This window comes from Streptomyces sp. NPDC017676 (genome assembly GCF_044329325.1).
Classification (GTDB): Bacteria; Actinomycetota; Actinomycetes; order Streptomycetales; family Streptomycetaceae; genus Streptomyces.
Map to the genome: position 1 here is coordinate 228,490 of NZ_JBIRJA010000002.1, position 115,343 is coordinate 343,832.

At 71.4% G+C, this 115,343-nt stretch carries 76 protein-coding genes and 2 pseudogenes (2 of these 78 only partly in view); 36 read left to right on the forward strand and 42 right to left on the reverse strand.

All coding sequences use genetic code 11. The annotated features are described in order from the left end of the window. Both ACH4LD_RS05350 and ACH4LD_RS05355 read right to left on the reverse strand, forming a co-directional pair. Positions 1-268, reverse strand: partial view of a PaaX family transcriptional regulator C-terminal domain-containing protein gene (locus tag ACH4LD_RS05350; RefSeq protein WP_132783247.1) — the 5' end (the start) only. The gene continues 545 nt to the left of window position 1, outside the view; only the first 268 of its 813 coding nucleotides appear in the window; its start codon is at positions 266-268; its stop codon lies off the left edge, out of view. 15 nt (positions 269-283) lie between these two features. Next, positions 284-1,876: an AMP-binding protein gene (locus tag ACH4LD_RS05355; RefSeq protein ID WP_398054438.1), complete on the reverse strand. Its 1,593-nt coding sequence runs from the start codon at positions 1,874-1,876 to the stop codon at positions 284-286. A 206-nt stretch (positions 1,877-2,082) separates the two neighbouring features. On the opposite strand from ACH4LD_RS05355, the gene ACH4LD_RS05360 reads away from it, so the two are divergent. From ACH4LD_RS05360 to ACH4LD_RS05370, 3 genes and pseudogenes are all read left to right on the forward strand, one after another. Continuing rightward, positions 2,083-3,213: an acyl-CoA dehydrogenase family protein gene (locus ACH4LD_RS05360; RefSeq protein WP_132783245.1), complete on the forward strand. Its 1,131-nt coding sequence runs from the start codon at positions 2,083-2,085 to the stop codon at positions 3,211-3,213. Continuing rightward, a complete protein-coding gene (locus ACH4LD_RS05365) occupies positions 3,210-3,608 on the forward strand; it encodes a RidA family protein (RefSeq protein WP_398054437.1) in 399 nt (132 codons plus the stop codon). The genes ACH4LD_RS05360 and ACH4LD_RS05365 overlap by 4 nt, the downstream gene beginning before the upstream one ends. Before the next feature lie 167 nt (positions 3,609-3,775). Then, positions 3,776-4,195, forward strand: a pseudogene (locus tag ACH4LD_RS05370) (DUF6299 family protein); the annotation flags it as partial. Positions 4,196-4,429: 234 nt separating this feature from the next. On the opposite strand, the gene ACH4LD_RS05375 reads toward ACH4LD_RS05370, so the two are convergent. Beyond that, positions 4,430-5,248, reverse strand: coding sequence for a GntR family transcriptional regulator (locus ACH4LD_RS05375; RefSeq protein ID WP_398054436.1), 819 nt, complete (start codon positions 5,246-5,248; stop codon positions 4,430-4,432). Between the two features lie 302 nt (positions 5,249-5,550). Here ACH4LD_RS05375 and ACH4LD_RS05380 point away from each other — a divergent pair, with 302 nt between their 5' ends. The 9 genes from ACH4LD_RS05380 (at position 5,551) to ACH4LD_RS05420 (ending at position 15,555) form a co-directional block, all read left to right on the forward strand. Continuing rightward, positions 5,551-6,831, forward strand: coding sequence for an extracellular solute-binding protein (locus ACH4LD_RS05380; RefSeq protein WP_398054435.1), 1,281 nt, complete (start codon positions 5,551-5,553; stop codon positions 6,829-6,831). Positions 6,832-6,909: 78 nt separating this feature from the next. After that, the gene (locus ACH4LD_RS05385) at positions 6,910-7,911 is read left to right on the forward strand and encodes a carbohydrate ABC transporter permease (RefSeq protein ID WP_398054434.1); all 1,002 of its coding nucleotides are present in this window, start codon (positions 6,910-6,912) and stop codon (positions 7,909-7,911) included. Further along, a complete protein-coding gene (locus tag ACH4LD_RS05390) occupies positions 7,908-8,738 on the forward strand; it encodes a carbohydrate ABC transporter permease (protein ID WP_132783242.1) in 831 nt (276 codons plus the stop codon). The genes ACH4LD_RS05385 and ACH4LD_RS05390 overlap by 4 nt, the downstream gene beginning before the upstream one ends. A gap of 8 nt (positions 8,739-8,746) precedes the next feature. After that, entirely contained in the window at positions 8,747-10,258 is a 1,512-nt protein-coding gene (locus ACH4LD_RS05395) for a glycoside hydrolase family 3 protein (protein ID WP_398054433.1), read from the forward strand. 103 nt (positions 10,259-10,361) lie between these two features. Continuing rightward, the gene (locus ACH4LD_RS05400; protein WP_398054432.1) at positions 10,362-11,393 is read left to right on the forward strand and encodes a phytanoyl-CoA dioxygenase family protein; all 1,032 of its coding nucleotides are present in this window, start codon (positions 10,362-10,364) and stop codon (positions 11,391-11,393) included. Continuing rightward, the gene (locus ACH4LD_RS05405; protein WP_398054431.1) at positions 11,390-12,679 is read left to right on the forward strand and encodes a DUF6271 family protein; all 1,290 of its coding nucleotides are present in this window, start codon (positions 11,390-11,392) and stop codon (positions 12,677-12,679) included. Before ACH4LD_RS05400 ends, ACH4LD_RS05405 begins: the two co-directional genes overlap by 4 nt. After that, positions 12,676-13,875 (forward strand): type III PLP-dependent enzyme, encoded by a 1,200-nt coding sequence (locus ACH4LD_RS05410; protein ID WP_398054430.1) that lies wholly within the window; start codon positions 12,676-12,678, stop codon positions 13,873-13,875. The genes ACH4LD_RS05405 and ACH4LD_RS05410 overlap by 4 nt, the downstream gene beginning before the upstream one ends. 1 nt (position 13,876) lies before the next feature. Further along, positions 13,877-14,380 (forward strand): GNAT family N-acetyltransferase, encoded by a 504-nt coding sequence (locus ACH4LD_RS05415; RefSeq protein WP_132783237.1) that lies wholly within the window; start codon positions 13,877-13,879, stop codon positions 14,378-14,380. Continuing rightward, positions 14,380-15,555, forward strand: coding sequence for an MFS transporter (locus ACH4LD_RS05420; protein WP_398054429.1), 1,176 nt, complete (start codon positions 14,380-14,382; stop codon positions 15,553-15,555). The genes ACH4LD_RS05415 and ACH4LD_RS05420 overlap by 1 nt, the downstream gene beginning before the upstream one ends. A 9-nt stretch (positions 15,556-15,564) precedes the next feature. Here the strand turns inward: ACH4LD_RS05420 and sbnA are convergent, their stop codons facing one another. The 7 genes from sbnA to ACH4LD_RS05455 form a co-directional block, all read right to left on the reverse strand. After that, positions 15,565-16,587 (reverse strand): 2,3-diaminopropionate biosynthesis protein SbnA, encoded by a 1,023-nt coding sequence (sbnA, locus tag ACH4LD_RS05425; protein ID WP_398054428.1) that lies wholly within the window; start codon positions 16,585-16,587, stop codon positions 15,565-15,567. Positions 16,588-16,624: 37 nt separating this feature from the next. After that, entirely contained in the window at positions 16,625-17,695 is a 1,071-nt protein-coding gene (sbnB, locus tag ACH4LD_RS05430) for a 2,3-diaminopropionate biosynthesis protein SbnB (RefSeq protein WP_132783234.1), read from the reverse strand. Beyond that, a complete protein-coding gene (locus ACH4LD_RS05435) occupies positions 17,692-18,696 on the reverse strand; it encodes a TauD/TfdA family dioxygenase (protein ID WP_398054427.1) in 1,005 nt (334 codons plus the stop codon). The genes sbnB and ACH4LD_RS05435 overlap by 4 nt, the downstream gene beginning before the upstream one ends. 40 nt (positions 18,697-18,736) lie before the next feature. Continuing rightward, entirely contained in the window at positions 18,737-22,012 is a 3,276-nt protein-coding gene (locus ACH4LD_RS05440; RefSeq protein WP_398054426.1) for an amino acid adenylation domain-containing protein, read from the reverse strand. 13 nt (positions 22,013-22,025) lie between these two features. Next, complete coding sequence (locus ACH4LD_RS05445; RefSeq protein ID WP_398054425.1) at positions 22,026-24,602, reverse strand: Pls/PosA family non-ribosomal peptide synthetase; 2,577 nt, start codon at positions 24,600-24,602, stop codon at positions 22,026-22,028. A 462-nt stretch (positions 24,603-25,064) separates the two neighbouring features. After that, positions 25,065-25,991: an LLM class flavin-dependent oxidoreductase gene (locus tag ACH4LD_RS05450; RefSeq protein WP_398054424.1), complete on the reverse strand. Its 927-nt coding sequence runs from the start codon at positions 25,989-25,991 to the stop codon at positions 25,065-25,067. Positions 25,992-26,156: 165 nt separating this feature from the next. Then, on the reverse strand, positions 26,157-27,860 hold the full coding sequence (locus ACH4LD_RS05455; RefSeq protein WP_398054423.1) for a TIGR04141 family sporadically distributed protein: 1,704 nt from the start codon (positions 27,858-27,860) through the stop codon (positions 26,157-26,159). Between the two features lie 158 nt (positions 27,861-28,018). Here ACH4LD_RS05455 and ACH4LD_RS05460 point away from each other — a divergent pair, with 158 nt between their 5' ends. Then, complete coding sequence (locus ACH4LD_RS05460; RefSeq protein ID WP_398054422.1) at positions 28,019-29,674, forward strand: class I SAM-dependent DNA methyltransferase; 1,656 nt, start codon at positions 28,019-28,021, stop codon at positions 29,672-29,674. A gap of 19 nt (positions 29,675-29,693) precedes the next feature. Here ACH4LD_RS05460 and ACH4LD_RS05465 read toward each other — a convergent pair whose 3' ends face one another. Genes ACH4LD_RS05465 through ACH4LD_RS05475 form a run of 3 tightly spaced genes read right to left on the reverse strand, consistent with a single transcriptional unit; the run spans position 29,694 to position 34,934 of the window. Beyond that, on the reverse strand, positions 29,694-31,829 hold the full coding sequence (locus ACH4LD_RS05465; protein ID WP_398054421.1) for a UvrD-helicase domain-containing protein: 2,136 nt from the start codon (positions 31,827-31,829) through the stop codon (positions 29,694-29,696). Between the two features lie 37 nt (positions 31,830-31,866). Then, positions 31,867-33,120 carry an McrC family protein gene (locus ACH4LD_RS05470; RefSeq protein WP_398054420.1) on the reverse strand — a complete coding sequence of 418 codons (1,254 nt, stop codon included), beginning with the start codon at positions 33,118-33,120 and terminating at the stop codon, positions 31,867-31,869. Beyond that, complete coding sequence (locus tag ACH4LD_RS05475; RefSeq protein ID WP_398054419.1) at positions 33,117-34,934, reverse strand: AAA family ATPase; 1,818 nt, start codon at positions 34,932-34,934, stop codon at positions 33,117-33,119. Before ACH4LD_RS05475 ends, ACH4LD_RS05470 begins: the two co-directional genes overlap by 4 nt. Before the next feature lie 185 nt (positions 34,935-35,119). Here ACH4LD_RS05475 and ACH4LD_RS05480 point away from each other — a divergent pair, with 185 nt between their 5' ends. Beyond that, complete coding sequence (locus ACH4LD_RS05480; RefSeq protein ID WP_398054418.1) at positions 35,120-36,427, forward strand: hypothetical protein; 1,308 nt, start codon at positions 35,120-35,122, stop codon at positions 36,425-36,427. Positions 36,428-36,514: 87 nt separating this feature from the next. Beyond that, a complete protein-coding gene (locus tag ACH4LD_RS05485; protein ID WP_398054417.1) occupies positions 36,515-39,088 on the forward strand; it encodes a hypothetical protein in 2,574 nt (857 codons plus the stop codon). A 49-nt stretch (positions 39,089-39,137) separates the two neighbouring features. Here ACH4LD_RS05485 and ACH4LD_RS05490 read toward each other — a convergent pair whose 3' ends face one another. Continuing rightward, positions 39,138-39,587, reverse strand: a complete 450-nt coding sequence (locus ACH4LD_RS05490) for an ATP-binding protein (protein WP_398054416.1) — start codon at positions 39,585-39,587, stop codon at positions 39,138-39,140. A 350-nt stretch (positions 39,588-39,937) separates the two neighbouring features. Between ACH4LD_RS05490 and ACH4LD_RS05495 the strand changes: the two are divergent. Beyond that, a pseudogene (locus ACH4LD_RS05495) lies at positions 39,938-40,805 on the forward strand (Scr1 family TA system antitoxin-like transcriptional regulator). Further along, positions 40,802-40,987: a DUF397 domain-containing protein gene (locus tag ACH4LD_RS05500; RefSeq protein ID WP_398054415.1), complete on the forward strand. Its 186-nt coding sequence runs from the start codon at positions 40,802-40,804 to the stop codon at positions 40,985-40,987. Before ACH4LD_RS05495 ends, ACH4LD_RS05500 begins: the two are co-directional and overlap by 4 nt. A gap of 29 nt (positions 40,988-41,016) precedes the next feature. On the opposite strand, the gene ACH4LD_RS05505 is transcribed toward ACH4LD_RS05500, so the two are convergent. From ACH4LD_RS05505 to ACH4LD_RS05520, 4 genes are all read right to left on the reverse strand, one after another. After that, complete coding sequence (locus ACH4LD_RS05505) at positions 41,017-42,663, reverse strand: hypothetical protein (protein WP_398054414.1); 1,647 nt, start codon at positions 42,661-42,663, stop codon at positions 41,017-41,019. Positions 42,664-42,794: 131 nt separating this feature from the next. After that, entirely contained in the window at positions 42,795-46,967 is a 4,173-nt protein-coding gene (locus ACH4LD_RS05510; protein ID WP_398054413.1) for an Eco57I restriction-modification methylase domain-containing protein, read from the reverse strand. Further along, positions 46,967-49,927, reverse strand: coding sequence for a DEAD/DEAH box helicase (locus tag ACH4LD_RS05515; protein WP_398054412.1), 2,961 nt, complete (start codon positions 49,925-49,927; stop codon positions 46,967-46,969). The genes ACH4LD_RS05510 and ACH4LD_RS05515 overlap by 1 nt, the downstream gene beginning before the upstream one ends. 41 nt (positions 49,928-49,968) lie before the next feature. Then, complete coding sequence (locus tag ACH4LD_RS05520; protein ID WP_398054411.1) at positions 49,969-56,313, reverse strand: protein kinase; 6,345 nt, start codon at positions 56,311-56,313, stop codon at positions 49,969-49,971. Positions 56,314-56,560: 247 nt separating this feature from the next. Between ACH4LD_RS05520 and ACH4LD_RS05525 the strand changes: the two genes are divergently transcribed. Next, on the forward strand, positions 56,561-56,812 hold the full coding sequence (locus ACH4LD_RS05525; protein ID WP_398054410.1) for a hypothetical protein: 252 nt from the start codon (positions 56,561-56,563) through the stop codon (positions 56,810-56,812). A 180-nt stretch (positions 56,813-56,992) separates the two neighbouring features. On the opposite strand, the gene ACH4LD_RS05530 is transcribed toward ACH4LD_RS05525, so the two are convergent. The 3 genes from ACH4LD_RS05530 to ACH4LD_RS05540 form a co-directional block, all read right to left on the reverse strand. Further along, a complete protein-coding gene (locus ACH4LD_RS05530; RefSeq protein WP_398054409.1) occupies positions 56,993-58,615 on the reverse strand; it encodes a gamma-glutamyltransferase in 1,623 nt (540 codons plus the stop codon). 57 nt (positions 58,616-58,672) lie between these two features. Then, the gene (locus tag ACH4LD_RS05535) at positions 58,673-59,296 is read right to left on the reverse strand and encodes a hypothetical protein (protein ID WP_398106155.1); all 624 of its coding nucleotides are present in this window, start codon (positions 59,294-59,296) and stop codon (positions 58,673-58,675) included. A gap of 270 nt (positions 59,297-59,566) precedes the next feature. Next, positions 59,567-61,096: a helix-turn-helix domain-containing protein gene (locus ACH4LD_RS05540; RefSeq protein ID WP_398054407.1), complete on the reverse strand. Its 1,530-nt coding sequence runs from the start codon at positions 61,094-61,096 to the stop codon at positions 59,567-59,569. Positions 61,097-61,759: 663 nt separating this feature from the next. Here ACH4LD_RS05540 and acnA point away from each other — a divergent pair. Beyond that, complete coding sequence (acnA, locus tag ACH4LD_RS05545; protein WP_398054406.1) at positions 61,760-64,477, forward strand: aconitate hydratase AcnA; 2,718 nt, start codon at positions 61,760-61,762, stop codon at positions 64,475-64,477. A gap of 450 nt (positions 64,478-64,927) precedes the next feature. Here the strand turns inward: acnA and ACH4LD_RS05550 are convergent, their stop codons facing one another. The 5 genes from ACH4LD_RS05550 to ACH4LD_RS05570 form a co-directional block, all read right to left on the reverse strand. Beyond that, entirely contained in the window at positions 64,928-67,702 is a 2,775-nt protein-coding gene (locus ACH4LD_RS05550) for a SpoIIE family protein phosphatase (protein ID WP_398054405.1), read from the reverse strand. A 385-nt stretch (positions 67,703-68,087) separates the two neighbouring features. Further along, positions 68,088-68,537, reverse strand: a complete 450-nt coding sequence (gene grpE / locus ACH4LD_RS05555; protein WP_398106156.1) for a nucleotide exchange factor GrpE — start codon at positions 68,535-68,537, stop codon at positions 68,088-68,090. A gap of 2 nt (positions 68,538-68,539) precedes the next feature. Continuing rightward, complete coding sequence (gene dnaK, locus ACH4LD_RS05560; protein ID WP_132783224.1) at positions 68,540-70,423, reverse strand: molecular chaperone DnaK; 1,884 nt, start codon at positions 70,421-70,423, stop codon at positions 68,540-68,542. A gap of 35 nt (positions 70,424-70,458) precedes the next feature. Continuing rightward, a complete protein-coding gene (locus tag ACH4LD_RS05565; RefSeq protein WP_398054403.1) occupies positions 70,459-70,830 on the reverse strand; it encodes a J domain-containing protein in 372 nt (123 codons plus the stop codon). 74 nt (positions 70,831-70,904) lie between these two features. Beyond that, entirely contained in the window at positions 70,905-71,303 is a 399-nt protein-coding gene (locus ACH4LD_RS05570) for a hypothetical protein (protein WP_398054402.1), read from the reverse strand. A 753-nt stretch (positions 71,304-72,056) separates the two neighbouring features. Between ACH4LD_RS05570 and ACH4LD_RS05575 the strand changes: the two genes are divergently transcribed. Next, positions 72,057-75,326: a GH92 family glycosyl hydrolase gene (locus tag ACH4LD_RS05575; RefSeq protein WP_398054401.1), complete on the forward strand. Its 3,270-nt coding sequence runs from the start codon at positions 72,057-72,059 to the stop codon at positions 75,324-75,326. Between the two features lie 61 nt (positions 75,327-75,387). On the opposite strand, the gene ACH4LD_RS05580 is transcribed toward ACH4LD_RS05575, so the two are convergent. Both ACH4LD_RS05580 and ACH4LD_RS05585 read right to left on the reverse strand, forming a co-directional pair. Beyond that, entirely contained in the window at positions 75,388-75,585 is a 198-nt protein-coding gene (locus ACH4LD_RS05580; protein ID WP_398054400.1) for a hypothetical protein, read from the reverse strand. 29 nt (positions 75,586-75,614) lie between these two features. Beyond that, positions 75,615-79,418 carry a GH92 family glycosyl hydrolase gene (locus tag ACH4LD_RS05585; protein WP_398054399.1) on the reverse strand — a complete coding sequence of 1,268 codons (3,804 nt, stop codon included), beginning with the start codon at positions 79,416-79,418 and terminating at the stop codon, positions 75,615-75,617. A gap of 341 nt (positions 79,419-79,759) precedes the next feature. Between ACH4LD_RS05585 and ngcE the strand changes: the two genes are divergently transcribed. The 10 genes from ngcE (at position 79,760) to ACH4LD_RS05635 (ending at position 93,327) form a co-directional block, all read left to right on the forward strand. After that, the gene (ngcE, locus tag ACH4LD_RS05590) at positions 79,760-81,205 is read left to right on the forward strand and encodes an N-acetylglucosamine/diacetylchitobiose ABC transporter substrate-binding protein (RefSeq protein WP_398054398.1); all 1,446 of its coding nucleotides are present in this window, start codon (positions 79,760-79,762) and stop codon (positions 81,203-81,205) included. A 29-nt stretch (positions 81,206-81,234) separates the two neighbouring features. After that, the gene (locus ACH4LD_RS05595; protein ID WP_171151886.1) at positions 81,235-82,161 is read left to right on the forward strand and encodes a carbohydrate ABC transporter permease; all 927 of its coding nucleotides are present in this window, start codon (positions 81,235-81,237) and stop codon (positions 82,159-82,161) included. A gap of 4 nt (positions 82,162-82,165) precedes the next feature. Further along, positions 82,166-83,092, forward strand: coding sequence for a carbohydrate ABC transporter permease (locus ACH4LD_RS05600; RefSeq protein ID WP_398054397.1), 927 nt, complete (start codon positions 82,166-82,168; stop codon positions 83,090-83,092). A gap of 205 nt (positions 83,093-83,297) precedes the next feature. Then, complete coding sequence (locus ACH4LD_RS05605; RefSeq protein ID WP_132783216.1) at positions 83,298-84,497, forward strand: ROK family transcriptional regulator; 1,200 nt, start codon at positions 83,298-83,300, stop codon at positions 84,495-84,497. A 169-nt stretch (positions 84,498-84,666) separates the two neighbouring features. Continuing rightward, on the forward strand, positions 84,667-85,737 hold the full coding sequence (locus ACH4LD_RS05610; RefSeq protein WP_398054396.1) for a sugar ABC transporter substrate-binding protein: 1,071 nt from the start codon (positions 84,667-84,669) through the stop codon (positions 85,735-85,737). Positions 85,738-85,938: 201 nt separating this feature from the next. Beyond that, on the forward strand, positions 85,939-86,730 hold the full coding sequence (locus tag ACH4LD_RS05615; protein ID WP_398054395.1) for an ATP-binding cassette domain-containing protein: 792 nt from the start codon (positions 85,939-85,941) through the stop codon (positions 86,728-86,730). Continuing rightward, positions 86,727-88,007, forward strand: coding sequence for a sugar ABC transporter permease (locus ACH4LD_RS05620; RefSeq protein ID WP_398054394.1), 1,281 nt, complete (start codon positions 86,727-86,729; stop codon positions 88,005-88,007). The genes ACH4LD_RS05615 and ACH4LD_RS05620 overlap by 4 nt, the downstream gene beginning before the upstream one ends. Positions 88,008-88,201: 194 nt before the next feature. Then, complete coding sequence (gene dxs / locus ACH4LD_RS05625; RefSeq protein WP_132783213.1) at positions 88,202-90,130, forward strand: 1-deoxy-D-xylulose-5-phosphate synthase; 1,929 nt, start codon at positions 88,202-88,204, stop codon at positions 90,128-90,130. 149 nt (positions 90,131-90,279) lie between these two features. After that, positions 90,280-91,800, forward strand: a complete 1,521-nt coding sequence (locus ACH4LD_RS05630) for an amino acid permease (protein ID WP_398054393.1) — start codon at positions 90,280-90,282, stop codon at positions 91,798-91,800. A gap of 72 nt (positions 91,801-91,872) precedes the next feature. After that, entirely contained in the window at positions 91,873-93,327 is a 1,455-nt protein-coding gene (locus tag ACH4LD_RS05635; RefSeq protein ID WP_398054392.1) for a glycosyltransferase family 39 protein, read from the forward strand. A 307-nt stretch (positions 93,328-93,634) separates the two neighbouring features. Here the strand turns inward: ACH4LD_RS05635 and ACH4LD_RS05640 are convergent, their stop codons facing one another. After that, positions 93,635-94,030: an NTP pyrophosphohydrolase gene (locus tag ACH4LD_RS05640; protein WP_398054391.1), complete on the reverse strand. Its 396-nt coding sequence runs from the start codon at positions 94,028-94,030 to the stop codon at positions 93,635-93,637. 73 nt (positions 94,031-94,103) lie between these two features. Between ACH4LD_RS05640 and ACH4LD_RS05645 the strand changes: the two genes are divergently transcribed. Continuing rightward, positions 94,104-95,120, forward strand: coding sequence for a hypothetical protein (locus tag ACH4LD_RS05645; RefSeq protein ID WP_132783209.1), 1,017 nt, complete (start codon positions 94,104-94,106; stop codon positions 95,118-95,120). A 10-nt stretch (positions 95,121-95,130) separates the two neighbouring features. Beyond that, positions 95,131-95,523 carry a hypothetical protein gene (locus ACH4LD_RS05650; RefSeq protein ID WP_398054568.1) on the forward strand — a complete coding sequence of 131 codons (393 nt, stop codon included), beginning with the start codon at positions 95,131-95,133 and terminating at the stop codon, positions 95,521-95,523. Between the two features lie 78 nt (positions 95,524-95,601). On the opposite strand, the gene ACH4LD_RS05655 is transcribed toward ACH4LD_RS05650, so the two are convergent. From ACH4LD_RS05655 to ACH4LD_RS05675, 5 genes are all read right to left on the reverse strand, one after another. Then, complete coding sequence (locus ACH4LD_RS05655; RefSeq protein ID WP_398054390.1) at positions 95,602-97,731, reverse strand: 3-hydroxyacyl-CoA dehydrogenase NAD-binding domain-containing protein; 2,130 nt, start codon at positions 97,729-97,731, stop codon at positions 95,602-95,604. Continuing rightward, the gene (locus ACH4LD_RS05660; protein WP_398054389.1) at positions 97,728-98,945 is read right to left on the reverse strand and encodes a thiolase family protein; all 1,218 of its coding nucleotides are present in this window, start codon (positions 98,943-98,945) and stop codon (positions 97,728-97,730) included. The genes ACH4LD_RS05655 and ACH4LD_RS05660 overlap by 4 nt, the downstream gene beginning before the upstream one ends. Before the next feature lie 340 nt (positions 98,946-99,285). Further along, on the reverse strand, positions 99,286-100,572 hold the full coding sequence (locus ACH4LD_RS05665; protein ID WP_207928203.1) for a ribonuclease D: 1,287 nt from the start codon (positions 100,570-100,572) through the stop codon (positions 99,286-99,288). A gap of 147 nt (positions 100,573-100,719) precedes the next feature. Further along, the gene (locus ACH4LD_RS05670) at positions 100,720-101,379 is read right to left on the reverse strand and encodes a response regulator transcription factor (protein WP_014675646.1); all 660 of its coding nucleotides are present in this window, start codon (positions 101,377-101,379) and stop codon (positions 100,720-100,722) included. A gap of 260 nt (positions 101,380-101,639) precedes the next feature. Beyond that, positions 101,640-102,317, reverse strand: coding sequence for a DUF3000 domain-containing protein (locus ACH4LD_RS05675; protein ID WP_103814324.1), 678 nt, complete (start codon positions 102,315-102,317; stop codon positions 101,640-101,642). Between the two features lie 118 nt (positions 102,318-102,435). On the opposite strand from ACH4LD_RS05675, the gene hemE reads away from it, so the two are divergent. After that, the gene (hemE, locus tag ACH4LD_RS05680; protein ID WP_398054388.1) at positions 102,436-103,494 is read left to right on the forward strand and encodes a uroporphyrinogen decarboxylase; all 1,059 of its coding nucleotides are present in this window, start codon (positions 102,436-102,438) and stop codon (positions 103,492-103,494) included. Between the two features lie 13 nt (positions 103,495-103,507). On the opposite strand, the gene ACH4LD_RS05685 is transcribed toward hemE, so the two are convergent. Continuing rightward, a complete protein-coding gene (locus ACH4LD_RS05685; RefSeq protein WP_398054387.1) occupies positions 103,508-104,332 on the reverse strand; it encodes a rhomboid family intramembrane serine protease in 825 nt (274 codons plus the stop codon). A gap of 119 nt (positions 104,333-104,451) precedes the next feature. Between ACH4LD_RS05685 and ACH4LD_RS05690 the strand changes: the two genes are divergently transcribed. Next, a complete protein-coding gene (locus ACH4LD_RS05690; RefSeq protein WP_175252444.1) occupies positions 104,452-104,694 on the forward strand; it encodes a hypothetical protein in 243 nt (80 codons plus the stop codon). A 62-nt stretch (positions 104,695-104,756) separates the two neighbouring features. Here the strand turns inward: ACH4LD_RS05690 and ACH4LD_RS05695 are convergent, their stop codons facing one another. After that, positions 104,757-106,157, reverse strand: a complete 1,401-nt coding sequence (locus ACH4LD_RS05695; protein WP_398054386.1) for an FAD-dependent oxidoreductase — start codon at positions 106,155-106,157, stop codon at positions 104,757-104,759. A gap of 61 nt (positions 106,158-106,218) precedes the next feature. Next, entirely contained in the window at positions 106,219-107,193 is a 975-nt protein-coding gene (locus ACH4LD_RS05700) for a DUF4349 domain-containing protein (protein ID WP_398054385.1), read from the reverse strand. A 158-nt stretch (positions 107,194-107,351) separates the two neighbouring features. Here ACH4LD_RS05700 and hemG point away from each other — a divergent pair, with 158 nt between their 5' ends. Beyond that, entirely contained in the window at positions 107,352-108,821 is a 1,470-nt protein-coding gene (gene hemG, locus ACH4LD_RS05705) for a protoporphyrinogen oxidase (protein WP_398054384.1), read from the forward strand. Positions 108,822-108,826: 5 nt separating this feature from the next. Then, complete coding sequence (gene hemQ / locus ACH4LD_RS05710) at positions 108,827-109,558, forward strand: hydrogen peroxide-dependent heme synthase (RefSeq protein ID WP_398054383.1); 732 nt, start codon at positions 108,827-108,829, stop codon at positions 109,556-109,558. Positions 109,559-109,835: 277 nt separating this feature from the next. Here the strand turns inward: hemQ and ACH4LD_RS05715 are convergent, their stop codons facing one another. From ACH4LD_RS05715 to ACH4LD_RS05735, 5 genes are all read right to left on the reverse strand, one after another. Further along, positions 109,836-111,494, reverse strand: coding sequence for an alpha/beta hydrolase (locus ACH4LD_RS05715; protein ID WP_398054382.1), 1,659 nt, complete (start codon positions 111,492-111,494; stop codon positions 109,836-109,838). 176 nt (positions 111,495-111,670) lie between these two features. Continuing rightward, positions 111,671-112,450, reverse strand: coding sequence for a TIGR04222 domain-containing membrane protein (locus ACH4LD_RS05720; RefSeq protein WP_398054381.1), 780 nt, complete (start codon positions 112,448-112,450; stop codon positions 111,671-111,673). A gap of 97 nt (positions 112,451-112,547) precedes the next feature. Next, positions 112,548-113,432 carry a DUF4142 domain-containing protein gene (locus tag ACH4LD_RS05725; protein WP_398054380.1) on the reverse strand — a complete coding sequence of 295 codons (885 nt, stop codon included), beginning with the start codon at positions 113,430-113,432 and terminating at the stop codon, positions 112,548-112,550. A gap of 291 nt (positions 113,433-113,723) precedes the next feature. Continuing rightward, on the reverse strand, positions 113,724-115,049 hold the full coding sequence (locus tag ACH4LD_RS05730) for a DUF692 domain-containing protein (protein WP_398054379.1): 1,326 nt from the start codon (positions 115,047-115,049) through the stop codon (positions 113,724-113,726). Positions 115,050-115,181: 132 nt separating this feature from the next. Beyond that, positions 115,182-115,343, reverse strand: partial view of a peptidyl-tRNA hydrolase gene (locus ACH4LD_RS05735; protein ID WP_398054378.1) — the final stretch only. It continues 558 nt past the right edge of the window; the window shows 162 of its 720 coding nt (coding positions 559-720); its start codon lies off the right edge, out of view — the gene reads right to left on this strand; the stop codon is at positions 115,182-115,184.

Genomic DNA, 115,343 nt, shown 5'->3' on the forward strand with positions numbered 1-115,343 from the left:
TGCGCCGGTCGCCGTCCTCCAGCAACTGCCGTGCCTCCGCGGAGAGTTCGTATCCCGCCGCGCCGGACTCGGTGCGGGCCGGTGACAGCAGGCCGCGCCGTTTGAGCCGGGACACCGAGGAACGTACGGAGGGAGCGTCCACGCCGACCGCGGCCAGGAGCCGGATCAGCTCGGCGACGGGCACCGGGCCGGGCATGAAGCGGCCGTACGCGCCGTAGAGCGTGACGATGAGGGACCTGGGGGCGTGCTGCTCGGACACGTTGATCATTTTAGGTCGTCGGCATCACTGCTGGTCACCTCCGGTGCGCAGCTTGAACCGCTGCAGCTTGCCGGTGGCCGTGCGGGGCAGCGCGTCGACGAAGACGAACTCGCGCGGGCACTTGTAGGGCGCCAGCTGGGAGGTGAGGAACGCGCGCAGGGCCGCCGGGTCGCGCCGGGCCCCGGCGCGCAGCACCGTGTAGGCGATCGCCACCTGGCCGCGGGCCTCGTCGGGGCGGCCCACGACCGCCGTCTCGGCCACGTCCGGATGGCGCAGCAGGGCCTCCTCCACCTCCGGGCCCGCGATGTTGTACCCGGCGGATATGATCATGTCGTCGGCGCGGGCCACATAGCGGAAGTAGCCGTCGGCCTCGCGGACGTAGGTGTCGCCGGTGATGTTCCAGCCGCCCCGGACGTAGTGCCGCTGCCGGGGATCGGCGAGGTAACGGCAGCCGACCGGGCCGCGTACGGCCAGCAGGCCGGGCTCGCCGTCGGGCACGGGCCTGCCGGCGGCGTCCTGGACGCGCGCCTGCCAGCCCGGCACCGGCAGGCCCGTGGTCCCGGGCCGGATCCGCTCGTCGGCGGCGGAGATGAAGATGTGCAGCAGTTCCGTGGCGCCGATGCCGTTGATGACCCGCAGGCCCGTGCGCTCGTGCCAGGCCCGCCAGGTGGCCGTCGGCAGGTTCTCGCCGGCCGACACACAGCGCCGCAGGGACGACACGTCGTACGTGTCCAGTTCCTCCAGCATGGCGCGGTAGGCGGTCGGCGCGGTGAACAGGACCGAGACGCGGTGCTCGGCTATCGCGGGGAGCAGTTGCCGGGGGCCCGCCTGTTCGAGGAGCAGGGCGCTGGCGCCGGCCCGCAGCGGGAAGACCACCAGCCCGCCGAGGCCGAAGGTGAAGCCCAGCGGGGGACTGCCGGTGAAGACGTCGTCCCGCCGGGGGCGCACCAGGTGCCGGGAGAACGTGTCGGCTGCCGCCAGCACATCCCGGTGGAAGTGCATGCACCCTTTCGGGCGACCCGTCGTGCCGGAGGTGAACGCGATCAGGGCGACGTCGTCGGAGGCGGTGTCCACCGCCGGGTAGGGGTCCGCGGGGGCCGGCCGGCGCAGCAGGTCGTCGGGGGTGTCACCGCCGTACGTGGTGATCCGCAGCCCGGGTACCGCGGCCTTCGCCAGGTCGTCCACCACCCGGATGTCGCACAGCGCGTGCCCGACCCGGGCGATCTCGCACAGGGTCGCCAGCTCGTACGGGCGCTGCTGGGCCAGCACGGTGACCGCGATCGCGCCCGCCTTCAGCACGGCCAGCCAGCAGGCGGCGAGCCAGGGCGTGGTCGGGCCGCGCAGCAGCACGCGGTTGCCCGGGACCACGCCCAGGGTGCCGGTGAGCACGTGTGCGATGCGGTCGACCCGCGCGCGCAGCTCTCCGTACGTCCAGGTGGGGCCGTCCGGGGTGTGGAACACCGGGCGGCCCGGGTCGGCGTGGTCCAGGAGTTCGGCGGCGCAGTTGAGCCGGTCGGGGTACCGCAGCTCCGGCAGGTCGAACCGCAGCTCGGGCCACTCGTGCGGCGGGGGCAGATGGTCGCGCGCGAAGGTGTCGACGTGGGCCGAGCGATGCATGGCGGCCGCCCCCTTGCCGTGGCAGAGGTCCGCGACATCCGGGACGGATGTCCGGACGGGCTTCCTGGTGGGCTCGCGCTCCCCCAGAGGGGGACCCCCAGCGTATCGTGTTGATGACGGCAGTCAACTGTGCGCGATAACGTCGGGCGGTGGGCAGGGAAGGGCGTGGGGACGGCCCAGGGCCCGCCCCGGAGGGAGGACCGGCTGTGTCCGCATTCTCACTCGGACCGGAGCAGACCGCCTGGTGTGCCGAGCTGCGCGAGCTGGCCGCCGAACGGCTGCGCCCGCTCGCCGATCGAGGTGAACCCGGCCGCGTCAACCGGCCGCTCCTCGCCGAACTCGGCCGGCTCGGCCTGCTCGCGCGGCTGTTCGACTCCGGTGCGCTGGACCTGTGTCTGATGCGGGAGTCCCTGGCCCAGACCTGCACGGAGGCCGAGACCGCCCTCGCCCTCCAGGGGCTCGGCGCCCACCCGGTGCACGCGCACGGCACCCCGGCCCAGCGGGAGCGCTGGCTGCCCCGGGTCGCCGACGGCAGCGCGGTGGCGGCCTTCGCGCTCAGCGAGCCCGGCGCCGGCTCGGACGCGGCGGCGCTCACCCTCGCGGCCGAGCCGGACGGCGACGGCTGGCGGCTCACCGGCGCCAAGTGCTGGATCTCCAACGCCCCCGAGGCCGACTTCTACACCGTCTTCGCCCGCACCACGCCCGGCGCCGGCGCCCGCGGGGTGACCGCCTTCCTCGTCCCCGCCGACCGGCCCGGACTCACCGGCAGTCCGCTGGAGATGATCTCGCCGCACCCCATCGGCGCCCTCGGCTTCGACGCCGTGCCGGTCACCCCCGGCGATCTGCTCGGCGAGCCCGGCCGCGGCTTCGCCGTCGCCATGGGCACCCTCAACCTCTTCCGCCCCAGCGTCGGCGCCTTCGCGGTCGGCATGGCCCAGGCCGCGCTGGACGCCACCGTGGACCACACCAGCCGGCGCGAGGCCTTCCACGGGAGACTGATGGACCTCCAGGCCGTGTCCCACCAGGTCGCCGAGATGGCCCTGCGCACGGAGGCGGCCCGGCTCATGGTGTACGCGGCCGCCGCGGCCCACGACGCCGGTGCCGCCGACGTGCCCCGGCGTGCCGCGATGGCCAAGCTGCTCGCCACGGAGACCGCGCAGTACGTCGTCGACACCGCCGTCCAGTTGCACGGCGCCCGCGCCCTGCGCCGCGGCCACCTCCTCGAACACCTCTACCGCGAGGTGCGCGCGCCCCGCATCTACGAGGGCGCGAGCGAGGTCCAACGCGGCATCATCGCAAAGGACTTGTACGCCACGGCACAGAAGGAGGCACGGTGACGACCGAGCGCGTCAACCCGCCCGGACTGTCCCCGCCCACGGGCTTCTCGCACGCCGTCGTCGCGACCGGCTCCCGCGTGGTGTTCCTCGCCGGGCAGACCGCCCTGGACGCCGACGGCAAGATCACCGGCGACACGCTGCCCGAGCAGTTCACGAAGGCTCTCGGCAACCTCCTCGCCGCCCTGTGCGCGGCCGGCGGCACCCCCGCCGACCTCGCCCGGGTCACCGTCTACGCCACGGACGTCGCCGCGTACCGCGCCCACGCGCGGCAACTCGGCCGGATCTGGCGGGAGTCGGCGGGCCGCGACTATCCGGCGATGGCCGTCGTGGAGGTCGTACGCCTGTGGGACGAGCGGGCGCTGGTGGAGCTGGACGGGTTCGCCGTACTGCCGTAGCCGGGCCGGGGGCGTGGTGCCGGACGCTGCCGTGACCGGCCGGACCCTGCCGTGAGCGGCCCGGACGGTGTCATGACGCGCCACCGAAGGAGTGACGGTCACGCCCGCCGACCCGGCCGCCCGGTACCAGTGGAAGCCCTCGAACCCCTGGAACCCGGAGGTATCCCATGCCCCTACGCCCCGTCGTCGCCACGACCCTCGGCGCCGCCGCCTTGCTGTGCGCCGCCGTCGGCCCGGTCGCCGCCGACCCCTCCGAGCTGATCACCGTGGACCACGTCGGCCGGATCACGGCCGACGGCACGGTGACGCTCTCCGGCACCTACCGCTGCACCGGCGGCACCGGACCGGTGCTCGTCAGCTCCTCGGTCAGCCAGGGCGACCCCGGCCTTCACCACGGCATCGGCGGCAGCGTCGCCCAGTGCGACGGCGCGGAACACCGGTGGGAGCACTCCGGCAAGGCCTCTCCGGAAGTGCTGAAGGAGGGGGCGGCGCGGGTGGAGGCCACCCTGACGGAGCTGCGTCCCTCCGGCATCATCGTGCTGCCGTCGTTCCACGCGGTCTCGCACCAGGACATCGAGCTCGCCCGGTCCGACGCGCCCTCGGCGCCGGCGAAGTCCTCGGCCAAGTCGTCATCGAAGGCGCCGGCGAAGTCTTCGGGCAAGTCGTCCCCGAAGGCGCCGGCGAAGTCTTCGGGCAAGTCGTCCCCGAAGGCGCCGGCGAAGACCTCGGCCAAGTCGTCACCCGAGGCGCCGGGCAAGTCGTCGGCGAAGACACCCGCCGCGCCCGTTCGCTGATCCGCGGCTCCGCCCGCGTCCCCTGCTTCAGACGCGGCCGGTCCCGTCCGGGTCCGGCGGGGCCGTCCTGCGCCGGACCACCGGGGCGCCCGGCCGGCGCAGGGCGGCCACGAACTTGTAGCGGGAACCCCGGTACACCGAGCGCACCCACTCCACCGGGGTGCCCGCCGCGTCCCGCGAGTGCCGGGACAGCAGCAGCATCGGCAGCCCCACGTCGGTGCCGAGCAACTGCGCCTCGCGCGGGGTCGACAGCGAGGTCTCGATGGTCTCGTCGGCCTCGGCGAGATGGACGCCGTGCACCTCGGCGAGCGCGGTGTAGAGCGAGGGGTACGTGGCGAGGGACCGGCGCAGGCCGGGGAAGCGGCGGACGGACAGATGGGTCGTCTCGATCGCCATCGGGTCGCCGCTGGCCAGCCTCAGCCGCTCGATGCGCAGCACCTTCTCGCCGATCCCGATGCCCAGCAGGCCCGCCAGCTTCTCGTCCGCCGGCACCTCCCCGATGTCGAGCGTCTGCGAGGCCGGTGTGAGGCCCTGGGCCCGCATGTCCTCGGTGTGCGAGGTGAGTTGCAGCGTACGGTACAGCTTGGGCTGGGCGACGAAGGTCCCCTTGCCCTGGATCCGGTCGAGCCGGCCCTCGCCCACGAGTTCCTGGAGCGCCTGCCGGACGGTGGTCCGCGAGGTGTCGAACCGGACGGCGAGCAGACGTTCCGCGGGCATGGCCGAGCCGGGCTGCAGCGCCTCGGCCATGGAGAGCAGTTGCTGCTTGATCCGGTAGTACTTCGGCACGCGCGCGGTGCGGCCGGACGCCCCCCTGTGCGGCTGGGCGCTGCTGACGTCGGTGGTCATGCCTGCCTTCCCGGCTGTGTCGACGGTCTCCCGTTATAGCGACCAACTGCCCTATGGTCTAGTCCAACTGAACGGTCCGGGCGAAAGGGACGGAATGTGGACGGACGCGCTCCGGTGACTTTCTCGTAACGGCCCGGACCGGCTTTCCGAACCACCCTTGACACTCCAAAAGGTCTAGGCCAAGCTCCACCGTACTGGTCTACACCATTAGTGGCCAGGTCCCGAGCCCTACGTGCAACAGCGTCGTACGCAGGTCACCGCCGAGGGCGTGGGGGGTTAGTGGCATCCCTGAGGAGGGTGGCGTGAAGCGCAAGCTTGCGGCCGCGATCGTGATCGCGGGCATGATGGTGTCCGTGTCGGCGTGCGGCGGGGACGACGGCGACGACAGCGGCAAGAACGCGGGACCGGACAGCTTCAAGGGCCAGACCCTGACGGTCTGGGCCATGGACGGCTCCACGCCGGACCAGTGGGTCAAGGACGTCACGGCCGCGTTCGAGAAGAAGACCGGCGCGAAGCTGAAGTTCGAGACGCAGAAGTGGGACGGGATCCAGCAGAAGATCACCACCGCCCTCTCCGAGTCCAACCCGCCGGACGTGCTGGAGGTCGGCAACACCCAGACCCCGGCCTACGCGGCCACCGGCGGCCTCGCCGACCTGAGCGACCTGAAGAAGGAGATCGGCGCCGACTGGACGCCGTCGGTCTCCCAGTCCTCCGTCTACGACGGCAAGCAGTACGCCGCCCCCTGGTACTTCGCCAACCGCATCGTCATCTACAACAAGAAGATCTGGGCCAAGGCCGGCATCAAGGACACCCCGAAGACCCGGGACGAGTTCTTCAAGGACCTGGAGACCATCGGCAAGAAGACCGACGCCGAGCCGATCTACCTGCCCGGCCAGAACTGGTACTTCTTCGACGGCCTGACCATCGGCCAGGGTGCCGACCTGGTGAAGAAGGAGGGCGACAAGTACGTCTCCAACCTCGGTGACCCGAAGGTCGCCAAGGCCATGGAGATCTACAAGAAGTACGCCTCCTACTCCAAGGCCCCCAAGGACAAGGACGAGGCCACCCCGCAGCAGGCCGAGGTCTTCGCCAAGGGCAAGACCGGCGCCTTCATCGGCATGGGCTGGGAGGCCGGTACGGCCGTCACCGCCAACAAGGCCATCGAGAAGGACCTCGGCTACTTCACCATCCCCGGCGAGACCGCGGACAAGCCCGAGGGCGTCTTCCTCGGCGGCTCCAACCTCGCCGTCGCCGAGGGCAGCAAGAAGCAGGCCCTGGCCAAGGAGTTCCTGAAGATCGCCCTGTCCGACCAGTACGAGGGCGAGCTGGCCAAGCTCAACGGCGTCATCCCGAACAAGCAGTCCCTGGAGTCCAACCTCAAGGGCAACGCCGTCGCCGAGGCCGCCGCCCCCGGTGCCGCCGTCGGTGGCACCACCCCGCTGATCCCCGAGTGGGGCGCGGTGGAGAACAACCCGAACCCGATCAAGTCGTACATGACGGCCGTGCTGAACGGCAAGTCCCCGGCGGACGCCGCCAAGCAGGTCGAGGGCGAGATCAACAAGCGCCTGGCCCAGCAGAACTGATGACCGCGCCGGGGGCGCCGCGCCGGCGCCCCCGGCTCACCAGTGTCGTCCGTACGGCCACGGAAGAGATGGCAACTCATGTCAGTGCAGACCGAAGGCACGGACACGGCCGGGGAGCCCGCTGTCCGCAAGGCCGGGGTACCGGCCCCGCCGCGCGGTGACAGCCGCACCACCGGCGCCCCGTCCCGGCGCCGAACCGCCGCCGCCCCCTACCTGCTCCTGCTGCCCGCGCTGCTGGCCACCCTGGTGCTGCTCGGCTGGCCCCTGGTCAAGAACGGCCTGCTGTCGTTCCAGAATCTCAACCCGCGCCAGCTCATCCAGCACCTCACCGAGTGGAACGGCGTCGACAACTACCAGGAGGTGCTCAGCGGCGGGGACTTCTGGCGCGTCGTCGAGCGCTCCGTCTTCTTCACCGCCGTCAACGTCGCACTGATCATGGTGCTCGGGACCCTGGTCGGCCTGCTGCTGGCCCGGCTCGGCAGCAAGATGCGGCTGCTGCTGATGATCGGTCTCGTCCTCGCCTGGGCCATGCCGGTCATCGCGGCCACCACCGTCTACCAGTGGCTGTTCGCCCAGCGCTTCGGCGTCGTCAACTGGGTGCTGGACAAGCTCGGCTGGCACTCCATGGCCGACCACAACTGGCTCCAGACCCAGTTCTCCACCTTCGCCGTGATCACCCTGCTCCTCGTCTGGCAGTCCATACCCTTCGTGGCGATCAACCTCTACGCCGCGACCACCACGATCCCCCGGGAGCTGTACGAGGCGGCCTCCCTGGACGGCGCCGGAGCCTGGAAGAGCTTCACCTCGGTGACCCTGCCCTTCCTGCGGCCCTTCCTGTACGCCACGACCTTCCTCGAAGTCATCTGGATCTTCAAGGCGTTCCCGCAGATCTTCGCGATGAACGAGGGCGGCCCCGACCACCTCACCGAGACCCTGCCGATCTACGCCTACGTCGAGGGCGTCGGCAACCAGCACTTCGGAGTCGGCGCCGCCATCTCCTTCCTGACCATCCTGGTCCTGCTCGTCATCACCTCGTACTACCTGCGCATGGTGCTCAAGCAAGAGGAGGACGAGCTGTGAAGCGCTCGCTCTTCGGCCGCTTCTGGCCCAACGCGACCGCCGTCGTCCTCTTCGTCGGCTTCGTGTTCCCCGTGTACTGGATGTTCGCCACGGCCTTCAAGCCGACCGGCGACATCATCTCCGAGGACCCGGTGTGGTTCCCGACCGACGCCACCCTCGAACACTTCAAGAAGGCCGTCGACGCCGACCACTTCTGGACGCTGGTCGTCAACTCCGTCACCGTCACGGTCCTGTCGGTCGTCTTCTCGCTCGTCATCGCCCTGTTCGCCGCCTTCGCCCTCGCGCGGATGCGGTTCAAGGGCCGGCGCGGCCTCATCGTGACGTTCATGCTGGCGCAGATGGCCCCCTGGGAGGTCATGATCATCGCCATCTATCTGATCGTCCGGGACAACGACATGCTCAACAGCCTGGTCCCGCTCACCGTCTTCTACACGGTGATGGTGCTCCCGCTGACCCTCCTCACGCTGCGCGGCTACGTCGCCGCCGTGCCCAAGGAGCTGGAGGAGTCGGCGATGATCGACGGCTGCACCCGCACCCAGGCCTTCGTCAAGGTGATCTTCCCGCTGCTCGCGCCCGGTCTGATGGCGACCTCGCTGTTCGGCTTCGTCACCGCCTGGAACGAGTTCCCGCTCGTCCTGATCCTCAACAAGGACATCGAGAAGCAGACCCTGCCGCTGTGGCTGTCCCAGTTCCAGACCGCCTTCGGCGACGACTGGGGCGCCACCATGGCCGCCTCGTCCCTGTTCGCGCTGCCCATCCTGATCCTCTTCATCTTCCTGCAACGCAAGGCTGTCAGCGGTCTGACCGACGGCGCCGTGAAGGGATGACGCCCCCGATGACCACCATCGCCACCACCGCGTCAGGCAGCGGCTCCGCCGCGGGCGACGCCCTGACCCGGGACGCCCTCGCGGTGCTGCAACCCGGGTTCGACGGCACCACCGCGCCCGACTGGGTGCGCCGCCGCATCGGCGAGGGCCTGGCCTCCGTAGCCCTGTTCGGCCGCAACGTCGTCAGCGAGGAGCAGGTCACCGCCCTCACCCGGCAGTTGCGCGCCGAACGCGACGACCTGCTGGTCGCCATCGACGAGGAGAGCGGCGACGTCACCCGCCTCGACGTGCGCACCGGCTCCTCCTTCCCCGGCAACCACGCCCTCGGCGCCGTCGACGACCCGGACCTCACCCGGGCCGTCTCCCGCGAACTGGGCCGGCGCCTGGCCGCCTGCGGCGTCACCTTCGACTGGGCGCCCTCCGCCGACGTCAACGCCAACCCCGACAACCCCGTCATCGGCGTCCGCTCCTTCGGCACGAGCCCCGACCTGGTGGCCCGGCACACCGCCGCCTGGGTCGAGGGCCTGCAGTCCACCGGCGTCGCCGCCTGCACCAAGCACTTCCCCGGCCACGGCGACACCAACGTCGACTCCCACCACGCCGTACCCCGCATCGACGTCGACGCCGACACCCTGTACGCGCGCGAACTGCCCCCGTTCCGCGCGGCCATCGCCGCCGGCACCCGGGCGATCATGAGCGCCCACATCCTCGTCCCGGCCTTGGACCCCGACCGCCCCGGCACCCTGTCCCGGCGCGTCCTCACCGACCTGCTGCGTGACGAACTGGGCTACCAGGGCCTCATCGTCACCGACGGCATGGAGATGCGGGCGATCGCCGGCACCTACGGCCTGGAGCACGGCGTGGTCCTCGCCATCGCCGCCGGCGCCGACGCCATCTGCGTGGGCGGGGGACTGTGCGACGAGGGCACCGTGCTGAAGCTCCGGGACGCCCTCGTGGCCGCCGTACGCTCCGGGGAACTGCCCGAGGAACGGCTCGCCGACGCGGCGGCCCGGGTCCGTGACCTGGCCGCCTGGACCGTCGCCGCCCGCGGCGACGCGGGCAGGACCCCGGCCGACCCGGAGATCGGCCTGGTCGCGGCCCGCCGCGCGCTGACCGTGACGCGTGCGGGCGCCGCGGCACCGGTCACCGGACCGGTGTACGTCGCCCAGTTCAACCCCGCGCCGAACATCGCCGTCGGCGACCAGACCCCCTGGGGCGTCGCCGACGAACTGGAGCGGCTGCTGCCCGGCAGCGCCTCCGGCTCCTTCACCGGCGACGGTGCCGGTGCCGCCGTCCTCGCCGCGGCCGAGGGCCGCCGGATCGTCGCCGTGGTCCGCGACGAACACCGGCACGACTGGATGCGCTCCGCGCTCGACACCCTGCTCGCCGCCCGGCCCGACACCGTCGTGGTCGAGATGGGCCTGCCCCAGGCCCCGCCGCGCGGCGCCCTGCACATCGCCACCTACGGCGCCGCCCGGGTCTGCGGTGTGGCCGCGGCCGAGGCCGTCCTCGCGGGCTGACCCGACGGGCTCACCGGCCGCCCGCCGCAGCGGGCGGCCCACTCGATCGTGCTGTTTTCCCGGATCTCCACCGCACTTCGTGTTCCAGTTCCAGAGGAATCGCATGCAGACGCCCCACCCCTTCCTGCACCGCGCGGCGACCGGCCGCCCCTACTTCAGCGCCGACGGCGAGACCTACCTCGCCCCGACCCCCCTGCGCGACCTCCAGAAGACCCAGCCGCTGCGCGTGCTGTCCGAGGAGGACTTCGCGTTCTGGCAAACGTACGGCTACGTCGTCGTGCGCGAGGCCATCACCCCCGGCGAGGCCAAGGAACTCCTGGACTTCGCCTGGGACTTCCAGGGGCTCGACCCCGACCGCCCCGACACCTGGTACGAGGAGCCGGAGTTCCGCTCCGAACTCGACCGGCACCTGTTCATCTACGGCTTCGTCGAGGCCTACCACCACCAGCTCATCTGGGACAGCCGGCAGAACCAGCGCGTCTACGACGCCTTCGTGGACGTCTGGGACAGCCCGGAACTGTGGGTCACCCTGGACCGCCTCAACCTCAACCCGCCGAACAAGCTCACCCGGTCGCGCTCCCACATCGAACCCACCGACGAGGGCTTCGACATCGAGCTGCACTGGGACGTCGACACCACCCTCGCCGTCCTGCCGCAGCGGGTGCAGGGCATCATCGCGCTCACCGACACCCGCCCCGAACTCGGCGGCTTCCAGTGCGCGCCCGAACTCTTCCGCCGCTTCGAGGAGTGGCGTCTCGCCCAGCCGTCCGGCCGCGACCCGGTCCGCCCCAACACCGACCGCGCCGAGTTCCCGGTGGTGCGCCCCGAACTCCAGGCCGGCGACCTGCTGATCTTCAACGGGCTGCTCGCCCACGGCGTCGCGCCCAACGTCTCCGACAACGCTGTCAGAGCCGTCCAGTACCTGTCGATGATGCCCGCGCTGGAGGAGCACACGGCCCTGCGCGACTCCCGCGTGGAATCCTGGCGCACCCTCGCCACCCCCGACTGGAACGCCACCCTGCTCGGCGACGCCCGCGAGCCCGAAGCCCTCCGCTACGGTCCCGCCGAACTGAACGACCTGGGACGCAGGCTGCTCGGCCTCGACCCCTGGGCCGCCGCGGAAGGTGCCCGGTGAACCGCGTCTGCCTCACCCTGCCCACCAACCGGGCCTGCTCCGCCACCATCACCGCCCTGCACGCGGAAGCCGCCCACGCCGCCCGGCACTTCGGCGCCGAGATCGAGCTGCTGATCCTGGACTCCGCCGACGAACGCACCCGGACCGAGCACACCCGCACGGTCGCCGCCCTGCCCGCACACCAGGGCGTGACCGTCCGCCACCACGACGAGGAGGCCCAGCGGGACTTCCTGCGCCGGGTCATCCGGAAGGCGGGCCTGCCCGAGCCGGAGCGGCTGCTGCGCCTCATGCTCCCGCCCGCCGTCTCCTACGGCGCCTGCACCAACCGCGCCTTCCTGCTGGCCGCCGCCCTCGGCTGCGACTCGGTGCACCGCCGCGACTCCGACAGCACCTACCAACTCCACTCCGGCCGACCGGTGTTCCCCGTCCACCACGAGCTGCCCTGGCTCGGCCGCCCCGCCGCCGAGGCCTCGGCCGCCGTCACCCGCACCGACCTCGACCCGGCGCTGGCCCACCGCCCGGTCTCCCTGGCCGGAGCCTCCTTCATCGGCGAACTCTCCGTGGACATCGGCGAGATACGACGCCTGGACGAGGCGGTCTACCACGACGTGGTCGGCCTCTGGGCACCCGGCGACTGGCCCGAGGACCGCAGGCGCGCGCTGGTCGAGGAGTCCTTCACCGGCGCGGGCACCACCGCCTTCACCGGGGACCACTCCACCCTCACCCTGGTCGACCCCATGCGCGTCGACATGTGCAACGTCGCCTTCGACCGCGCGGTGTACGAGCGCGTCCCCCTCCCGCCCGCCACCGACACCATCGGCAGCGACTACTTCCTCCTCCACCTCGTCCACGACGCGGGCCTGCCCGGCATCCTCCACAACCGCCACATCGAGAACTTCCACACCCCCGAACGCCGCACCGACACCGGCTTCCCGGCCTACCAGCGCCGCTTCGTGAAGTTCCTGCTGTCGATGCTGTACTTCCACGACGTGTACGACCGGATGGCGGCCGAGGGCGCGGGCCTGCTGGACGAGCGGCAGCGGGTCCGCCCCGACCGGATCGTGGGCTTCCTCCGCGAGAGCACGGGTCTGGACCGGGCCGAGAACATCTGGCGCCTGGACCGGGTGGACACGGCGTACCGCAAACTGGGCGGCCGGTACGCGAGGTTCGCGGACCAACTCTGGGCGGAACGCGAAGGGTTACTCGACCAGGCCGAACGGGACATTGAAGACTTCGCTCACTTGACCGAATGCTGGCCGGTACTGATCAGGGCGGCCCGCACATGAGCGCCCCGAAGGAGCGCGGGGAACGGCGCGATCAACCACAACGAACCCGCACCAGCACCACGGACCGCCTCCTCTACGACCTCACCGGCATAGAGCACCAGTACGACACCCTGTTGAGCGAGCTGCCCGGAACACACATCCGCTTCGCCCTCAAGGCCTGCCCAGTGGACGAGGTCCTGCGCTGCCTGACCGCCAGAGGCGCAGGCTTCGACGCGGCGAGCCCCGCCGAGATCGAGCAGGCCCTCCGCGCGGGCGCGCACCCCGACCACATCCACTACGGCAACACCATCAAGTCCGACCACGACATCGCGGAGGCCCACCGCCTGGGTGTCCGCACGTTCGCCACCGACAGCGTCGAGGACGTCACCGCCGTCGCCGCGCACGCGCCCGGCGCCCGGGTGTTCTGCCGCCTCGCCACCAGCGGGGACGGCGCCCTGTGGGGCCTGAACCGCAAGTTCGGGTGCGCACCGGACGACGCCGTCCGCGTCCTGGGCGCGGCCCGCGCCGCCGGCCTGGTCCCGGCGGGCCTGTCCGTGCACGTCGGCTCCCAGCAGATGACCGGCGAGGCATGGCAGCAGGCCCTGGACACCCTCGCCGGAACCCTGACGGCGCTGGCCGGGCGGGGGATCGTACCCGACCATGTGAACCTCGGCGGCGGGCTGCCCGCGCTCGGCTACCTCGACCGGCGCGGCGACCTCCTCGACCCGCCGCTGGACAAGATCTTCACCGTGCTCCGCGAGGGCATGGAACGCCTGAACGCGCTGGCCGCCGCCCCGCTCGGCTTCGTGCTGGAGCCGGGGCGTCACCTGGTCGCCGACCACGGCGTGATCCACGCCCACGTGGTCCGGCTGACCGAACGGACGCAGCCGGACGGCGGGCGGACCCGCTGGCTGTACCTGAGCGTGGGCAAGTACAACGGCCTGTACGAGATGGACCAGGTCACCCACCCGCTGGTCTTCCCGGGACGGGAGACGGAGGAGCACGTCCCCGCGATCGTCGCCGGACCCACCTGCGACAGCGACGACGCGTACGGCGAGGGCCGGTACCCGGTGCGCGTGCCCCGGTCCGTCGGCTCCGGCGACCCGGTCCGGATCCTCGCCGCCGGCGCCTACGCCAGCAGTTACATGACCCAGGGGTTCAACGGCATCCGCCCGCTGCCGGCCGAGTGCACCCGTGGCCAGGAAGGACACCACTGAGATGACAGGCCTCATACGGGGCATCACCGAGGCCGACTGGCCCGAGGTCGCCGCCCTGGAGGCCGGGGCGTACGCGGACACCTCGCTCACCGAGGGCGAGGCCGCCCTGCGGTCCCGGGTCTCGTCGGGCACCGGCTTCGTCCTGGACCTCGACGGCCGGATCGCGGGCTACGTCCTCGCCCTGCCGTACCCGCGGCTGCGCTGTCCCGACCTGACCGGCCCGGAACGGGTCGCCCACCACGCCACCAACCTCCATCTGCACGACCTGGTCGTCAGCGCGCCGCTGCGGCGCCGGGGCCTGGGCACCCGGCTGGTCCGGCACCTCACGGACACCGCCCGCGCCCGGGGCTTCGCGACCATGTCGCTGGTCGCGATCGCCGGCAAGGAACCCTTCTGGCGGGCCAACGGCTACCGCCCCCACCACGAGGCGCGGGTGCCGGCCGGCTACGGCAGCGGCGCGGTGTACATGTCGGCACAGCTCGCGGCCCTGCGGAAGGCGAGCTGATGACCGCACCGTCCTTCCGGCGCGCCAAGTGGTCGATCGCGGCGCTGTTCTGCTTCCTCGGCTTCCAGTACGGCACCTGGGTGTCCCGGCTGCCCGCGCTGAAGACCCGGCTGGACCTGGGCGCCGGCGAGGTGGGGCTGCTGCTGATGGCCTGCGGGGCCGGAGCGGCGGCCTCCTTCCCGCTGGTCGCCGTCCTGATGCGGCGGCTCGGCTCCCGCCTGCTGTCCCTCCTGTCCGCCGCGGCCCTGATCGGGGTCCTGGCCGCCCTGTCGGTCGTACCGGACTACCCGCTCGCGCTGCTGGCCGTGTGCGCCGACGGTGTCGCGGTCGGCTGCCTCAACGTGGCCATGAACGCGCAGGGCGCCGCGCTGGAGAGCACCCACGGGCGTACGGCCATGTCCCAGCTGCACGCCACCTTCAGCGGCGGGCTGCTCGCCGCCGCCCTGCTGACCTCCGGCGTGACCACGCTGACCGCGTCCGTACCGGCGCACTTCGCCGTGGCCGGGATCCTGTTGCTGCTCCTGCTCGCCGGCGCCCGCCCGGGGCTGCTGACCCACCGGGAGCCGGACGCCGCGGCCCCGGAGGGACCGAAGCGCCGTGGCCGCCGGGGCCTGCCCTCCGGCACGACCCTCCTCATGGGCTGCGCCATGGCCTTCGGCACGATCACCGAGGGCGCGATGAACGACTGGTCGACGCTCTACATGAAGGACGTAGTGAAGGCGTCGGCGACCGTCGCCCCGCTCGGCATCGCGGTCGTCTCCGTGATGATGCTGCTGGCCCGCGCCTGGGCGGACCGCTGGCGCACCCGCTGGGGCGACGGACGCGTGGTGCGGGCCGGCAGCGCGGTGGCCGCCGTGGGCCTCGCCCTCGCGTTGCTCACCGGGGGAGTGGTGCCCACACTGCTCGGCTTCGCCTGCGTCGGCCTCGGCGCGGCGGCCGTCACCCCGTGCGTGTACGTGGCGGCGGCCGGCCGTGGCGCGGACGCGCTGGCGCTGGTCGCCGCGATGGGCACCACGGGCCTGCTGGCCGGTCCCGCCCTGATCGGCTTCGTCGCCGGCGCGGCGAACCTGACGGTGGGCATGGCCACGGTGGCGGCCTCCGCACTGATCGTCACGGCGACCGCCTTCCGGATCCCGTGGCCGGCCCCCGCTCCGGAACCGGAGCCGGTCGGCTGACGCGGGTCGCTACGCTCCTCGGTGGTGCCCCGGCGCGCGTGACGCGGAGTTCTCCTCCCAGGCGGTGTGGATCTGGGCGGAGTCCAGCAGGTGCTCGCCGTAGAGATCCTGCAGCCAGTTGCTCTGGTAGATGGTGTCGAGGTAGCGCTCGCCGAGGTCGGGGGCTATCGCCACCGCCGTGAGGTCACGGGTGCCGTGCCGGGCCAGCCAGTCCGTCGCGGCGCTCACCACGGTGCCCGTGGAGCCGCCGAACAGGAAGCCCCGTCGGGCCAGCCGGTGGCAGGTGCGGATGGTGTCCGCCTCCTCCACCCGGATCACCTCGTCCACGTACTCCTCGTCGAGCAGCGGGGGGCGCATGCTCATGCCCAGGCCCGGGATCATCCGGCGGCCGGGCGTGCCGCCGAAGGCCACCGAGCCCACGCTGTCCACGGCGACGATCCGCACCGGCCGGTGCCACTTGCGGAAGTAGCGGGCGCAGCCCATCAGCGTCCCGGCGGTGCCCGTCCCGACGAACAGCACGTCCAGGCGCGGGAAGTGGACGGCGATCTCCGGTGCCGTCGTGCGGAAGTGCGCCCGCCAGTTGCCCGCGTTGGTGTACTGGCTGAGCCACACGTAGCGGTCGTCGGACGCGCACAGCGAGCGGACGTATTCGAGCCGCGTGCCCAGGAAGCCGCCGCCCGCGTCCAGGTCGGTCACGACGTGCACGTGGCTGCCGAGGGCTTCCATCAGCAGTTTCGTCGACAGGTTGCACCGGGAGTCCGTCACGCACAGGAACCGGTAGCCCTTGCTGGCGGCGATCATGCTGAGCGCGACGCCCAGGTTTCCGGACGAGGACTCCACGAGGATGGAATCCGGCGTCAGGGATCCTTCCCGCTCGGCGCTCTCCACCATCTCCTTCGCGGCCTTCAGCTTGATGGAGCCGGCGAAGTTGAAGCCCTCGCACTTGAGGTAGAGGCGGTGTCCGAATATCGATTCCAGATCGATGAAGAGACTTCCTTCGTTGAAGGCGTGGGGAGCGGAGATGACGGGCACGGCAGGCCTCCTGGTCCCAGGGCTGAGGGCGACGGCCTCAGCCGTACCGGCGCAGATCGTGGAAGAAGTCGTCGATGAGGCGGAGTTCTCCCGCCCTGGCCACTTGGTCGTAGACGTACTTGCCGACGGCCAGGTCGAGGACGCCCAGGCCGAAGGGCGAGAAGATCACCGGCTGGTCGCCGGGCGGGGCGGCCCGTCCTTGCAGCACGTCGTACAGGGTCCCGTTGAGGAAGTCGCGGTTCCCGGTGCGCTGCTCGACCAGGTGCGGGGAGGTGTCCGCCTTCAGGCAGTGCTCCACGTCGTCCACGAAGTTCGCCGAGGCGAGCAGGATCTCGGGCGCGAGGTCGCGCAGCGACACGTGCAGCACCAGGGGGTTGTGGGCGAACCAGCCGGGGGCCGTGACATGGGGCCGGCCGGCGACGGTGGCGAAGACCACGAGGTCGCTGGAGCGGACCAGGTCCTCGGCGCTGTCGTGGACGGTGACCTCACCGGTGGCGCCCGCCTGGCGCAGGTAGCCGCAGAAGCCGGCGGTGCTGTCGGGGGACAGGTCGTGCACGCCGACGGCGTCGAAGGTCCAGCCGGAACCGGCCAGGAACGTGTGGATGTACCGGGCGATCAGGCCGGTGCCGAAGAACCCGACACGGCGGGGGCGGCTCCGGGTCCGGCTGAGCCAGTCGGCCGCCAGCGCCGCGGAGGCCGCGGTCCGGGTGGCGCTGATGACGGAACTCTCCAGGCACGCGAACGGGTAGCCCGTGTCGTGGTCGTTGAGGATCAGCACCGCGGAGGCCCGGGGCAGCCCCGTCCGTACGTTGTCGGGGAAGCTGGAGATCCACTTCAGGCCGTCCACCCGCGCGGGGCCGCCGATGGAGGCGGGGAGCGCGATGATCCGGGCCGTCGGACGGTCGGGGAAGCGCAGGAAGTACGAGGGCGGGTTGACCGAGTCCCCGGCACCGTGCAGCCGGTAGGTGGCCTCCACCAGGTCCACCAGCTCCTGCTCGCGCCCGCCGAGGGCCTGCTCCACCTGCTTGCCGGAGATCACCGCGAAGGAGGGCGCCGATCCCGGGTGGGGCGTGTCCGCCTCGGTGGCGGTCGACAGCATGTCGGTCATCGACGGCTCGCCTCCCCCGTCGGGCAGGAGTCGGCCAGGCGTCGCGGCTCGGCCATGCCGACCAGCACCTGCCGGTCGCCCGTGAACGCCTCCCGGCTGTGCGCCGAGCCGATGTTGTCCACGAGCATCAGGTCACCGGCCTGCCAGGGCTCGCGCCGGGTGTGCTCCTCGTAGGTGGCGTTCAGCAGCTGGACGACGTCCTCGCCGATCGGGCTGCCGTCGCCGTACCGGGTGTTGAACGGCAGGCTGTCGGCGCCGTACTCGTCCACCAGGTACTCGCGCACCTCCGGGGCCAGCGTCCACTCGTTGAGGAACGCGATCTGGTTGAACCAGCACTTCCGGCCGGTGACCGGGTGCCGTACGACGGCGCAGCGGCGCTGCTCGGTGCGCAGCGACCCGTCGTCCTGCCAGCGGAAGTCGATGGCGTTGGCCCGGCAGTACTGCTCGATCGCGGCACGGTCGTCGGTGCCGAACGACTCCGCCAGGGACGCCCCGATCTCCTCGTTGTAGCTGCGGGTCAGAAGCCAGCCCTCCCGCTCGAACCGCTCGGTCAGCTCGGCCGGCAGCGCCCGGAGGACCTGCTCGGCGTCGGCGACCGCGGTCGCCCCGCCCTGCTCGGGCGCGGTCAGGCACGCGAACAGCAGCAGGCCGGGTACCTGGAGCGGGTAACTCAGCTCGTGGTGCATGCACATCGGCTGGTTGGCCGGCCAGGGCATGGAGGAGTACAGGCCGTGGCCGTGGTCCTCCCGGGGGGCGAAGGCCTCCCGCTCCGGCATGAGCGTCCCGGCCAGCCGTGCGAAGACGGCACCGACCTGGTCCGGGTCCTTCAGGCCGAGCCCGCGCACGAGCAGCGCCCCGTGCTCGGTGACCTGTGCCCGCAACGCCTCGCGGTGTTCGGCCGCCCAGCTCGCGACGTCGGCGGGCCGGTCCACGCGCAGCAGCGCTGGTCTGTCCGGCCGCAGCTCCACGTCGAGCGGTGCTGCCAGGGATGAGGACGGCATCTCGGTTTTCCTTTCGGTCGCCCGTCGCATGGCGTACGGGTCAGGTGGAGGCCAGGGGGACGGCCGCGCTCAGAACGGCGTGCGCGGCCTCGGCCGGGCGGGTGCGGAGGAAGTAGTGACCCCCGTCCGCCAGTTCGTGCCAATCCACGTGCTCGGCCAGGAGCAGCCAGTCGCGGTGGTGGTCGGCGTGGCCGGCGGTGTGCGGGTCGTCGGCGGCGACCACCACCGAGACCGGCGCGGCCAGCTTCACCGGCGGCGGGGCGTGCAGGACCGCCTGGAAGTAGCGGTGGGCGGACACGCAGTCGTGCCGGTAGGCGGCACCGATGTGCTCGGCGTGCCGCGCGTTCAGTTCGGCGAGCTCGGTGTAGCCGCTGTCCGCGGTCAGCCGCGCCGCGATCTCCGCGTCGCTCAGGCCCGTCAGCTCGGCGACGGCGGCACCGCGGTCCTCGGCCGTGCCGAGCAGCTGCGCCCCGAGGAACACCCGCGTGACCCGCACACCGCGCTCCTGGAGCGTCCTGGCCGTCTCCACGGCCGGTGCGGCGCCCGACGAGTGCCCCCACAGCATGACCCTGGTCAGGCCGCGCGCCGTGATCTCGTCGGCGACCTGTGCCGCGACGTCCGCGATCGACGCGAACGGCTCCCGGTGCGCCGCCAGGTCGTGGCCCGGCAGGTCCACCGCGAGGACCGCGAGACCACTGCCCGCCAGCGCGGCCGCCATCGGCCGGTAGTTGACCGCGTTGCCGCCCGCGTAGGGGAAGCAGACCAGCGCGCACTCCGCGGCGCCGTCCGGGTCCGACAGGGGCTGGAGCAGCTCCGGGCGCTGCCGGGCGGCGCCGTCGAGGAGCGCGGCCAGATCGGCGAGCACGGGGTGCCGGGTGATGTCCCGCAGGGAGACCGCGCGGTCGAGCGCGATGCTGAGCTTGACGGCCGACAGCGAGGTGCCGCCCGAGTCGAAGAAGTGGTCCGTCCGGCCGATCCGGTGCTCGGGCACCCCCAGCAGTTCGGCCCAGGCCGCCGCCAGCCGCCGCTCGGTCGGGCTGAACGCGTCCCGGTCCGCGCCGGCCGCCGCGTCGGGTCCGGTGCCCGTCCGCGCGGCCTCCGCGGTCAGGGCCTTGCGGTCGATCTTGCCGTTGGCGGTCAGCGGCAGGCTCTCCCGCCAGTGGAATGCCGCCGGGACCATGTAGGCGGGCAGCGCCGCCGCGAGCGCCTCGCGCAGCACGTCCGGCTCGTGACGCCGGCCGGAGTGGAAGGCGATCAGCTGGGTGTTCCCGCCGCCCCGCTCGACGACGACCACCGCACCGTCCCGCACCCCGTCCACCCGCAGCAGGGTGTTCTCGATCTCGCCGATCTCGATCCGGAAGCCGCGGATCTTGACCTGGCTGTCCCGGCGGCCGAGGAACTCCAGCTTGCCGCCGGGGTGCCAGCGCCCCCAGTCGCCGCCCAGGTACAGCCGCTCCCCGGGCCGGTACGGGTCCGTCCGGTAGGCCTCCCGGGTCCGCTCGGGATCGTTGACGTACCCCCGGCCCACACAGACCCCGGAGAACGCGATCAGCCCGGGAGCGCCCAGGGGCACCAGCGCGAGCTGCTCGTCCACGACGTACACGCGCACGTTGTTGACCGCGCGTCCCAGCAGCACGCGGTCGGGTACGCCGTCCAGGACCTCGTGGTTGGTGTCGTCCGAGGTCTCCGTCAGCCCGTAGGCGTTGAGCAGCCTGATGCCCGGCTGGAGCGCGAACCAGCGCTGCACCAGCTCCCGCTTCAGCGCCTCACCGGTCACCGACACCCACCGCAGGTCCGGCAGCTCGCGCGGGCGCTGCTCCAGGTACGAGACCACGACCTCCAGGTAGGAGGGCACGAGCTGGGTCACGGCGACCCGGCCCCGCACCAGCGTGTCGACGAACCGCTCCACGTCCACGACCACGTCCTGGCCGATGAGCAGGGTCCGCCCGCCGACCAGCAGCGCGGACACGAGCTGCCACAGGGAGATGTCGAAGCACTGCGGGGCGGTCTGCGCCACCACGGACCCCTCGCCGATCCCCAGGTCGTCGATCTTGGCGAACAGGTGGTTGAGCAGACCCGCGTGCTCGCACATCGCGCCCTTCGGCTCGCCGGTGGAACCGGAGGTGAAGAAGATGTAGGCGAGCTGACCGGGATCGACCCGCACCCCGAGGTCGTCGTCGGCGTGCGGTTCCGCGTACGCCGTCTCGACCAGCAGCTTCTCTGCGTCCGGTACGGTGGCCAGCGCCTGGTCGAGGGTCCCGGTGCTGCCGGACTCGGTGAGGACCAGCCGGCACCCCGCCCGCGACAGCGTCGCCGCGATACGGCCGGCCGGGAAGTGCGGCTCGATCGGCAGGTACGCCCCGCCCGCCTTGAACACCGCCAGCGTCGCCGCCAGCCAGTCCAGGTTCCGTTCGGTGACGACGGCGACCACGTCCTCCCGGCCCACCCCGCGGGCCAGCAGCGCCCGCGCCAGCCGGTTGGCCCGTGCGTTCAGCTCCCCGTACGTCCACTCCCGCTCGCCGTGCACCGCGGCCACCGCCCGCGGATGCGCCCGCACCCGCTGCTCGAACAGTTCGTGCGCGCGTGCGTCCGGCAGCGCCCGGTGCGGCCCCGCCAGCCCTTCCAGCTGCTCCCGCACCTCCACGGCCGACAGCAGGCTCTGCTGCGTGTGGTCGGCGTCCGGATCGGCCGCCAGCAGCCGCAGCGCCTTCAGGTGGTAGCCGCCGACACGGTCCGCGCTCTCGGCGTCCAGCACGTCCGTGCGGTACCGCAGGCGCAGCACCAGCCGGCCGCCCCGGTCGCACCAGCGCACATGCAGGACACCGTCGTCGGCGTGCTCGTCCTCGGCCTCCATGGGGCCGAACACGGCCTCGTACGACGGCTCGGTCACCCCCAGCTCCCGCCGCAGTTCCGGCACCGGGAACTCCCGGTGCGCCAGCACCTCCGCCTCGGCGCGCTCGGCGGCCGACACCAGGGCCCGCCAGGACCCCGGGGGCACGGTCAGCCGGCACGGCAGCGGCTCGCCGCGCACTCCGGCGGCGTACCCCGTGACCACCTCGCGCTCGCCGGACAGCGCGGCCAGCACCTTGGCGTGCGCCGCCAGCAGCAGTGCGCTCAGCGGCAGTCCCGACCGCCGGACCAGCGCGCGCACCGAGGTCACCACGTCGTCCGGGACCGGCGTCTCCTGCTCCGACGCTCCTGGCACCGGCTCCCGGACCCATCGCGGCACGGCGGTGCTGCCGCCCGCGGTCAGCACACGGCTCCAGAACTCCCGGTCGGCTTCCACCGCTTCCACCGCTTCCACGCGCGTTCCCATCGAATGGCCTTCCTCACCTCGTGACGGACGCGGGGGCGTCGGTCGCTTGCAGGGCCCGGGGCGCGGCGCCGGGCCGGTGGCCGGCCGCGGGCATGTCCACGGCCGGGTTGCCGCCCCACTGAGCGTTCGGGGGGACTTCCTCGCCCTTCATGAGGAAGGAATCGGGTGCCAGCACCGAGCCGTCGCCCATGGTCACGCCGTAGTGCACATGGGCGCCGACGCCCAGCGTGCAGCCGGCGCCCAGCGTGCTGCGGTCGGACTTGAACGTGCCGTCCTCCTGGGAGTGGCACTGGATCTTGCTCCCGGCGTTGAGGGTGCAGTCGTCGCCGATGGTGGCCAGGGTGCGTTCGGTGATGTAGCAGCCGTCGTCGAACACCCGGCGGCCGATGCGCACTCCCAGGAGCCGCCAGACCAGGGCCTTGAAAGGAGTCCCGTTGAAGATGTTGAGATAATGGCTCGGCATTTTCCACACGCGCTCGTGCCACCAGAAAATCGGGTGGTAGATGGAACACAGTTGGGGGGTGAGCGGGCGGAACCTCGTCAGGCAGCGCTCCACGAGGATGTAATAGCCGGTGGAGAACGCGAGCGTCATGGCCAGATACAGGGCGATCACCACGTGACCGGCCACGCCGTACAGGTCCACGGAGGCGAGTCCGAACAGGGTGAGCGCGAAGACGAGGAACCAGCGCATGCACAGCATCAGGGCCATCGAGCGCAGGTTGTAGCGGTTCTTCGAACTGAGGTGGCGGTGCAGTTCGTCGCCTTCCCGCAGATGGTCGAACCGGGCGTCCCGGTCCACCGAGCGGGGAATCTCGAAACACGGCGAACCGAGCAGTCCCACACCTTCCCGTACCTCGCCGTCGAGGGGAATCATCACCTTGGTGGCGAGCAGGCAGTTCTCACCCGTCCTGCCGCCCACGGGATATGCGATGTTGTTTCCCAGGAAATTACGCGGACCGATCTCCACCCGGGACACGCGGAAGGACGTACTGGAATAGTCGGCGTTGATGACGGAGAGTCCGTCGGCCACCATCGTTCCGCTTCCGACCGTGACCATGAAAGGCGTCTCGTGCTGCATCTCGGTGCCGAAATTAGAACCGGTCTGCTCCACCCGTGACAGGTCGTAACCGAGCCCGCGCAGATAATGCACGATGTACGAGCTGTCACCGAAGAGCCAGGCGAAGAACTTGATGTTCGTCATGCGCGCCGCCGTCCGGTGCAGCGTGTAGTGGAATCCGTACAGCGGATACACCCGGTCCGGTTTCACGAACAGACCCAGCAGGCGGGGAACGGTGTACAGGACGACGACACCCAGGACGAGGAAGCCGGAGAACAGGGCCAGCGAGACGACGAGCGCGTCCGGGATCAGTTCCGGCCGGGTCAGCACCGCCGTCTGCGGATCGAGTCGCTTGCCGATCGCCGGGACCTCGGTGAACAGCATGTAGACGCCGCCGAGGGTGAGCGGCAGGTACAGGAAGAACGTCTGGAGCAGCGTGAGGCCACCGAACCAGACCCGGCGCGCGGTGCCGCACCTGGCCGGCGGTACCCGCAGGTAGTCGACCTGGGCGGGCTCCGCCGGGGAGCCGTGCCAGCGCTCGCCGTCCGGCACCGCCTGGCCGCTGTGCAGCGCGGAGGAATGGCCCAGTTGGGCGCCGTCGCCCAGCGAGGTGCCGATGTCCAGGACGGTCTTCTCGCCGACGTACACGTCCCGGCCCAGCGTGACCCGGCCGGTCTGGATCCGGCCCGCGTGGGCCCGGTAGCAGAGGAGGAACGCGTCCTTGCGGATCACCGTCCCGGCGCCGACCGTCAGCAGGTCGGTGCAGACCGGGACGGTGCGGGAGAGGATCGTGACCCCCTTGCCGATCCGCGCGCCCAGCGCCCGCAGGTACAGCACGTACAGCGGGGTCCCGACGAAGAACACCATCGGATTCGCGTGCAGCAGGACCTTCACGAACCAGAAGCGCAGATAAGCCGGCCCCCAGATCGGGAAATCACCGGGTTTCCAGCGGCCGACGAGCAGCCATTTCGCGATGACCGGAAATATGCACAGGGTGAGGAAACCGATGCCGCCGAACAGCACCGACCGCACATAGATGCCGACGAATCCGGAACCGGCGGCGATCCACTCGTACCCCCGGGCGGTGACGAATCCCCAGACGAGGGAATACACCAGGAAGATGAGCAGCTGGGCCGTCCCGCACAGCAGATGGTGGGCGGGACGGGCGCGCGTCACCGGAGCGGGGGGCCGCGCGGGTTCCGGTGAGGGCACCGCCGTATCGGCGGGCGCGGCCTGTACGAGGGCCGCCGTCAGACTCCGAATGGTGGGGTGCCGGTAGATGTCCCGCATGGACGGCGAGGGAAGGTCCGGGTTTTTCCTCAGCCGCGCGCAGAACTGGGCCATCACCAGGGAATTCGCGCCGAGGTCGGTGAAGAAGTTACTTTCGGCCGGAACGTCGTCGCAGCCGGTGACCTCGGCCAGTGTTTCCGCTAGTTTCCGCTCGGTCCGCACCCTGTCGGCCCCGATGTCGCTCAGGGTGACGGCGCCTTCGTCGGGCCGGGATATGGGGACCTCGGAGGACTGCTCCACCATTACATCTCCTGAGGACGTATGGATCGCCAATGGCCGGCCGGACGGTTCCTGATCAGGAACCATCGGTTTCAGTCTGGCGAGGTGGACAGCAGCCTGCCACTTCGCATCGGTCCATTCGTTCCGCCCGGAAGACGCCGACGGCTCTTTATTCCTTGGTTTCCGCGCACAGCGGCCCCCACCACGCCTCACCCGAACGGCGGCGCCCCCGAATCGCCTACGCATCCTCAAGGGCGCGGCAGGGGAATGCCCTGAGGCCCGGTGACCCGCGCACACCCGGGTCCTGCCAGACATCGGGCCGGGGTCTCGTTCAAGGGGCACACGAACGACACGAAGCGGACTCGCCCGTCAGCGACGCGTGGTGACCGGAGCCACCGGAATCCGGTGGCGATGGCCGCCCGGCCCTTCACACGGTCCGTCCGGGGCCCGGCCTGCCGAGCGGACCGGGCACCGGACGAAGGGGCGTCAGTGCTCGGGGAGCTCCGCCCGCACCGGCTTGATGATCTCCTCCGTCAGCCACTGGGCCACGCCCTGCGGATAGCCGCGCGGCAGGCTCAGGACGATGTGGTCGAGGCCGGCGTGGACGAGCTCCAGCACGGTCCGGCGGGACGCCGCGATGTCGTCGTAGGAGATGACGACCTGCACCGACCTGCTGATCTCGGACGGATCCCGGCCGATGGCCGCACAGTGCTCGTCGAGCACCCGGGCGCGGTCGGTGATGAGGTCCAGCTGATTGTGCGGCGGACCGGGGATGTTCCAGATGTCGGCGTGCTCCGCCACCAGCCGCAGCGTCCGGTCGCCCCAGCCGCCGATGAGCAGGGGCGGGCCCGAGGGCTGGACGGGCTTGGGCTCGTTGCGGTTGCCCTTCAGCGTGTAGTAGCGGCCCTCGAAGTCGAACTCCTTCTCGGTCCACATGCGCTTGAGGATGGTGATCGTCTCCTCCAGGCGCGCGATGCCCTCGGCGGGCGGTACGAGGGTGAGTCCGTACGCCTCGTACTCGGCGATCGCCGGGTTGTCACCGGCCATGCCGCCGGCGCCCGCGGGCTGGTGCGTACCGCCCGCCCCGAGGCCCATGACCAGCCGGCCCCGGGACACCACGTCGACCGTGGTCGCGATCTTCCCGAGGACGGCCGGCCGGCGGATGCGGTTGCTGGTGACCAGGAGCCCCAGCCGGAGGCGCCGGGTCTGCGCGGCCAGCGCGGCCAGGAGCGTCCAGCCCTCGTAGATCTTCCCGTCCTTCGGCCCCGCCAGCGGCAACAGGTGGTCCCACAGCCAGGCGTGTTCGATCTCGGGTATCTCGTCGGCCTCCAGCCACACCCGGAGGATGTCGTCGTAATCGACGTGCATGGGTGTGGTCTTCAGACCGAAGGTCACTCGTCCGGGCTCACTCATGTGAACGTGCGTCCTTGTGTGAGGGAAGCAGTGCGGTGATCGCCGTGCGGTTGAAGACCACAACTACCGCACGCCCCGGTGTCCCGGCCGATCACTTCCGGCCAGGGTTGGATCCCGTCGGTCACGTGCTGCGGCACGCCCGTCCGCTGCCGGGTGCCGGCCGGCTCAGCCGGGGACCGCTGCACCGGTGCCCACGTCAGGCAGCGGAAGGGCGACCGCGTCGGTGCCGCGTTCCGGGATGCCGATGACCTCGACGGTCACCCCTCGTGCTGCCAGCGCCTTCGCGGTCTGTGCGACGGTGATCTGGGAGAAGCCGAAGACGGAGTCCGGCGTCAGGCTCCCGCGGTTCTTGAGAAGCATCGCGAGGACGATCCGCTGGGGCGTGTAGTCATCCGGAAGGAGGCGTGCGCCGCCGCTCAGCCGGGCCACCTTCGCGGTGAAGTCCGCACGGACTCGGGCGGACTCCTGGAGCAGTTCCACCGCGACCCTTGCCTGGCTGAACAAGTGACTCAGCGGACCGGAGCCGCCTGCCCGCTTGACGAGGATCAGGGTGCCGTCGGGCATGAGCAGATCACAGATCTCGACCTGGTCCCTGGGCCGGAGGGGGTTGGCGACGTTCTTGGTGTCGAGGCAGAGCCAGCCGGGCCGGTCATCGGCCACCCTGTTGTTGTAGTCGTGCTCCGACTCACCGGGCACCCAGGCGGGAAGGGTGACGGAGGGAGAGGGGGAGAACAGAGCGCTCACGGTCACCCGGCACTCTTCGGTGTAAGCCGCCCCGGCCTCGTACCACTCGCCGTCCATCAGGAAGAACCGCCTGGAGCCGAGCGAGACGCCCGTCTCCAGCCAGGTCAGCGCGCTGGTGACGGCGAGCGTGTCGGCGGCCCCCGCCCGGCGGTCCCTGGCCAGGGTCACGGTGCCCTCGCGCAGCGCCTTGAGGCGTCGGCCGGGCGGTGCGAGCCGGGCGCGGGTGAGAACGTATCCGAGGTCGAACTCATCGGACCGCAGGGCACCCGTGCTGTTGATCTGCGTCTGGTACGTGGTGGCCTCCGCGTACGCCTCGTGGTGTTCGGAGGGGACGGAGACGGAGATCAGCCCGTCCGCGGGCCGGCCGAGACGGTCGTCCAGAGCCTGGTCCAGGGTGTCGACGGTCTTCGTGTCGCTGACCGGCACGATGTGGTCGACGAACTCCAGCTCCTGGTGCGGAATGTCCTCGCGGCAGATCCTTGCGATGGCCCGCAGGTCGGAGACCAGCGCCGCGGGCTCGACTCCGAGCGCGATCCTCAGCCCGCATCCGCCCTGGGCGCTGACCGCCTTTCCCCGCGTGTACCGCGACCGGGTGAGCGGCAGGTCGTCGAGGTCTCCGCCCAGGCTCCGCACGATGCGCGAGTGGTCACGAATCCCCAGCAGCGGGACGGACGCGCCCCGCGGGACCAGGGAGATGTCGGTGCGGGCCTGTCCGAGGGATCTCGATACGGCGCCACGGATCATGTTCGGGTCCATCTGCCGGATGGCGAAGGAGAGGCCGAAGCGCTTGTCCTTGAGGTGATCAGGGATCAGTCGGTACCCCTGGTCACAGCCTATGGCGTACACCGTCCCGTCGACGGCGAGCAGAAGCAGGGCAGCGGTGCGGCGGACGCTCTCACTGACGGTTATGCCGGTGGTGCGCGACATGGGTGCGCACCAAGGGGCCTCGGTGCGCTCCATCGCGCAGGTGACGTACACGGCCGGGACCCCCAGCACCTCGGGCACATGCAGCTCGGCACCGAGCTCGTCGAGAAGCTCGATGTCCAGAGCACCCAGCATGGCCTCCGTGACGGGGGAGACGCCGGACAGTCGGTAAACGGTGCGTACCGCGGTGTTCGATGCCACAGGGAAAGGCCTCCACAGACAGCTGCGGCTGCGGTGCGCAGTGCGACGCACCGATTCGGGAGGGAATCAAGTACACGACTGATGATGGACGCGGTCTGTGTACGTTGTCAACAGGACACTCTCTGGAAACGGTGTAACCGCCCGTGTACGCTGGGGCTATGACGGACACTGCCGCTTCATCGGTCGGACCACTGGTCACCGGCGCCGAGATCGCTCGGTTGGCCGGAGTCACCCGGGCTGCTGTCTCCAACTGGCGCCGGCGTTACGACGATTTCCCCCTGCCGGCGGGGGGTGCCGCCAACAGTCCGCTCTACGCGCTCGCGGAGGTCCAGGAGTGGCTGGACAAGCAACGCAAGGGCCAGGAGGTCTCCCCAGAGGTCGAGTTGTGGCAGGCCATGCGGGCTGTGTACGGGGAGCAGATGATCGTGGGCCTGGCGCAGGTGGCCGCGGTGCTGACCGGAGAAGCCGGAACCGGAGTGCCGGACGACATCGCCACCCGCGTACAGGGACTCGTCCGCACCGAATCCCCCGCCGACCTCGTGAACGGCCTGACCGAACGATTCATGGACTCCGCTCGGCGCGCCGGCTCCGACCAGGTGACGCCTGAGCGGGTGGTGCGCGCCGTGCGCCACTTCGCTCCCGAACTGGCGTCCGACGCCACCGTCTTCGATCCCGCTTGCGGAATCGGGGTGCTGCTCCTGTCCGTCGCCGCCGGAGGCGGGATGCGGTGCCGCGGGCAGGAGATGGACGCCGACAGCGCCCGCTTCGCACAGCTCCGCGCAGACCTCCTGGGCCGATCAGGCGTGCGCATAGTGGCAGGTGACTCACTGCGCGCGGACGAATGGCCGGACCTCAAAGCTGATCTGGTCGTCTGCGATCCTCCGGCCGGCGTGACCGAGTGGGGGCGGGAGGAACTGCTGCTGGACTCCCGCTGGGACCTCGGCACCCCGTCCAAGGCCGAAGGCGAGCTCGCATGGCTCCAGCATGCCTACGCGCACACCGTGCCCGGCGGCCACGTCCTCATGGTCATGCCGGCCTCGGTCGCCTACCGCAAAGCAGGTCGCCGCATCCGGGCGGAGCTCGTACGCCGCGGCATCCTGCGCCAAGTCATCGCCTTGCCACCGGGCACGGCGACCTCGCACGCCCTGCCTGTCCATCTGTGGTGTCTTCAGCGTCCCCGGAGCACGGCGGGCGCGGACACGAACCACACCGTGCGCATGATCGACCTGACGGACAACAGCCCCGACGCCGACCTGGAACCACGCCCCGACCAAGTTGCCGACGTCCCGCTGATCGAACTCCTCGACGACACGGTCGATCTGACACCCGGAAGCCACCTCCTGCACCGGCACCGCGACTACCCCGGTGAGTACGCCGCCCTGCGCGAGGAGCTGGAGAACCAGATCCGTCGCCTCGCCGCCCTCCTGCCGGAGCTCGCCGCGGGTGGCGGGCCGGGTTCGCTGGACGCCGCCACCACCAGCGTCGCCGATCTCGCCCGAGCCGGGCTCGTGGCCTACGACGGTCAGGAGCCGGTCTCGGCCAGCGAGCAGCTCGACACCGCCTATCTGCAAGGTTTCCTGCGCAGCTCCGTCAACGCCCGCAGGTCGACGAGCGCGAGCGGGACCTACCGCTTCGACGGCAGGGGCGCGCGCATCCCCCGTATGGGCATCGACGATCAGCGCCGGTACGGCTCCGCCTTCCGTGCCCTGTCCGCGTTCGAGGAGGGGATGCGCAAGGTCGACGAGCTGAGCCGGCAGCTCGCCGAGGTCGCCCGTGACGGTCTCGCCACGGGCGCCCTGGCACCGGAGGAATGAGGGCCGGGCGGGCGGCCGGTCAGGCGGCGTGCGGCAGGAACGGGCTCGCCGTCCCGCTCCACGTCACGCTCAGAGCCTCGCGAGCACGCGTGCAGGCGACGAAGAGCAGACAGCGCTCCCGGAGCAGGTCGGCCTCGTGCTGGAGCGGGTCCGCCTCACGCGGGGTGATCTCCCGGGCGAACGGGACGGTTCCCTCGGCGGCACCGAGCACCGACACCGCGCGGAACTCCAGCCCCTTCATCGCGTGCATCGTTGCCAGCCGCACCCCCTCGGTCCCCTGGGCGGCCTGACCCCTGACCCGTAGCACCGGGACCCCGGCGGCGGTCAGCTTCTCCTCCGCCGCGTCCAGGGAGAGGTTGAAGCGTGCGCACACGCCGATCTCATGCGGGGCGAGGCCCTCGTCCAGCAGCGCACGGACCCGCTCCACCAGCCCCTCGATCTCTTCCCTCTGGGTGCGGTACCCCTGCACCTGGGGCCGGCGACCGTGGAGGACGGAGCGGTACCCGGACAGCGAGTCCGTCCCCTCGCCTTCGAGCGCGTCGACGGTCACGGGTGCGAGGAGGCGGGTGGACCAGGCGAGGATCTCCTCGGTGGAGCGGTAGTTGACGCGCAGCCGGAAGCTGCGGCCACTCGTGGTGACCCCCAGCGAGCCGAGGGAGACCCGGGAGTCGTAGATCCGCTGATGTGGGTCGCCGGTGACGAACAGGTCGTCGGGTCCGGGGGAGACGGCGGCGCGCAGCACCCGCCACTGCCCCGGGTGCAGATCCTGTGCCTCGTCGACGACGACATGGGCGTACGGGGCCGGCCGGCCGGCGAGGAGTTCCGCCGCCCGGGCGCAGATGCGCAGGTGCGTGGTCTCACGGCGGTCCCGCAGCAGCTGCTCGAACCGCTCCACGCCCCTCCACACTTCGCGGCGGCGCGCGGGACCGAGACCGGTGCCGCGGCCACGGCGGCTCGCGCCGAGGTAGGCGTCGAGATCACGGAGGTTCTGGCCGAGAACGACGTGCCGGTACTCCTGGGCCAGGAACTGGGCGGTGAACGGCAGATGGAGCTGCTTGACCGCCTTCTCCCACAGCTGCCGCTGTTCCCGGTCCCCGATCGGTTTCGGCGTGACAGCCGAGTCGGCGCGCACGATGCCGTTCGCGAAGGCGTCGACCGTTGTCACGTCCACCCGTGCCAGCAGCTTCTCGTCCTCGTCGAGGAGCAGACCGAGCATGTCGCGCAGTCCGGCGGCGAGCGCGTTCGTGTAGGTGGTGAGCAGGATGCGACCGTCCTCGGAGCGGCCGAGCAGGTGCTTGACCCGGTGCAGGGCGGCCACCGTCTTGCCCGTGCCGGGTCCGCCGGTGACCTGGACGGGACCGCCGTACGAGGCGCGGTAGGCGACCCGGCGCTGGGACGGGTGCAGGAAGACCCTCCAGGCGGCGAAGGGCTTCTCCAGGATCTCCTCCAGCTCCTGCGGTCCGGTGACCAGCCGGATGCGCGCGGGCGTGTTGCCGATCACCGTGGCCAGGTCCTCGACCGGTTCGGCGGGCGCGTCGGCGGGGCGGCGGACGGCCACGACGTCCCGGTAGACCTCCTCCGGGCTGAATCCCTCGGCGAGGTACTGGAGCACTTCCAGCTGGTCCTCCGGCAGGAGCGTGGAGAACGCCTCCAGCTGGGCCTTGTCCACCATGGAACGCGCGGCGCGCAGGACCTGGTCGTCGATACCGAGCTCGCGCAGCGTGCCGTCGGAGACATCGGCGAACAGCAGCCGGGGAGCGGTGCGTGCGGCGGTCTCGTACAGCGGCGTCAGCTCGTCCAGGGCGACGGCGTTGCGCACCTCCAGGGCCCGCGTGGCGGAGTTCGCGCTGTACAGGCGCTTCGCCGCCCAGGTGTAGGCGTCGTCATGCGGCAGGACGTTGACCAGCAGGAACGTGTCGCTGCCGTCGTCGGGGGCGAGGACGACACCGCGCCAGAAGTCGGTGATGCGGATGGTGCGCATCCGTCGGTCACGGGCGTTCTCCACGGACTCCAGGTGCAGCCCCTTGTCCGCGTTGAGTTCGGCGGCGCTCATGGCCTGGAACTTCGCCATGGCCTTGCGCACTCCGGCTCTGACCGGCTTCTCCAGGGTGTCGTAGCCGTCCCAGAAGCTCTGGGCGAAGGCGAGCCGGGGCATGAGGTCCCCTTCCTTTCTGTCAGGCGATGTCCCATGATCACGGATGCGCGGAGTCACCGGCCAGCCGCCCGGCGATCTGTCGGAGGGCGGTGAGGAGTTGTCCCGGGTCGCGGGAGAGATCGAGGCTGTGCTGGTAGAGCCGCACTCCCCGCCCGTCCGGTCCCGCCGCCGTTCCCCGGACTTCGTGGAAGCGCTCGGGCTGCCGCCCGGCCGCGTACACCAGGTGTGCCTCGCGCAGACCGAGCACGGTGGCGTAGGTGAGGGCCTGGTAGAGGTCGGCGTTGAGGAGCCCGTCGGCCTTCTCCACCTTGTACTTGGCGTCGACGACGGCGAGCGGGGTGCGGCCGTCGCCGGTGCGGACGACGAGGTCGGGACGCAACCGTACGAGGCCCGCGGTGTCGAGGTGATGGGAGTCCTGGAGGCGCGCGGTCAGGCCGTGCTCCCGAAGGGCCTCACGCAGCGCGACCGTGACGAAGTCCTCGAACAGCTTGTTCATGTCGAGGAGGAAGCCGTCCACGGCGAGCGCGTCGGCCCCGGCCGGCCGGTGTTCCGGCGAGGTGTCGCGGAGCACGGCCTCGGCGAGCCGAAGCGCGGCCTGGTAACGGGAGTTGAGACGTGACGGCTGCCAACGGGGCAGTTCCTGCCCCCGTACCAACGGCTGGGCGTCGGCCAGACGGACGCGCTGATGAGCGAGACGGCGCCGGACGGCCCCGGGGACGTCCGGCAGCCGCAGCAGCCGCTCGGTGGCGGCGCGCAGGATGCGGTTCTCGGCGGTGTCGGCGGTGTACGCGTCGTGGACGATCTCCACGGGCGGCGTACGGCCGAAGTGCCGTCGGCTCTGCTCGGCCTCACGCAGTCTGCCGCGCATCACGAGCGCGGACTCCTCCACCTCCCGGTAGCCCTGGAGGACCCCCTGCCGCAGCGCCCGGTCGATCTGCCGCTCCACGGCGTGCGCGAGCGCCGGGACGACGTCGTCGTACGCGCCGGTCTCGACCGTGCCCTCCGCGCCGTCACGCCAGGCGCGGGCCGGGTCGAGGCTGAACCCGAGGAGGAAGAACAGCCGGCTCACCGGGGTCTTGGGCGTGATCCGTACGACCGGCCCGCCGGGTACGCGTACGGCGCCGACCCGGCTGCCCGCACGCAGCAGCCAGTGCCCGCTCCGGCCGGGGTCGGGGGTCGCACTGTGCAGGATGCCGGAGGCGGCCAGCGCCCGCCCGGCCTCCGCACTCAGCGGCACGGAGGTGGCCGGTCCGTACTCGCGCAGCCACACCTCGGGCCCGGACACCGTCACGGGAGCTGCTCGCGCAAGGAGCCGAGGCCGTAGCGGGCCTCGATGTCGAGGCCCTCGCCGTAGTGGTGTTCCTCCAGCAGCGGCAGGATCTTCGTGCGCCAGACCCGGTCGAGGCCGCCGTCGCGGTACACGCCCGGTTTCATCAGGTACGACGGCCCGATGGCGAAGTCGGCGTCGCCGATACGGGTGTTGAGGACGTCGAGGAGGCGGGCGGGCTCCAGGTCCCGGCCCTCGCGCCGTAGCCAGCGGGCGAGGAGGCCGGCGGTCGGCTCGGTGCGCGGGGACAGCTCCACGAAGGCGAAACGGCGGCGCATCGCCGCGTCCACCAGGGCGATCGACCGGTCGGCGGTGTTCATCGTGCCGATCACGAAGAGGTTGGCCGGCAATGCGAAGTCGTCCCCGGAGTAGGTGAGACGGACCGTCTTCTTCCGGTACTCCAGCAGGAAGTACAGCTCGCCGAAGACCTTCGCCAGATTCGCGCGGTTGATCTCGTCGATGATCAGGAAGTGCGGGATGTGCCGGTTGCCCTCACGCAGGGCGAGATCGGCGAGTTCCCGGAGCGGCCCCGCCGTCAGCCGGAAGGCCACCTCCCTCGTCTCGGGGTCCTCCACGGGCCGGAAGCCCTCGAAGAAGTCCTCGTAGGCGTACGAGGGATGGAACTGCACGATCTTGACCTGCTCCGGCCCGCCACCGAAGTACTCGGCCAGCTTCATCGCCAGATAGGTCTTGCCCGTGCCCGGTGGGCCGTACAGAACGATCTGCCGCTCGTCGAGGAGGAGTTCGCGCACCTCCTCCAGCCAGCCACGGTCATGGACGAGGAGATCCGCGGCGAGTGCCTCGGTGATGTGCGGCAGCGACAGCTCCCGCTGCGTCGGCCGTTCCACGGCGAGGTCCTCACCGGCTGCCGCCGTGGTCGTGCGGTCCTGCTGTGCGGTGAGCTCGTCGAGCGCTTCCAGCACACCGGTCAGGTCGACGACGTCGTGCTGGACGGACAGCTTCTGCTGCACTTCCTCCGACAGTTCCTCGTACGCGTGGCTTCGCGGCAGCCAGTCGACGGTCCTTCGCAGATTGGACAACCCGCCCGGCGACGAAGTCTGCACGGCTTCCCCCGTGATCCGCCCGATGCTCAGCCATCCGTCACCGATGGTGGCGACGGTGTCGCCGACGCGCATCTGCGTCAGGAAGGCGTGCAGTTCGTCGACGAGACCGCGTTTCTGGTTGTACGAGGCCGCACCCTCGTACCCCTCCTCCACGAAGCGGCGCAGCGTGCTCTTGGTCGGATCGGTCTCCTCCAGAGGCGGCAGGTGCGCGGCCGAGAGGGAGACGAAGCCCTCCTTCAGCCACAGCCGACGCACCAGATTGTGCCCGGAGACGTTGGAGCCGCGCACCAGCCAGGCCTTGCGCGGGGGGCGCCAGCCGGTGGACAGGTAGTCGGCGAGCGGATGGCCCTCCGCGGTGCGCCAGGACTCGGGGCCGGAAGTGTCGTAGCCGTACACGAGGGCGGCGGCGGCCGAGGAGGAGTTGCACTCGATGTCCCGGGCCGTCACCCAGCGCGGCGGTGCCTGCGGCAGACCGGGAGCGTGGGGAGCGTCGATGAGGGCCCCGCTCGCACGCAGGTCCGCGCGGTTGCGGCGGGCGTGGTCGCCGAGCCCGGGCCATGCCTCGGCAGCCACCATGGAGCCCTTCCGCAGGAGGAACTTGTGGGTGCCGTTGCCGCCGAACTCGGCGAGCAGGTGCCCGCGCGCCTCACCGCCGTCCTTGGGCAGCTTGATGCGGAACTCGGGAGTACCGGGGAGGAGTTCGGGCTGCGACACGGGTGACCTTCCGGGAGTGCGAGGCCTGCGCCAGTGCTGCCTCACCTTACCTGTTGACGCCGTCAAATGACTCCAGACATAAGAGTAAACGAGCCTAGTGAATCCGTTGACGGTGTAAACGTACTGACCCTACAGTGCTGTCGGGCGTCCAGCCGTAGGCTGTCCCGGGGAGACAAGGGGAGACGATGATCGACTACCGCAAGGCGACCGTTCCGGTGTGGACGCTGGCGACCGGAGACGTCCGGGTGCCCGACGTGACCGGAGACGGGCCGATGACGGCCGAGCGTGTGGCCGAACTGCGCGGCGTGCTGGCCGCCCTGGCCGACGAGCCGATCGCCACGCTGGAGGCACACCCGCTGCCCGACGGGCTCGACCGCAGCCGAGGCATTTCCCTCGATGCCGCGAGTCCCTTGGCCCAGCACTTGTCGCAGCTCATCACGCAGTCCGCGCGCAGCTCCTCCACGGCGGCCAGGGCGACGGCCGCCGGCGAAGGCCTGTACCGCATGGTGGTGCCGGCGAAGGTGGCCGCCCAGTTGGGGCAGGGCGTCGCGCGCCCGATGGCGTCGAAGGCGGTGTCCGGTGGCATCCGCGGTGCCTTCGTGAACTCGACGGGCAGCATCGTCGGCCAGCCGACGTTCGTGCGAGTCGACGCGGCGGCGGCGGGCGCTGCCGGTGGAGCCGGTGCGACGGCCGGCGCCGCGGCTGTCGGCGGAACCGCGCTCACCGTGGCCGCGCCGCTCGTGCTCATGGCCGTGGCGGTGGGCGTGAGCGCGCACGCCGACCACAAGCGTCAACAGGCCATCGAGCACATCACGGAGCTGCTGGAGCAACTCCAGGAACAGGAGCTGGAGAAGGAGTACAGCGCACTCGACGGCTGCCGTGACGCCATCGCCAAAGCCACCGCCGTTCTGCTCGACCAGGGCAAGCTCGGTGCCTCTCTGGGACTGGACTCGGCCGTGCACGCCATCAACACGGCGCTGGGCTCCGCCGACCGCCGCCTCGCCAAGTGGCAGCACGCGCTCGACAAGCTGCCCGACGGCAAGGCCGTGGAGATCGGCACACTGACCAAGTCCTTCCCCGGCCTCGACGAGGACGGCGGCACGTTCCGCGCCCACCTGGAACTCGCCACCCTGGCCGTCGCGCTGAAGAGACGGGTCAACGTCCTCCAGGCCGTCGAGCACGCCCAGGGCGACCCCGGCAACCTGTTCGAGAACTTCGTCCGCGCACTCAAGGTCGACCAGCAGCGCCTCGACGCGCTGGAGTCGGGTGTCGCCGGTGTCCTGCGACGCCTGTCGGCGCTGGAGCTGGCACGACCGAACGGTCTGCGCCCCGTCTTCACGACCGGTGAGGTCGACCGCCTGATGAGCGCGGCCCACCGCATTCACCGGCTGGGCGACGGCGCCGTGGCCGACAGCAGCGCGACGGACGTGGCGATCGAGATGGCCCGCGACAAGGACGGCTCGGTGGTGGTGTTCCCCGCGCTGCCCGCGTAGGCGCGGGGCGCTTGCCTCTCTGTCAGATTCCTTTGCATCCCTTGCCCCTCCATGGGGCGTCTCACGTGTCCGTCGGAGGTTCCCGAGTTGAGGCAGATCGACACCCGTCTCATCCAGACCGCGGTCATCGGAGGCCGTGACTCGGACCAGCCGGTGATCCTCCCGGAACAGCCCCACAACCTCGACGAGTTCCTCCGCCAGTTCGGAAGGGACGACTTCTGGTGCGGCACGCTTCTCGGCGGCTGTGGCGAACCGCTGCGTCCGAAGCGGTATGTGACGAGGGTCTGTCACTTCGCCCACGAAGCCGACCCCGGCCGTGGGGAATGCCATCGGACCACCCACAGCGCGGACGGCGCCGACCACTTGTTCGTCAAGGCCCACGTCACCCGCTGGCTGGCGGCGCAGGGGCACGCTGCCCAGGGTGAACTGCGCACCTTCGGGCACTGCCACGGCGACGCCGTGGACTTCTGGCTGCGTCGTACCAAGACGCACCTCCGGTTCGAACTCCACCCGGAGGACTACCTCAGCTGGCGCAAGGCGGCGGACAGCCTGGGCGCGAAGGAAGGCCGTATCGAGTGGGTCTTCGGCCGGGACGACGCGCTCGCACGCGACATGGTGGCGCGTCGGGGGTACGCGCTGCTCGTGCGGTGCGAGACCGAGGACAACGACCGTCGCGTGTGCATCGGCACCCTGACCGACGGGAAGAAGACGGCGTGGGCTCCCCTGGAGCGCTGCCGGATGACCGAGAGCGGCCTCGTCACCCCCGCCATCGAGGAGCTGCGTGCCGAGGGAACGGTCCGCGACGACGGCATCGGCTGCGAGCCGTTTCCCAGCAGCGTCGCCCTTCCCCGCGGACAGGTCGTGTTCGCGGTGGACACGGAAGCGGCCACCCCGCCCCCATCTTCCCTGGACGTGCCCGGCAGACGCCTGATTCCCGGCTTCGTCAAGCCGGCGGGAAGCCGCATCGTACGGGCCCACCTGTCCCTGCCCGACACCGTGCCGGCGCCCACGGACCAGTACGTCTACCACCTCGCCGGCTCGGTCCGGCTGCTGATCACGGATGTCGTCGAGGGAAACGGCTCCTCCTGGGCGGTCCGGGCCGACGCCCTGGTACCGCTCAACGGCCTGGAGGCGGAACGCACCGGTCTGTGGCGTCCCAGCGTCGCGCTCGACGAGAAGTACGTTCCGGCACCCCGCGCCTCCGGCACTCGCGAGCGAACCCCGCTCACCGAAGCCGCGCCCGGTGGGCCCGGGGCGCCGGAGAACGCACCCGGGAAACCGGCCGCCGAGCTGAGGAAGGTGCTGGAGGAGGTCGCGGCGAGGGGCGCCACGATCACGTGGAGCGAGCTGGCCGGACAGCTCGGCAGGTGGGTCTACGACCTGCCGAACCCCAAGCGCCAGGACCTGCTGGTCGAGGTGGACAAGCCGCGGGTGCCCGGCCGTCCGCTGCTGAGCGTCCTGATCGTCACCCACCTGGGCAGACCCCTTCCGTACCTGGGTCAGGTGCTGAGACGGCTCGGGGCCGCCGGACCGGCCTCGGAGTCGGCCCTCCAGCAGTGGGCGGCGGCCGAGGTCAGAAGGACACACGCGGCGTACGGGAGCCGTCCGGCACACGTGTCGGCCGCCCCGCCGCCCGCCGTGCAGCAGCCCACCGCGAAGCAGCCGGCCGTGAGGGAACAGGCGCCCTCCGAGAGCGACCTGGGCCAGGCGTACCGCAGACGCGCGGAGACGAGGGAGAAGCTGGAGGAGGCGGCGAGGACCCGGGAGCGGACGAAGGGGACGCGCGCACAGCGCCTGTCGGCGGCGATCCGGCAAGGGGAGGAACACCTCCGAAGGTACGAAGAGGTCCGTCCCAGCAGGCGGGCCCTGCGCGAGTGGCTGCGGGAGGGTGACCGTGTCCTGGACCTCCTCGACCGTCTGATCGGCCGTCCGATCACGGTCAATCCGACCGGAATGGAGCACCGGACCGCGGTTTCCGGACCGAAACCGGCCAAGGCCCTCGAACCGAAGCCGGTCACGAAAACGGATCCGCACCTCAGGAAGATCCGACGCCTGCTCGGCGAGCTGATTGCGACCCACAGGAACCGGCCCACCCAGGACCTGCTGCGGCTCCTCGACGAGATCGGGACGTACCGCGGTCAGCTCGCCCAACCGCTGCCGGCCCCGGAGACCAAGCTTGTCGAGCGCTGGCGGAACACGCTGGAGGACCGGCTGGCCGCCGAGCGGTCCGCCCGGCCGGCGACCGCTCCGCCGAAGACACCGGCGGGGGCGGGCGGCATCGCCGAGCCGCCGCGGGACGACCGCCTGCCGGCCGAGCGGATCGACAAGCTGGCCCTCACCGTCCGCGGCGTCCTGGAGGAACTGGCCCGCGCCGACGGCGCCCCCCTGAAATGGAACGACCTCCGCCTCAGGACAGGCGGGCAGTTCCCGTCCCTGCACCCCGACGACAAGGTCGCGTTGCTCGTCGCGGCGGACCGGAGCACCCCGGCTGACGAGCCGCTCCTGTCCACGCTGGTCGACAGCTCCGTCACCGCCCCGCACCGGCTCTACCGCCAGGTGCGTGTCCGTCTCGGCCGGGAGCCCGTCCCTGACACGGAGCTGGAGGCCCATCGGGCCATGGAGGCCCTGCGCTTGCGGCAGATCTGGCGCTACCGGCGGTGAGTGGGCGGCCCGGTCGGCGCGCGGCGGGGCGTGGGCGGAACCACGCACGTCAGGGTGCGACCGGCGCTGTGAGCACAGCCCGGACGGTCTTGCCGCCGGGCGGGTGGGGGACGCAGTCCCAGTGGTCGGCGAGCGCGGCGACGAGCATGAGGCCGCGCCCGCCGGGGCGGAGCTCGTCGGATCCGGCGGCGCCCGTCGCGATCTGCGGATAGAGCTCCCCGCGGGCGTCGGTGACCTCGACGCGCAGGTGCCCGGCCGGCGGGTCGAAGGCGAGCGTGAGCCGGAAGCAACGGCCGGGTACCAGGCCGTGGAGGACGGCGTTGGCGGCCAGCTCCGCGACGACGAGCTCGGCACGCTCCGTCAGGTCCTCCGGGGCGCCCCATGACCGCAGTGCGGTCACGGCGAGCAACCGGGCGAGACGGGCGCCGCGCCGCGTGGACGACAGCAGCTGCGTGAAGGTGCCGACCGGGACGCCGACGTGTGGTGTCGCGTGGTTCATGACGCCAGCGTGGCGGCAGGACGCGGGTGAGGGGGAGTGCCGCACCCCGTACGCAGGGTGGGAGTACGAGTCGTCGCGGTGGCGGCGCGGGGCACGTCAGCACAGCCAGGGAGAGGTACGCGGGACGGTCGAGGTCGTAGCCGTACGACATGTCGGCGCCCGGGCACAGCCTTTCGGCGGCGGGCGTCCACCGGCCGGGCCGGGTGGGGACGAGTGCGGCACCCCGTACGCTGAGTCAGCGTACGGACACGAGGAGTGGACGGTACGACTGCTGTTCCGTCACGCTGGGCGGTGAGTGCGAGGCGGCGTGAGGAGCCGCCGCGGTGCGGTTCGGCGGAAAGGGGCGGCGGATGGAGAGCGTCGGAGTCGAGGGGGAGGCGGCCGGGGGCGCCGGCGCGCGGGCCGTTCCGGCAGGGGACTGGGAACGGGAGCCCCACCCGTCGGACAGCCTCCGCACGTTCGGCGCCGTCGTCCAGGCCCTGCGCGAGCACGCGGGCCTCAGCCGGGTCGATCTGAGTGCCCGGGTCCAGTACTCCAAACACACCGTGGAGTCGGTGGAGTTGGGGCGCCGGATGCCGGACGAGGCGTTCGTGGAACGCGCGGAGCAGGCGCTGGGCAACACGGGTGCGCTGCGGAAGGCCGCCCGGCACCTGACACGGGGGGAGGCGGCGGTGGGCGCGGCTGGAGCGGGAGGCGGTGAGCCTGTGCACGTACGAGTGCCGGTTGGTGCCGGGGTTGTTGCAGTCGGAGGCGTATGCGCGGGCACTCTTCGAGAACCGGATTCCGCTGCTGACGGACGAGCAGCTGGAGGCTCAAGTCGAAGCGAGGATGGAGCGGCAGCGGATGCTGCACGAGCGTCCGACAGTTCCGTTCCACTTCATCGTCGAGGAAGCGGTCCTGCGACGGAGACTGGGCGGTGCAGAGGTATGGCGAGAGCAGTTGCGGCACGTTCTGGAGCACACGGCGCCCCGCCATGTGACGTTGCAGATCATGCCGTTGGACGCCGAGTACCACTCGTGCATGGATGGGCCTCTACGCCTGCTGGAGACCCCGGAAGGGCGTCGGCTCGCGTACTCGGAGGGCCAGGAGAGCGGGCGGCTGATCAGCGACTCGAAAGAGGTGAGAGTTCTCCAGCAGCGCTATGACACACTGCGGTCGCAGGCCCTGCACCCCAAAGATTCCCGGGCCTTGCTGGAGCGACTGCGAGGAGAGACATGAGCACGCCGGAACTCGACTGGTTCAAGTCAAGCCATAGCGGTAGCTCGGGTGACGACTGTGTGGAGGTCGCCGTCACCGAGCAGGCCGTCCACGTAAGGGACTCCAAGGACGTGACCCGCCCGGCCTTCGCTGTGGGGCGCGAAGGCTGGGGACGGTTCGTGCGGTTCGCCGCGGAAGGCTGAGCAAACGGCGTACTGCCCCCGAGGGCCCGTCAGGTGAGGGTGTTGCGCAGGTGCGGGCCCAGGTAGCCGACGTACACCTTCCCGGAGCGGGGGCAGTCGTTGTAGAAGTGCAGGCGCGGGGCGATGGTGTTTCCACCGCCGATCTTCAGGTGCGCCTGCATGAAGACCTGGCCGTCGGGGTGCACCGCCTTCGGGACCGGGAGCATTCGTTCGGCGCGCAGTTTCGCCTTGCGGGCGACCGTGTCCGACTCGCGCATGGCCACCTTGGCCGCGGGGAAGGGGAACGCGCTGGAGCCGTCTGACTTGCACCAGCTCAGGAAGTCGCCGGAGGTCGTGCCCTCGGCGGACGACCGGGCGAAGTGGTCGAGGGCCAGCAGGCCGTCCCAGGCGACGCGCAGCCAGTTGTCCACCGACTGGCTGTCGAGTGCCCGGGTGGTCTTGCGGTTCCCGGTGAACGCGATGCCGGGCAGCTCGCCGAGGCGGTCCAGCAACTCGGCGAAGGTCGTCGGGTAGGCGATGTCCGCGGTGACGGACGGCGTGTGGGCGACGGCGAACCGGCCCGCCTCCTGGAGTTGTTCCCGCAGGAAGCGTATGAGCCGCTGGGACTCCTGGACCTTGTCGTACAGCTCCTCGTTCTCGCCGCGCAGTTCGTTGCTGGCCTGATCGGCCTTCGCCAGCTCCGCGTACAGGTCGTTGATCTCGCCGACCCGGATGGCCTCGGCACGCTCGGCCTCGTCCAGCAGGGCCGTGAGCGCCGCGTTCTCGGAGCGGAGCTGAACGACGTCCGTGCCGTCCTGGGGGGTTCGGGGCCGGGTGCGCTGGCGCGGAATGGCGAGCAGGGCGGCGGGCAGCGGCTGCCGGGAGGACAGCCGCTGGGGGAGCGCGGCGAGTGTGGAGGCGGCGCGGCGCGGATCGGCCTCGATGGTACGGCGCGACATCACCGGGTGACGCTGGGCGTCGGGCTTCCATGCCGGGTCGAGCCCGGGGAGGTACGTACGGACACCGCCACCGAACACGGGGTGGTACTCCAGCGCGGCGTTGAACTTGACCTGTGCTTCCGGCGTGAGCACGTACAGCACGGCCAGTCCGTGCAGATAGCGGAAGAGGGGTTCGACGACCGAGCTGGACCAGTCGTCGGGATCCTTTCCGTACGGCACGCTGGCGATGACGACGGGCATCCGGCGGTTCTCGTCGCACAGTTCCTCGATGAGGTCGTCGACGTCCTCGGCCTCGACGAAGACCGGTCCGGCGGTGACCTCCGCGTCGGCGTCCAGTGCCTTCAGGCCGTCCAGCAGGGACCGGACGATGTTGGGTGTGTTGGCACGCCTGGGGATCTCGGTCTCGCCGGCCGGCTGGTGCTCGATGTCGAGCTGCACCCAGGTACGGCCCTCGTCCTCCTCCAGGCCGGAACGCACGATGAGCGTGGACTGCCAGGTGCCGGCGGTCGCGGAGTGCGTCTCCCGCATCCGCCAGCGGCTGTGCGCGCCCTTGCGGCCGGACTCCGAGTCACGGTCGAGGGTGGCGTGCGGGGCTATGTCGTTGCGCCCCTCGTCCAGCCCCGACGGGTCGTACCCCTTGCCGCGGATCCATTCCAGCAGGTGCCGCTCCGCGACGCCGCAGGCCTGGACGTAGTCGAGTTCGGTCGAGACCACCATGCGGTAGCCGCGTGGTTGCATACACGCTCCTCGGTGGGATGCGGGGATGTGGGAGAGCGGACTCGGGCCCGCCGCGCGGCTCCTTCACGCCGTCGGACCCTCGTGGCCGCGCTCGCCGGGTGGCCTCCCGTTCGGCCACCCGGCGAACACGGTCACGGGTGGCGGGGGCCGTGGCCGGGCGGCGGGGTGAGCGGCGAGCGGTACGTGCCGGACTCACCCTCCCTGAGCGGCTTCTCCAGGGTCAGGCCGGCGGCGGCCATGCGGTCGTACTCGGTGAGGACCAGCCGCTTGGTGCGGTACTCGCCGAACTTGGCGATCTCGTTGTTCTTCAGCCCGCCCGACTCCGACTGGAAGGACTCCAGGACGTAATCCGTGTCCTCGCTGGAGATCCCGTAGAGGTGGAAGAAGTACGCGTCCAACTCGGCGCGGAGCTGCGCACGGCGGTCCTCGTCCCACCGGAACGGTTCCCCCTCGTCGCCGAGGTCGCGGGCGAGGGGGGCCATGTCGTAGGCCGTGTAGACGAGTTCGAGGAGACGGGGGAGGAGGAAGGGGATGTGGGGTTCGAGGGTGGTGGGGGTGGGGACGGGGAGCTGCTTCCAGATGAACAGTCCCATACTCACGCCACCGATCTTCTGACGACTGACGTAGTCGAAGACCAGGGAGGACTGGGCGGCGATCAGAGCGGCAACCACCAGGGGAGCGACGCGAGGAAACATCAGAGGGAACTTGTGACCAACGGCCGTGCGAGGGAGCAGGGCGGGGATGGCGGTGCGTTCGTCCGTGGCGCGGCACACGTCCCGCCACCCCAGCAGCCAGTCGCGGTCCCAGCCCTCCTCGGCGAGACGCAGCTCGACACCCTTGATGTCGACGTCCCTGTTGTTGCGTCGTGTCGGGATTCTTCCAGCCCGCTGGATCCAGTACCGAGGATCGGCGCACGTCGCGGGATCCGTCTTCTCCGATGTGCTGATGCGACGGCGGTCTTCATTGCCGGTACCGGTGTACGAGTTCCAGCGATGGTCGAAGAGATGCACCATCTTTCCTTCGTACAGCGGCAGCATGCGCTCTCCATCCCGCTCGAAGACGTTCCCCCGCAGCTCCCACCCCTCGGCCTCCAACTGCTCGCGACTCCGGAAGAGGTCGGAGTCGTCGGTCATGTCGAAGAGCCGCTTGAAGGCGATGCCCCAGGGGTTGCCGTCCCGGCGCCCCTCGTGCCACAGCACCGGTACCCGCCGGTACACGCCGGCCGTGATGTCGGCGTCGCGCTGGGTCCGGAACACGGGGAGCGTGCCCGTGTTCGGGTTGATCCGGGCCAGGTCCTCCGGGTCCAGGGCGAACACCCGGTTCGGGTCACCCAGGTCCGAGATCTCGGCCAGGAAGAAGCCGATACGGCTCGCTTCCGCACGCGCGGCCCGGCCGGTGAGGGAGAGCAGGCAGAACTTGTAGCTGGAATGCACGCTCTCGAACCACTTGCCCCCCTTGGGCAGCGCGGGCGACTTCGGGCGGCGGTTCTCGAAGTCGTACAGGGATGCCAGCGCCCCCCGTTGCGTGAAGTCCGCGAACAGATGCTGCGATCCCGCCCCCGTCGCGACCGCCGTCGGCAGGATCACACCGCACCGTCCCTCGGGTGCGACCACGCCCGCCATGCGTTCGGCGAAGAGCTGGTCCGTCTGGAGGGAGTTGACGCCCTTGACCGTCAACCCCTTCGCGCACAGCGGGAACACCCCCGAGTCCCCCGCGAAGTGGAACGTCCCCTTGACCGCCCGCCGCGCCTCCCGGTACCGCTTGCCGGCCTCCGGGTGTTCCCTCTCCCACTCGGTGATCCGCGTACGCCGAGCCGTCCCCGAGATGTCCGCGATCTCGGGCGCGACCACGCTGAAGTACTTCTTGTCCTCGAAGTCGACCTTGTCCCACGGCGGGTTCCCCACCACGCAGGAGAACCCGCCGGCCCAGCCGGTCACCGGGGAGATCGCCTCGGACACCCGTCCCGCCTCGGCCAGTGCGGAGTCCTCCGGCACGTGGAAGATCTCCGGGAACTCCAGGTGCCAGTGGAAGAAGGCGTACTGGTCCCGCAGCCGCACGATCTCGTCGTGCGTGGACTGGGGTGCCGCGTCGCCCTCGGGGTCCTCCAGATCCCGGAACACCTTGTGCGTGACGGCGGGTGGCGCGTCGTCCCGCTTGACCCAGACGAACGCCGCGCACCACGCGTCCGCCAGGTGCAGGGCGCGCAGGTACTCGGCGGACGTCGTCCAGTCGCGGTAGGCGGCCTCCTTGCGGCGGACGTCGGCGAGGGTGTCGGCCGGGGCGGCGGTGATCCGCCGCAGGCCGCGCGCGAACGACGTGTTGGCGACGTTCGTCTCCGTCTCGACCTCGAAGAGGCCGCCCTGACCCTGCCGTTCGAGGGCGTTACGGTTCAGCAGCTGCCGGGCCCAGCCCTCGTCGTCGCCCTCGGCCTTCTTGAAGGCCCGGTCCGGGATGCCGTCGCGCATCAGGGCGGGGGTCGCGCCGATCAGGCCGTTGCCGTGCTTGATGTGCGCGTCCAGGAAGCTGAGCGGCTTGCCCGGCTCCATCGCCTCCAGCCACAGCGACACCTTGGCCAGCTCCACCGCCATGGGGTTGAGGTCCACGCCGTACACACAGCGCTCGACCACCTCGTGCAGGGCGTGGCGCACGGCCTCGGCCGTGGGCTCGGGGTTGCGTCCGCGCACGGCGGCGACGCGCTTGGCGATACGCCGGGCCGCCGCCACGAGGAAGTGGCCCGACCCGCACGCGGGGTCGCAGACCGTGAGGGAGAGGAGTTCCTCGACGATCGTGTCGGTGGGGTCCGGACGGCCGTTCGCGCTCGCGTTCTGCTCCCCGCGCTTGACCGCCTCGTCGATCAGGGGGTTCAACGTCGAGTCGAGCAACGCCTCGGTGAGAGCCGTGGGCGTGTAGTAACTTCCGGTCTTCTTGCGGTCGTTGCCGATGCGGTCGATCAGCTCGAAGGTGCGGTCGGCGGCACTGTGCTTCGGCACCAGCTCCAGCAGCGCCTCGTACACCGAGCCGAGTTCCTCGGCGCCCATGTGCTCGTAGTCCACGGGGCGCCAGCGGGCGGAGCCGGTGTCGCGCACGCGTGCCAGGTGCTTGACCGCCTCGAACAGGTGGCGGTTGGCCAGGCGGGCGCCGCGCAGCGGCTCGTCGGCGGGGGTGTCGTCGAAGAGGCCACCGAGTCCCTTCAGACCCAGCTCGGGGCGGCCCTCCTCGGAGCCCAGCGCCTCGATCAGCAGTTCCAGGGCCCGGTACCGGTCGTCGTGGGCGGTGCCCAGGCGGCGCAGGGAGTGGCGGCGGAGACGGGCCGTGGAGAAGAAGCGGGTGAAGCGGTCGCGGGTCACCTCGTCCACCGCCGGGTCCAGCAGGGCGCCCCGGTCCTCCGCGACGAAGAGGAAGATCATGCGGTAGACGAGCCGCAGCAGAGCCGTCTGGAAGGCGTGGACGTCCAGGTTCTCGCGCAGCTTGTTGTTCTGCGGGTGGCTCAGGAACCCGGTGCCCAGGACGGTGAGGGCCGCCTGCACGCCGTCGCGGAAGTGGTCGAGCGCCCGGCTGCCGGACTCGATGGCGACGGTGCGCCACTTCTCCAGCCAGCACCCGGAAGCCGGCGCCCCCTGCGCCACCTCGAACCGGGACGCGTGCAGCAGGCTGTACAGCAGCACGAACTCGCTGAACAGCTCGCCGTCGAACAGGGCCTCCAGGTCGAACTCGACGTAGGCGGCGGTGGAGAAGGACGACGAGTCGCGCAGCAGGCGCAGGCGGCGGCCGTTGGTGAGGACCGCCCACAGGTGGGCCTCGGTGCGGTTGAGGCAGTCCTGGAGCATGGACTGGGCCGGGACCTGGCCGGGGGCCGGGCGCTTGTCGAGTTCCTGGTTCCAGGGGATCTGGTGGACCAGCGCCGGGCCGTGACGGTGGGAGACCGGGAACCGCTTCTCCGGGTCCGAGTCGGCCGGTATGCCCGCCGCGCCCACCTCCGTCAGCGCGCCGAAGTCCAGCTTGCGGAAGAGCTGGGCCAGCCAGTCCGTGCCGGCCCGGCCGGTCGGGTCGGCGGCGGGCGCCCCGGTGTTCGGGTCCGAGGGCAGCGCGGTGCGCAGCTCGCGCCAGAGCGGCTTGAGGTACTCCCAGGCGCGCTCCGCCTCGTCGCGTACGGGGACGGACGCGGGAAGGCCGTAGTCGGCGGGCTTGGTGCCCGGCAGGTTCCGCGCCTCGGCGATGCGCAGCAGCATGTCGGCGGGGAGCAGTCCGCCGACCGTGGTGACGGCGGTGAAGGCCAGGGCGGTGCGGGTGGCGGCGACGGGCATCAGGCTTCGGCTCCGGACACGGTAGAGGCGGGCTGCTGCGGCAGGTAGACGTACACGCCGAGGATGTCGGCGGGCTCCTGCGGTACGACCTTCAGGCCGCGGACGATCTCCTCGTTGGCCCTGCGCACGCGGCGGTGCGAGGCGTCGAGTTCGGCGGCCAGGCGCGTGCCGTACTCGGTGAGGTGGGCGGACAGGTCCGGCAGGCCGTCCAGCGTGCGGATGATCTGGTTGCGGGCGAGCTGCTCGTGGGTGTTGCCGCTGGCGCGGGCCGCCAGGAGCGCGGTGGCCGCGTCCTCGTCCAGCCAGCGGGCGCGCGACGGCATGCCCTCGTAGGCGAGCAGCCGCGCGTCCTCCGCGACCAGCTGCCGGTCGCCCGTACGGGACGGCAGCGTGAGGTGGAAGCGGTAGCGGACCAGCAGGAGCGTGGTGCGGATCGCCACCGCGTCCGTGGTGACCACACCGCAGCGGCGGGCCGGGCGGGGGCCGGGGGTGTTCGCGTCGAGCGCCGAGTCCAGGACGTACGAGGCGATGGCGCCGATCGCCGGGTCGGTGCGGACCAGCGCGGCCTCGCCGCGGGCGATCGCCGGTGACGTGCGGAACGGGATCTCCCGGTCCTCCTCGATCAGCCGGCCGCCGAGGGTCGCGGCGAGCGCGTCACGCAGGCCGGCCGGTGCGCCACCGAGCTGGGCGGTGAAGTCACCGCTGCCGTCGCGCTCAGAGAATGTCGCAGTGCGGACCAGCGCGTCCAGGTCGCGCAGCGCCTCCAGGGCGAACTCGCGGACCTCGTCGGCGCCGCCGAGTGCGGCCCGTACGGCGGCGACCTCGCGGGCCACCTCCTCCGGGTGGATCGCACGCTGGGCATACTTGGAACGGGAGGTCTTCTCCCGCTCCGCGGCCGACGTCCACTCGCGCTCGACGCGGTCGAACGACTCCTGGTGACCGGGCAGTTCGAACAGGCTCTCCTGGCTGCCCTGTCGTCCGTGCAGCAGCAGCCACTCCACGACGGCGTCGGTGACGCCGGAGGCCGTCTCGTCCGGAACGGAGACGGAGATCCCCAGGTCCTTCTTGATCTGCCGGTGCTTCTTGAACAGCACCTCCAGGACCTTGCCGTCGATGCCGTTGTCCTCGCCGTACATGGTGATGACACGGATTTGGTCGCGCTTCTGGCCGTAGCGGTCGACGCGGCCCTCCCGCTGGTCGTGGCGGGTGGGGTTCCAGGCGAGGTCGTAGTGGACGACGGCGTCGAAGTGGTGCTGGAGGTTGACGCCCTCGGAGAGGCAGTCCGTGGCGATCAGTACGCGGCGGACGGCGGGGTCGTCGGCCTCCTCGGCGGACTCGGCGGCGAGCTGCTCGATCCGCTCCAGACGTTGCTGCGGGGAGAGCGTACCGGTCACCGCGGCGATCTTCGTCTTCTTGCCGAGCTTGCCGTCGAGCTGCTCGGCGAGGTACTGGGCGGTGGGGATGTAGCGGCAGAAGACGATCGGGTGGTAGCCGTCGGCGATCAGGCCCTTCAGATGCCGGGTGAGCGCCTTCAGCTTCGCGTCCTCGGCCGGTCCGACCAACTGCGCGGCCCGCTCGGACAGTTCGAGCAGCCGGGCACCCGCCTCCTCGGACTCGGCGGCGCCCGGCGCGACGTCCATGCCTTCCAGCCGGTCGTTCTCGGCGGAGTCGGCGGCCACCGGGGCACCCAGCGCGTCCGCCTCCTGCGCGGTGCGGGCGGTCGCGGACTCGGAACGCGTCTTCAGGGTCTGTGCGGCGGCCGCGGGCGAGGACACCATCGAACGCAGCAGCGCGATCACCGACCACCAGGCGATCCGGGCCTCCCGCTTGCCCTGCTCCCCGGCCGCCGCGACGCGGTCCCGCGCATAGGCGATGGCGTCGTCGAGCAGCGCCCGGTAGGCGGGGGTCAGCTTGTACGGCTCGTCCTTGGTCCAGCGGTCGGACGGGAAGGCCGTCCGTTCGGCGAGGGAGTCGTCGGCGAGACCGTCCTCCTTGGTGAGGTAGTCGCGTACGTCGGCGCGCTTGCGGGCGACGAAATGTTCGGCGAGCTTCGCGCGCCCCGCCGGGGACTCCAGGTCCAGCGTGGCGAGTTCGGGCCGCACCAGGCCGAGCAGGTTGCGGAACGCCGACTCCTTGCCGGAGTGCGGGGTCGCGGTGAGCAGGAGCAGGTGCCGGTCGGCCTTGGCGGAGACCCTGCGCAGCAACTCGTACCGGAGCTGGTTCGCCGCGGACGACGTGCCGCCCTGCGCGGTGTCGTCCGCCGCCACACAGGTGTGGGCCTCGTCGACGATCACCAGGTCGGGGCAGTGCCGTACGAAGTCCTCGCGGTGCCGGGTGGACTTGATGAAGTCCGTCGAGATGATCGTGTACGGGTGCTTGTCGAACAGGGACTGGCCCAGCTCCAGGCCCCGCTCCAGGCGGGTCACCGTGGAGGCCAGGACCAGTTCGGCGTCGACGGCGAACTTCTCCCGCAGTTCGGACTGCCACTGCTCGGCCAGGGCGGGGGAGCACAGCACCGCCAGCCGGGTCGCCTCCCCCTGGGCGAGCAGCTCCTTGGCGATGAGGCCGGCCTCCACCGTCTTGCCGATACCGACGTCGTCCGAGATCAGCAGTCGCACGGTGCGCTGCCGCAGCGCCATCAGCAGCGGGACGAGCTGATAGGCGCGTGGTTCCACGGCGATCGACGCCAGGGAGCGGAACGGGCCCGCACCCGAGCGGAACCCGACGCGCAGCGCGGTGCGCAGCAGACCGGCGGCCCGCTGGTCGCCCAGGTCGGCCGGGCTCGGTGCCGCGAACTCGGCCGGCCGGACCTCCTCGAAGGCGGGGAAGACGGCCGCGATGTCGTCCTCGCTCCCACCCAGGGGGCGCAGCACCAGCATGTCGGGTGCGCTCTCGGGCAGCACCACCCATTCCCGGCCACGGGCGGCGACCAGGGAGCCGGCTGTGTACGTGAGGCTCATGAGATGTCTCGGTTTCCTTGGGGTCGAGAAGGGCGCGGCGGTCAGCGCAGGCGGAAGTAGGCGGCGTTGTGCTCGACGATGGTGTCCCAGTCCGCGTCCGTGGGGAACCGCAGGACGTCCCAGCCGATGTCCTCCAGCCGGTAGCCGGCCTCGACGTCGCGGGTGGAGTCGGGCGTGCGGCCGGGGACGTCGACGAACACCGCGAGGCTGGCGCCGTCCAGGCGGAACACGAGGTCGGGGCGCGCCCCGGCGCCGTCGACGAAGGCGTTGACCTCGTCCGGCAGCCGGTAGCCCTTGGCCTTCAGCCAGCCGAGCAGATCGCCGTCGGCGACGAGGGCCGCCAGATCGGTCTCCACCGGGGTCGGGGTCGGCGAGATGTTCTGGGACGTGGCCGCCGGGGCGAGCCTGCGGAAGCGCTCGCTGCGGGACTCGCCGCGGTCCTCCCGCTGGGTCCGGGCCTGGGCCAGCCGGACCAGCAGCGGGCGGGCGGCGTGCCGGCTCAGCTGGCGGTGGTGCGTCTGGTTGGCGTACGTCAGCAGGCAGGCGTAGCAGCCGCGGGCGCACTTCTCGCCGCTCTCCGGACCGCCCTCGTCCTCGCCGGTGTCCGGGTCGAAGTGGCAGATCTCCAGCGCGGTCCGGGCGGCCTCGGCGAGGGCGTCCTTGTCGTGCTGGATCCGGCGCAGCACACCGGCGCCGCCCTCGGCGGCCTCCGTGAACAGCATGCGGCGGCGCGGGCCGTCGTCCGGCGGCAGCAGCTCCGCGGTCAGCTCGGAGTCCTCCAGCTCGAACGCCGCCTCGATGCCCCGCTCCAGCGCGTACAGGAACGACAGGGCCACGGGCTCGGGCAGCGGCTCCTCCAGGGTGACCACGAGGATGTTGCGGCGGTCCTCCACGAAGGGCAGGACCCGCTTCTTGCGGCGCTTCTCGTTGCCGTCCTCGTCGACCACCGGCATGCCGGTGCCCTCGATGGCGTCGGCCGCGGCCCGGTCGTTGAGCCAGCGGCCGTCGCCCAGGTCCAGCCAGTAGCCGTCCGGCTCCCCTTCCTTGGCGCGGACGCGGCCGAGGTTGGTGATCCGCACGGTGGCGGAGTCGCCGTAGTCCAGGTCGAGGACGGGCGAACCGTCGGCGTCGGTGACATGCGAGGTCAGCCGTCCCTTGCGGGCACCGTGGTCCTGGAACGCGTACGAGGTCTCCAGGCGGAAGCCGGCCCGGCGACGCTCCTCCTCGTCGGAGGAGATCCGCTCGCGCGGGGTGGTGTACACGGTGTGCAGGTGGAGCAGGCCGGTGCGCTTGCCGCGCAGCTCCTCACCGCACATCGTGCACGTGTCGGAGCCGGGCTTGACGGCGTAGTGGTAGCCGCAGCCGTCGCAGCGGCGGGCCTCCGCCGTCGCCAGCTCCCCCGAGGCGTCCGGCGGCAGCTGCACCCGGGTGACCTGATAGCGGGCACCCTCGTGATAGATGAGCGCGCCGGGGCCGAACTCGCGGATCGCGAGGAACCGGGGACGCTGGAGGTAGTCGCCGTCGGCGTTGCGGCGGTTGCCGGAGCGCGGGATGTACGCGGCCAGCGGCAGCCGCGGGAAGCTGTAGCCCGGCAGGAAGCCCTCCGACGCCAGGTAGCGGTACGGGTTGAAGTCGCTCATCACCGACTTGCTGTCGACGGACCGGTTCAGCAGCAGGTTGGTCTGCGTCTCGGCCTCCCGCCGACGACTGCGCGCCCGGCTCTGCTCGCCGGGGGTGAGGGTGTGGTCGACGACGCGCTTGTTCTGCTCGTACTGGTCGATGACGGCCGCCCGGAACAGCTCGCGCCACCGGTCGAAGGCGGCGTCGAACTCCTGCGGGGCCCGCTCGACGCGGTCCTCGATCCACTCGTCGTACCACCAGGTGGTCGACTCGAAGTCCGCGATCAGCGGGGCGAGGACGGTACGGGCGGTGACGGCCGCACGCCTGCGGGCGTCCTCGTCCAGCGACTTGCCGAGGATGTCGTGCCGCAGCGGCAGCGGCATCTGCGGATCGGGGCGGTCGCTGCCGTCGGGGTCGTAGGCGACGTCGACGACCTCGGGGATCGCGGTGCCGAGCTTCATCCCGGTCTCCGCCAGCCAGATGCCCTGCAGGTGCGAGCGGACAAGATCCTCGTTGGCCAGATCCAGGCGCGGCGGGGCCACCTGTCCCGACACCATGTCCTGGGACCGGCGGAAGTAGTACTGGTCATGGCTGTTGCCGGTCGCACAGTACGTCGTCACCAGCGCGGGCTGACCGGAGCGGCCGGCCCGGCCCGAGCGCTGCGCGTAGTTCGCCGGGGTCGGTGGCACGTTGCGCATCAGTACCGCGTTGAGCGAGGAGATGTCCACGCCCAGTTCCATCGTCGGCGAGCAGTACAGCAGGGGCAGTTCGGCGTCGCGGAACTGCCGCTCGCGCTCCAGCCGGTCCTCGGGGGTGACCTGCGCGGTGTGCTCCCGCGCGTAGAGGCCGGCCAGTTCAGCGGCCGCGGTGCGGTACAGGTCGCGGAAGAAGGGGTTGACGCGCGGGCCTTCACCACTGTTGTAGGTGCGCGCCAGCGGGTCGACCGCGCCCCGCTCCCCGTCCCCGGCCCGCCAGATCAGGGCGGCGGCCGACACCCGGTACCCGGTGCGCTTCTCCGCCGCGCGGCGGCGGTAGGCCGGGCCGGAGTGCTCCGGGGTCGCTTCGACCTCGCGCACCAGCTCCGCCGTGTGCAGCACCTTCAACAGGTCCTCGATGACGGCTTGGACGTCGTCCAGGGAGGCGGAGGGCTCGCGCAGCTCCGGCATGTTCCGCCGCAGGTACTTGCCGAACTTGCCGCGCGCCGACAGGAACTTCGCGGAGCGCTCCATGCCGGGCCGCGAGCCGTACGGGTAGACGGTTCCGACGGTCGGGCGGTCGCTCTCGCTCAGCACCCACGGCCCGGTGAGGCGCTCCTCGCTCGCCCGCTGCAGGGTGTCGAAGTCGTCGCGGAAGTACTGCACGTCGATGGCGAGTTCACGCCGCATGTAGTCGAGCAGGGTACGGGCCACCTCCTCGCGCAGGGCCGGGTCGGCGTCGCGCAGCACGGCGTGCGTGGACTGCCAGCGCTCGGCGCGGGCGGCGATCCAGTGCAGGTCCTCGTAGTCGATCCGCAGCAGACCCGTCTGCTCCAGGTTCGGCATGGTGATGCGCCAGCCCCGCTCCAGGTCGCGGTAGAGGCGATAGCCGACGACGTCCCGGAAGGCCTTCGTCGCCCGCCGCTCCATGGAGGGCGGCAGGTCGGTGCCGGACGCGTACTCGCGGGGCGAGAGGCCCATGACCTCGGTGACCGCCTCGGCCAGGTCGTCGTGGCGCAGTCCCTCCTCGCCCGCCCGCAGCGCGGCCTGGTAGAGGGCGCCGCGCAACTGGGTCACCTGGGCGAAGTCGTTGAAGTGCCCGGCCTGGAGCGAGGCGTCCTGCCGGTTGTCCACGAAGGTGAGGAGCTTGCGCGCTTCCTTGCTCAGGCTCTCCTCCGGTACCGCCCGCAGGGACTTCACGATCGACGCGGAGATCAGCGAGGCGGCCGAGGAGCGCCCCTCCTGGTCGAGAGTCGCCAGCTTGGCGAAGTCCCGGCCGCGGGTCTGCTCGTAGGAGACCTGACAGTGCACACAGAACAGGAACGGCGCCGGGACGAACGCCGCCACCAGCCCCTCGCCCGACTCGTTCCCGTAGGCGTCCACGACGACCCGCTTGGGCAGCCGTGGCCGGTAGGACTTCTTGACGACGCTCACGCCCTGCGCGTCCGTCTCCAGCCAGGACTCCGGCAGCCGCCGGTCGTCCACGGCCTTCTGCGGGTCGGCCGGCCACTCGTAGTCCTCGCCGGGCATGCCCAGGTACAGGTAGCCCTCGCCCGCGCGGCCCCCGGAGGCCGAGGTGTCCCGGCGCGGCTCGTACCGGAAGGCTCCGCCGTCCTCGGTGCGCCACACGGTCAGGTACTCCTGGCCGCACTCCCGGCAGAACGCCAGCGGGAACAGGGGCTTGCCGTCGCTGTCCGGCTGCTCCAGCTGGTAGGTGCGGGTGAGCGGCCGGGTGAGTGGATCTTCGAGCGTCGTGTAGACGGTGTCGCCCTTGGAGAGGAACTGGTGCAGCCGGAAGGCGAACAGCGGCCGCTCCGTGACCGGATGCTTGGCCTGCGCGCCCGCCTCCAGGGTCGTGCGGATCGCCTCGCGCGCGCTCTCCTCGGACACTCCGGACTGCGCGGCGAGCTCGGCCGCCGCCTCCTCCACGGTGCCCGGTGCGCAACGACGCAGCCGCCCGGTGCCCTCCTCGCGCTCCAGACCGAACCGGGATTCCACCCAGCGGGCCAGGGGATCCTTCGTCAGCGCCTCGTACGAGCGGGGCGCCGCCGGCACCCGCAGCCGCTCGGCGGGCACGGACTCGGGGGCCTCCTCGGTCGCCCGGACCAGGGTCTCGCCGATGACCCGCTTAGGCAGCACCGTCGTACCGAAGAGGCGGCCGGCCACCCGGGCCACCTCACGCTGCTGGTCCTCCCACGACCCCTCGGTGGACATGGTCGCCGAGGTGCCGATGCACTGGAGGGTCGCGGACGCGCGGCAGGCCTCTCGTACCCGGCGGATCAGGAACGCCACGTCCGCGCCCTGCCGGCCCCGGTAGGTGTGCAGCTCGTCGAAGACGAGGAACTGGAGCCCCTCGGCCATGCGGATCAGGCTGGACCGGTCGTCCGGCCGGGTCAGCATCAGTTCCAGCATGACGTAGTTGGTCAGCAGGATGTCCGGCGGGTTCTTGCGCAGTTGCCGGCGGTCCTCGTCGGACTCCTGGCCGGTGTAGCGGGCGAAGGTGACCGGCTCGCGGCCCTTCCCGAAACCGTGGCGCAGATACTTCTCCAGCTCTCCGAGCTGCGAGTTGGCCAGCGCGTTCATCGGGTAGACGACGATCGCGCGCACCCGGCCGCCCGCGTCCGGACCCGCCGCCTGACGCTCCTTCAGCACGTGGTCCACGATCGGGACGATGTACGACAGCGATTTACCCGAACCGGTGCCCGTGGTGAGCACGTAGGAGTCGCCCGCCTGCGCGGCCTCGATCGCCTGCCGCTGGTGCAGGTGGAAGGTCAGCGGGCGGCCGTCAGGGCGCGCAGAGGTCTCCTTCTTGCCGGCCTGGAAGATCTCCGCGCACTTCGGGTGCAGCACTCCGTCCCGCACGAGGTCGGTGACCTGGCCGCCGTCGGCGAAGAACGGGTTCAGCGACAGCCACGGGTCGGGCCACTGCGACTTCGCCCGCAGGTCGTCCTCGACGAAGCCGGCGATCCGGGCGTCCCGGATCACCGTCGCGCTCTTGGTGAAATTCTCGTACTCGTTGATCAGGTCGGCATGGATGCCGAAGACATCCATCGCTTCGGGCAGGCGCGGCCCCCTGCGTGGCGGGGGCGCGGGGGCGGTCGGGGCAGGCTCCGGGAGCAGGGCGCGCAGCCGTGCCACCGGGTCCATCACCTGCCAGTGCGGAGCCAGGAGGGCGGCCGTGTCGTCCGGTGCGAGCGCGAGCGGGACCAGGGCCTCACGGACCAGCGCCGCGTTCTCCGGCCGGTTCTCGGCATCCTTCTCCAAGAGCCGTTCCACCAGCCGCACCAGCTCGGCGGGCAGGTCCGGGCGCACCAGGGTGAGCCGCGGCGGCTTCTCGTTCTGGTGCTGCTCGGAGAGCTCGTAGGGGGTTCTCGCGGAGAAGGGCGGCCGTCCTATCAGCAGCTCGTACAGGATGCAGCCGAGCGCGTAGAGGTCGGCCGGTGCCGAGACCCGCTCGGCGCGGAACTGCTCGGGTGCCATGTACCGGGCCGTGCCGACGCTGACCCCTGTGCTGGTCAGCCGCGTCTGGTCGGGATCGTCGACGACGGAGCCCATGCCGAAGTCGAGGATCTTGACGGTGCCGTCGCGGGTCAGCATCGCATTGGCCGGCTTCAGGTCGCGGTGGACGACCCCGGCGGTGTGCGCGGCGGCGAGACCCGCGGCGATCTGCGCCCCGATGGCCGCGGCCCAGGAGACGGGCAGCTGGGGTTCCTCGTCGATGAGGTCCGCGAGTGGATGGCCGTCCAACAGCTCCATGGCCAGGTAGGGCAGGCCGCTGCCGCCCGGGGTCCGGTCCACGCCACCGTCGATCAGCAGGGTGAGGTTGGGGTGGCCCTGCGAGAGCATGCGCATGATCCGCACTTCGCGGCGGAAACGGTCGATCTCCTTGCTCGGCCCCGACGCGTCGACGGCGATCCCGGTCCGGGCACGCAGCACGGTCTTGACCGCGACCTCCTGATGCGGGGAGTCCGCGGCGGCCTGGAGATCCCTGGCCCGGTGCACCTCGCCCATGTTCCCGCGCCCCAGAACCCCCGAGATCCGGAACCGTCCGTCGACCGTCTCCTGGCCCACTGGCCCTCCCCGCTTCACCCGACACACACAAGGTGGGTACGTCCCGTGAGAGCGTACACCTTGACCTGTTGATGAGCATCACATCTTTCTGTTGACGACGTCAACAGGCATGCTCTCTCGAACTGTTCAGAAGTCCCGGAAGAGACCGGCTTGCGCCATGCTCGGCAGATGCGGCGACGCCGCTCGGCGCGGAGGACGGGCCGAAAGCGCACTCCCCTCAGCGTTGCGCGCACAGCGGAGCAGCCTGGTGGTCATCGACGCCGTTCTCCTCGCGGACCGGCCGGGACCAGACCAGGCGGACATCGAGAGCGGGCCGCTCAGGAGCCGGCTGCCGGCAGGCGCGGGCAGGCTCGCCGTGGCCGGGGCGCTCGTCGCCGGCGCGGTCCTCTTCCCGGACGGAGGACTCGGCCTCCACCGGCCGCTGCCGGCCCCTGGCGGCACCGTGTTGATCTGCGTGCCCGCCGACGGCCTCGGGCAGCGCCTTCGCGTAAAGGACTGAGCATCCTGAGTCGGGAGGCCCCTCCGATCATGGACCAGCCAGACCCGTGACCTGCCGGGTTGAGTCGCTCCGGCTTGCTGACCCCTGCCAATGGCCTTTCAACTGCTCCGCGTTCATGCCCTTTGGCGCAGCCCGAAGTCCCAGGGCGCTCCCAGCGGCGATGGCGGCCAGGGGCGCCGGTCAGGGTCGGAACAGATCGTCCGCCTCGACTGCCAGGTAGGTCTCGGGCGTGGTGGCTTCGAGAGCCGCCGGAGCGAGGGCGAAGCGCGGCGTGTCCGCCAGGCGGTGCTCCCACGGCTGGTCACGGGCGGTCGTGAAGACTTCACGGAGACGGCGTTGGACGAGGGGCCTGGCTTCCTCCTGACGCTCGCGGTACTCGCGGCGCGCGGCCGTCGACCACCGTTCTCGTTCGTCCTCCGCCGCGTCGACAGGAAGGTGTTCCGCACGCAGCCCCGGGGTGCGCTCGGCGATCTCCCGGTCGGCCCGGAAGAGCTCGGCGCAGGCCGCATAGAGCTGCCGGGAGATGCCGAGGGTGACTTCCGTGTGCGGGATACGGCCGGTGAGGAAGCTGTCCAGTCCCACCGCTCGGGCGTTCGCGTCGTTCGGGGACGTTTCGCGTCCGGCCAGGGCCGCACGTCGTTCGCGGGTGCCCTCGTCGTCCTCCAAGAGGGTGAGCGGTCCCGCTGCGGGACGTCGCTCACCGCGGTCCCGGGCCACCGGCACCAGTTGGAGACGGGAGAGAGCTGAGTCATGCAGGGCACGCAGGGCCAGGTAGGTGAGCATGTGGGAGCGGGCGACATCGAGCAGGGCGCTGCCGGTGTCGTCCTCATCGAGAGCCTCCTCAGCCGATTGCGGTTCACGAGGGGACGGGCCTGTGCCGCCTGTGGGGGTGAGGGAGCCGCTCTGCGCTCCGAGGTGGTGGTCATGACGGATGATGACGAACAGGTCGTTCCTGGGACCGACTCCTCGTTTGAGGGCAGTGCCGCAGAGCACGATACGGTGATCCAGGCCATGAGGATGGAGAACCGTGCATCCTCCGAGGAGCTGGTTCCAGCCGTGGTCGAGCTTGCCGGGCGTGATGTCTCCGCCCTTGGCCTCGATCAGCCAGTAACGGTCCTCGGGATGGTGGCGGCCCCACAGGTCGGGCCGAAGGTTTTTCTGCCCCTTGACGGGCTTCGTTCCGGCGGCCTGGTCCTGGATGTCCAGGGGCCAGCTGTTCTCGATGTGCCATGTCTCGCCGAGACCCATCAGCGAGCGGCAGGCCCATTCCGCGAGCGTCATGCCCAGCCGGTAACTGAAGGCACCGAAGGCGCTGGCTTCAGTGCCGTGTTCCAGCACGACGTTCGCGGTCAGCCGCCTTCCGGCGTTGTACTCGTGCAGGCGGTCCCCGTCGTGTAGGTCCAAGTACGCGTTCAGGGGCGCGATTCGCGCCCCGAACTCGCGCACGGCGTAGTACGGCCGATCGAGCCAGGGGGAGATATCACGTCCCACGCTGACCGCAGCCTGGAGGATGTTCCGCCACGTCGTAGTGGGCAGATACCAGCCGTCACTTGAGGGGAAGGCGGTGCCGATCCAAGCGGCGTGGTTTCTGCGGCGCCACTCACTCCTGGTCCGTCCGCCTGGCCCGTCACGGAAGAGCACAGGTATGTCGATGGCGTCGGGATACCGCAGGGGCTTCTGGTCTTTGGTGTTCTTGACGGGCACGACGCTCACTGTGCCAGTAAGCACGCACTTGGCGCCGGGACTTGGGGTTTGCAGACCAATGGCACGCCGGCTTGTCGCACCCCATCCGATCGTTCCCATACGAGCTGGTGGGGCGCTTGGCGTCGGGAGGTGTCGTAGGTGAACCACCATGAGTGGTCACCGACCGCCGGCTGACCGTCCCACCGCGGTCTGCGCGTCGGCTGCCGCGAGCACGGTGTCAGCCAGTTCTGTGGCGGACTGTCCGCCACCCGCGTCGATGCGATCCAGGCCCAGCCTGTCGACGGCGTCGATCATGAGTCTCTGGTAGCGGTCAGTGCGGGCCAGGAACTTGTCCATCAGGACTCGTTCCTCGTCCGTGGCTGCTTCATAGCAGCCTGCCGCGTGAACGCGGGCGTGTACCACGGTGCCGTCGGCGGTGAGCCACACGGCGGCCGTGCGCGGAACCCGCAGCCTCGCCACGCGGACGGGCCAGAGTGCCGATCCCTCCAGGACCAGGCCCTTGCTGCCGGGGTCCTCGGCCGCATGGGCCGCGATCAGCTCTTCGATGCGGGGCCACAGTCGTTCGTAGTGGCCGAGGACAGACGCGATCAGTTCGTCAACCGTCAGTGATCTGTAGTGCTCGGCGACATGCGCCGGCACCTCCCACTCCGGGGTTCTCCAAGGTCGCCCAGGGTGCCGGGCCAGCTTGTCGGTGCTCAGGCACTCGAACCCGAGCTTGCGGGCCACCACTTGGGCAACGGTCGACTTCCCGACGTTCGACGTGCCGCCGATCAGAACCACCCGTACATCACGCACGCCAACGACCCTACTGATCCTTCCGGGACGATGCGCAGGCGTTGAACTGGTGGGGCCACGCAAAGGCTGCGAAGGCCGCAAAGGTACGCTCGGCCATCCGCCGGGTCTTCCCCAGGCCGGAGCCATGCGCGACACCTCGTTCGGTCCAACCGGTCTGCACCGGCCTCATGGGTGACGCGCCTGTCCTTCACGAGGCCCCTCCCGGCCGCGCGTTCGTTCAGGTCAGGAGGGGTTCGCGCTGCCTTCTCGGAGCTCTCAGATGTCCCGGAAGATCTCGATCTGTGCCCCGATCGAGTTCAGCCGCTCCGCCAGGTCCTCGTAGCCGCGGTTGATGACGTACACGTTGCGCAGCACCGACGTGCCCTCGGCCGCCATCATCGCCAGCAGGACGACCACCGCGGGACGCAGGGCCGGCGGGCACATCATCTCGGCGGCGCGCCAGCGGGTCGGGCCCTCGACCAGCACCCGGTGGGGGTCCAGCAACTGGAGCCGTCCGCCGAGGCGGTTGAGGTCGGTCAGGTAGATCGCCCGGTTGTCGTACACCCAGTCATGGATGAGGGTCTGACCCTGTGCCGACGCGGCGATGGCCGCGAAGAACGGGACGTTGTCGATGTTCAGGCCGGGGAACGGCATCGGGTGGATCTTGTCGATCGGCGCCTCCAGCTTGGAGGGGCGGACCGTGAGGTCGACCAGGCGGGTGCGGCCGTTGTCCGCGGAGTACTCCGGGGACCGGTCGTGGTCGAGGCCCATCTCCTCCAGGACCGCCAGCTCGATCTCCAGGAACTCGATGGGCACCCGGCGCACCGTCAGCTCAGACTCGGTGACGACGGCGGCGGCCAGCAGGCTCATCGCCTCGACCGGGTCCTCGGAGGGGGAGTAGTCGACGTCCACGTCGATGTTCGGCACACCGTGCACGGTGAGCGTGGTGGTGCCGATGCCCTCCACCTTGACGCCCAGCGCCTCCAGGAAGAAACAGAGGTCCTGGACCATGTAGTTGGAGGAGGCGTTGCGGATGACCGTGACGCCGTCGTGCCGGGCGGCCGCGAGGAGCGCGTTCTCGGTCACGGTGTCGCCGCGCTCGGTCAGGACGATCGGGCGGTCGGGGCGTACCGAGCGGTCCACCCGGGCGTGGTACTGGCCCTCGGTGGCCGCGACGTCCAGGCCGAACCGGCGCAGCGCGATCATGTGCGGCTCGATGGTCCGCGTCCCCAGGTCGCAGCCGCCGGCGTACGGCAGCTTGAAGCCGTCCATGCGGTGCAGCAGGGGGCCCAGGAACATGATGATCGAGCGGGTGCGGACGGCGGCCTCCGCGTCGATCGCGTCCATGTCCAGCTCGGCGGGCGGGACGAGTTCGAGGTCGACGCCGTCGTTGATCCAGCGGGTGCGCACGCCGATGGAGTTGAGCACCTCCAGCAGGCGGTACACCTCCTCGATCCGCGCCACCCGGCGCAGTACCGTGCGCCCCTTGTTCAGCAGCGAGGCGCACAGCAGCGCCACGCACGCGTTCTTGCTGGTCTTGACGTCGATGGCGCCCGACAGACGGCGGCCCCCGACCACGCGCAGATGCATCGGACCCGCGTAGCCCAGCGACACGATCTCGCTGTCCAGGGCTTCGCCGATTCGGGCGATCATCTCAAGGCTGATGTTCTGGTTGCCGCGCTCGATGCGATTGACGGCGCTCTGGCTGGTGCCGAGCGCCTCCGCGAGCTGCGCCTGTGTCCAGCCCCGGTGTTGCCGGGCGTCACGGATGAGCTTGCCGATGCGTACGAGGTAGTCGTCTGACATGAGGTTGAGGCTATCTCAGATATGAGATGGCGCCTGTCGGGGGGTCCATTCGGGTGACGACAGTGACGGACTGTCAGGACCGGTTGGCTGAACGCATGCTGTGTACCCGGAAAGATCTGGATAAATCCGACAATGCCGCCCAAGTGGACGACGGCCTGGATGGACGCCGCCATAAATGGAGTCGGCCCGGGTGGGGGTCGGAGCGGAGGGGGTCGGCCCGGGTGAGGGTCGGAGCGGAGGGGGCTCGGAGCGGATGGGGGGCGGCCCGGGTGAGGCTCGGCGCGGACGGGGCTGGGCGCGGATGGGGATCGGTCCGGATGGGCGTCGGTGCGGATGGCGGTCGCGGGGTGTGTGCCCCGGTCGGCGTGGGCTCGCCGGCCGGGAGGGGCCGCAATCGCACGGTCCGCGCTCGCACGGTCCGCGATCGCACGGTCCGCGATCGCGGTGCGGCGGGTGGCGTGCGGGCACCCCGGGGTCGGGTCGGGCATGACCGAGCCGCGCCCATGTACTAGAGTTATCTCGACATCGAGATATCTGCCGAGGCGCACCGTGGTCGCCACTCTGGTAAGGCATGCCTGACTTAGCCTGACCTTACTGGTTCGGCCAAGCCGGCGTGGCGGCACGATTGACGGTGGTACGCGCACATCAATGAAGGAGACTGTCGTGTCGGCGAACAGCTTCGACGCCCGCAGCACGCTGCAGGTGGGCGACGAGTCGTACGAGATCTTCCGGCTGGACAAGGTGGAGGGCTCGGCCCGCCTGCCGTACAGCCTCAAGGTCCTGCTGGAGAACCTGCTCCGCACGGAGGACGGCGCGAACATCACCGCCGACCACATCCGTGCCCTCGGCACCTGGGACTCCCAGGCCCAGCCCTCCCAGGAGATCCAGTTCACGCCGGCCCGCGTGATCATGCAGGACTTCACCGGCGTGCCCTGTGTCGTGGACCTCGCCACGATGCGTGAGGCCGTGAAGGAGCTGGGCGGCGACCCGGCCAAGATCAACCCGCTGGCGCCGGCCGAGCTGGTCATCGACCACTCCGTCATCGCCGACAAGTTCGGCACGAACGACGCCTTCAAGCAGAACGTCGAGCTGGAGTACGGCCGCAACAAGGAGCGCTACCAGTTCCTGCGCTGGGGCCAGACCGCCTTCGACGAGTTCAAGGTCGTCCCGCCGGGCACCGGCATCGTCCACCAGGTGAACATCGAGCACCTCGCCCGCGTGGTCATGGTGCGTGACGGCAAGGCCTACCCGGACACCCTGGTCGGCACCGACTCGCACACCACCATGGTCAACGGCCTCGGCGTCCTCGGCTGGGGCGTCGGCGGCATCGAGGCCGAGGCCGCCATGCTCGGCCAGCCGGTCTCCATGCTGATCCCGCGCGTCGTCGGCTTCAAGCTCACCGGTGAGCTCCAGCCCGGCACCACCGCCACCGACCTCGTGCTCACCATCACCGAGATGCTGCGCAAGCACGGCGTCGTCGGAAAGTTCGTCGAGTTCTACGGCGAGGGCGTGGCCGCCACCTCGCTCGCCAACCGCGCCACCATCGGCAACATGTCGCCGGAGTTCGGCTCCACCGCCGCGATCTTCCCGATCGACGACGAGACCCTGAACTACCTGCGCCTGACCGGCCGCTCCGCGCAGCAGGTCGCCCTGGTGGAGGCCTACGCCAAGGAGCAGGGCCTCTGGCTGGACCCGGCCGCCGAGCCCGACTTCTCCGAGAAGCTGGAGCTGGACCTCTCCACCGTCGTCCCGTCCATCGCCGGTCCGAAGCGCCCGCAGGACCGCATCGTCCTCGCGAACGCCGCCGAGCAGTTCAAGCTGGACGTCCGCAACTACGTCGACGACGTCGACGAGGCGGGCAAGGAGTCCTTCCCGGCCTCCGACGCCCCGGCCGTCGCCCCGAACGGCTTCCCGAGCAACCCGGTCCCGGTGACCGCCGCCGACGGCACCACCTACGAGCTGGACCACGGTGCGGTGACGGTCGCGGCCATCACCTCCTGCACCAACACCTCCAACCCGTACGTCATGATCGGCGCCGCCCTGGTCGCCAAGAAGGCGGTGGAGAAGGGCCTCACCCGCAAGCCGTGGGTCAAGTCCACCCTCGCCCCGGGTTCGAAGGTCGTCACCGACTACTTCGAGAAGGCCGGCCTCACCCCGTACCTGGACAAGCTGGGCTTCAACCTCGTCGGCTACGGCTGCACCACCTGCATCGGCAACTCCGGCCCGCTGCCGGAGGAGGTCTCCAAGGCCGTCAACGACCACGACCTCGCGGTCACCTCGGTCCTCTCCGGCAACCGGAACTTCGAGGGCCGCATCAACCCCGACGTCAAGATGAACTACCTGGCGTCCCCGCCGCTGGTCGTCGCCTACGCCATCGCGGGCTCCATGAAGGTGGACATCACCCGTGACGCCCTCGGCACCGACCAGGACGGCAACCCGGTCTACCTGAAGGACATCTGGCCCACCGAGGCCGAGGTCAACGAGGTCGTCGCCAACGCCATCGGCGAGGACATGTTCGCCAAGTCCTACGAGGACGTCTTCGCCGGCGACGCCCAGTGGCAGTCGCTGCCGGTCCCGACGGGTGACACCTTCGAGTGGGACCCGGAGTCCACCTACGTCCGCAAGCCCCCGTACTTCGAGGGCATGGGCATGGAGCCGGCCGCGGTCGAGGACATCTCCGGCGCCCGCGTCCTCGCCAAGCTGGGCGACTCGGTCACCACCGACCACATCTCCCCGGCCGGTGCCATCAAGGCCGACACCCCGGCCGGCAAGTACCTCACGGAGCACGGCGTCGAGCGCCGCGACTTCAACAGCTACGGCTCCCGCCGCGGCAACCACGAGGTCATGATCCGCGGTACGTTCGCCAACATCCGCCTGCGCAACCAGATCGCGCCGGGCACCGAGGGCGGCTACACGCGTGACTTCACGCAGGAGGGCGGCCCGGTCGCCTTCATCTACGACGCCTCGCAGAACTACCAGGCCGCCGGCATCCCGCTGGTCGTCCTGGCCGGCAAGGAGTACGGCTCCGGTTCGTCCCGCGACTGGGCGGCCAAGGGCACCGCGCTGCTCGGCGTCAAGGCCGTCATCGCCGAGTCCTACGAGCGCATCCACCGCTCGAACCTCATCGGCATGGGCGTGCTCCCGCTCCAGTTCCCGGAGGGCGCCTCGGCCCAGTCCCTCGGCCTGACCGGTGAGGAGACCTTCTCGATCTCCGGCGTCACCGAGCTGAACGAGGGCCGTACGCCGCGCACGGTCAAGGTCACCACCGACACCGGTGTCGAGTTCGACGCGGTCGTCCGCATCGACACCCCCGGTGAGGCCGACTACTACCGCAACGGCGGCATCATGCAGTACGTGCTGCGCAGCCTGATCCGCAAGTAAGCGGCCGGTCACGGCACAGCCGTTCAGGGCCGTGTCCCCGGCACCGGGGGCACGGCCCTTCGCCGTGCCCGTGGCGTCTTCGGCGCGGGGCGGCGGGGAGGAGGCGGTGGCCGGGAGGTGGCGCGCCGCGTACCCTCGCCACCGGCCGACGCGGCGCCCCGCCGGGGGTACGGCACGGCGCCGCTTCCACCGCGCCAGCCCCTCTGCCGCCTTCGTGGGCCTCGTCAGGGGGCGCGGCGGGCGGGGGACGGTCACCGGCGTGCGGGCGGGTCGTGTCCGCGCCTGCATAGGCCCGTGGGCCGTCCGGGAGGGCAGTGGCGGTGCCTACCGGCCCGTGGGGCGCCCGGCGGGTCGTGTCGGCGCCTCCAGGCCCGTGGGCCGTCCGGGCGGAGGGCGGTCGGGGCGGGTCGGGCGGTGTCCGGGGTGCGCGGCGGGGCTCGGGCTGAGCCGTCAGTCCCCGAGATCCCCTAGGTTCCCCAGGTCCCCCAGGTCTTCCAGGTCTTCCAGGTCACCGAGGTCTTCCAGGTCCGCGAAGCCCCCGAGCAGCCGTGTGGCATCCGGCGCCGCCAGCTCCGCCCAGATCACCTTCCCCTGGGGCGTGTAGCGGGTGCCCCAGCGCTCGGCCAGCTGCGAGACCAGGAACAGACCCCGGCCGCCCTCGTCGGTCGTCGCCGCGTACCGCAGATGCGGTGAGGTGCTGCTGCCGTCGGCCACCTCGCAGATCAGCGTCCGGTCATGGATGAGCCGCACATGGATCGGGTCGGAGCCGTACCGGATGGCGTTGGTGATCAGCTCGCTCAGCACCAGCTCCATCCCGAAGCCCAGCTCCGACAGCCCCCACTCCGCCAGCTTGGCCGAGACCGCCCCGCGCATCCCCGACACGGCGGCCGGGTCGCGCGGCACGTCCCAGTCGGCGACCCGGTCGGCCGGCAGGGCCCGGGTGCGCGCGACGAGCAGGGCGACGTCGTCACGGGGACGCTCGGGCAGCAGTTGTTCCAGCACCGCCTGACAGCTCTCCTCCGGCGACCGGCCGGGGTGACCCGCCAGGGCCCGGCGCAGCAGCTCCATGCCCTCGTCCAGGTCGCGCCTGCGGTCCTCGATCAGACCGTCGGTGTACAGGACGAGCTGGCTGCCCTCGGCCAGCTCCAGCTCGGCCGTCTGGAACGGCAGACCGCCCAGGCCCAGCGGGGGCCCGGCCGGCACGTCGGGGAAGGTGACTCTGCCGTCGGGAGCGACCAGCGCGGGCGCGAGATGCCCGGCCCGGGCCATCACACAGCGGCGCGTCACCGGGTCGTAGATCGCGTACAGGCAGGTGGCGCCGACGATCTCGCCGGACTTGTCCGGGCAGGGCTCGTCCTGGTCGAGGCGGCCGACCAGGTCGTCCACGTGCTGGAGCAGCTCGTCGGGCGGCAGGTCGAGCGTGGAGAAGTTGTGCACCGCGGTCCGCAGCCGGCCCATCGTCGCGGCGGCGTGCAGCCCGTGCCCCACCACGTCACCGACGGCCAGCGCCACCCGGCCGCCCGGCAGCGGGATCACGTCGAACCAGTCCCCGCTCACCCCGGACTGCGCGGGCAGGTAGCGGTAGCCGACGTCGAGGGCGCTCTGCTCGGGCAGGGCCCGGGGCAGCAGACTGCGCTGCAGGGTGACCGCGAGGGCGTGCTCGCGGGTGTACCGGCGGGCGTTGTCGATGCTGACCGCGGCCCGGGTCACCAGCTCCTCCGCCAGGGCCAGCTCCTCCGCGTCGAAGGGCTCCCGCTTGGACCGCCAGAAGTTGGCCATGCCCAGGACGACACCGCGCGCCCGGATGGGAGCGGCGATGAGCGAGTGGATGCCGTAGTCCAGGATCCGTCGGGTCCGCTCGGGGTCCTGCGCCTTCCAGCCGTCGGCCTTCGACAGGTCGGTCACCAGCTCGGGGTGTCCGGCGCCGTAGCCGCGCGCCTGCGGGGTGGAGGGCAGGAAGTCGATCAGCCGGCCCAGCTCGTACAGGGGGTGGTCGTCCTCGATGCCGTTCATGGCGACCCGGCGGATGTCCCCCGCCGTCGGCGCCGGTTCCTCGCCGTGCAGGACGGCGTCGGCCAGGTCGACGGTGACGAAGTCGGCGAACCGGGGGACGGCGACCCGCGCCAGTTCGTCGGCCGTGCGGACCACGTCCAGGGTGCTGCCGATGCACAGCCCCGCGTCGTACAGCAGCTCCAGCCGCTCGCGGGCGGCCTCGGCCCGGCCGGACACCGCCTGGAGCTCGGTGGAGTCGCGGAGCGTCACGACGGTGCCCCGGGGGCCGCCCGCGTACTCCGTGGGCCGCTGGTTGACCGCCAGCAGACGCCCCTTGGCGAAGTGCACCTCGTCGCTGGCCTCGCGCCCGGAGACGAGCAGTTCCATCGTCGCCGGGTCCAGATCCGGCAGCTCCCGAGCCGTGCGCCCCTCGGCGTCGGGGGGCAGTTCCAGCAGGCGCCGGGCCTCGTCGTTGGCGAGCAGCAGCCGGCCGTCGGCACCGATGATGAGGACGCCCTCCCGCACCGAGTGCAGGACCGCGTCGTGGTGCTCGTACATGCGGGTCATCTCGTCCGGGCCCAGGCCGTGGGTCTGCCGCCGCAGCCTGCGGCCCACCAGGGCCGTGCCGCCGGTCGACACCACGAGCGCGCCGCCCCCGGCCGCGAGGATGATCGGAAGCTGCCGGTGCAGTTCGCTGGTGACGTTCTTGACCTTCAGCCCGGCGGAGACGAGAGCGACCACCTTCCCGTGGGCGTCGTCCACGGGCACGGTGGCCTGGACCTCGTGGCCCAGCGGGCCGTGGACGCTCTCGGTGTAGACCTTCCCGGCCAGCGACGGCCCGATGGTGCCGACGAACCGCTCGCCGATCTTGCTGGGTATGGGGTGGGTGTAGCGGGTGCCGTGGGTGTCCATGACCACGATGAAGTCCACGCCCGCCGATCTGCGTCCCGCCTCGGTCAGCGGCTGGAGGACACGGGACGGGTCGGGGCTCTCCAGGGCGCGCAGCAGACCCGGGGCGTGGGCGAAGGTCTCCGCGACGGCTATGGACCGGCGCCTGGCCTCCGTGCTGGTGTCCCGCTTCGACTGCAGGAGGAGCGCGACGACGGCGCAGAGCACGAGCAGCACCACCAGCGCCACCTGGAGCAGGAAGACCTGTCCGGCGACGCTGCGGGGGCTCTTGCCGATCACAGGGCGCCGGGAAGGGCGCCTGAATCGGACATACTCGTCCGACATGCGGCATTTGTAGCACCGCATTCCGCCGGGTGGCTATGGTCCGTCCACGGGATGGACACGGGGTGTCGGCCGTACCGGGCCCCACGGGCGAGGAACGTGGCAGGTCCCCGGGTCCCCGGCCCACCGACCGTCTCCTCGTCCGAGCTCCGCTTCAGGCCCGGCCCAGGGCCCCACCTCCAAGCCCCCCCGTAGCCCCCACCGACCGTCTCCTCGTCCGGGCTCCGCTCCAGACCCGGCGCAGAGCCCCACCTCCAAGCCCCCTAGCCCCCCACCGACCGGGCTCCTCGTCCGGGCTCCGCTCCAGGCCCGGCCCAGGGCCCCGCCTCCAAGCCCCCCGTAGCCCTCGTAGCCCCCCGCTCCGGACCGCCCCGCCCCGCCCCCAGGGTCACGGCGGTCCGGTCACCGTCACGTGGGCGGGGCGTAGGAGGCGGTCGCCGATGCGGTAGCCGGGGCGCAGGATCTCCGCGCAGACCAGCCGCCGCGCGTCCGGCGCCGTACGGTGCACGATCGCCTCGTGGCGCGCCGGGTCGAACGGCTCGCCCTCCTCCCCGAACGCCTGCAGCCCCAGCGAGCCCAGCTGGGTCCGCAGCGTGTCGGCGATGTCCTTCAGGCCCGGGGTCAGCGGCTCGTGCGCGCACGCCCGGTCCACGGCGTCCACCACCGGCAGCAGGGCCGTCAGCACGTTGGCGACGGCGATCTCCCGCACGGCCATGCGGTCGCGCCGCACCCGCTTGCGGTAGTTGTCGTACTCCGCCTTCACCCGCTGGAGATCGGCGGTGCGCTCCCGCAGCAGGCGTTCCACCTCGTCCGAGCTTCGCGTCCGCGCCCCGTCCATCGTCAGCCCGCCTCCGGCTTGTCGTCGTCGACGATCTCGGCGTCCACCACCTCGTCGTCCCCGCCGGAGCCCGCCGTACCACCGGCACCGGCCTGGCCCGCCTGGCCCGGCTGACCGGTCTGCCCGGCCTGCTCGGTCCGCGCCCGCTCGTACATCGCCGTACCGATCTTCTGCGCGGCCTGCGCGGCACGGTCCAGGGCCTGCCGGATCGCCGCCGTGTCCTCCGACTTCAGCTTCTCCTTCAGCTCGGCCAGCGCCGTCTCCGTCTCGGACTTCGCGTCGGCCGGGATCTTGTCACCGTTCTCCCTGATCAGCTTCTCGGTGGAGTAGACGAGCTGCTCGGCCTGGTTCCGCGTCTCCGCGGCCTCCCGCCGCTTGTGGTCCTCCTCCGCGTACTGCTCCGCCTCCCGGACCATCCGGTCGATGTCGTCGCGGGGGAGCGCCGAACCGCCGGTCACCGTCATCTTCTGCTCCTTGCCGGTGCCGAGGTCCTTCGCCGAGACGTGCATGATGCCGTTGGCGTCGATGTCGAACGCCACCTCGATCTGCGGCACCCCGCGCGGAGCGGGCGCGATGCCGGTCAGCTCGAACATGCCGAGCTTCTTGTTGTACGCGGCGATCTCCCGCTCGCCCTGGTAGACCTGCACGGTCACCGAGGCCTGGTTGTCCTCGGCCGTCGTGAAGATCTCCGCGCGCCGGGTCGGGATCGTCGTGTTGCGCTCGATGAGCTTGGTCATGATGCCGCCCTTGGTCTCGATGCCGAGGGACAGCGGGGTGACGTCGAGCAGCAGGACGTCCTTGACCTCGCCCTTGAGCACACCGGCCTGGAGGCTGGCGCCGACGGCCACCACCTCGTCCGGGTTCACGCCCTTGTGCGGCTCCTTGCCGGTCAACTCCTTCACCAGCTCCGTGACGGCCGGCATCCGCGTCGAACCGCCCACCAGCACCACGTGGTCGATGTCGGACACCTTGATCCCGGCGTCCTTGATCGCGTTGTGGAACGGCGCCTTGCAGCGCTCCAGCAGATCCGCGGTGAGCTGCTGGAACTGCGCGCGCGTCAGCTTCTCGTCCAGGTGCAGCGGGCCCTCGGCGGACGCGGTGATGTACGGCAGGTTGATCGAGGTCTCGCTGGACGACGACAGCTCGATCTTCGCCCGCTCCGCCGCCTCCCGCAGCCGCTGCACGGCCATCTTGTCCTTGGCCAGGTCGACGCCGTAGTTGTTCCTGAACTGCGTGACCAGGTGGTCCACGACCCGCTGGTCCCAGTCGTCGCCACCGAGGCGCGTGTCGCCGTTGGTGGCCTTCACCTCGATGACGCCCTCGCCCATCTCCAGCAGCGACACGTCGAAGGTGCCGCCGCCGAGGTCGAACACGAGGACCGTCTGCTCGTTTCCCTTGTCCAGCCCGTACGCCAGCGCCGCCGCCGTCGGCTCGTTGATGATCCGCAGGACGTTCAGACCCGCGATCTCACCCGCCTCCTTGGTGGCCTGCCGCTGGGCGTCGTCGAAGTACGCGGGCACGGTGATCACCGCGTCGGTGACGTCCTCGCCGAGGTACGCCTCCGCGTCCCGCTTCAGCTTCTGCAGCACGCGCGCGGAGATCTCCTGCGCGGTGTACCGCTTGCCGTCGATGTCCCCCTGGTCGGGGAACCGCCATGCGTGGTCCCCCATGTGCCGCTTGACCGAGCGCGCGGTGCGCTCCACGTTCGTCACGGCCTGCCGCTTGGCGACCTCGCCGACCAGCACCTCGCCGTTCTTGGCGAACGCGACGACCGACGGAGTGGTCCGAGCGCCCTCCGTGTTGGTGATGACGGTGGGCTCGCCGCCCTCCAGGACGGAGACCACCGAGTTCGTCGTACCGAGATCGATTCCGACCGGACGCGCCATCTGCGTGCTCCCTCTTCCTCGTCGGCCCGTGTGCCCTACGGCCGCTCACCGGGTTCCCAGTGCACCGGTCCCGCGCGCAGCGGCGGCTCCGGAGCCGTGCCGCCCGGCCCGAAGAGGTACCGGAGGCGGGACAGCGGGCCCGCCGCGGCGGCGCCGGACGGGGCGCGGTGGCGCCGCCGGGACGAGCGGTCGTACGCCCGGTCGTAGGCCGCGCGCCGCACCAGGTCCCGGAGCGTCTCGTACGCCGTGCGCACCTCGTCGAACCGGGCCGCGGTGACCGCGTCCACCCGTGTGTCCGGCCGCAGTTCCCACGCCCTGCGGCGGAAGGCGGAGGTGATCGCCTCGGTCGTGGCGGAGCGCGCCACACCGAGCACCGCGTACAGGTTCGGCTCCACCGTGCGGGTCACCTCCCCACCCACCGCGAGCTGCGCGTTCGAACCGAATTGCCTATCAATCGGAATAAAACTTGAGTGGACTCGTGTCAAGTGAGACCAGTCCCCGGGGCCGGCCGCTCCGGCACCCTCCGTCGCCGCAGCGTCCCGAGCAGCTCGCCGGCCTCCTCGGGCGGCACCGAGACCGCGACCCGTGAGAGGGGTGCGGTGGAGGGGGTGGGCCACAGGTCGACGAGAACGGACGGGTACCCACTCCGCAGCGCGACGAAGTCCCGTCCGCGCGGATGCCGCCATTCGCCCAGAGGGCGGGCGGGCCGTCGCCGGCCGCGCTCCGGCACCCCGCGCAGCGCGCGCCACCAGTCGGGCTCGATCCACGCGTCTCTGATCACCGCGTCCGGCAGCCGGACCTCACGGCGGCGCACCCGGAGCCGCTCGCACCAGGACAGCCGCACCACGAGGTCGTCGCCGTCGATCAGCAGCCGTGCCACGGAAGACCTCCCGACAGCGGAACTCCGACTTCCCTCCCGGTCGTGTTCCCCGTTCCGGATCCCTGTCCGAGGTGGGGGAGAGGCCGCCGGCCCCGGCGGTCCGGACGCGGGCCGGCTCATCCGCCTGGGGCTCGTCGCTGCGGGCGCCCTGGCGGGCCGGCAGGTCAGTGCGTCTCCCTCGGCGTCGACCTCGGGCTCGATCCCCGCCGGCCGGGACGGCACCCGCCGGGCGCGTTCCCCCCCACAGGGCCGGACGGCCGGGTGAGGGCCCCCGCGCGCGACGGAGGTGTCGGACAGCGCGGCGATCACGACGCCGGACCGTCGGGTCGACCACGGGCCCGCCGGCGGCGGTCTCCTCGATGCTGCGCAGCGGCACGGGGTGCGGGCTGCACTCCGCCGATGGAACCTGTTCCGCCCGGCCGGGTCGCTCTGGGCGGACCCGGTGGCGTCGCACCGGGTCCGCGAGCCGGGCAGGCGAGGGGGGTGGGCTGCCTGTCCGGAGGGAAATGGCCTGTAACCGCGTGGCTTGTGCGGCGAGATGGAGGCGACATCGTTGTCAATCGTCGTGCACATGACTCTACCCCCTCAACCGACAACGATGTCAAGCCACTTGGCTGGTCCGGCCGGGTGACGAGGGCGTGCGCCTCCCGGCGCGCACGCGGTCTTCCGTGGTACCGGTGGCGCACGTTACTGTCCCTGCGGCTTGTGCGACCGGTGGTGCGCGACCCGTCCGTTAGGAGGAAGGGCCGCGTCATGCGTTTCAGACCCGCTTCCCTGCTGCTGGCCGCGCTCCTCGCGACCGCCGGCACCGCAACTCCCGCCCTGGCGGCGACCGCCGCTCCCCCCGGTCTGGTCAAGGACCCGACCCCGTACGTCGATCCGCTGATCGGGACGAAGAACGGCGGCGACGTCTTCCCGGGCGCCGTCGTGCCCTTCGGCATGCTCTCCTTCAGCCCGGAGAACACGCGCGGCGACGCCACGAGAACCGCCGCCCCCGGCGGCTACCAGTACGACGCCACCCGCATCCGCGGCTTCAGCCTCACCCACATGTCCGGCACCGGCTGCGCCGGCGGCAGCGGGGACATCCCGTTCTTCCCGTACGCCGGCGAGGTCACCTCCTCCCCGGCGAGCGACACCAAGGACGCCGTCTACGCCTCGGACTTCCGCCACGCGGACGAGACCGCCGAGCCCGGCCACTACAAGGTCGGCCTGGCCTCCGGCGTCACCGCCGACCTCACCGCCACCGCGCGCACCGGCTCGGCCCGCTTCACCTACCCGGCCGGCAAGCCCGCCTCCCTGCTCGTGCGCACCGCCAACTCCGAGGTGGGCTCGGAGGACTCGACGGTCACGATCGACCCGGACACCCGCACCATCTCCGGCTCGGTCACCTCCGGGAACTTCTGCGGCTACCTCGACCCCGAGGGCCAACGCGCCTACTACACCCTCTACTTCACCGCCCGCTTCGACCGCGCCTTCCAGGCCGTCGGCACCTGGCACGACGACCGGCTGGACCCCGGCTCCCGCGAGGCGTCCGGCGGCACCGGCGGCTTCTCGCACGGCGGGCGGCCGGTCGCCGGGAAGGGCGCGGGCGGGTACGTGCGGTTCGCGCCCGGCGACGGCCCGGTCAACGTCAAGGTCGGCATCTCCTACGTCAGCCGGGAGGCCGCCGAGGCCAACCTGGCCGCCGAGAACCCGCCGGGGCGGTCCTTCGACGCCGTCCGGGAAGCGGCCCGGCGGGCCTGGCGGGAGCGGCTGGGCGCCGTCCGGGTCGGGGGCGGCACGGACGCCGAGCGCACCACCTTCTACACCGCGCTCTACCACGCGCTGCTGCACCCCAACGTCATCAGCGACGCCGACGGCCGGTACCGGGGCGCCGACGGCCGCGTGCACAGGGTCGACCGACGGCGGCACGCCCAGTACGGCACCTTCTCCGGCTGGGACGTCTACCGCGACCAGGTCCAGTTGCTGACGCTGCTCGACCCGCGCACGGGCTCGGACATCGCGCAGTCCCTGTACGAGCTGGCCCGGCAGAACGGCGGCGTCTGGGACCGCTGGCTGCACGGCGCGAGCGGCACCCACGTCATGAACGGCGACCCCTCGCCGGCCGCGCTCGCCGGCATCCGCGCCTTCGGCGGCACGGACTTCGACCTCAAGGGCGCCCTGACGTCCCTCGTGCGGGCGGCGACCGTACCCACACCGCAGGACCTGTCTGCGGCCGGCAAGCCCGTGCTGTCGGCGGGCCAGCGCCCCTCCCTCGACAAGTACCTCAAGCTGCACTACATGCCGAGCGTGTCCAACGCCTGGGGCGGGGCCGCCGAGACCCTGGAGATGTCCACCGCGGACTTCGCGATCTCCCAACTCGCCCGTGCGGCGGGGGAGAAGGACACGGCGGACACCTTCGCCCACCGTGCCCAGTGGTGGCAGAACAACTTCAACATCGCCGCCGCGCCGGACGGCGGCTACATCGCCAACCGCAAGGCCGACGGCAGCTGGGTCACGGGCTTCACCCCGGACACCGGCAACGGCTTCGTCGAGGGCACGGCCGCCCAGTACACCTGGATGGTCCCGCACGACCCGGCGGGCCTCTTCGCCGCGCTGGGCGGCCGGGAGGCGGCGCTCGCCCGGCTGGACGACTTCTTCCACGACGCCGACGGCGGCTGGGCCTTCACCGGCAACGGCGGCACCAAGTCGGAACTGGACAACGAGCCGTCGATCAACGTGCCGTACCTGTACGACTACGCCGGCGCCCCCTACAAGACGCAGGAGACCGTCCGCGCGGCGATGCGGCAGCTGTGGTCCACCGAGCCCGGCGGCATCCCGGGCAACGACGACCTCGGCGCCATGTCCGCCTGGTACGTCTTCTCCGCCCTCGGGATGTACCCGCAGGTGCCGTCCCGCGCCGAACTGGTTCTCGCCTCACCGCTGTTCGAGCGGATCGAGATCGACCGGCCGCACGGCAACGACATCTCCGTCCGCGCCACCGGAGCGGCGGCCGACGCGCCGTACGTCCGGTCCCTGAAGGTGAACGGCCATGGCAGCGACCGGCCCTGGCTGCCCGCGTCCTTCGTCCGCGACGGCGGCCGGCTCGACTACACCCTGTCCGCCACCCCGCACCGCGAGTGGGGCGCGAGCAGCCCGCCGCCGTCCTTCCGGGAGGGCGAACAGCCGTACCAGATCGGCGTCGGCCCCACCACGGCCACCCTCGCCCCCGGTGACAGCACGAAGATCGGCATCCGCGCGCTGTCGCTGGCCGGCGGCACGGGTCCCGAGGTGCGCTTCCGGGTGGAGACCCCGGCCGGGGTGACGGCCACGCCCGCCGAGGGCACGGTCACCGACGGCGCCCAGGAGATCACGCTCACGGCGGCCCGGGACGCCGAGCAGGGCTTCGCCGACGTCCGGGTCACGGTGACCTCGGGCGACTCCTCCTACGAGCAGCCGGTGGCGCTCACCGTGGCCGCCCCGGGCACCCTGCTCGCCGCCTACAACAGCACCGGCGTCTCCGACGACGACGGCGACCACGACGAGGCCGACTACGACGGCGGAGGCTGGAGCTACTCCCGGCAGGCCCTCGCGGCGGCCGGCCTGACCCCGGGCAAGCAGGGCACGGTCGGCGGTCTCGCCTTCACCTGGCCCGCCTCGCCCGCCGGCCGCCCCGACAACGCCTCGGCCTCCGGCCAGACCGTCCAGCTGGCGAGCCCGGCGGGCGCCCTGTCCTTCATCGGCAGCGCCGTCAACGGCAACCAGCAGACCAAGGCGACCGTCACCTACACCGACGGCACCACCGACACCGTCGACCTGTCCTTCACCGACTGGACCGTGGGCGGCGGTGGCGGCTCCGTCCAGTACGGCAACGAGGTCGTCGCCAAGACCGCGTACCGCAACGTCGCCGGCGCGGACAAGGACCCGGTGGCGACGTACGTCTTCGCCACCAAGCCGTACCAGGCCCCGGCGGGCAAGCAGATCAAGTCCGTCACGCTCCCTCGCAACACGGACCTGCACGTCTTCACCCTCGCCACGGGCTGACCCCGCGCACCGAGGCACACCGAAGCGGCCCGCACCCGGGATCCGGGTGCGGGCCGCTTCCTCATCGCTCGATGCGCACGCCGTCCGGCCCTGGGAACGGCATCATGTCCCAGCCGTAGGGCCAGCCCCGGGACAGCGGCTCGCCGGGCTCCGCCTCCAGCAGACGTCCAGTCGGCTGGTTCCGGGAGCCGGCCTCCACGCCCGCGACGAAGCCGGCCCACTGGGCGAGGAGCCGGTGAACGGCGAGCACCTCTTCCATGGGCCGACTGTCGCACACACCCGGCCCGGTCAGCCCAGCAGTTCCACCTCCGCCAGGGTCGACTCGCCGTCCAGGACCAGGCGGTACTTCGTGTAGGTGCCCGGGGCGGCGATGGTGAAGGCGCGGGTCTGGCGGTCCCAGGTGAACGTCTCCCCTGAGCGGTGGTCCAGGGTCCGCCAGGTCGTGCCGTCGGTGGAGCCCTCCAGGGTCCAGCCGGTCGGTGCCTTCGTGCGGTCGGCTCCCGAGGTCAGCGTGTACTGGACCGGACGGGCGCCGGCCTTGGCCGGAAGGTCCGCCGAGGTGAGCGTCGCGCTCGTCGCCGAGGTGTCGTCGAAGAGCGGGCCGTCACCCTTCAGCACGTCCGCGCGGGGCGTCGGCACCTTGTCGTCCTGGGTGACCGAGACCGGCGCCGCGTCCTTCCCGGTGCCCCACGCCGACGGCTTGGAGCCCATGAAGAAGTCCAGCACACCGCCCTTGGACAGCAGCGAGTGCGGGAGCGACGTCGACTTCCAGGGGCGGCCGTTGACCATGACGCCCTGGACGTAGACGTTCTTCGCGCTGTTCCCCGGCGCCCGCACCACCAGGTCCCGGCCGTTCTCCAGGTGCACGGTGACCTTCTTGAACAGCGGGGAGCCGATGGAGTACTCGCCGCTGCCCATCACGAGCGGGTAGAAGCCGAGGGCGGAGAAGAGGTACCAGGCCGACTGCTCGCCGTTGTCCTCGTCGCCGTGGTAGCCCTGCCCGATCTCGCTGCCGGTGTAGAGCCGGGACAGCGCCTCACGGACGTACGCCTGCGCCTTCCACGGCTGCCCGGCCGCGTCGTACATGTAGATCACGTGGTGGGCGACCTGGTTGGAGTGGCCGTACATCCCCATCCGGACGTCCCGCGCCTCGGTCATCTCGTGGATGACACCGCCGTAGGAGCCGACGAAGTCCGGGGAGGCCGTCTCCGGGGTGGCGAAGTACTCGTCCAGCTTGTCGGCCAGGCCCTGCCGGCCGCCGTACAGGTTGGCCAGGCCCCGGCTGTCCTGCGGAGCGGTGAACGCGTAACCCCAGCCGTTGGTCTCCGTGTAGTCGTAACCCCACACGCGCGGGTCGTACTTCGCGGAGTCCACGCGCCAGTCGCCCTTGTCGTCGCGGCCCTGGAAGAAGCCCGCCTTGGTGTCGAACAGGTTCACGTAGTCGCGGGCCCGGTTGAGGAAGTACTCCGACTCCTCCTTGTAGCGCTTCTCGCCGGTCTTCTTGTAGAGCGCCTCGCCCATCTTCGCGATGCCGTAGTCGTTGACGTAGCCCTCCATCGCCCACGACAGGCCCTCGTGCGTGTCGGTCGAGGTGTAGCCGAGGAAGGGCGAGGTGGACATGCCCTTGCGGCCCACGCCCGACATCGGCGGGACGACGGTCGCGTTCTTCACGGCCGCGTCGTACGCCGCCTTCGCGTCGAACTCCACGCCCTTGACGTAGGCGTCGGCGAACGCCACGTCCGAGGAGGTGCCGGTCATCAGGTCGGCGTAACCGGGGGAGGACCAGCGGGAGGTCCAGCCGCCGTCCTTGTACTGCTGCACGAACCCGTCGACCATCTCACCCGCCTGGGACGGCGTGAGGAACGAGTACGCCGGCCAGGTGGTCCGGTAGGTGTCCCAGAAGCCGTTGTTGACGTACACCTTGCCGTCCACGATCTTCGCGCCGGTGTGCGTCGGGGTGTCCGGGCCCGGCATCGCGGAGAACGGCGAGGCGTACCGGTCCTTGCCGTCGACCCGCTCGAAGCCCGAGTTGGGGTACAGGTACAGCCGGTACATGCCGGAGTACAGCGTGGTGAGCTGGTCCGGGGTCGCGCCCTCCACCTCGACCTTGCCGAGCAGCCTGTCCCAGACCTGCCGGGCGTGGTCCTTGACCGTGTCGAAGGAGGTGCCGTCCGGGATCTCCTGGCGCAGGTTGTCCTTCGCCTGGTCGACGCTGATGAGCGAGGTCGCCAGGCGCAGGGTCACGGTGCGGTCGGCGCCCGCGTCGAAGCGCAGGAAGCCCTTCACCCCGCTGGAGCCGCCGTCGGTGACCGGCTTGTCGAACTCGCCGTACACGAACAGCCGGGTCGCACCCGTCGACAGGCCCGACTTCACGTCCGAGTAGCCGGTGACGGTCCCGTGCTCCTTGTCGAGCGTGAGACCGGCCTGCTCGGTGACGTTGTCGAACACCACGCTCGCGTCGTCACCGGGGTAGGTGAAGCGGAGGGCGGCCGCGTGGTCGGTCGGGGTCATCTCGGCCTTGAGGCCGTTCTCGAACCGCACGCCGTAGTAGTACGGCCGCGCGGTCTCGTTCTCGTGCCGGAAGGGCAGTTCCCGCGCCTCGCGGCCGGTGTCCGGGGTGCCGGACGCGGCCGACGGCATCAGCTGGAAGGTCTGCCGGTCGCCCATCCACGGGCTCGGCTCATGGCTCGCGCTGAACGCCTGGATCGTCGGCAGGTTGTCCGCGTTGTTCGCCCGCGCGTACTCGTACAGCCAGCTCAGCGAGGACGCGTTGGTCACCGGGGTCCAGAAGTTGAAGCCGTGGGGCAGGGCCGTCGCCGGGAAGTTGTTGCCGCGCGAGAAGCTGCCGCTGGAGTTGGTGCCGCGGGTGGTCAGCGCGTAGTCCGACAGATGCGCCTTCGGCTTCTCGGGCGCCACCGGCTTCAGGGTCACGTCGTCCAGCCAGCCGCGGAACTTCGCCGGGCCGTCGGGGGAGTCGTACGCCACCAGGATGCGGTCGACGGTCTTGCCGGCCGCGACCGAGCCGATCCGCGCGGCCACGTTGTTCCACTGGTTGACGTACAGGGCCTTCGAAGCGCCCTGCCCGCGCGGGGTGAGCGGGAAGCCGTGGCTGTCCAGCGCGCCCAGGCCGCTCAGATAGGTGCCGTCGGTGAAGGCCAGGTCGACGGAGACGTTGGTGGCGTCGTAGTCGCGGTCACCGTCGGCCATCGACGGGAAGACGCGGTACGACAGCTGGGTGTCGCCGCCGACCTTGACGTTCACGTCGAAGATCTTGTTGTACGAGTAGGCGCGGCCGGCCGCCGTGTGCCGGCCGGCGTAGCGCAGGGCACGCTTTCCGGTGAACCCGGCGCGCGCCTTGGCGGTCGGGGAGCCGCTCGGGCCCTTGTCGACCAGGGTCAGCATGTCCTGCGGGACCGGGCCGCCGCCGCTGCCGGTGGAGAACTGCACGTCGGCGAGCTGGAGGATGTCCGGGGCGCCGGCGTTCTTCGTCACCTCCAGCCGGAAGTGCTGGTACTCGGCCGGCTCGGCGAGGTCGTACGACTTCGTCTGGAACCGCTCGGCGAAGTTCTCGCCCGAGCGGGTGTCGAGCGTCTTCCAGTCCTTGCCGTCGGTGGAGCCCTTCAGGGTCCAGTCCGCGGGGTCGCGCTCGCCGAAGTCATTGGCCGAGGTGAGCGCGTACGTCGTTATCTTCACGGGCTTGTCCAGGTCGAACTCCACCCAGCCGGTGGGCTCGAAGGTCAGCCACTTGGTGCCGGGCTCACCGTCGACGAGGTTCTCCTTGACCTCGCCGGCGCCCGTGTTCTCGCCGCTGGCCCGGACTTCGGTGACATGGTCGGTGACATTGCCCGGGATGCCCGTGCTGTAGCCGCCGTCGACGCCCGAGGCGCGCTTGGTGCCGTCCCGTCCGGTGTCGACGGTGTTCAGCCAGTCCGGCGCCGGGTCGCCCGCCTCGAACGAGGATGCGAACTCCCGGTCGGGCGCCGGAGCCTTGGCGGGCAGGGCGACCGCCGCGCCCTGGGCGCCGACGGCCATGACAAAGGCGGCCGTGAGGACGACCGCCGGACCCCATCTGTGCCGCGTTCTCCGCTGCATCTACCGATTTCCCCTCCTGCGCCCCCTCGGACAACGTTGTCAGCTACGGGGCGCAGGAACCAGTAGGTGGTCAAGTGGCCCGTGATGTCAAGGGTGTTGGCTGCGGCATTCAGGGAGTTATGTCGCGACTTTTTCCGGCGGGGCCTTCCGCGGGCCTTCATATTTCCGCGAGGTCTCAACTCGGAAAAGACCCAACGCGAACCCTGCATTCGATCTTGCTCAGTTGGCGGGAAGTGGACTATACCTGTCGGCGTTTCCAGCACGACCCAGCACTACCCGACAGCGGTGCCGGGGAGGATCCGGTTCACCGCCTGAGTCCTGGAGAAGGCGAGGACTTGAGCATGGGATCCACTGTGCACCACGGCGTCGAAGGTGTAGGCCGTCGCGATCTGATCAAGCGGTCCGCGGCGCTCGGCCTGGTCGCGGCACCGGGAATGGGCCTGTTGTCCGCGTGTGCCAGCGGGGGCGGTGACGGACAGGACAAGGCGAAGGCGGGCAAGAAGACCGAGAAGAACCCCCTCGGCGTCAACGACACCGCGGGCATGGAGTTCGTCCTCTTCGACGGCGGCTTCGGCAAGGAATACGCCGAGGACGCGGTGAAGGTCTACGAGAAGGACTTCCCCAAGGCCAAGGTGAAGTTCGCCGCCACCCAGAAGATCCAGTCCACCCTCCAGCCCCGCTTCAACCAGGGCAACCCGCCGGACCTCATCGACAACTCCGGGGCCGAGCAGATGGACATGGGGGTGCTCGTCGGCAAGAACCAGCTGGCGGACCTCACCCCGCTGCTGGACGCGCCGTCGTACGACGACCCGGCCAAGAAGGTCCGCGACACACTGCGCCCCGGCATCGTGGAGATGGGCCAGTTCGACGGCAAGCCGGTCTGGGTCCTGTACTACGCCTACACGGTCTACGGCGTCTGGTACTCGCAGAAGGCCCTGGACTCGCTGGACGCGGAATACCCGCAGACCTGGGACGAGATGCTGGCGGTCTGCGAGAAGGCCAAGAAGAAGGGCATGGCGGGCTGGACGTACGCGGGCAAGTACCCGTACTACATCCCCTTCTCGCTCTACCCGATGATCGGCAAGGTGGGCGGCCGCGAGGTCCTCGACGCCATCGACAACCTGGAGCCGAACGCCTGGAAGCACCCCGCGGTCAAGGCCTGCTTCGAGGCTTACTACGAGCTGTACAAGAAGGGCTACGTCCTCAAGGGCACCCCGGGTCTGGACCACATCCAGTCCCAGACCGCCTGGGCCAAGGGCGAAGCGCTGTTCATCCCGAACGGCTCCTGGGTGGAGAACGAGTCGGCCAACGTCATCCCGGCCGACTTCGACCTCGCCGTGTCCGCGCCCAGCGGCCTGGACTCCTCCGACAAGCTGCCGTTCGGCACCATCTGGGCCTCCGGCGGTGAGCCCTTCATCGTGCCGGCCAAGGCGAAGAACGCCGAGGGCGGCATGGAGCAGCTGCGCATCCTGCTCTCCGAGGCGTCCTCGAAGAACTTCACCGCCAAGGTGAAGTCGCTGACCGCGTACAACGGAGGCACCAGCGGCATCAGCCTCACGCCGGGTCTGAAGTCGGGCGTGGCGGCGCTGGACAAGGCGGGGTCCAACGTGATGAATCCGCGTCTGCAGGACTGGTACGTGCAGTTGCAGAAGGAGAAGATCGGTGTGGCCGGTCTCGGCGAGATGATGGCCGGACGGCTCACCCCGGCCGAGGCCATCAAGAAGATCCAGGGCTTTGCCGACGAGGCGGCCAAGGACACCTCGATCAAGCACTACAAGCACCAGTAATCCAGCACCCTGACAGCACCGGAGTGGCGATGCAGCACGGCAAGTACCGGTTCATCGTGGGGTTTCTGGCACTGCCCCTCGGACTGTACGCGCTCTTCGTGGTGTGGCCGTTCATCCAGTCCATCTACTACTCGTTCACGGACTGGACGGGCCTCAGCCCCGAATTCAAAATGGTCGGCTTCGACAACTACAAGAGGATGCTCGACGACGACATCTTCTGGAAGTCGCTACAGCACAGCCTGCTGTTCGCTCTGGTGCTGCCGGTGGTGACGATCGGTCTCGCGCTGTTCCTCGCTTTCATGATCAACGTGGGCGGACGGCGCAGAAGGGGCGGCCCCGTGATCTCCGGGGTCCGGGGCTCGTCCTTCTACAAGATCGTCTATTTCTTCCCGCAGGTGCTGTCGATCGCGATCGTCGCGCTGCTGTTCGCCTTCGCCTACAACCCGGACAGCGGCGCGATCAACTCGCTCCTGCGCGGCATCGGCCTCGACGGCGTGCAGCCGCTGTGGCTGGGCGATCCGAGCCTCGCCCTGTGGTGCGTGATGGCGGTGCTCGTGTGGTCCACGGTCGGCTTCTTCGTGGTGCTGTTCTCCGCGGGCATGGCCTCGATCCCGGCCGAGCTGTACGAGGCGGCGCTGCTGGACGGCGCCAGCCGCTTCACCACCTTCTTCCGCGTCACCCTGCCGCTGCTGTGGGACACCGTGCAGTCCGGCTGGGTGTACATGGGCATCCTCGCCCTCGGCGCCGAGTCGTTCGCGGTCGTACAGATCATGACGACCGGACCGGGCGGTCCCGACTACTCGACCACGGTGATGGTCCTGTACGTGTACCAGAAGGCGTTCCGGGACGGTCAGGCCGCCTACGCCACCACCATCGGCGTCGCCCTGCTCGTCGTCACGCTCGCGTTCGCGGCGATCGTGATGAGGCTGGGCCGTCGCGAGCGGCTGGAGTACTGAAGCGATGAAGACGACCGAGACCCCCGCACCGCTGCCGGCCGAGTCCGGCGCCGGCGTGACCAAGGTGGACGTGCCGCCGGCCGTGCCGTCCCCCGGGCGGAAGAGGGAGGGCAACGTCCTCAACGTCTTCTCCCACGGCATCCTGGTCATCTGGGCGATCATGGTGGTCCTGCCGCTGGTGTGGGCCGTGATGACGTCCTTCAAGGACGACAGCTCCATCTTCGGTTCGCCCTGGTCCCTGCCCGACAGGCTGCACTTCGACAACTGGGCGCGGGCGTGGACCGACGCCAACATGAGCGACTACTTCCTGAACACCGTCCTGGTGGTCGGCGGCTCACTGATCGGCACCCTGGTGCTCGGCTCCATGGCGGCGTACGTGCTGGCCCGCTTCGACTTCCCGGGCAACCGCTTCATCTACTACCTGTTCGTCGGCGGCATGAGCTTCCCGATCATGCTCGCGCTGGTCCCGCTGTTCTATGTGGTCAACAACATGGGGCTGCTGAACACGATCCACGGCCTGATCCTGGTCTACATCGCCTACTCGCTGCCGTTCACGGTCTTCTTCCTCACGGCGTTCTTCCGCACCCTGCCCACCTCGGTGGCGGAGGCGGCCTTCGTCGACGGCGCCTCGCACTCGCGTACGTTCTTCCAGATCATGCTGCCCATGGCGAAGCCGGGTCTGATCAGCGTCGGCATCTTCAACTTCCTGGGCCAGTGGAACCAGTACATGCTGCCCACGGTGCTCAACACCGACCCCGACAAGAAGGTCCTCACCCAGGGACTGGTCCAGCTGGCGGCCAGCCAGGGCTACAAGGGCGACTGGTCGGGGCTCTTCGCGGGCCTGGTCATGGCGATGCTGCCGGTGCTCGCGGCGTACATCGTCTTCCAGCGCCAGGTGGTGCAGGGGCTGACCGCGGGGGCGCTGAAATAGGGGCTCGACCCGGCGCGGTCAGGCCCCGCGGTCGTTCCACGACGCACACCGTCCCCTCCCCGGGGGAGGTGTGCGTCGGCGTGTCCATGTACCCGGAAACGGTTCAACCTCTTGACGGGAGTCGCCCCGAACGGCTCAGCTTAGAGTTCACTAGTTGGACATACACGGGGCCCCGCCGAAGCGGCCCCGCGCTCAGGAGGTCGTCGTGGAGACTCCAGGGTCGCAGTCATCACTGCACCGAGCCAACCTGGAGCGGGTGGTCCGGGCCGTACGGCTGGCCGGGTCCCTCACACAGGCGGAGATCGCGCGGACGACCGGGCTGTCCGCCGCGACCGTCTCCAACATCGTGCGGGAGCTGAAGGACGGGGGAACCGTCGAGGTCACGCCCACCTCGGCAGGCGGGCGGCGGGCCCGCAGCGTCAGCCTGAGCGGGGACGCCGGCATCGTGATCGGGGTCGACTTCGGGCACACCCACCTCCGGGTCGCGGTCGGGAACCTCGCCCACCAGGTGCTGGCCGAGGAGGCCGAGCCGCTGGACGTCGACGCCTCCGCCGATCAGGGCTTCGACCGGGCGGAACAGCTGGTCAACCGGCTGATCGCGGCGACCGGCGTGGACCGGGCCAAGGTGGCCGGCGTGGGGCTCGGCGTGCCGGGTCCCATCGACGTCGAGTCGGGCACGCTCGGCTCGACCGCGATCCTGCCCGGCTGGGGCGGCACCAAGCCCGCCGAGGAGCTGCGCGAACGGCTCGGCGTGCCGGTGCACGTGGACAACGACGCCAACCTCGGCGCCCTGGGCGAGCTGGTCTGGGGCAGTGGCAAGGGCGTCCGGGACCTGGCCTACATCAAGGTCGCGAGCGGTGTCGGCGCCGGTCTGGTGATCGACGGGAAGATCTATCGCGGCCCTGGCGGCACCGCGGGCGAAATCGGACATATTACACTCGATGAATCCGGCCCGGTCTGCCGCTGCGGGAACCGCGGCTGCCTGGAGACGTTCGCGGCGGCGCGCTATGTGCTCCCGCTGCTCCAGCCCAGCCACGGCTCCAGCCTGACGATGGAGGGCGTCGTACGGCTGGCCAGGGACGGTGACCCGGGCTGTCGTCGGGTGATCGCCGACGTCGGCCGCCACATCGGAAGTGGAGTGGCCAATCTCTGCAATCTGCTGAACCCGAGCAGGGTGGTCCTCGGCGGTGATCTCGCCGAGGCCGGTGAGCTGGTGCTCGGGCCGATCAGGGAGTCCGTCGGCCGCTACGCCATTCCCAGCGCGGCGCGCCAACTGTCCGTTCTCCCGGGGGCACTTGGTGGCCGCGCGGAGGTGCTCGGAGCGCTCGCCCTCGCCCTCAGCGAGATGGGCGATTCGACCCTTTTGGAGGGTGCGCTGCCTGTGGCGGCGCCCGCCTTCACTTAGAGAACGGATGGCACCGTTGCCATCTCGTTAAGGATTTACTTCTTGACGTCGCACGTGTGGCCGAGTTGACTTCCAGCCACCTCGGCCGCAACGACGCGGCCTCGTCAGGGAGGTTTGAAGAGTGAACAAGCGCATGCGTCGTGCTGCCTTTGCTTTCTGTGCCACCGCAATGACCGTCTCGCTCGCCGCCTGCGGCAGCGCGAAGGAGTCCGGCGGCAACGGTGACAGCGGGAAGACGACCACCCACAAGGGTGACGACATCACCGTCGGTCTGCTCCTGCCGGAGAACCAGACCGCCCGCTACGAGAAGTTCGACAAGCCCATCATCGAGAAGCAGATCAAGGATCTGACCAACGGCAAGGGCAAGGTCGAGTACCTCAACGCCAAGCAGGACGCGACCCTCCAGTCGCAGCAGATCGACACGATGATCACCAAGAAGGTCGACGTGCTGATCCTGGACGCGGTCGACTACAAGGCGGTCGCGCAGGGCGTCAAGAAGGCCAAGGACACGGGCATCCCGGTCGTCGCCTACGACCGCCTCGCCGAGGGCCCCATCTCCGCCTACACCTCGTTCGACAACGTCGAGGTCGGCAAGACGCAGGGTGAGGCCCTGCTGAAGGCCCTGGGCGGCAAGGCCAAGTCCGGCAAGATCGTCATGATGAACGGCTCCGTGACCGACCCGAACGCCGCGCAGTTCAAGAAGGGCGCGCACGACGTCCTCGACGGCAAGGTGAACATCGGCAAGGAGTACGACACCAAGGAGTGGAAGCCGGAGAACGCCAACGCCAACATGGAGGGCGCCATCTCCGCCCTCGGCAAGGACAAGATCGTCGGCGTCTACTCCGCCAACGACGGCATGGCGGGCGGCGTCATCACCGCGCTCAAGGGCGCGGGCATCAAGAAGCTTCCCCCGGTCACCGGCCAGGACGCCGAGCTCGCGGGCGTGCAGCGCATCGTGACGGGCGAGCAGTACATGAGCGTCTTCAAGTCGTACCCGCAGGAGGCCGAGACCGTCGCCAAGATGGCCGTCTCGATCGCCAAGACCGGCAAGGTCGACAGCTCGCTCGGCACCAGCACCGTCGACAGCGGTACCGAGAAGGGCATCCCGTCCGTCATCGTCCCGGTAGTCTCGCTGACGAAGGACAACATCAAGGACACGGTCATCAAGCAGGGTTACTACACGGTCAACGAGATCTGCACGGCCAAGTACAAGGCCGCCTGCGACAAGCTCGGCCTGTAGTAACACCCCAGGGGGCCGCCTCGGCGGCGGTCCCACCGGCCTGCACGGGAGGCGCGCGCCCACTGTCCGCGCGCCCCGTGCCGGCACGTCCGGCGCCCCGCCGCCGACAGCCCCGCAGCACAACGGCGGGGCGCCGGACGGAACGCCCCTCACTCTTCATGTTCAACCTCCCGCCGGGGTCAGGCTCGGGCGGCGAAGGAGATGGTTCACGTGTCCGCTACGCCCGTGCTGGCGTTGCGCGGGGTCTCCAAGCGATTCGGTGCCGTTCAGGCGCTCACCGACGTAGAGCTTGAGGTCCACGCCGGAGAGGTGGTTGCCCTCGTCGGCGACAACGGCGCCGGCAAGTCCACCCTTGTCAAGACGATCGCGGGTGTGCACCCCATCGATGACGGTGTCATCGAGTGGGAGGGCAACCCCGTCACGGTCAGCCGGCCCCACGACGCCCAGAACCTGGGCATCGCGACGGTCTACCAGGACCTCGCCCTGTGCGACAACATCGACGTCGTCGGCAACCTGTTCCTCGGCCGTGAGATCAAGCGGCGCGGTGTCCTGGACGAGGTCGAGATGGAGCGCCGCTCGCGCGAGCTCCTCCAGACGCTCTCCATCCGCATCCCCAGCGTCCGCATCCCGATCGCCTCGCTCTCCGGCGGTCAGCGCCAGGTCGTGGCCATCGCCCGCTCCATGCTCGGCGAGCCCAAGCTGGTCATCCTGGACGAGCCGACCGCCGCCCTCGGCGTCGAGCAGACCGCCCAGGTCCTCGACCTCGTCGAGCGGCTGCGCGAGCGCGGACTCGCGGTCATCCTCATCAGCCACAACATGGCCGACGTGAAGGCCGTCGCCGACAAGGTCGCCGTCCTGCGGCTCGGTCGCAACAACGGCGTGTTCGAGGTCAAGACCACCTCGCAGGAAGAGATCATCTCCGCCATCACCGGCGCCACGGACAACGCCGTGACCCGTCGTGCGGCGCGCACCACCGCGGAGGCTCAGAAGTGAGCATCGACAAGACCCAGGCCGAGCCCGTCGACGCGCCCGCCGTCGCGGCCGACGCCGCCCCCGCCGTCGACCCACGCCTGCTCGTGCGCGAACAGGGCTTCGCGGGCTACGTCACCGAGTTCAAGCGCAAGATGCGCGCCGGCGACCTCGGCGCCCTGCCGGTCGTGGTCGGCCTCATCGTCATCTGCGCGATCTTCCAGAGCCTGAACTCCGCCTTCCTCGGCGCGGAGAACCTCAACAACATCTTCGTCGCCATGGTGGCCACCGGCATGATGTCGGTCGGCATCATCTTCGTGCTGCTGCTCGGCGAGATCGACCTCTCGGTCGGCTCCGTCTCCGGTGTCTCCTCGGCTATCACCGCCGTGATGAGCGTCACGCACGGCGTCAACGAGTGGCTCGCCGTCCTCGCCGCCCTCGCCGCCGGCGCGGTCATCGGTGCCCTGCACGGCTTCTTCTTCGCCCGGATCGGCGCGCCCGCCTTCGCGGTGACCCTGGCCGGTCTGCTGTTCTGGAACGGCTTCATGCTCCAGATCCTGGGCTCGAACGGCACGATCAACCTCGACGGCGACGGCGTGGTCGGCAAGCTCACCACGTACTACTTCTCGGACGTGGCCGCCGCCTACCTCCTGGCCTTCGTCGCGGTCGCCGGATACTTCCTGTCGGCCTTCCTCGGCAACCGCCGCCGTGCGCTCGCGGGCATCCCCTCCCGTCCGCTCAGCGACATCATCCTGCGCACCGCGCTGCTCGCGGTCGCCGCGTTCGCCGTCGCGGTCATGTTCAACCAGTACAAGGGCCTGCCGCTCGCGGTGCTGCTCTTCGCGATCGTCCTGGTCGGCAGCGACTTCGTGCTGCGCCGCACCGCCTACGGCCGCAAGGTCTTCGCGCTCGGCGGCAGCGTGGAGGCGTCCCGCCGCGCCGGTATCAACGTCACCCTGGTGCGCGTTTCGGTCTTCGCCATCGCGGGCTTCTTCGCCTCGGTCGGCGGTCTGTTCTGGGCCTCCAAGATCGCTGCCGCCAACCAGAGCGCCGGCTCCGGCGACCTGCTGATGAACGTCATCGCCGCGGCCGTCATCGGCGGCACCAGCCTCTTCGGTGGCCGGGGCCGCACCTGGAACGCGCTGCTCGGTGTCCTCGTGATCACGTCGATCCAGTACGGCCTCGCCCTCCAGGGCATCGCCACCCCGATCCAGTACATGATCACCGGTGGTGTGCTGCTCGCCACGGTCGTCATCGACTCGATCACCCGCAAGACCCAGAAGTCGGCCGGCCGCGCCTGAGCGCGCCCGACGCACCACGCCCTTGCCCGGCACCGTCCACGGTGCCGGGCAAGGGCGTGTCCGGGCCGGTCGCGCGGGTACAGCCGTTCGCGTGAGTCATGACCCCCCCGCCCGGCCATCGGGCGTACGGACGGAACACTAGACTCGTCCAAGCCCGGCAACAGCTCGATCAGCTCTACTGCAAGGAGGCACGGGTGCCGCTGCTGACCCGCATCAGGGGACCGCGCGATCTGGACCGGCTCAGCCTGGAGGAGCTGGACCAGCTGGCGGAGGAGATCCGGACCTTCCTCGTCCAGGAGGTCTCCAAGACCGGCGGGCACCTGGGCCCCAACCTCGGTGTGGTGGAGCTGACCATCGCCCTGCACCGGGTGTTCGAGTCCCCGAAGGACAAGGTGCTGTGGGACACCGGCCACCAGTCCTACGTCCACAAGCTGCTCACCGGCCGTCAGGACTTCTCCCGGCTGAAGATGAAGGGCGGCCTGTCGGGCTACCCCTCGCAGGCCGAGTCCGAGCACGACGTCATCGAGAACAGCCACGCCTCCACCGTGCTCGGCTGGGCCGACGGCATCGCCAAGGCCAACCAGCTGCGCCGGCGGGACAGCCATGTCGTCGCCGTCATCGGTGACGGGGCCCTGACAGGCGGTATGGCCTGGGAGGCGCTCAACAACATCGCCGAGGCCAAGGACCGGCCGCTGGTCATCGTCGTCAACGACAACGAGCGCTCCTACGCCCCCACCATCGGCGGCCTCGCCAACCACCTGGCGACCCTGCGCACCACCGACGGCTACGAACGCTTCCTGGCGCGGACGAAGGACATCCTCGACCGCACCCCGGTCGTCGGCAAACCGTTGTACGAGACCCTGCACGGCGCCAAGAAGGGGCTGAAGGACTTCATCGCCCCCCAGGGCATGTTCGAGGACCTCGGCCTGAAGTACGTCGGCCCGATCGACGGCCACGACATCGAGGCGCTGGAGTCGGCGCTGGCCCGGGCCAAGCGGTTCGGCGGGCCGGTCATCGTGCACTGCCTGACCGAGAAGGGCCGCGGCTACCAGCCCGCCCTCCAGGACGAGGCCGACCGGTTCCACGCCGTCGGCAAGATCCACCCCGACACCGGGCTGCCGATCGCCTCCTCCGGCGCCGACTGGACCTCGGTCTTCGGCGAGGAGATGGTCAAGCTCGGCGAGGAGCGCGAGGACGTCGTCGCCATCACGGCGGCCATGCTCCAGCCCGTGGGTCTCGACAAGTTCGCCAAGCGGTTCCCCGAGCGGGTGTACGACGTCGGGATCGCCGAGCAGCACGGCGCCGTCTCCGCCGCCGGCCTCGCGTACGCCGGGCTGCACCCGGTCTTCGCCGTGTACGCCACCTTCCTCAACCGCGCCTTCGACCAGGTCCTCATGGACGTGGCCCTGCACAAGTGCGGTGTCACCTTCGTGCTCGACCGGGCCGGCGTCACCGGCACCGACGGCGCCTCGCACAACGGCATGTGGGACATGTCGATCCTCCAGGTGGTGCCGGGGCTGCGGCTCGCCGCGCCGCGCGACGCCGACCAGGTGCGGGCCCAGCTGCGCGAGGCCGTCGCCGTCGAGGACGCGCCGACCGTGGTGCGCTTCTCCAAGGGCGCCGTCGGCCCCGCCGTACCCGCCGTGGGCCGGATCGGCGGCATGGACGTGCTCCGGGAGCCGGGCACCGACCGGCCGGACGTGCTGCTGGTCTCCGTCGGAGCGCTCGCCCCGATGTGCCTGGAGATCGCGGAGCTGCTGAACAAGCAGGGCATCTCCACCACCGTGGTCGACCCCCGCTGGGTCAAGCCCGTCGACGAGGCCATGGCCCCGCTGGCCGAACGGCACCGGGTCGTCGTCACCGTCGAGGACAACAGCCGCGTCGGCGGTGTCGGCTCCGCCGTCGCCCAGGCCCTCAGGGACGCGGGCGTGGACGTGCCGCTGCGCGACTTCGGCATCCCGCCGCGGTTCCTGGACCACGCCTCCCGCGCCGAGGTCATGGCCGAGATCGGGCTGACCGCGCCCGACATCGCCCGCCAGGTCACCGGGCTCGTCTCCAAGCTGGACGGGCGGTTCGACCGTACGGCGGGTGCCGTGGACTCGGTGGAGCCCGCGCGCGACTAGAAAACGCCTCCACGGGCCGGTTCCGCCGCTTCTCCCGGTGGCGGAACCGGCCCGTTTGCGTGAACCTGCCTGTGCCGGGGAATACGCACCCAGGCCCTCTCGATCATGTTGAGCCATATCGAGGTCTCACAAGCGTGGGAGGTAGGTACGTGAGCAACGCGCTGTTCCGGACGAAGAACGTCGAGCAGTCCATCCTGGACACCGAGGAACCCGAACACTCGCTCAAGAAGTCGTTGACCGCCCTTGACCTGACCGTGTTCGGCGTCGGTGTCATCATCGGCACCGGCATCTTCGTCCTCACCGGCACGGCGGCGAAGAACACCGCCGGCCCCGCCGTGTCGCTGTCCTTCGTCGTGGCCGGTGTCGTCTGCGCGCTCGCCGCCCTCTGCTACGCCGAGTTCGCCTCCACCGTCCCCGTGGCGGGCTCCGCCTACACCTTCTCCTACGCCTCGCTCGGCGAACTCCCCGCCTGGATCATCGGCTGGGACCTCGTCCTGGAACTGGCCCTCGGCACGGCCGTGGTCGCGGTCGGATGGTCCGGCTACATATCCTCGCTGCTCGACAACGCGGGCTGGCACCTGCCCCAGGCCCTCTCCGGCCGGGACGGTGCCACCGGCTTCGGCTTCGACATCCTCGCCGCGGCCCTCGTCCTGCTGCTCACCGCCATCCTCGTCATCGGGATGAAGCTGTCCGCGCGGGTCACCTCCGTGGTCGTCGCGATCAAGGTGGCCGTCGTCCTCGTCGTGATCATCGCGGGTGCCTTCTTCGTGAAGAGCGGCAACTACGACCCGTTCATCCCGAAGGCACAGCCCGCCGAGGCGGGCGGGAACCTCAAGGCACCCCTGATCCAGCTGATGTTCGGCTGGGCCCCCTCGGACTTCGGCGTCATGGGCATCTTCACCGCCGCCTCCGTGGTCTTCTTCGCGTTCATCGGCTTCGACGTCGTCGCCACCGCCGCCGAGGAGACCCGCAACCCGCAGCGCGACGTCCCGCGCGGCATCCTCGGCTCCCTGATCATCTGCACCGCCCTGTACGTCGCCGTGTCGATCGTCGTCACCGGCATGCAGAAGTACAGCGCGCTGTCCATCAAGGCGCCCCTCGCCGACGCGTTCAAGGCCACCGGGCACCCCTGGTACGCGGGCCTGATCAGCTTCGGCGCCGCCGTCGGCCTGACCACGGTGTGCATGATCCTGCTGCTCGGCCAGTCCCGGGTCTTCTTCGCCATGAGCCGCGACGGGCTGCTGCCCCGCTTCTTCTCCCACACCCACCCGCGGTTCCGCACCCCGTACCGCTCCACCATCCTGCTCGGCGGCGTCATCGCGATCGTGGCGGGCTTCACCAGCCTCAGCGAACTCGCCGAACTGGTGAACATCGGCACGCTGTTCGCGTTCGTCGTCGTCGCCCTCAGCGTCATCATCCTGCGCAAGTCCCGCCCGGACCTGCACCGCGCCTTCCGCACCCCGTGGGTCCCGGTCGTCCCGATCCTCTCCGTGTGCGCCTCGCTGTGGCTGATGCTCAACCTGCCCGCCGAGACCTGGCTCCGGTTCGCCATCTGGATGGTCATCGGCTTCTTCGTCTACTTCCTCTACGGCCGCTCGCACAGCCGCCTCGCCCGGCGCGAGGAGAGCGCGGCCGCCGAGGCCGCGCGCCCGCCGAAGGCGACCGAGTAACCCGCACACTCGCGCCCCGGCCCCGTATGTCCCGCTTCGGCTGGGACGGCGGGGCCGGATAGCGTGCGGACCATGCTCGCCGCCCCGCTCGCCCCCGCACGGACCACGGTCACCCGGACGGCGTACTGGGCGCGGCTGCTGCCCCTCCTGGCGACCCTGGCCTGCGTCACCCGGATCCCCTCCTTCCGCCGGCCGCTGTGGAACCCGGACGAGGGCTTCCTCGCCGTACAGGCGAGGCTGCTCGCCCAGGGCGGGGAGCTGTACGACACCGTCGTGGACCGCAAGCCGCCGCTGCTGCCCTGGCTCTACCAGGCCGCGTTCGCCCTCTGCGGCTCCGGCTCCCTGACCCCGCTGCGGGTGCTCGCCGTCCTCGCCCAGCTGCTCACCGCCGCCCTGCTGGCCTCCCTGGCCCGCCGCCGCTGGGGCGAGCGCGCCGGGCGCACCGCCGGGGTGCTGTACCTGCTGGTCTCCGTCGGGCTCAACCCCGAGGACGCGCAGGCCGCCACCTTCGAGGTGTTCATACTGCCCTGGACGGCCGCCGCCCTGTGGTGCGCCGACCGGGGGCGCTGGGGCGCCGCCGGGGTCGCCGTCGCCGCCGCGTTCCTCACCAAGCAGACCGGCGGCGCGGTGCTGCTGCCGGTGGTCTGGCTGCTGCACCAGCGGGGCGGCAGCCGCGGCGGCCTGCCACGGCTCGCGGCGGGCTGCGCCGCGCCCGTGCTGGGCGCGGCCCTGGCGACGGACCCGGCCGGCTTCCTGTTCTGGACGGTGACGGGCTCCGCCGCCTACGCCTCCGTCACCGGCTCCGAACTCCACGTCCTGGGCCGCGCGCTGACCAACACCGCGATCCTGGCGGTGGCGTCGGCGGGGCTGCTCCCGCCGGTCGTACGGGCGCTGCGGGGCGCCCGCGCCGGAGCGGCCGAGGTGTGGCTGTGGCTGTGGCTGGCCTCCTCGGCGGTCGCGGTGGCCCTCGGCTGCCACTTCTTCGGCCACTACTACCTGCAACTCACCCCGCCGCTCGCCCTGCTGGCCACCGCCGCGCTGCACGTCCTGCCCCGGGACGGGCACCCGGCCGCCGTGCTCACCTCGGCCTGCTGCTGCGCCCTCTTCGTCGGCTGGGGCCTGCTCGCCCCCCGCCCCGAACTCGCGCACGCCGAACGGCTGGCGGCGGCCCTCACACACCGCACCGCACCCGCCGACCGGGTCCTCGTCTGGGGGATACACCCGGAGACGTACTGGCTGGCCGGCCGCACCCCCGCCACCCGCTACCTCACCGCGGGCCTGCTCACCAACTACAGCGGCGGCCGGGACGGCCCCCAGGTCGGCGAGAAGTACGCCGTCGCCGGTGCCTGGCCGGTCTTCCGGCGCGAGATGACCGCGCACGCCCCCGCCCTGGTCGTCGACGACTCCCGCGGCAAGCCGTACGCCCCCGCCCGCCTCCCCACCCTCCGCCGCCTGCTGACGGCGCGTTACACGGAGGTGGCCAGGGTGGACGGCGCGGTCCTGTACGCCCGGGTGCCGGAAGGCTGACGGCGGGGCTGCTGTGCCGACGGAACGCCGACGCGGGCGTCGGCGGGCGTACTGCGTCGTACCGTGTGCCGAGCCCGGGACGGCGGGGCGCGGCTCGGCGCAGGTGCGTCGGGCGCGACGGGCGGGCTGGTGGTGGCCTCCCGAACGCCGGGGGCGGCCGCCGGAAGGGCCGCGACGGGCCCTCCCGGCTCCGGGGCCCGGTGCCGTCGGCCGGCGGTGGCCAGGTGCCGGCGGGGGGACCTCCCCGGCCCCGGGAACGGGTGGCGGGGAGGGGACCTCCTTCGGCCCCAGGAACGGGTGGCGCCGCTCAGTCCAGGATCGTCCGGGGGCCCGCCACCTCCGCGCCCAGGGCCTTCACGCGGCGGCGCAGTTCGCGGTCGGCGGTCACCACCAGGCGGGGCCGGCCGGCGTGCTCGGCGGTCAGTTCCACGATCAGGTCGTCCCCGCTGCCCGGCGCCGACTCCACCCGGACACCCGGTACGGATGCCACGCCCCGGGCCGCGCCCTCGACCACGAGCACGATCTCCACGGGCCCCGGGTGCCCGGGCAGGCCCCCGCCCGCCAGCCGGTCCCGCAGCCGCTCGGCCGCCCCCTTGCGGTCCCGCCACCAGCCGTCGGGCCGCGACCCGACGACGTTCGCGCCGTCCACCACGACGAGCAGGGGGGAGGGGGCGGGGGAAACGGGGTCGAGGGGGTCGGTCATGGGCCCCAGGGTCCCATGACCGTGGCCGGGGGCCGGGCCCCGGGGCCGGTACCGAGCGGCTTAAAGTGAACCGGTGAACGGCGACTGGCTCCTCCGCGGCCGAGACGGCCGCCTCAGTGTCTACCAGCTGTCGGGCGACGCCGTCCTGTGCCGGGCGGAGCGCGGCCCCCGCGGTCCCTGGTCCGCCCCGCGCAAGGTGGGCGGCGAACAGAAACTGCACACCGTCCTGGCGGTCGGCCAGGGCGCCGACGGCTATGCCCACCTGGTCTCCTGGCGGCCCACCGTCAAGGGCGAGTCCGGGCTGGTGCACTCCACGCACTTCCGCCCGCACCTGGCGGCCCTGGACTGGCACCCGGTCGGCCACCCGGACAAGAAGGGCGACCGCACCGGCACGCCCGCCGTCGCGGTGGACGCCCAGGGCCGCGCCCACGTCTTCGTCCGCAACAAGGGCGGCGGGGTCAGCATGCTCGCCCAGAAGGAGAAGGGCGGCTGGGACCCCTGGCGGGACCTGAAGGGCAAGGAGGTCCAGGACGGACTCGCGGCGGTCACGGGGGAGTCCGGCCGCATCGAGCTGTACGCGGCCGTCCCGCAGGGCCTGCTGTACTGGCGTCAGGAGGAGCCGGGCGCCCAGCCCGTGCTCCAGGAGGCGCTGCGGGCACCGGTCCGCCCGGGCACCCTGCGCGCCCTGGCCACCTCCCCGGAGCGTACGACCGTCTTCTACACCGGGACCTCGGGCGACCTGTGCGCCTGGCGTCCGGGCGGCGAGCCGGTCACCGTGCTGCCCGCGGCCGGCCCCGGCCCGGTCTCGGCGGTCCGCTGCGACCTGGACGGCCACGACTGCACGCTGCTGGTCCAGCGGACCGAGAGCCGCCGCGTCGCCTTCGCCGCGTATCCGACCGAGCTGGAGTCGGCGGGCGCCTGGTGGACCGAGTCGGGCCCCGAACTCCCGCTGGACGCGCTGGTGTCGCTGGCGGCGGACGAGGAGGGCCGGGTGGTCGCGGCAACGTTGTCCCCGTCGACCGGACGGCTCCTGCTGACCCGGCGCAAGGACGAGCCCGGACTGGCCCTGGAGGCGTGGCAGGAGGTCTGAGTGCGCCATGATGGCCGTCGTGGACACCGAGACACTCATCGACGCCTGGCGGCGTCTCCTCGCCGGATCCGGAAAGCCGTGGGTGCTGTTCGAGCACGGCACGTGCGTGGTGCTGGAGGAGCCCGGGGGAGGGCTCGCCGACCGGGCCACCGAGATCCTGCGCGCGTACGGCCCGGCGAGCGTGGGCGGTCCGGCGGGCGACTTCCGGGTGCTGGAACTGAAGAACGGCGAGGGCTGGCTGGTGACGGGCCACCATCCGGACGTCGTCACCTTCGTCGCCCTGGAGGACTCCGAGGACCCCTCGCACCTGGCCGTGGGCATGCTCGGGCGTTCCCGCCGCGACCGGGACGGCAGGGACCTGCACGTCGTCCACGTCGAGGACGGCCGCCCCGTCGGGGCCTGAGCCCCGGCCGGCGCCCGCAAACGCCGGGTGCCCGCACCCCGGCAGGAGTGCGGGCACCCGGCGTTCACCGGTGGGGCGTCACGCCGGGACGCTCGCCACGCCCGGAGCCAGGAACCGCTTGCCGTTGACGCGCTCGCTGACACCCTCACGGTCCAGGTACGGCGTGATGCCGCCCAGGTGGAAGGGCCAGCCGGCGCCCGTGATCAGGCACAGGTCGATGTCCTGGGCCTCCGCGACGACGCCCTCGTCGAGCATGAGCCCGATCTCCTGCGCCACCGCGTCCAGCACCCGCGCCCGCACCTGCTCCTCGGTCAGCACGACATCGCCCTGCTTCAGCAGCGCGGCGACCTCCGGGTCCAGCTCCGGCTTGCCGCTGTCGTACACGTAGAAGCCGCGCTTGCCCGCCTCCACGACCGCCTTGAGGTTCGGGGAGACCGTGAAGCGGTCCGGGAACGCGCCGTGCAGCGTCTCGGAGACGTGCAGACCGATGGCGGGGCCGACCAGTTCCAGCAGCACCAGCGGGGACATCGGCAGACCGAGCGGCTCGACGGCCTTCTCGGCGACCTCGACCGGGGTGCCCTCGTCGATGACGTTCTGGATCTCGCCCATGAAGCGGGTCAGGATGCGGTTCACGACGAACGCCGGGGCGTCCTTGACCAGCACCGCGGTCTTCTTCAGCTTCTTGGCGACGGCGAACGCGGTCGCGAGGGACGCGTCGTCGGTCTGCTCGCCGCGGACGATCTCCAGCAGCGGCAGGACGGCCACCGGGTTGAAGAAGTGGAAGCCCACGACCCGCTCGGGGTGCTTGAGCTTCGACGCCATCTCCGTCACCGACAGGGACGAGGTGTTGGTGGCGAGGATCGCGTGCGCCGGGGCGACCGCCTCGACCTCCGCGAACACCTGCTGCTTGACACCGATCTCCTCGAACACGGCCTCGATGAGGAAGTCCGCGTCGGAGAAGCCCTCGGCCTTGTCCAGGACACCGGTCACCAGCGCCTTGAGGCGGTTGGCCTTGTCCTGGTTGATCCGGCCCTTGCCGAGCAGCTTGTCGATCTCGGCGTGGACGTAGCCCACACCCTTGTCGACCCGCTCCTGGTCGATGTCGGTCAGCACGACCGGCACCTCCAGGCGGCGCAGGAAGAGGAGCGCGAGCTGCGAGGCCATGAGGCCCGCGCCGACCACGCCCACCTTGGTGACCGGGCGCGCCAGGTTCTTGTCCGGGGCGCCGGCGGGACGCTTGCCGCGCTTCTGCACCAGGTTGAACGCGTAGATGCCGGCGCGCAGTTCACCGCCCATGATCAGGTCGGCGAGGGCCTGGTCCTCGGCGTCGAAGCCCTGCTGGAGGTCCTCGTTCTTCGCGGCGGCGATGATGTCGAGGGCGCGGTAGGCGGCCGGGGCCGCGCCGTGCACCTTGGAGTCCGCGATGAACCGGCCCTTGGCGACGGCCTGGTCCCAGGCCTCGCCGCGGTCGATCACCGGGCGCTCCACCTTGACGTCGCCCTTGAGAACCTGCGCGGTCCAGATCAGCGACTGCTCCAGGAAGTCGGCGCCCTCGAAGATCGCGTCCGCGATCCCGAGGTCGTAGACCTGCTGGCCCTTGAGCTGCTTGTTCTGGTTGAGCGAGTTCTCGATGACGACCGAGACGGCCTTCTCGGCGCCGATCAGGTTCGGCAGCAGGGTGCAGCCGCCCCAGCCGGGCACCAGGCCGAGGAAGACCTCGGGCAGCGAGAACGCCGGGATCGCCTTGGAGACGGTGCGGTAGGTGCAGTGCAGGCCGACCTCGACGCCACCGCCCATGGCGGCACCGTTGTAGTAGGCGAAGGTCGGCACGGCCAGGCCCGCGAGGCGCTTGAAGACCTCGTGGCCGCCCTTGCCGATGGCGAGCGCGTGCTCGTGCTCCTTCAGCAGCTCGACGCCCTTGAGGTCGGCGCCGACCGCGAAGATGAACGGCTTGCCGGTGATGCCGACACCGACGATGCCGCCGTCCGCGGCCTCCTTCTCCACCTGGTCGATCGCGGTGTTGAGGTTCGCGAGCGAGGCGGGGCCGAAGGTGGTCGGCTTGGTGTGGTCCAGGCCGTTGTCCAGCGTGATCAGCGCGAAGCGGCCCGCGCCGAAGGGGAGGTCGAAGTGGCGTACGTGCGCGCTGGTGACGACCTCGTCGGGGAACAGGTCCGAGGCCTGCTTCAGAAGCTCGGCGGTGGTGCTCACTTGTCCCCCTCGAAGTGCGGGTTCTCCCAGATGACCGTCGCGCCCATGCCGAAGCCGACGCACATGGTGGTCAGGCCGTAGCGGACGTGCGGCTGCTCCTCGAACTGGCGGGCCAGCTGCGTCATCAGGCGGACGCCGGAGGAGGCCAGCGGGTGGCCGAAGGCGATGGCGCCGCCGTACTGGTTGACGCGCTCGTCGTCGTCCGCGATGCCGTAGTGGTCGAGGAAGGCCAGCACCTGCACGGCGAAGGCCTCGTTGATCTCGAACAGGCCGATGTCGGAGATGGAGAGGCCCGCCTTGGCGAGGGCCTTCTCCGTGGCCGGGATCGGGCCGTAGCCCATGACCTCGGGCTCGACGCCCGCGAAGGCGTACGACACCAGGCGCATCTTGACCGGCAGGCCGTTCTCGCGGGCGAAGTCCTCGCTCGCGATGATCGACGCGGTGGCGCCGTCGTTCAGACCGGCCGCGTTGCCCGCGGTGACCCGGCCGTGCACACGGAACGGCGTCTTGAGGTTCGCCAGGTTCTCCAGGGTGGTCCCCGGGCGCATCGGCTCGTCGGCGGTGACCAGGCCCCAGCCGGTCTCACCGGCCTCCGGGCTGGTCCGGCGCACCGAGATCGGCACCAGGTCCTGCTGGATCTTGCCGTTGGCGTACGCCTTGGCGGCCTTCTCCTGCGAGCGCACCGCGTACTCGTCGGCGCGCAGCTTGGTGATCTGCGGGTAGCGGTCGTGCAGGTTCTCCGCGGTCATGCCCATGAACAGGGCCGACTCGTCCACCAGCTTCTCGCTCACGAACCGCGGGTTCGGGTCGACGCCCTCGCCCATGGGGTGGCGGCCCATGTGCTCGACACCACCGGCGATGACGGCGTCGTAGGCGCCGAAGGCGATCGAACCGGCGGTGGTCGTCACGGCGGTCAGCGCGCCGGCGCACATGCGGTCGATGGAGTAACCCGGCACGGACTGCGGCAGACCGGCGAGGATGCCGGCGGTACGGCCCAGGGTCAGACCCTGGTCACCGATCTGGGTGGTCGCCGCGATGGCGACCTCGTCGATCTTCTTCGGGTCCAGGCCGGGGTTGCGGCGCAGCAGCTCCCGGATCGCCTTCACGACGAGGTCGTCGGCGCGGGTCTCGTGGTAGATGCCCTTCGGGCCCGCCTTGCCGAACGGGGTACGGACGCCGTCGACGAAGACGACGTCCCTGACGGTACGAGGCACGATGGCTCTCCTCCTGTGCGGGATGGCACTGCTGCGTTGCGCTGAGCGCGCGCTCAGGACCATGCTACTTATGAGTAACGTAGCTGCACACCCCGGAAGGACGGAGCGGCGAAGGTCACATCCTCCACGCCGGCCCGTCGAGCGCCCCGCACGGGGCGCGGGGAACCACGCGACCAGCCACGACGGTCCCGCGGCCCCTCAACGACGGTCGGCGGGACGCCGCTGTGGATCCTCCTGGCGTCCGGCGTCGGCCGCCTCGCACCCCTGGACGCCGATCGCTCGCCTTCCTCCCCGTGCCTTCCCAGGATCTTGGCGCGATCTCGACGTCGCTCCCGGCGGCTCAGGCCTTCGCCGAGAGCGCGTCGACCAGCACCGGCGTGACCAGTTCGATCTGCCAGGGCCGCGCGCCGTACCCGGCCAGCGCGGCACCCACCGACTCCTCGTCGACGGACGCCGGCGGCTCCCAGCAGAGCCGCCGCACCGTGTCCGGGGAGATCACGTTCTCCTGAGGCATGGTGAGCCGCTCGGCCAGCGCGGTCACCCCCGCCCGGGCGGCGGACAGCCGGGCCGCGGCGGCCGGGTCCTTGTCCGCCCAGGCACGCGGCGGCGGAGGCCCCGTCACCGGCTGGCCGGGCTGCGGCAGCGCGCTGTCGGGAAGGGCCTTGGCCCGGTCCACCGCGGCCTGCCACTGCTCAAGCTGCCGCCGGCCCATCCGGTGCCCGAACCCGTTCAGCCCGGCGAGGACGTGCACGTTGCCCGGCAGGGCCAGCGCCGCCTCCACGATGGCCGTGTCGCTCAGCACCTTCCCCGGCGACACGTCCCGTCGCTGCGCGATCCGGTCCCGCGTCTGCCACAGCTCGCGCACGACCGCGAGCTGCCGGCGCCGGCGCACCTTGTGCATCCCGGACGTGCGCCGCCAGGGGTCCTTGCGCGGCTCGGCCGGCGGCGCCGACGCGATCGCGTCGAACTCCTGGAGGGCCCACTCCAGCTTGCCCTGCCGGTCCAGCTCCTTCTCCAGGGCGTCCCGAAGGTCGACGAGCAGTTCGACGTCGAGCGCCGCGTACCGCAGCCAGGGCTCGGGCAGCGGGCGGGTCGACCAGTCGACGGCGGAGTGGCCCTTCTCCAGGACGAAGCCGAGGACGCCCTCCACCATGGCGCCGAGACCGACCCGGGGGAAGCCCGCGAGCCGGCCGGCCAGCTCGGTGTCGAACAGGCGGCTCGGGACCATGCCTATCTCGCGCAGGCACGGCAGGTCCTGGGTGGCCGCGTGCAGCACCCACTCGACGCCGGACAGGGCCTCGCCGAGGCCGGACAGGTCGGGGCAGGCGACGGGGTCGATCAGCGCGGTCCCGGCGCCCTCGCGGCGCAGCTGCACCAGGTAGGCGCGCTGCCCGTAGCGGTAGCCGGAGGCGCGCTCGGCGTCCACGGCGACCGGGCCGGTGCCGGCGGCGAAGGCGGCGATCACCCGGTCGAGGGCCGCCTCGTCGGCGATCACGGGCGGAATGCCCTCGCGGGGTTCGAGCAAAGGAGTCGGCGCCCCCATCACAGAAGAACCTGCGTCGTCCGGAGGGGTGCCCCCGGTGGTGCGCAGGGAACTGTCTGCTGCGGTGTCTTGGGCGTCGGTCACCTGTCAAGGGTATCCGTGTGTGGACCGCGCCCGTCGACGGAACGTTCCGTCGACGGGCGCGAGAGGGGCGTAAACCAGTCAGCTCGGGGCAAGGGCTGGTTCACACGAGTGAAGGCCGGATCCGCCGAAGGGGGGCGTCCGGTGGGCTCAGTGGATGATCCCGGTGCGCAGGGCCACGGCCACCATGCCGGCCCGGTCGCCCGTGCCCAGCTTGCGGGCGATGCGGGCGAGGTGGCTCTTCACGGTCAGGGCGGACAGGCCCATGGAGACGCCGATCGCCTTGTTCGACTGGCCCTCCGCGACCAGTCGCAGCACCTCGACCTCGCGTCCGGACAGCTCCCGGTAGCCGCCCGGGTGGCTGGGGGCACCCGGGGGGCGGCGGTGCATACGGGCGGCGGCGCCGAGGGGAGCGGCGCCGGGCCGGGCGGGGAGCCCGATGTTGGTGCGGGTGCCGGTGACGACGTAGCCCTTGACGCCGCCGGCCAGCGCGTTGCGAACGGCGCCGATGTCGTCGGCGGCGGAGAGGGCGAGTCCGTTGGGCCAGCCCGCGGCGCGGGTCTCGGACAGCAGGGTGAGGCCGGAGCCGTCGGGGAGGTGGACGTCGGCGACGCAGATGTCGCGCGGGTTGCCGATGCGGGGACGAGCCTCCGCGATGGACGAGGCCTCGATGACATCGCGCACGCCGAGCGCCCACAGATGGCGGGTGACGGTGGAGCGGACGCGCGGGTCGGCCACGACCACCATGGCGGTCGGCTTGTTCGGGCGGTAGGCGACCAGGCTTGCGGGTTGCTCAAGGAGAACGGACACCAGGCCTCCTGGGTGGGGGGACGGGGCCGGCTTGTGGGGATGAAGCCGGGACGAACCGTGCTTTCAAGGTCACAGTCGTCTTCGGCAGCAAACTCGTCCGCCTTTAGAGAATGATCACGATCTAGTGAGTAACAATCTGTGCAATTCGGACACGCGATCGATCATCCGAAGATCAAGTCGGTTCGAGCGGGTGCGATTCGAGTACGGAAAATGGCCGTATCGACAAAGAGACGGTCAATGAAGGGTCTGGCGACGACCGGTCACCGGGACTGCGGACCCCTGCGCTGCGGCAGGGTCACCACCGACGCGTCCCCCGGCCCGGCCGGCGGCAGACCCGCGACCTGTGCCAGCAGATCGCACCAGGAGGCCAGGTGGGCGGCCGTGTCCGGCACCCCGCCCAGGCCCTCACGGGGCGTCCAGGACGCCCGGATCTCGATCTGCGAGGCGGCCGGCCGCTCCGCCAGCCCGCCGAAGTAGTGCGAACTGGCCCGCGTGATCGTGCCGCTCGGCTCGCCGTAGCCCAGCCCGCGCGCCGCCAGCGCCCCGGTCAGCCACGACCAGCACACCTCCGGCAACAGCGGATCGGCCGCCATCTCCGGCTCCAGCTCCGCGCGCACCAGCGTCACCAGCCGGAACGTGCCCCGCCAGGCGTCGTGCCCGGCCGGGTCGTGCAGCAGCACCAGCCGCCCGTCGGCCAGCTCCTGCTCACCGTCGACCACCACCGCCTCCACCGCGTACGCGTAGGGGGCGAGCCGCTGCGGGGCGGGCGTCGGCTCCACCTCGACCTGCGGCCGCAGCCGGCTGCCGCGCAGGGCCTCGACCGCGGTGCGGAAAGCCGGCGGACCCGAGGCACCGGGGTGCCCGTCCGCCTCCTCGGTGTCCTTCACGTCGTCCGTTCCGTCAGCGCTGTCCGACATTCGTCCGTGAGCCGCAGCCATGCGGGGAAGAGTAAGGGGAACCGGGGCGTCGTGCAGGGCAAGACACCCCCTGCGACCTACGCGGCTGCGCCCGGCCGGCGGGACACCGGCCTGTCCGGCGGCATGCGAAACTTGCCTCGTGACCGCCAATGACACCCCGCAGCCGACAGCGACGTACGACAGTGCCTTCCTCAAGGCGTGCAGGCGCGAGCCCGTGCCGCACACCCCGGTGTGGTTCATGCGCCAGGCGGGCCGGTCCCTGCCGGAGTACCGCAAGGTGCGCGAGGGCGTTCCCATGCTGGAGTCCTGCATGCGGCCCGAGCTGGTCACCGAGATCACGCTCCAGCCGGTGCGCCGGCACGACGTGGACGCGGCGATCTTCTTCAGCGACATCGTCGTCCCGCTGAAGGCCATCGGTCTCGACCTGGACATCAAGCCCGGCGTCGGCCCGGTCGTCGAGCAGCCGGTCCGCACCCGCGCCGACCTGGCCCGGCTGCGCGACCTCACCCCCGAGGACGTCCCCTACGTGACCGAGGCCATCGGCCTGCTCACCCGCGAGCTGGGCGCCACCCCGCTGATCGGATTCGCGGGCGCGCCTTTCACCCTCGCGAGCTACCTGGTCGAGGGCGGTCCCTCGCGCACGTACGAGAACGCCAAGGCGATGATGTACGGCGACCCCGAGCTGTGGGCCGACCTGCTGGACCGGCTCGCCGACATCACCTCCGCCTTCCTGAAGGTCCAGGTCGAGGCCGGCGCGAGCGCCGTCCAGCTCTTCGACTCCTGGGCCGGCGCCCTCGCCCCCGCCGACTACCGGAAGTCGGTCATGCCGGCCTCCGCGAAGGTCTTCGACGCGGTCGCCGGATACGGCGTCCCGCGCATCCACTTCGGCGTCGGCACCGGCGAGCTGCTGCAGCTCATGGGCGAGGCCGGCGCGGACGTCGTCGGCGTCGACTGGCGCGTCCCGCTGGACGAGGCCGCCCGCCGCGTCGGCCCCGGCAAGGCGCTCCAGGGCAACCTGGACCCGACCGTGCTGTTCACCGACAAGGACACCGTCGCCGCCAAGGCCCGCGAGGTGCTCGACGCCGCCGCCGGCCTGGAGGGCCATGTCTTCAACCTCGGCCACGGCGTCATGCCGAACACCGACCCGGACGCGCTGACCCGGCTCGTGGAGTACGTCCACACCGCCACCGCGCGCTGAACCGCCGGCCGGCTCACCACGAGTAGTGGGGCCGCGCGCGCCTGCCGAACAGCAGGCCGGGCGGCTCCGGCGGGGGCGGCGTGCCGGGCTTGAGCGGCCAGGCCAGCAGCATGCCCGCCACGAAGCCGACCACGTGCGCCGCGTACGCCACCGTGCCGGCGCCGGACACCCCGTGTCCGGACGAGTACACCGCCTGGAGCCCGAACCAGAAGCCCAGCACCAGCCAGGCGGGCAGTCTCAGCGGCAGGAAGACGAGGAACGGCACCAGGACCCACACCCTGGCCCGCGGGTAGAGGACCAGATAGGCGCCGAGGACGCCGGCGATCGCGCCGGACGCGCCGATCAGGGGGTCCGAGGAGGTGTCGTTGAGCAGCGCGAAGCCGTAGCCGGCCGCGTAGCCGCAGACGACGTAGAAGAGGAAGTAGCGGATGTGGCCCATCCGGTCCTCGACGTTGTTGCCGAAGATCAGCAGGAAGAGCATGTTGCCCAGCAGGTGCAGCCAGCCGCCGTGCAGGAACATCGCCGTGAAGACCGACAGCGGCGGGGACTTGTCGTAGCCGGGCGGCCCGACGACGCAGCCCGGGCCGCCCGGGCCCACGCCGACGGCCCCGGTCGGGACGACCCTGGGCATTTGATGGTGGATCAGTTCCCGGGGGACCGCCGCGTAGTGGTCCATGAAGGCCTGTAGATGGCACAGCTGCGCGAGCTCGCTGCTGCCGGCCACGGAACCGGCTGTGCCGGGCGTGGTGATGAACACCAGCACGTTGGCGGCGATGAGGGCGTACGTCACCCAGGGGGTGCGGCGCACCGGATTCACGTCATGGACGGGGATGACCACACAGGAGTAGTGCCCGCGATCGCGCGTACGAATCGGTGAACGCCGCCGGGCGCGTGTGCGTATCCCTTCTCAACCGACGTGAGGAACAGGCGATGACGAACGCTCCGCAGGTTTCGGCGATGCACGCTCTGCCCGACGGTGAGGCGGAGATCTCTCTGGTCGTACGGCTCCCCTGGGAGGACGTCGCGCGGCTCGGTCAGGAGGCGGGCCGGCTGGCCACGCAGATGCAGCGGCCCGTGACGCTGGACGAGGCGGTGAGCTACCGGCTGCGATCCACCCGGCCGCCGGCGTCCCACGCGAAGCCCTCCGGGGAGCAGCCGGCGGCGGTCTCGGCCCTGCCGCGGATCACCGGCACGGCGTAGGCGCGCCGCGGGGTGGGCGCCGTCGTGGCCGCCCGCACGGTTCTCCGCGCCCCTTTCGCCGGTCAGCTCGCCCGTACCTTCGAGGCGGCCTTCCTCGCCGCCACCAGGATCGGGTCCCACACCGGTGAGAACGGCGGGGCGTAGCCCAGGTCCAGGGCCGTCATCTGTTCCACCGTCATCTGCGCGGTCAGCGCCACCGCCGCGATGTCGACCCGCTTCGCCGCCCCCTCCCTGCCGACGATCTGCACGCCCAGCAACCGGCCCGTGCGGACCTCGGCGAGCATCTTGACCGTCATGGGGGCGGCCCCGGGGTAGTAGCCGGCGCGGCTGGTGGACTCGATGGTGACCGTCTCGAAGCGCAGACCCACCCGGCGGGCGTCCTTCTCCCGCAGTCCGGTGCGGGCGATCTCCAGGTCGCAGACCTTGCTCACCGCCGTGCCGACGACACCGGGGAACGTGGCGTAGCCGCCGCCGGCGTTGGTGCCGATGACCTGGCCGTGCTTGTTGGCGTGGGTGCCGAGCGGGACGTACTGCTCCTGCCCGGAGACCAGGTTCAGCACCTCCACGCAGTCGCCGCCCGCCCAGATGTTCTCGTGCCCGCGCACCCGCATCGCGAGGTCGGTGAGCAGTCCGCCGTGGGCGCCGAGCGGGAGGCCGGCCGCGCGGGCGAGGGAGGTCTCCGGGCGGACGCCGATGCCCAGGACCACCAGGTCCGCCGGGTACTCGGCGTGCTCGGTGGCCACCGCGCGCACCCGGCCGTCGTCCCCGGTGAGGATCTTGGTGACCTCCGCGTTGTTCACCATGGCGATGCCGAGGCCCTGCATGGCCCGGTGCACCATCCGGCCCATGTCCGGGTCGAGCGTCGACATGGGCTCCTTGCCGCGGTTGACGACCGTCACCTCGAAGCCCCGGTTGATCAGCGCCTCGGCCATCTCGACACCGATGTAGCCGGCCCCGACGACGACCGCCCTGCGGCCACGCGTGCCGGCCAGCGTGTCCAGCAGGGCCTGCCCGTCGTCCAGGGTCTGCACGCCGTGCACACCGGGGGCGTCCACGCCGGGCAGGTCCGGACGGACCGGGCGGGCCCCGGTGGCGATGACGAGCCGGTCGTACGGCGTCCAGGACTCCGCGCCGGAATCGACGTCACGCGCGCGTACCCGCTGTCCCGGCACGTCGATCTCCGTGACCTCCGTGCGCAGCCGCAGTTCGATCCCGCGCGCCCGGTGCTCCTCGGGCGTCCGGGCGATGAGCTGGTCCCGCTCGGGGACCTCGCCGCCCACCCAGTACGGGATGCCGCACGCCGAGAACGAGGTGAAGTGGCCCCGCTCGAAGGCCACGATCTCCAGCTCCTCGGGGTCCTTCAGCCGTCGCGCCTGCGACGCCGCGGACATGCCCGCGGCGTCGCCGCCGATCACGACCAGCCGTTCCCTGCCGCCGCTGCCCCGCCCACCGCTCATGCTCATGGGAACACGCTACGGGGCCCGGATCCTTCCGCCCCGGCCGCCCTCCCTCACTCCGTCCCGCTCAGTCCCCGTCACCCCGCCCGGCCGCCTCGGCGGAGTCCGGTGCCGGGCGGGCGGACGGCAGCGGGCCGAGCGCGGTCGCCGCGGGCTCGGGCTCCGCGCGGCGCGGCAGCCGGGGCCGTACGACCCGCAGCCACAGCAGCACCAGCAGCGCGGCGAGGGCCACGAACGGCAGGACCGCACCGAGCCCCAGCGCGATCCAGCGCAGCACGTCGACGAACACGTGCCAGCCGCCCGCCAGCGCGTCCGTGAAGCCCGGCGAGTCGTCCGCCTGCCGTACCGGGGTCTCGGACAGCGACAGGGTGATGGTGGCCAGGCTCGTCCGGTCCTTCAGGGACGCCTGCCGGGCCAGCAGCGCCTCCAGATCGGCCTGGCGGCCGCTCAGCTCCCCCTCCAGGGCGACGACGTCGCTCAGCTTGGTCGCCTTCTCCATCAGCGCGCGGATCCTGGCCACGCTGGCCCGCTGCGACTTCACCCGGCTGTCCACGTCCACGACCTGGTCGGTGACGTCGACCGCCTTGGCCGTGCGGTCGACCACCCGACCCGTCCCCTGGAGGCCGGTGAGGACCTCGTCGTACTTCCCGGTGGGCACGCGCAGCACGACCCGGGTCCGCTCGTGCCCGTCGGTGTCCCGGCTCGTCGTCTCGTTGCCGACGTAGCCGCCCGCGTCCTCGGCGGTCGCCCGGGCCGCCTCCAGGGCCCTCGGCACGTCCTTGACCTCGACGGTGAGGGACGCGGTGCGGATGATCGCGTCCGGGATGAGCTTCGGCGTCCCGCGCGCGGCCGTGCCGCTGCCGGCCTTGCCGCTCTCCGCCGTGCCGCCGGGGGCACCGGCCGCCCCGGCCTTGCTGTCCGACGCGGCCTTCGAGGAGCCGCCCATGTCGTCGGCGCCGCCGCACCCGGCGAGCGCGAGGCAGGCGGCGAGCAGGACCCCGGCCAGGGCCCGGCGGCGACGTGCGGTGTGTGGTGTGCGCATGGGCGGTACCCCCCGAGGGCTGTGGGCTGTGACGGTTCTTCGACGGCGGACCGTGCGGGAACGTTTGACTGCGCCGGTTCCGATGCGGTCACGGTCCGGACTCGTCCCGGACACCGCCTCCCGGCGGGAGCGTCAGCGGGGTCTGAGAGAGTGGGGGCATGAGCGCAACGGGTAGCAGCGCGCCGGGCGGCAGCCCGGGGCACGTCGTCGTCATCGGGGCCGGCATCGCCGGACTGGCCGCCGCGCACCGGCTGCTGGGGCGCGGAGCGCGGGTGACCGTGCTGGAGGCCGGCGACCGGGTCGGCGGCAAGCTGCTGCCCGGCGAGATCGCCGGTGTGCGGGTCGACCTGGGCGCCGAGTCCATGCTCGCCCGCCGTCCCGAAGCGGTGGCCCTCGCGCGCGAGGCCGGACTGGGCGAGCTGCTCCAGCCACCCGCCACCGCCACCGCCTCGATCTGGACCCGGGGCGCCCTGCGGCCCATGCCCAAGGGCCATGTGATGGGCGTGCCCGGCACCGCCGCCGCCCTGGCCGGCGTCCTCTCGGACGAGGGCCTGGCCCGCATCGAGCGCGACGCCGACCTGCCCCGCACCGAGATCGGCGACGACGTCGCCGTGGGGGAGTACGTGGCGGCCCGGCTCGGCCGCGAGGTCGTCGACCGGCTCGTCGAACCCCTGCTCGGCGGGGTGTACGCGGGCGACGCCTACCGCATCTCGATGCGCTCCGCCGTCCCGCAGCTCTTCCAGGCCGCCCGCACCCACGCCTCCCTCACGGAGGGCGTCCGGGAGATCCAGGCGAAGGCAGCCACCCAGCAGCAGACCGGGCCGGTCTTCATGGGCATCGCCGGCGGGGTCGGGCGGCTGCCGCTGGCGGTCGCCGACTCGGTGCGCGCGCGAGGCGGTGAGATCCTGACCGGTACGCCCGCGCGTGAACTGCGCCGGGAGGCGGCCGGCGGCTGGCGGATCACCGCCGGGGAGCGCGTGCTGCACGCCGACGCCGTGATCGTCGCCGTACCCGCCCCGGCCGCCGCCGCCCTGCTGCGCGCCGAGTCGCCCGGGGCCGCCGCCGAGCTGGCCGCCGTCGAGTACGCCTCGATGGCCCTGATCACCCTCGCCTACCGGCGCGCCGACCTGGACCTGCCCGAGGGCAGCGGCTTCCTGGTGCCGCCCGTCGACGGCCGCACCATCAAGGCCTCCACCTTCGCCTCCCGCAAGTGGGGCTGGATCGCCGAGGAGGACCCGGACGTGGTCGTCCTGCGCACGTCCGTGGGCCGCCACGGCGAGACGGAGGTCCTCGGCCGGGACGACGCCGACCTGGTGGAGGTCTCCCGGCACGACCTGCGGGAGGCCACCGGCCTGGACGCGGCACCGCTCCGGACCCGGGTCACCCGCTGGACCGACGGCCTGCCCCAGTACCCGGTCGGGCACCACGCGCGCGTGGCCCGCGTCCGGGAGCACATCGCCAAGCTCCCGGGGCTCGCGGTGTGCGGCGCGCAGTACGACGGCGTCGGCATCCCGGCCTGCATCGCGAGCGCGTACGCGGCGGTGGACCAGCTCGGCGGCGACCTCACCGGGGTCCGGGAGCTCACGGCGAACCCGGTGCAGAGCCTGCACGGCGGAGCGGGAGAATAGGGACCATGAGTGACGACGCCCCCACCACCGAGTCCGGCAGGATCCCGAACAAGGGCAAGCTGGCCAAGGACCTCAACGAGGTCATCCGCTACACCCTCTGGTCCGTCTTCAAGCTGAAGGACGTGCTCCCGGAGGACCGCGCGGGATACGCCGACGAGGTCCAGGAGCTGTTCGACCAGCTCGCCGCCAAGGACGTGACGATCCGCGGCACCTACGACGTCTCCGGCCTGCGCGCTGACGCCGACCTCATGATCTGGTGGCACGCCGAGACCAGCGACCAGCTCCAGGAGGCGTACAACCTCTTCCGCCGCACCCGGCTGGGCCGTGCGCTGGAGCCGGTGTGGTCGAACATGGCGCTGCACCGCCCCGCCGAGTTCAACCGCTCGCACATCCCGGCGTTCCTCGCCGACGAGACGCCCCGCAACTACGTCAGCGTCTACCCGTTCGTCCGCTCCTACGACTGGTACCTGCTGCCCGACGAGGACCGGCGCCGGATGCTCGCCGACCACGGCAAGATGGCCCGTGGCTACCCGGACGTGCGCGCCAACACGGTCGCCTCGTTCTCCCTCGGCGACTACGAGTGGCTCCTGGCCTTCGAGGCCGACGAGCTCTACCGCATCGTCGACCTCATGCGCCACCTGCGCGCCTCCGAGGCCCGCATGCACGTCCGCGAGGAGGTCCCGTTCTTCACGGGCCGCCGCAAGAGCGTCGCGGACCTGGTGGCGGGCCTGGCGTAAGGCGCCCCGCAGGGGCGGGGGCTGTGTCGACATGCGGCTCCGCCGCGTGCGCGCGACCAGGCCCGAGGAACCCGCGGCCGACTGACGACCCGGTCAGGCCCCCTGGTGGTCGCGCCTAGGGTCTTTCGTTCGGATCAGGCCGGATCAGGGAGCGGGGTCTGGTGCCGTGCATCGCAAGGCGGAGCAGGGCGCCATGGCGGAGCCATGGCAACCGACGACAACGCGGCGAGGCACGGAGCCAGGGCCCGCGAGCCCGGCATGATCCGAACGAGAGGCCCTAACGCCGGATGCCCTTGCCCTTGAGGGCATCCCGCCGAACCCCCTTGTCGGCCGGGCCGCCGGAGGCGACCGGTTCGGGGCGCGGCGCGCACGACGCGTGCCGCGCCGGGACGCGGCCCTCCAGCAGGTACGCCTCCAGGTACCCGTTGACGCACCTGTTGGGCCCGCCGCCGACGCCGTGCGTGCCCGCGTCCCGCTCGGTCACCAGCACCGAGCCGGCCAGCCGCCGGTTCATCTCCAGCGCGCCCTGGTACGGCGCGGCGGCGTCCCGCTCGGCCGCCAGGACCAGCACCGGCGGCAGCTCACCGAGCCCGGTCCGCACGTCCAGCGGCCGTTGCCGGGGTGCCGGCCAGTAGGCGCACGGCAGGTTCATCCACGCGTTGTCCCAGGTCTCGAAGGGGGCGACCCGGGCCAGCCGCGTGTTGTCCCGGTCCCACACCGCCCAGTCCGTCGGCCAGGGCGCGTCGTTGCACTCCACGGCCGTGTACACCGCGCTGCCGTTCTCCGCCTCGACGGCGCTCTCCGGGCTCGGTGTGGCCAGCCGGACCAGCGGCTTCGGGTCACCGTGCAGATACGCCGAGAGCGCCGCCGCGCGGCTCGGCCAGAAGTCGTCGTAGTACCCGGCCGCGAGGAAGACGTTCTGCAACTGGCCGGGACCGACCGTCCCGCCCGCCGCCTTCCCGGCCAGCCGTTCGCGCGCGGTGTCGTAGCTGCGCTGCACCCGCGCGGGCGTGGCACCGAGCCCGTAGACGTCGTCGTGCCGGGCGATCCAGTCACGGAAGTCCGCCCAGCGCTCCTCGAACGCCACCGACTGGTCCAGGTTGCTGCGGTACCAGATCTTCTGCGGGTCCGGGTTCACCGCCGAGTCCAGCACCATGCGCCGCACGTGGGAGGGGAACATCGTGGCGTACAGCGCGCCGAAGTAGGTGCCGTACGACGCCCCCATGAAGGTCAGCCGGTCCTCGCCCAGCGCGGCCCGCAGGACGTCCAGGTCACGGGCGTTGTTGAGCGAGTTGTAGAACCGCAGCCCGCTCCCGGACCGCTGGGCGCAGCCGCGTGCGTACGCCTTCGCCTGCGCGATGCGCTGCCGCTTGTACGCCTGTGACGGATGCGTCGGTGACGCGGTGGGCGCCTTGAAGAAGCGCTTCGGGTCCTCGCAGGACAGCGGCGCCGACCGGCCCACTCCGCGCGGCGCGTAGCCGACGAGGTCGTAGGCGGCGGCGATCCGCTGCCATGCCGGGATCGTGCCGATGAGCGGGAAGTACATGCCGGAGGCGCCGGGGCCGCCCGGGTTGAAGACCAGGGCGCCCTGCCGGGGGACCCTCCGCTTGCTGTTGCGCGGGTCCTTGTGGGTGGCCTCGGCACGGCTGACGGTCAGCCGGATCTGCTTGCCGTTCGGGTGCGCGTAGTCCAGCGGGACGCTCACCGTGCCGCACCGCACGCCGGCCGGCGCCTCCGGGACGTCGGCGGCGGAGCACGGACCGAAGTCGATACCGGCCGCCCGGGCGCGGGCCACGGCCACCGCGGTACCGCGCAGTTCGGCCGTGCCGGGGGCGCCCGTCGTGCCGGGAGTGCCGGGCGTGCCGCCCGCCGGGGCCGCGGCCAGGGTGGTCAGGAGCAAGGAACCGGCGGCCGAGTAGAGGGCGGCAGCTTTCATCGCGTATCCCTTCGGTGCGCGGCGGCGATGGCACGGCTGCCACGGCCCGGCGACGACAGAAGGGATATTTCGGTCGGCTGTGGGGGAAGGCAAGCACCGTCGGGCCGGTGTCGGCCCCAATGCCCCCTATGCGCCCCCGGAAGCCGCCCCCGCTCCGCGGGTTGCTTCGCGGTGCCTCACTCCCGCCAGGGCTGGTCGCGGTGGGTGAGGGCCGCGCGCAACTCCGGTTCGCCTATCGCGCGGATGCCGCGTACGGCGACGGAGGTCAGGAACGACCGCTCGTCACCGGCCGGCTTCCCGGCCAGCGCGCTCAGCAGCCGCTGCCCGGCCGGCGCGGCCCAGCGCGAGTACGGGTGCACCTCGAACCGGGCGATGGCCAGACAGCTCAGCGCCAGGATGAGGGGCAGGGCGAACCACAGGCCCACCAGCAGCCGGGGCGTCCCGGTCCGGACGGGCAGCAGCAGCGCGGTCACGCCCAGCGCGGCCGCGACGAGCACGGACGCGCGCACCTGGCGGACGGCGGCCCCCACGGTCGTCCCCGTGCCCTCGGGCACCGCGAGACCCGCGCGGACCAGTCCGTCGGCCAGCCGTCGCACGGCCTCGGCGCCGGCCGCCCGGGCCCGTACCGGCGCGATCCGCGACTGCCCGTCCGGCCCTATGGCCCCTATGACGGACCGCTCCATCTCATCGCGCCCCCGCGGGTCCACGACGGTGGCCCAGCCGGTGTGTGCGAGCAGCAGCCGGCGCTGGCGGGCCATGGAGACCATGGTCACATCGGCGACCCGCGCGGGGCCGCCGGAGAGGAAGGCCGCCTCGTACAGCGTCAGATCGCGCTGCCCGTCCGTCGGCGCGTCACGCCCGTCCGCGGCTGCCGCGCGGACGGCCGCCAGGCACAGCCGGGTGCAGGCCGTACCGGCGAAACCCCAGGCCAGGAGCAGGAGAAGGACCCAGAACATGACGTGTTTCTATGCCAGAGGACTGGGCGGACGCCATGCCCTTTCCAGGATCCGGACGGAGTGTTGCCGGTCTGTGACGTTCCGCTTTCCGGGCTGGTCAGGGGCTGCTCGTGGCCGGCGGCGGGCTGCTCGTGGCCGGCGGCAGCGAGACGGTCTCACCGGGCGAGGTCTGGCCCTGTGACGCCTGGTCCCGCGGTGCCTGCCCCTGTGACGCCTGGCCTTGCGATGCCTGGCTCTGCGATGCCTGGCCCGCTGTCGGCTCGGCCGGTGACGGCTGGACCGGTACGGCCGCGCTCGGATCGACCTCCGACGGGGTCGGCACCGGGGAGGCGGGGGCCGCCAGATCCCTGGCCAGTGCGCCGAAGTCGACGTACCCGGTCGCCTCCAGCACCTTGATGTGGTCCAGGACGGTCGCGTTGGCGTCGTCGGCGAGATCGCGGACCAGGGAGTTCTGGGTGCCGGCCCGGATCTGCGCGACCAGGGAGAACACCCGGCCGTGGGCGAGCCGGAGCAAGCCGGCGAACTGGCGGTCGAAGTCCTGGCCCCCGGCTGTGTCCAGGGTGGCGAGCCACTGCTTCTGCTGCTCGTTCGGCTCGTTGGGCAGGGCGATGCCGAGCTGGGTGGCAACCGTCCGGACGTGCGCGTCGAGTGAGGTGTGGCCGTCGACGAGGTGCCGGCCGGCCGTGCGGACGGCGGGCGTGGTCCCCTTCCGCTGCGCCAGCTCCCCGGCGGGCAGCTCCCACAGCCCGGCCAGCCGGACCTTGGTGACGAAGTCCCGGTCCTGCGCGGACAGCGGGCCGTACGGCGTCGTCACCGTCTGCGCGCTGAGCACGCTCGCGCTCGCCGGGTCGTCCTGCCGGTCGGCGTACGACCACAGCGGCACGAGCAGCGCGACGACCGTCGCCGCCAGGCCGGTGACGATGAGCCCGGTGCCGCTGAATATGCCTCGGCCGTTGACCGGGGGACGCGGTCGCGGTCGCATGATGCCTCCTGCGCCGCACGCCGGGGTGCTTGGGGGTGGGTGCGGGGTTGGCATATTACTGGGGAGTCGGGAGGGGCCTTCGCGGGCGGGGGTGCGGGGGCCGTTCGCGGTACCGGGGGGCTGGTGCGGGTCCGTCGGCGGCCGTGGGTGTGTCGTGGCTGGTCGCGCAGTTCCTCGCGCCCCTGGGGGACCGCAGTGCCGTCGGCGTGGTGGGTCTGTCGGCGGCCGTGGGTGTGTCCTGGCTGGTCGCGCAGTTCCCCGGCCCCTTCGGGGCCGCCTGGGTCGACCTGTTCAGAGCCCGCGGCGCAGCACCCGCTCCACGAGCCCGCGTTTCCGTGGTGCCGGGCCCGCTCGGTGCAGCCACCAGTCCCGCAGCTCGCGCCGCGCCCCCGCGTTGCCCGGCTGCCCCAGCTTCAGCAGGTGGCCGGCGAAGTCCAGCGCGTCCAGCCGGTAGCCCCCACGCATCGGCCGCTGCCGGGCGTACTCCAGGAACGCCTCCCGGTACCCGGGCCCGAGGATCACCGGCAGCTCGGGCGCCACCTTCGCCACGACCCCCGCCCGCTTCGCCGCGAGCGCCCGCGCCTGCACCCCCATCCGCACCCGGTCGAACCCCTCGGGCACCGGCGTCCCCGCCACCAGGGACGACAGCACGGCGGCCTGCGCGACCCCGACCCGCTCACGCACGCCCGCCACCGGCCCCGCCACCGGCCGCGCCAGGACACCGACACCGCCGGCCTGCGTACCCCCGGGGGCCGGTGTCCGCGCCGTACCCGCCACCGCGCCGGCCGTCGCGCGCCCGAGCGTCACCGCTTCCCGGATCGCCTCCAACTCCCGCTCCAGCTCGGCCGGTTCGGGGAAGTTATCGTCCCGCTCCAGGAGCACCCCCGGCGGTGCGACCCGGGCGGCGAGGCCGGTCAGGATGTCGAGGACCGGTCGCGGTACGGGGTGCGCGTGGCTGTCGTGCCAGACGCCGTCGCGCTCGAAGCCGCCCGCGACATGGACGTAGGCGATCGCCTCAAGGGGCAGCGAGGCCAGCGCCGCGGCGGGGTCCTCGCCCCGGTTGACGTGGTTGGTGTGCAGGTTGGCCACGTCGATCAGCAGCCGTACGCCGGTCCGTTCGACCAGCTCGGACAGGAACTGGCCCTCGGTCAGCTCCTCGCCCGGCCAGGAGAACAGCGCGGCGATGTTCTCCAGGGCCAGCGGCACCGGCAGCGCGTCCTGGGCGATGCGGACGTTCTCGCACAGCACGTCCAGCGCGTCCCGGGTGCGCGGCACGGGGAGCAGATGGCCGGCCTCCAGGCGCGGGGACGCGGTGAGCGCCCCGCCCGCCCGGACGAAGGCGATGTGCTCGGTGACCAGCGGCGAGCCGAGCGCCTCCGCCCGCTCGGCGAGCGCCGTCAGCCGCCCCTCGTCGGGCCGGTCCGCGCCGCCGAGACCGAGGGAGACACCGTGCGGGACCACCGTCACCCCGCGCTCCCGCAGCCGCAGCAGCGACTCGGGCAGGTGCCCGGGGCAGACGTTCTCCGCCACGACCTCCACCCAGTCGATGCCGGGCATGCGCTCCACGGCGTCCGCGATCTCCGGCCGCCACCCGATCCCCGTCCCCAGTCGCCGCATGGTGCTTCCCCCTCCTCGGCCCGTGCTGCTGCGTCGAGTGACGGGGATATGGCCCCGGCGACCGCCGCCGAACCCCCTCCTGTCGCGTTCAGAGCAACATTTGAGGTTGCGGGACGGCGAGGTGCTCCCCGGTCAGCGCAACGCCGGATGTTCCGCCACCACCGTGCACGAGCCCGGGGCGATCTCCGTGAAACCGGCGTCGCGGACGACAGGCAGGCCGCTGGTGGTCAGGCGGGGCCAGTCGGCCGGGGTGGCCGTGCGGACGGAGAGGCGGAAGCCGGCCTCGCGCCAGGC

Excerpts from the sequence above, each read along its gene's own strand:
- ACH4LD_RS05355 (WP_398054438.1), bottom strand. The coding sequence starts at position 1,876 with ATGCATCGCTCGGCCCACGTCGACACCTTCGCGCGCGACCATCTGCCC.
- ACH4LD_RS05375 (WP_398054436.1), bottom strand. The coding sequence starts at position 5,248 with ATGACCACCGACGTCAGCAGCGCCCAGCCGCACAGGGGGGCGTCCGGC.
- ACH4LD_RS05385 (WP_398054434.1), top strand. The coding sequence starts at position 6,910 with ATGTCAGTGCAGACCGAAGGCACGGACACGGCCGGGGAGCCCGCTGTC.
- ACH4LD_RS05395 (WP_398054433.1), top strand. The coding sequence starts at position 8,747 with ATGACCACCATCGCCACCACCGCGTCAGGCAGCGGCTCCGCCGCGGGC.
- ACH4LD_RS05400 (WP_398054432.1), top strand. The coding sequence starts at position 10,362 with ATGCAGACGCCCCACCCCTTCCTGCACCGCGCGGCGACCGGCCGCCCC.
- ACH4LD_RS05410 (WP_398054430.1), top strand. The coding sequence starts at position 12,676 with ATGAGCGCCCCGAAGGAGCGCGGGGAACGGCGCGATCAACCACAACGA.
- ACH4LD_RS05415 (WP_132783237.1), top strand. The coding sequence starts at position 13,877 with ATGACAGGCCTCATACGGGGCATCACCGAGGCCGACTGGCCCGAGGTC.
- ACH4LD_RS05420 (WP_398054429.1), top strand. The coding sequence starts at position 14,380 with ATGACCGCACCGTCCTTCCGGCGCGCCAAGTGGTCGATCGCGGCGCTG.
- sbnB (WP_132783234.1), bottom strand. The coding sequence starts at position 17,695 with ATGACCGACATGCTGTCGACCGCCACCGAGGCGGACACGCCCCACCCG.
- ACH4LD_RS05435 (WP_398054427.1), bottom strand. The coding sequence starts at position 18,696 with ATGCCGTCCTCATCCCTGGCAGCACCGCTCGACGTGGAGCTGCGGCCG.
- ACH4LD_RS05440 (WP_398054426.1), bottom strand. The coding sequence starts at position 22,012 with ATGGGAACGCGCGTGGAAGCGGTGGAAGCGGTGGAAGCCGACCGGGAG.
- ACH4LD_RS05445 (WP_398054425.1), bottom strand. The coding sequence starts at position 24,602 with ATGGTGGAGCAGTCCTCCGAGGTCCCCATATCCCGGCCCGACGAAGGC.
- ACH4LD_RS05450 (WP_398054424.1), bottom strand. The coding sequence starts at position 25,991 with ATGAGTGAGCCCGGACGAGTGACCTTCGGTCTGAAGACCACACCCATG.
- ACH4LD_RS05460 (WP_398054422.1), top strand. The coding sequence starts at position 28,019 with ATGACGGACACTGCCGCTTCATCGGTCGGACCACTGGTCACCGGCGCC.
- ACH4LD_RS05465 (WP_398054421.1), bottom strand. The coding sequence starts at position 31,829 with ATGCCCCGGCTCGCCTTCGCCCAGAGCTTCTGGGACGGCTACGACACC.
- ACH4LD_RS05480 (WP_398054418.1), top strand. The coding sequence starts at position 35,120 with ATGATCGACTACCGCAAGGCGACCGTTCCGGTGTGGACGCTGGCGACC.
- ACH4LD_RS05490 (WP_398054416.1), bottom strand. The coding sequence starts at position 39,587 with ATGAACCACGCGACACCACACGTCGGCGTCCCGGTCGGCACCTTCACG.
- ACH4LD_RS05500 (WP_398054415.1), top strand. The coding sequence starts at position 40,802 with ATGAGCACGCCGGAACTCGACTGGTTCAAGTCAAGCCATAGCGGTAGC.
- ACH4LD_RS05505 (WP_398054414.1), bottom strand. The coding sequence starts at position 42,663 with ATGCAACCACGCGGCTACCGCATGGTGGTCTCGACCGAACTCGACTAC.
- ACH4LD_RS05510 (WP_398054413.1), bottom strand. The coding sequence starts at position 46,967 with ATGCCCGTCGCCGCCACCCGCACCGCCCTGGCCTTCACCGCCGTCACC.
- ACH4LD_RS05515 (WP_398054412.1), bottom strand. The coding sequence starts at position 49,927 with ATGAGCCTCACGTACACAGCCGGCTCCCTGGTCGCCGCCCGTGGCCGG.
- ACH4LD_RS05530 (WP_398054409.1), bottom strand. The coding sequence starts at position 58,615 with ATGGGAACGATCGGATGGGGTGCGACAAGCCGGCGTGCCATTGGTCTG.
- ACH4LD_RS05540 (WP_398054407.1), bottom strand. The coding sequence starts at position 61,096 with ATGTCAGACGACTACCTCGTACGCATCGGCAAGCTCATCCGTGACGCC.
- ACH4LD_RS05550 (WP_398054405.1), bottom strand. The coding sequence starts at position 67,702 with ATGTCGGACGAGTATGTCCGATTCAGGCGCCCTTCCCGGCGCCCTGTG.
- grpE (WP_398106156.1), bottom strand. The coding sequence starts at position 68,537 with ATGGACGGGGCGCGGACGCGAAGCTCGGACGAGGTGGAACGCCTGCTG.
- dnaK (WP_132783224.1), bottom strand. The coding sequence starts at position 70,423 with ATGGCGCGTCCGGTCGGAATCGATCTCGGTACGACGAACTCGGTGGTC.
- ACH4LD_RS05575 (WP_398054401.1), top strand. The coding sequence starts at position 72,057 with ATGCGTTTCAGACCCGCTTCCCTGCTGCTGGCCGCGCTCCTCGCGACC.
- ACH4LD_RS05580 (WP_398054400.1), bottom strand. The coding sequence starts at position 75,585 with ATGGAAGAGGTGCTCGCCGTTCACCGGCTCCTCGCCCAGTGGGCCGGC.
- ACH4LD_RS05585 (WP_398054399.1), bottom strand. The coding sequence starts at position 79,418 with ATGCAGCGGAGAACGCGGCACAGATGGGGTCCGGCGGTCGTCCTCACG.
- ngcE (WP_398054398.1), top strand. The coding sequence starts at position 79,760 with ATGGGATCCACTGTGCACCACGGCGTCGAAGGTGTAGGCCGTCGCGAT.
- ACH4LD_RS05595 (WP_171151886.1), top strand. The coding sequence starts at position 81,235 with ATGCAGCACGGCAAGTACCGGTTCATCGTGGGGTTTCTGGCACTGCCC.
- ACH4LD_RS05600 (WP_398054397.1), top strand. The coding sequence starts at position 82,166 with ATGAAGACGACCGAGACCCCCGCACCGCTGCCGGCCGAGTCCGGCGCC.
- ACH4LD_RS05610 (WP_398054396.1), top strand. The coding sequence starts at position 84,667 with ATGACCGTCTCGCTCGCCGCCTGCGGCAGCGCGAAGGAGTCCGGCGGC.
- ACH4LD_RS05615 (WP_398054395.1), top strand. The coding sequence starts at position 85,939 with ATGGTTCACGTGTCCGCTACGCCCGTGCTGGCGTTGCGCGGGGTCTCC.
- ACH4LD_RS05635 (WP_398054392.1), top strand. The coding sequence starts at position 91,873 with ATGCTCGCCGCCCCGCTCGCCCCCGCACGGACCACGGTCACCCGGACG.
- ACH4LD_RS05640 (WP_398054391.1), bottom strand. The coding sequence starts at position 94,030 with ATGACCGACCCCCTCGACCCCGTTTCCCCCGCCCCCTCCCCCCTGCTC.
- ACH4LD_RS05650 (WP_398054568.1), top strand. The coding sequence starts at position 95,131 with ATGGCCGTCGTGGACACCGAGACACTCATCGACGCCTGGCGGCGTCTC.
- ACH4LD_RS05675 (WP_103814324.1), bottom strand. The coding sequence starts at position 102,317 with ATGGCTGCGGCTCACGGACGAATGTCGGACAGCGCTGACGGAACGGAC.
- ACH4LD_RS05690 (WP_175252444.1), top strand. The coding sequence starts at position 104,452 with ATGCACGCTCTGCCCGACGGTGAGGCGGAGATCTCTCTGGTCGTACGG.
- ACH4LD_RS05695 (WP_398054386.1), bottom strand. The coding sequence starts at position 106,157 with ATGAGCATGAGCGGTGGGCGGGGCAGCGGCGGCAGGGAACGGCTGGTC.
- ACH4LD_RS05700 (WP_398054385.1), bottom strand. The coding sequence starts at position 107,193 with ATGCGCACACCACACACCGCACGTCGCCGCCGGGCCCTGGCCGGGGTC.
- hemG (WP_398054384.1), top strand. The coding sequence starts at position 107,352 with ATGAGCGCAACGGGTAGCAGCGCGCCGGGCGGCAGCCCGGGGCACGTC.
- hemQ (WP_398054383.1), top strand. The coding sequence starts at position 108,827 with ATGAGTGACGACGCCCCCACCACCGAGTCCGGCAGGATCCCGAACAAG.
- ACH4LD_RS05715 (WP_398054382.1), bottom strand. The coding sequence starts at position 111,494 with ATGAAAGCTGCCGCCCTCTACTCGGCCGCCGGTTCCTTGCTCCTGACC.
- ACH4LD_RS05720 (WP_398054381.1), bottom strand. The coding sequence starts at position 112,450 with ATGTTCTGGGTCCTTCTCCTGCTCCTGGCCTGGGGTTTCGCCGGTACG.
- ACH4LD_RS05725 (WP_398054380.1), bottom strand. The coding sequence starts at position 113,432 with ATGCGACCGCGACCGCGTCCCCCGGTCAACGGCCGAGGCATATTCAGC.
- ACH4LD_RS05730 (WP_398054379.1), bottom strand. The coding sequence starts at position 115,049 with ATGCGGCGACTGGGGACGGGGATCGGGTGGCGGCCGGAGATCGCGGAC.